The sequence below is a fragment of the Brevibacillus sp. SIMBA_040 genome (assembly GCF_046535075.1).
In the GTDB taxonomy this organism is placed as follows: Bacteria; Bacillota; Bacilli; order Brevibacillales; family Brevibacillaceae; genus Brevibacillus.
The window spans coordinates 230,686-315,774 of the sequence record NZ_JAWRXI010000008.1; the positions used below are offsets into that span (position 1 = coordinate 230,686).

The window sequence follows — 85,089 nt, forward strand, 5'->3', positions numbered from 1 at the left end:
AAATCCATTATATGAGATTACAGCGACATGCTATAACTCTGACTCTTTTTATAGATTATATAAAATAGATATCCCAGACTTAAATATAAATGATGTAGTAAAAGCAATAGATATAAGTGACCCTTCTACAAAAATGAGCATACCTGTAAGTGTAAGTTTTTTGGTTGTTAATAACGATAGGCTTATCTTGTTATCAGAGGCAACTATTTTTGAGCTTAAAAAAATTACTGATTAAATGAATTAAGGTTATGTAATAAGTTCTGTGCTAATAGAATAGAAAATATCCAGGAAGGTAAGGATATCCTATAAGCGATTCTGAAAATGCCTGTGAATATAATTTTTTAAACAAGAAAGGTCAACCTTTAGGCTGACCTTTCTTGTTTATGTCGTAAAACGATTAAACTATAGTGTATATACTGGATATTTGTGAGTATATGGCATGCCTTTACAAAATAAAGTTGCTTCAGGGATATCGGCTTATTGACGCTTGCTCATGTTTCAAATTTTTATTATTTCTGCTGCCGTCACTGGTGTGCGCCGCCCAAGTGGATAGAGATTGTTTCGAAATATTGCGGTTTCATTCGAAAAAACGTACACCAGAATTCTGCGAGTGTATAATCTGAATCAGCAATGGAATCTCACAAGATGAAGGGGGATGCATTTTCCACATGATGAAGAATAATTCAATTCTTAATCTTGATACGGATGAACGCATGGACATTGGAACCTATCTGTTGGAACAAATCAATGACTATATAACGCACATACGCGGGGTTCGTGTCTCACCTGAACTCAGCGTGGATGTGGTTGCAGAATACGCACGTAAATTATCTTTTGAGTATCCCGTCAGCGCTCGTGAGGCGATTTATCATATCCTGGAGGGATTAAGGCAATACCAGGTGCATACGCCACACCCGCGATATTTTGGCTTGTATAATCCGCGGCCCAACTTCATGGGAATTATGGCGGACACGATTACTGCAGCATTCAATCCGCAGCTTGCAGCCTGGAGCCATGCGCCTATAGCGGTTGAAATGGAGAACTATGTATTGAAAGAGATAGCTTCAAAATTCGGTTATTCAGCAGAGGCAGCAGATGGAACATTTACAACAGGGGGAGCGGAAGCAAATCTGACGGCCGTACTGACCGCACTAGTTCATTCTTTTCCATCTTATGCCAAAGAGGGGCTGAGGTCGCTCCCCACGAATCCCGTCATGTATGCCTCTGCAGAGAGCCACCATTCCCTGGTAAAGGCAGCGCGTTCTTGCGGACTGGGTACAGATTCCCTTCGTATGATTACGACGGGCTCTGAAATGCATATAGATGTTCATGCGCTTCATCATCAAATTCAAGTGGATCGCGCAGCTGGATACACTCCTTTTCTCATCATTGCGACGGGTGGAACGACCGGCACCGGAGCGATTGATCCCATTAACGAAATGGCAAATCTGGCTGAACGTGAGCAACTGTGGCTGCATGTGGATGCTGCGTATGGTGGTGCCTCCGTGTTTGCACCAGAACTGCGGGATCTACTTCGTGGTATTGACCGAGCTGACTCCATTACCTTCGACGCGCATAAGTGGATGTCTGTCCCGATGGGAGCGGGAATTTATATCACACGGCATAAGGACATCTTACATAAAACATTCAGCATCACGGCAGATTATATGCCGAAAGAAGGGGCTGATCTGGATGTTATTGATCCGTTCACCCATTCCATTCAATGGTCGCGAAGATTTATCGGTTTGAAAGTATATTTATCGCTTGTGACGGCTGGTTGGGAAGGCTATCGCAGCATTGTGCAGCACCAAACAGAGATGAGCAATCGGTTGCGCCGGGAGCTTGCTTGCTCTAACTGGAAGGTTGTCAATGATACCGTATTGCCTGTCGTATGCTTTACGGATTTCAATATTCAATCCAACATCCAATCGAATTTCGCATCATTTATTTGTAAAGAGATATTACGTTCAGGGCAGGCATGGATTTCAGTATATGAAATAAACAAGGCTCCGGCGCTGCGGGCTTGTATTACGAACTACGATACAACAGAGGAAGATATTATGGTATTGATGCAGTTGCTGAATGGAGCAAGAGCAAAATATTTGGAAGAGACCTACGAACGGTCTGAACTGAATCTTTAGCCAAGGAAGACATGATACCATCTATGAGCTGACCAATAGTCATGTAATGAATTATGATAGCCCCTTGTTTTTTGGAAATGAATTTGTTCTATGATTTTATCAATCAGTAACTTAATGTTGCAATCGAAGGAAACTAACAGATCATCCGATTTATCCTGAGTCATTCAAATTTGTGATAATATAAGAAACATATAAGGCGTAATACCTAATGAAGTGACACCCAGTGAATAGAAATCTATTTTCTGCTTGAGCTTCTTTTAAACTAGAGGTGGCATCATGATAAAGCGGTTGTTTGTTTCAGGATATAAAGCTCACGAGCTTGGTATTTTTAATGAAAAAAATCCGGGGTTAGCAATTATTAAGACAGCAGTGAAGCGGGAACTCGTAAGATTCCTCGAGGAAGAATTGGAATGGGTCATCATATCAGGCCAACTCGGGGTAGAAATGTGGGCAGCCGAAACTGTTCTGGAATTAAAAAAGGAGTATCCACATCTAAAACTGGCTGTAATTACTCCGTTTTTGAATCAAGAGGAAAAGTGGAAAGAAGAGACCCAGAATTACTATCGAAATATTGTGATGCAAGCCGACTATATCAATAGTGTCTATCAAACACCTTACCAAGGAGTTTGGCAGCTTGGAGAGAAAGACAAATTCTTGCTAGCTAATTCAGACGGTATCTTGTTAGTTTACGATGAAGAAAACGAAGGATCACCGAAGTTTTTAAGTAAGCTAGCCGCAAAAAAAGCGGAAATCGGCGATTATCAGTTGTTTCGAATTAACGCATATGACTTACAGACCATTGCAGAGGAACAACAGCAAGAATTGTACAATGACTTTTTCTAAACAAAGAAACCAGCTATTATAAGCTGGTTTTTATTCTTGTATAGTCGCTTAAAATAGAATGATCATATCTTTCAAGCGAATTTTCGTTCAACCATATAGGAAACGATCCCCAAAAGCAGAGCGAGTCCTACGAGCATGGCTCCGACCCATGGAAGGGAAGTAATGGCAAGATGAGTAATCACCCAACCCCCAATGAAAGCGCCAGCTGCATTTCCTAGATTTCCGGCAGAATGACTGGAGGTAGAGGCAAGAGCTGGTGCTGACTCTGCTAGGTTCATCACACGTACTTGCAGCCCCGGAAATACTGCGAAAGAAGCAGCTCCCCATAGAAAAATGGTCACGATGGCAGCAATTGGACTATACATGGTAAACGTAAAAAGGGTGAGGATGATACAAACGGCAAAGTATAGACCTAGTATAGAAGGCATCAGCTTCCAATCTGCCAGCTTCCCGCCCACGATATTTCCAAGGGTCACCCCACAGCCAAAGAGGACAAGAATCCATGTAACATGATATTCTGCGAATCCAGTAACTTTTATAAGTAGTGGCGCAATATAAGTAAATACGGTGAATAGCCCTGCGTTTCCTAGTGCACCGATAAGGAGGTACAGCAGGAGCTTTGGCTTGACAAGAGCAGTGATTTGTCCAATCATGCTCCCCGCTTTTTCTTGACGGGTTTGCGGTACGAAAATAAGTATGCCAATCAATGCAATGATCCCCATAATGGCAATAGAACCGAACGATGATCGCCAGCCCATGTGTTGACCGATAAATGTCCCCAGAGGAACACCAATAATATTGGCAATCGTCAGACCTGCCATCATAATGGAAACGGCACTAGCTCGTTTGTGGGGAGGCACAAGATTGGATGCGACAACAGCCCCTACACCAAAAAATGTCCCATGCGTCAGCGCAGTTAGCATACGTGCCGCCATCAATATAGCGTAGTTTGGAGCAAAAACTGAGATTCCGTTACCGAGAATAAAGAGAACCATAAGCAGACATAGTAGTCTCTTTTGGGGGATTCGATTAGTAAGGATTGTCATAATAGGCGCACCAACGGCTACCCCAAGAGCATACATGGTAATCAGTTGCCCAGCAGATGAGATACTGACCTGTAAATCCTCTGCTACATTTGGTAAAAGACCCATTATGACAAATTCAGTCATCCCGATGGAAAAAGAACCTAGTGTAAGAGAGAGTAAAGAGATAGAAAACGATTCCTTCTTAGCTTGTTCCTTGGTAGTGAGGTGAGATAGCTCCATAAATGGAATACAACCTTTCTGCAGTTTATGTGGCTTGAATTTTGGATTAATGAGACCCAAGCGAAATAGCCTGGGTCTTTTGTGATGCGGTATTAGGAGCAGGTAATAGGATAGCCACTACCGCTGATCTTACCGTCAGGGGTATTAATTATGCCAGGAAATTTCGGCAGAGACATACAATTTTATAACATATTTAAACAAAAAGGTAGAGCTAACTAGTTATAGCTGGAATACTTACGAATTTATGTGTAGGGAAAAGGCACCCTATGGATACCGGTGCCTTCATATACCTATGGATTCAACTTTTTTCTTTCATTTATCTAAAAATCTCAGTACACGTCCATTAATGTATTCTGGCTGTTCCATCGACAAAACGTGGCCGGCATTTTTAACGATTTCCGCTTCAATACCGGGAACAAAAGTCGAAGCACGTTTTAAAGCAGGTTGTGGGTCATAAATGACTTCGTGCTCGCTAAGTAATAAGAGAATGGGAACTTTTACTGATTTTAATTCTTCGTCAGTGAAAACATACGGGAATCCATCAACTTTAGGTTTTGGATTTCTTAATTCATCCTCCCACATAACTCCAGCATGAAACTGCTTTGCAAAATTTGGGTGTAACTCGTATCGATCTCCCATCATCCACTGTAAAAAATCACTAACGCCGTTAGGCTGAACAAGGCCAAGTGCGTATTTGTAGAAATCTGGATGAAAGGATACGAATGTTTCCGCAGGGCTAAGTAATGCTGCCTTCTCCACTCGCTCGGCTGCAAGTAAAACAAAATTCATAACATGAAGCCCACCAAGCGAAAGTCCAACCATATTCGCCTTTTTGATACCCAGATTGTCAAACACATCAAGAAGCCAGTCGGCGTAACTCGTTCTCGTACCGTTTAAATCCACAGGAATACTTTTGTTCTTATCACCCATGATATCAATTGCGTATGTTCGATATTTACTGCTCCAATCAGCAATATTTGGATACCACATGGTGGAGCTAAACAATGCTCCATGAAGCAATACGAGTGGTGGTGCATCCTTTGGTCCACTTGCAATGATATGCGTTTGACCGAAACGGGAGGATACATAAAATGCTTCGTAATCGACTGGCCAAAGACCAAGGCTTTCTTCATAGGTTTGATAATAGTGAATGCCGCTGTTACTTAGTGATGGAATGCTCGATGCATGGTTAGACATACAATTCTTCCTCCTAATCGTGTTTATAATGATGTGTAAATAAATTTGGGAATCTGAATTCTACTGATACAGACTATAAAAATAATATAATACAGCATTTATAATACGTCAATTAATCAATATACGATAAAAGGTAACCCAATTGTAACAGAAAAATTTAATCTATATAACAGTTCATTCCTGTTGAATAGGGCTGGCATCGATGCTGTACATTCATTTGATTCGGCCAAGCGTTCAATTAGGAGGTAATCAGCGAAGAAGGCAGACGGAGGACCGGACGGATAAATGGTTGGAGGTCCAGGGAGTTGAATTTTAGGGACTGGATATAGGTGCAGCGTCGGGAGGGTTTTCCGTACCCTGAGTGAACCCTTGATCGAATCTTTGCTTGGTATAACGCCATTACCTGGGGGACATCCAAGCGGCGCATGGCAAAAGTTCTACAGATCTGACCGGTTAAGCTAATGGATAACGTAGTTCACCAGCTTGACAAAAATGATTTCTAAAAATTATAATCAATTCTAACAATAACAAGAGAACTTTTTCTAATAGATGGCGTAGAAGAGGACAAGTAGAATCAGGCTCTAGTGCAAGAGAGCCGTCCCATGTGCTGTAAGGACGGTCATTACTCTAATTCGAATATCACCTCTGAGCCTTGTCTGCGAACAACAAACTTCTGTAGCAGTAGTGGACAACGACATGGTTCTCGTTACTGAACCGAAGTCTGAACTGATGATCCGTCAGGGACGATCTTCTTAAGTCTGCCTTTTGAAAAAGGCGGAGAAGCTGAGTGGTACCGCGAGACTCTCGCCTCAGCAACCAATCGGTCGAACATTGGATGAATTTCAATGTTGCCTATGGTTGCGTGATGCGGGAGTTTTTTAGTGGAGAGGATGACGGTTCATGATTGATGGAGAAATTGAGATTATCATACCAAAACTCATAAAAGAAAAAATAGCGTGGAAGAGGACAAGTTGAATCAGGCTCTGATGCCAGAGAGCCGTCCCTTGAGCTGAAAGGACGGTCATTACCCTAATTCGAATATCACCTCTGAGCTTTGTCTGCGAACGACACAATTGTGTAGCAGTAGTGGACAACGACATGGTTCTCGTTACTGAACCGAAGTCTAAACTGACAATCTGTCAGGGACGATCTTCTTAAGTCCGCCTTTTGTAATATTGGCGGAGAAGCTGAGTGGTACCGCGAAACTCTCGCCTCAGCAACCAATCGGTCGAACATTGGATGAAATTCAATGTCGCCCATGGTTGTCTGAGGCGGGAGTTTTTTAGTGGAAAGGATGACGGTTCATGATTGATGGAGAAATTGAGATTATCATACCAAAACCCATAAAAGAAATAATAGCGTGGAAGAGGACAAGTAGAATGAGGCTCTGATGCCAGAGAGCCGTCCCTTGAGCTGGAAGGACGGTCATTACCCTAATTCGAATATCACCTCGGAGCTTTGTCTGCGAACGACGCAATTGTGTAGCAGTAGTGGACAACGACATGGTTCTCGTTACTGAACCGAAGTCTGAACTGACAATCAGTCAGGGACGATCTTCCTAAGTCCGCCTTTTGTAATATTGGCGGAAAAGCTGAGTGGTACCGCGAAACTCTCGCCTCAGCAACCAATCGGTCGAACATTGGATAAAATTCAATGTCATCGAATGGTTGTTTAAGGCGGGAGTTTTTTTATTAAATAACCCAATTTATACATTTGAAAGGTGGCATATTGAATGGATGTAAAACAAGAATCATGAGTCTAAATGAATGGGAAATGGGAAGGGGCAAGGACTTTCCGAGTGAACACTCAACGAAGGGGATGATGACCAAGTATGGAACAATCAAAAAGCGATGCCAACGTGAAAATGACAGGTGCCAACAAAGTAATTGAGACCTTGAAACAATTAGGGGTAGATACGGTATTTGGCTACCCAGGCGGGGCGATTTTTGCCGATTTATGATGCCCTGTATCAAAGCGGGATTCGACACATTTTGACCAGGCACGAACAAGCAGCAATCCATGCTGCAGAAGGGTACGCGAAGTCGACCGGGAGAGTTGGGACAGTCATTGCAACCTCAGGTCCAGGAGCGACGAATCTGGTAACAGGCATAGCAGACGCCTATATGGATTCGGTTCCCCTTGTTGTCATAACAGGCCAGGTTGCCTCCTCATTCATCGGTACAGACGCATTTCAAGAGGTCGATGTTATCGGAATCACGGCACCCGTGACAAAATATAGCTTTCAAGCACGGACTCCGGAAGAACTGCCAAGCTTGCTTGCGGAAGCGTACCAGATCGCTTCAACAGGTAGACCAGGTCCGGTCCTTATTGATATCCCAAAGGACATCGCGAGTACCCATTGCATGTACCAAACTTCCTTACCTGGGACGAAACGAATCAAGCAAGCCATATCTGAAATCGATAGGGATCAAATGGAAGCGATCCGTCAGGCAATCTCACAGGCAAAACGACCGCTTCTTTACATCGGTGGAGGGATTGTAAGTGGTAACGCTTCAGAGGAATTACTCCGATTTGCCAAGGAAACCGGTATCCCAGTCTGCTCGACATTGATGGGATTGGGAGCGTATCCTCCCGATGAGCCCTTGTTCCTTGGGATGTTGGGTATGCATGGAACATATGCCGCCAATATGGCTGTGTATCATTGTGATCTCTTGTTGGCATGTGGTGTTCGTTTTGATGACCGGGTTACAGGGAAACTAGAGCGATTTTCTCCACAGTCTACGAAAATTCACATCGATATCGACCCATCTGAACTGAGTAAAATCGTTCCTGTTGACTATTCACTAGCCTGCGACGTGAAAATAGCCCTACAAGCTTTGTTACTAGCTTCTCCAACACCTGATTGTGAGAATTGGAGAATGCAGGTGCAGCAGTGGGCGCAAGAGCATCCACTTTCGTATGATCAGGATCAAAATGGTGCATTGAAGCCTCAATTCGTCATTGATTTGTTGAGCAACCTCACGAATGGAAATGCAATCGTCACAACCGAAGTAGGACAGCACCAGATGTGGGCGGCACACTATTACCGTGCCAAGAAGCCTCGAGGGTTCCTTACATCTGGAGGACTCGGTACGATGGGATTTGGTTTTCCTGCCGCGATAGGCGCTCAAATCGCTAAACCTGAATCAACCGTTGTTTGTATCGCGGGAGACGCCTCTTTTCAGATGAATATTCAGGAATTGCAGACCATTGCCGAACTAGACATCCCTGTGAAGGTGTTTATTATCAATAATCGCTTCCTTGGAATGGTTAGGCAGTGGCAGGAGATGTTTTATGAAAATCGTTTGTCAGAGTCACAGATAGGTGGGCCAGATTTTGTCAAGGTAGCTGAGGCGTTTCGTGTGAAAGGATTACGTGCCGAAACGGTGGCAGATGCGGAACTTGTCATCCTTGAAGCCCTTGCTCATCCGGGCCCTGTCGTTGTGGATTTTTTGGTAGAAGAGAGCGAGAATGTTTTTCCCATGGTACCACCAGGCAAAGCGAATAGCGAATTAATCATGAAAGGGTGGGAAGAGTGAACGAACAAACGATCCAAATGATGGTGGTCAATCACCCAGCAACTTTTCTGCGAATCCTGGGTGTATATTCTCGTCGAGGAATTCAGATAGATCATATGTCCATAAATAGAGCGGATCAACAGCATCTATCCAACGTAAGAATTACCGTCCAATGCGATTCCAGATTGATCGATCACCTCATCAAACAGTTGGCAAAGCAAGTTGACGTGATCAGCGTTTTCACATGCTCTGACCCATCTTAAAAACAACTTTTAGTTCCATACCCTTCTCTTTATAATTGTAATGTAAAAGCCAGTATGCTAGAATTTTGCTGACACTTAACGAATGGAGTTGAAGAGGGTAATGTAATATTTCTTGCCGGTTTTTTAAAGAATAAAGCATTGTTTTATTCTTTGTTGGCGAGATAGTTACCTTATTCTTTTCACTCAGAAAATATATCCTTTTTATACCCTGTACTGGGTTGGATGTGCCGTATTTTTTGAGCTACAAGAAAGGTAACTTTCTTGTAGCTCTTTTTTATTTTGACAAGTAAGAGGTGGTTAGAAGAAGGTCCGAAACGAAATCTAACCGCTGATGAAATTACGATCAACCTTTGGCCTGGACATCGAAGAATTACAGTTTCCACCATCGGAATTTTGCCGGGTATCGATCAATAAAGGAGAATGAATTTTGTCTCATAAAAATATTACAATCACCCATGTTCCATTCCATGCAAAGACAGATATGTGGTGATATTTGCATGGAATAACATCATCACCAATCATGCTGGCTTTGCTACTTGAGATATTTCATTTATTCAAGGAGTGAGTCTACATGAGATATATCAACGCTAATGAAATTCTCCCAAAAGAGTTGGTTGAAAAATTGCAAGATTATGTACAAGGTGAATACATCTACATTCCCGCAATAAAAAATCAACATAAAAATTGGGGAGAACAATCCGGTTTTCGTAAAGAAATTGATAAGCGAAATAGTGAAATAATTAAAGGATATACTTCTGGTAATTCGATTCAAGAACTTGCGGAAACCTACCATCTTTCTGTTTATGCTATCAGAAAAATAATATATAAATATCGCTGAACTGTGGTCCTAATTTGGGACCAGTTAAAAACACTACGCTGTCAGAAGATGATCCCTGTACTCACATGGGATCATCTTTTTTAATGTCCCCTGGTGTAGAAAGAAAAAGAGATTTGAGTGTTTGAGCAGAGCTCTAAATCTACCTTTAGGGACTTATCTTAAAGGTTATACCAAACATTACAGAACCGTTTTGTATATAGTTTATGGGATTTCTATCTGTTAGCTTTATAACTACAGGTTCTTCTAAAATGTAGCAGGACAAACGGAGGTTAAAATAATGGATGCTATAGTAAATATACAAAGAACGTTAATCAACAGATGTGGGTACCGATACCGTGAAAGTTTAAGGTCTGGAGGAAAGATTAATGTTGAATATTACCATTTTTAATATGGAAGGTATTCATGTTGGTGAAATGGAACTTGAAGAATCCATTTTCGGTATAATTCCAAATGAATCTGTAATGTATGATGCAGTTATAAATTATCTAGCAAATAATCGCAGTGGAACGCAATCTGCATTAACACGTGGTGAAGTTAGAGGCGGTGGCAGAAAACCGTATAAGCAGAATAAAATTGATAAATCTAGAGCAGGTTCGATTCGTATGCCTCATTGGCGTGGCGGAGGAGTTGTGTTTGCTCCTAAACCTCGCGACTACAGCTACAAACTCAACAAAAAGGTTAAGCAGCTCGCTATAAAATCTGCATTATCCAGCAAAGTACAGAACAAAGAATTCATTGTCGTCGACGAGATCAAGTTAGAAAATTACAGGACAAAGTCTATAGTAGCCATGCTGAATGCTCTTGGAGCAGAGAAAAAGGTGCTAATTGTTACACCTATGATAAATAACTTTGTTTTTAAAAGCGCCAATAACATACCCGGTGTAGAAACCGCCGTTGCTGATTCACTTAATGTTTACAATGTTCTCAATTGTGATAAATTAATCATCACTAAACAAGCTGTCACTATGATTACGGAAATGTACTCGTAACGAAAGGCATCAATTGGTGTAACAAATCAGCAGTGGATCATCATATATCAGGTTGACCAATATGAGGAGGTATGAAACATGAGAACAGATTTTATTTTCGATATATTAAAAAACCGCCACAATCAATTGGTAGAGCTGGTTGCACAATGCCCGGAGGACAAGCGTAATCTTGAGCCAGAAGGCTTCAAGAATAGCATACATTGGCATATTGGTCATGTGCTTGCTGTGACCGAGTTCCATATATTCGACCTTTCGAAATTCCCACTGAATAAGCGGCTTCCCGCAAGCTACCAGTACTTTTTTGCCTATGGAACGAAGCCCTCAGACTGGCATACCGAACCACCTGCATGGGATGTGCTAATTGACCAATTAAGGAAGCAGCCGGACGAGATCCGGGAATTGCTGGAGGGTAAGCTGGACGTACCTGTAAAAGAAAACTTTTTGAAGGCCGAGACGTATGGCGAGCTGATTGTCTCCACGGTATTGCATGCGACCGATCATATCGGCTTTGTCTCTGCCATGCTGAAGGCATTGAAATAATCTTTAAGATTCTGATCCATGACAGCAGTTCAAAGGGTACTTTGGGCTGCTGTTTTTGATCATCCGATTTCATCCGGGTGCAAAATATGCTGCACTTGTGACAGGGTCTATCGGCTTTACGGGAGGATATACATGAAAAAAAAGACAAAACCAACTAGAAGACAATGGCGGTTCACCATCCGTAATAAATTGCTGGTCATCTCGCTCGCAATCCTGATCATTCCGGCATTGCTGGTAGGAGTTATGAGCATCTGGGTTTCAGCCCGTGAAAGCGACCTGCAGACGGAGACCAATCTCCGAAACACGGTTCATATGGCTGCGGAGCTGATCGTTTCGTTCGAAGATGCTGTTAAGAAAGGCTCATTACGCAAGGAAGAGGCACAGGAGAAGATGAAGCAGCTGCTTCTCGGGCCAAAGCAGCCGGATGGTACACGGACAATCAATACAAATATAGATATTGGCGAGCACGGGTATTTTTTTGTTCTAAACGAGCAGGGTGATCTGGTTGCCCACCCGACACAGGAGGGGGAGAAATTTTGGGACATGCAGACAAGTGACGGCTTTTATCATATCCGGGATATGCTTCAGAAGGGTCAGCAGCCAGGAGGCGGAGTTACCGTATACAGGTGGCCGCTGCCCGACTCGAAAGCTGACGCTATGAAAATTGCCTATTCGCTAAGGGACCCAAACTGGGGATGGACGATTGTAGCTGGCTCCTATATCAAGGATTATAACGCAGGACAGCAACGTATTGTGCAGGGCACAGTGTATACGCTGCTGAGCTGTATTGCAGTCGGCGGGATTATCGTTATCCTGCTCGCGACGCGTCTTACCAAGCCGCTTGTCCAGTTGACGCAGCTGGCCAAACAGGTCGCTGGTGGCGACTTGTCACAAAGAGCGATTGCCATACATAGCCGGGATGAAATTGGCGACCTCTACGCCTCTTTCCAGACCATGCACAGCCGATTAAGAGAGCTGACGCAAGGGCTACTGTCCCATGCTGCTGCCCTGTCATCGTCCTCCCGCGACTTGACTGTCACCTTCGGGGAGACGACAGCAGCCACAGACCAAATTTCCGTATCTGCACAAGAAGTGGCCTTGAGCAATGAAACGCAAAAAAGGAGCCTGCAAGAGAGCACCTATGCAATGGAGGAGCTGTCAGCCAGCGCACAGCGAATTGCATCCACCTCATCGACAGCTTTTGAGGCTTCACAGGCTACCTTAAGCCATGCCGAACATGGAAACGAGCTGATTAGACAGTCAGCGGAGCAAATGCTTGCCGTATCTACAACGGTGGGCGACCTCTCACTGATCGTCAATCAACTGAACAAGCGGTCGCATCAGATTGGTGAGATTATTAATGCGATGACGACCATTTCGTCGCAAACGAATCTGCTGGCGCTGAATGCAGCGATCGAGGCTGCACGGGCGGGTGAGGAGGGCAAAGGATTTGCAGTAGTTGCGGATGAGATCAGAAAGCTAGCGGAGCGCTCCAGGATATCCGCAATGGAGGTCACTGAGCTGATTCAGGCTATTCTCGCCGATATTAATAAAGCCACTACTGCTATGGATCAAGGGGAGCAGGAGGTGCAGACTGGCGTTGATTCCATCCGGCACTCGGGGGAAGCGTTCCAGAGAATTCTGGTCGCCACACGTAGCGCCGTTTATCACGTACAGGAAACCTCTGCTGCGGCTGAACAAATATCCGCAAGCTCCCAGGAGTTCCATGCTTCCCTGCAGGAGATCGATCACATGGCAGTTCGGTCCAACGATCTTGCACAGACGATTTCCACCACCACTGCTGGACAACTTGCAGCCATGGAAGAAATCTCCGCATCAGCGGATTCGATGAGTCGGATATCAGAAGAAATGCTTCAGATCGTGAAGCAGTTCAAACTATAAGCCCGGCAACTGTGAGGAAATCAAAAGATAGTCTCTAACGCCCCTATATTCCCGTATTGATGAATGGCAAGACATGAACGGCCCTGAATTAAAGTCGAGATCAATATGGAGAGTGAGTATGGTTTGACCATAGTAGCTGCTTACAAGCAAGATAATTCCGTTTCAATTGTTTCTGACTTTCAAGTTTCCATTCGTCGCGGTGAAAATCACGTTGACTCGATACTAAAATACTTTCAGGTTGACGATCGAATGGGCTTCTTTATGGCTGGATCCGTATACGTATGGAAGTTGATTTCTGAAACCATACATTCTATTGCAGACCAAATTTCGTTAGAAAATGTCAAGTTATTAAATGGTCCACTTTACCTCTTGCTAAAGACGTTAATGGAGACAATACCCTATGACCCAGATGAACCCATTCCGACAATAGCAGGAATTGGTGTATATTGGCATCCTACCCAAACAGTTTATTTTGAACTTCGTGGAGAATTGGGAAGTGGTATCTTACTTTCTCCAATGACAGATGGTATTACCGTACTGGGGATCGGGAGTGCGATCCCTGGAATTCACGACCTATTAGCGAGAGCAGTCCATAGAAGCATCATTTATGAACCTGAATATCATCCACTTGTTAGAGCTGAAGTTATTCGGAATTCGCTTAAAGGGATTTTGAATCGTTGTGGATCTTCTTCTTTTCAGAGGCTGGGGATTTCCCACGTATTTAATATCGCCTGGATGAATGGAACAGGCTTTTGCATGGAAGTAGAAGAGTTCATGGATCACTCTTCAACCTATCGAACAACCAGCTTTGATGCCCCATCCTATATTTCCGATAACAATACCATCTATATACTCGTGGAGCGTTTAAGCTCATCAATGATTCAAAGGATTTTGTATAAAACGTATGCACATCAACTGGTTGATAGCAGCGTTATAGCCGATCCTCGATATGATCGGTTATGTGAGGTTATTCTTAGAGAGCCAATCAATCATGTGTTAGCAACTTTTGAAAATGCACCAAGGTCTGGGAATTATGGTTTAATTGTGCCCTACAACAAACAGGCTTCCTTTGAAGCTGGGATAGCTACCATGGTTTTAGATCATGCATGGATGAGTCAGCATGTGGAGAATTATGCAGATATCTATAGTCAGTGAGTATTGAAAAAGTCATATTATTCTTTGGTGATAATGATCAAACTGCGTAAGCTGCAGCCATAGCAACTAATTTAATCATGAGAAAAAGAGCAACTTCAGTCATAGCGAGGTGTGTGTAGAGGGTGTAAGTAGTGTTGAAGAAGATGGAATCATAACGGGCTTGTACGGGTATGAAGCAGGACAGCCGGCTGTTGGTGATCTGTTCGGCTGGTACTGCAATCAGGCTGTACCCGGCTATGTGCAGGAGGCGGCAGCAAAAGAGAGTGTCTGTGTACACGCGTGGCTGGAGCAAAGAGCTGCGAAGCTGAAGCCTGGACAGCATGGACTTCTGGCTGTGGATTGGTGGAACGGCAACCGGTCCGTTCTTGAGGTTGCTGATTTGAATGGGCTGATTGTCGGCCTTACCCTGCAAACCAAACCGCATGAAATTTATCGGACATTGCTAGAATCGACCGCATTTGGGACACGCAAGATCATGGAAGCTTTCGAAGAGGCAGGGGTAGCAGTGAATGAGATCTTTGCCTGTGGTGGCTTGCCCAAGCGAAATCGTTTGTTCATGCAGATTTACGCGGATGTGACAGGGCGAGAAATTAAGATCGCCGCTACTGCAGAAACAACAGCGCTCGGAGCCGCCATCCACGGAGCGGTCGCGGCTGGAACGGATTTGGGTATCGACATGGATAACTGGACTTACAGTCATAAGTTTACTGACTTCTGCCGCACCTATGGCCTATGCAGAAAAGTCGCCATTGAAGTCGAAAATGTTTGATCTGTCCGAGCCGGCAGACCAGCTTATTCGGGACAAAGAGCTGCATAACGGCACAGTCATGCATCGTTTGCCATTGATGATGTGCATCAAAAAATCTATGTCCTGCAGCAGATGGCAGGTGGTCAGCAGCTACCGGGTGAAAGCGGTCCAGTCACGGGAGCGCAGCGCGACAAGAACGGCGACATGACCTTAACCCAGCTGGATTTAGAAGGCAACAAGCTAGGCTACATGTTCCTGAAAGGCTTTGGCCACGGCGTACAGATGGGAGTCGAAACAGACGGGGATACCACGTACTTGTGGACGGAAACGGATTCCGTCACAGAAGGCAGCAGCGGGTGGGGAACGCAGCTCGCACGGTTCCCTTTTGAAAACGGCAAGATTTTGACGCCCGACTCGGAGGAACTACTGAAGCACCAGCTGATCGAAGGGGCAGACCGAACCACGGTGAATATTGATCAAGCAAATGGGCTTCTGACGATGCGCTACCGCCAGGACGGTGCATTTCGGTTTGGTGTTTTCGAGCTGGATAAGGTAGTGCGCCATGAATATGAGCCTATCGCGGATGTGGCACAGCCTAGCATGGGGACTTTCCAAGGCTTTGCTTCCTACGGTGGATACCTGTACCTGCTCGAAGGCAACTCCTACGGATCAAACGGCTCTGTGGAGCCAATGTGAAATATCTATATTACGGTTGTCAACCTGAATACAGGTGCTGTAGTGGACAAACAACTAATACCAGCAGGGGCGGATCTTTCTTTCCGTGAAGAGGGATTGGCTGTGCGAATTCCTGACGCCAAGCATCCTCAAAAGGCAGAGTTTGGTATCGGTTTCGCCTCCAGCTTTACACCGCTGCGATTGGCGAACGTATTTACTTTCGACCGTTTGTTGCCAGAGCAGGCGATCGTGAACAAAAGTAGCAAGGATTGACTCAGTGCCGTTCTCTCTAGTTGGAGGGGACGGCTTTTCGCAAAGCTAACGTTTAAAGTAACGCGGGAATCCTTTAATCAAATTTGCCCCCTTGAATTAGAAGGACAAATCTGATAGATTTAGTGTTAATTAAATATCTTCTTACTTCAAACCATTTGAAGTGAGGATAGAGGCGCAAAGACCATTAGTACACAGTTGGAGGATAATGAGGTCCTGGGATGATTGTGGAAAGGGGGATTTGCCGAAGCTTTTAAGATTCTCATTTATCTTAGGGCTGGTTCTGCTATTGAATAAATACAGAACTGTCATATAGGGGACTATATGGAGGGCTATCTCACGCACGGGAACTTGATTTGTTTATGTTTCTATTGCAGCAGCGAGCCTTCGTTGCTGCTTTTTTGCGTTGATTTGGCTTCTAATTTATAGAAAATAATAGTAAGGGTGAGGAAAAATGTATTTTGGCCAAGTTTTAACCGCTATGGTTACACCGTTTGATCAAAATGGTGATGTTGATTTTAACGCGACGAGAACGTTAGTAAATTATTTAATAGAGAATGGCACAGATGGATTGGTAGTAGCAGGTACAACAGGTGAATCTCCTACCTTATCAACAGAGGAAAAGGTAGAGTTTTTTAAATTTGTAGTAGACGTTGTAGGCGGAAGAATACCTGTTATAGCCGGAACAGGTTCGAATAATACCAGGGCTTCAATTAGTTTAACAAAACAGGCTGAAGCAACTGGTGTTGATGGAATTATGCTCGTGGCTCCATACTACAACAAGCCATCTCAAGAAGGTATGTATCAGCACTTCAAAACCATTGCTGAATCAACATCTCTACCAGTTATGCTTTATAATATTCCTGGACGCAGCGTGGTAAATATGTCCGTTGAGACAATTGTTCGCCTATCCCAGATTCCAAATATTGTAGCAATAAAAGAAGCAAACGGCAATTTAGATGCTATGGCAGAAGTGATCAGCCAAACACCAAATGATTTCACATTATATAGCGGTGATGACGGTTTAACATTGCCTGTCTTAGGCATTGGCGGTGCAGGGATTGTTTCCGTTGCCTCCCATATCATTGGAAATGAGATGCAGGAAATGATCAACCTTTTTAAAAACGGAAAGATCGAAGCGGCAGCTGCAGCCCATCGCAAACTGCTTCCAATTATGAATGCACTATTTGCTGCCCCAAGCCCATCACCGGTGAAAGCAGCGCTAAATTTGAAAGGAATCAACGTCGGCGGCGTCCGCCTTCCAATGGTTCCACTAACCGCTGAAGAAACAAACACATTACAAAGCGTACTGCAACAGCTTGAATAATTGTTTCACAAAGAGAGCCCTCACCAAGCATACCATTTACGGTTATTCATTTCGTTCGTAGAGCAGCCTTTTGAACATTTGCACCCCCAAACGGGGGAGGAAATAGACCGCATACGAAAATTTTACGCATAACTCTAATTCAGCGAATAAGTAGCTATCCATTATCATTGTTATCGGGTCCAGCCTGGCCAAATTACAATACTAAGAAAGCTCTAATTAATCAGCCCGATAATGTTTATTATCGGGTATTTTGACATTCCTACTAATTTGGAAAACGCATAACGAATGGCAACCAAACTACCATAATGCTGCGCAAGTCATGGAGCGGATCGATCTTTTAGTAGATTTCTGCAAGGAAAAAGGTCGGGATCAACACTAGGATCAGAAACAAGCTTAGATTAACATAGGGTCTATTTAAAGTTTTGTATAACCAATAGTATTAAAAACATAATTCCACCAATGAGTAAGCATGAAAAAACAAAATAACCAAACCAACGAATAGGTTTTGGCAACTTTTTGATATCAGCTGGTCGGGTGGGCATGCCAACTATCTTTTGATAATGATCAGTCACGCTGTTGAAAGGCTGAATTTCTGGAGTTTCATCACGTTGATCGTGATAAGAATTATCTTTCATAAAGGGACCCTCCAACCTGGATATTACCATAATTTTGGGGAGTGAGAGTGTTTTCTTAGTTTGAAAAATGGAGTGGTGCGGCATGAAAAAGGAAGTTGTATATAATATTCTTGTGCATTTGTGGGGGAACATAGTTCAAGCGGGTTTGACATCCAAATTAAAGATTCTTTCTATGCCAAAGGTTTAGTTGTACCAAAAGGTCTGTTTCCATAAGTGTACCTCTATTCGTTAGCAGGATTCGATCCTATCATACTGCATCGTTGGGAAATAATAGGTCGTCAAGTTGATATTTTTGTCAATAAGGGTTGACAGTAAAAAATACCCAATAGTACTATAGGTACCAAGAAACAAAAGGAGGAGGAGACGAACATGTTCGCTTACGAGACGAAGCACTGGATGCTAATACAGGAAAACCTGCATGTACTACCGGAACGATTCCGCAATCGGGTGACTGAGCGACTGTTCGGTAAACTCCAACTCCATAATGATACCTTTTACGTGATGTTTCAACGGATAAATGTGTTGTTTATAGGTGTAGACGTCTCTGCCCCCGCATCTTTTTAGGTTGCGGATAATGCCCTGTGATAACACGATAGTTCCAAGCGTAAAGGCTGCTATCAAGGCGGCCTTTCTTCATGTCTGAATGAAGAAAGGAGCGTTGAAGCGGCTTTTTATATTCATAAACAAAGAACATATGTCGCTAAACCAAACAAAGGTGGTTTTATATTGAGAGAAACTCCGATTAAATATTTTATTAATCCGGAAGTGAAGGTAGAAAACACTGCTGTAGAGGAGCTTCATCGGCTTTTGGAGGTGAATGAAACGATTGATACGCTGCAAAAGCATTCGCCGGGTTATTTTGATGATTCCGATGCCGGGGTTCTTGAAGTTGCCATTACGCCCGATTTTCATAAAGGGAGCGGCATTCCCGTCGGAACAACGTTGTTTACGCGCGGGTTTGTACTGCCGCAGGCGATTGGCAATGATATTAACTGCGGTATGCGTCTCTATGTCACCGATCTGAGCGAGGAACAGATTCGAACAAATTTGGATTCCATAGAGCGTAATGTTCGTCATGTATTTTTCGAAGGGGCACGCAATATTCCAATGACACGCCGTATGCGCGAAAAAATGTTCAAAGAAGGCTTGATCGGTATATTAGACAGTCATAAAGAAGCCCGTGGCGAGGGGATTTGGCATTATTACAACGAGAAGCAGCAAGAACTGGATCTGAATCATGTCAATAAAATGGGTTCATTTATTGCGGAATCCACGATCGGGCTCGATGATTTTCTCGGTCCTGCCGAGCTCTCCAGAGATGCGCAAATCGGCTCGCTTGGCGGAGGCAACCATTTTTTCGAAATCCAAGTGGTTCAAAACGTGCATCAAGGTTCGATCGCCGGTCAGTGGGGGTTGAAGGAGGGGCAAGTCGTCCTCATGATTCACACCGGCTCGGTTTCGCTCGGCTACCACAGCGGTGCATGGATTAAAGAGATGCTGAAACAGATGTACCCTGCTTCATTGAAACATCCGGATAATGGGATGTACCCGCTCCCCCTTTCGGAGCGTTTTGAACCGCAATGGAACATGTTTTGGAATCTCCTTCACAATGCGGCGAACTTTGCATTTGCCAATCGATTGATGTTGGGGCTGATGATGTACAAGTCGATTTCGGATGTGCTGGGCGATTTTGAACACAAGCTGTTGTACGATGCCCCCCATAACTATTTATGGGAAGAACGGTTGGAGCAAGTGGGCGGATTTCTGCATCGCAAAGGATCGTGTACGGCAAAATCGGCCGAGCAAATGATGGACACGCCGTTTCAATATACGGGCGAACCTGTGTTCATCCCTGGCTCCATGGGTCTCACAGCTTTATTTTGGCGGGACTCGGTAATCGGGAAAGCTTATTTAGTGCCAGCCATGGCGCAGGTCGTGCACTTTCGCGCGGCGACGCGGTTAAAGTGGACGATGCCAAGTTTCGCGAGTTTCTGGCCCAATTCAGAGTCATTAATCCGATTGATCCCAAGCGGGCGGACTTGCGTGGTCGGAGCGATATTTTGAAAAAGTGGGAAGAAGAATTGAAGAAAGAAGCGCCTTACGCCTACAAAGATATTACACCGGTTATTCAGTCGCATGTGGATCATGGCATGGCTACGATTGTGGCCGAAGTGGCGCCCATTGCAACCGTGAAAGGGTAAGTAGCAGATTGGTGTGCTACGTGGTGCACATGCCATAATACTAAGCAGTAACCCTAATTACTAATAACGGATGAAGTTCCTTTATCGATCCATCTAATCAACAAATACAGGTATTTTTTTGGAATACAAACTATTCTGGTGGGCAAAATATGTCATGGGACTGTCGCTTGAAAGGTAGCTTCCCAATCACAAAACGTGGGAGTGAGTAGCATGGCTGAAAACAACGAGCGCAATCAGAACAATGCTGAAGAACTTAACACTACCAATACGGTCGGCAGAGACACAGGTGAAACTGTAGGAACCATTGGCGGTACTGCTGTAGGAGCTGCATTGGGTTCTGTTTTTGGACCACTTGGCACCATTGCAGGTGCCGTTGCTGGTGGTGCATTGGGTAACAAGATGGGTGAGGGTGCAGGGAGTGGCAACAACGATACCAAAAACTTGCGGGATGCTGATGGTAACGGCGCTGACACGAACCGAACAGAATAAGTAAAGCAATAAAATCTATAAGTGATGAATAGTGGGGTGCAGGGGAGAACCTGCACCTCATTAACTTGTGAAGGAAGAAACTTCATTGAGGAACAGTGTTAAGTTCCTTATTCCATTACTAGGTTGGACACCTGGATATACGTTTATGCAAAGTTTAATTCTCGTTCTCACTGTGTTCACAATACTAATTATATTTAGTTTTGTTTGGATGTAGAAATTGCTTCTAGTAAACAGTTAAACAGTTACTGAGAGGAACAATTCCGTTTATTTCGATTGAAGGAGAGGAGCGCAAGAATGACCCTTTTTTGTTGAAGGGGACTGTTTCCGAGGAGGTGCCACAGCTCACGGCAGAAGGGAAGAACCTAGTCGTTAACGGCGGTCCCGGCCTCGGTTCCACCCTGGCACAACTAGGCTTGGTGGATGAGTATCACTTTCTGGTACAGCCAATCGTTGCCGGACGTGCCCCCAATTATTGGGGGGAGATCGTGATCGACTGAATCTGAAGCTGACCGAGACCAAACCCTTCGGCTCGGGCGTCGTCGTACTCCGCTACACGCCGGTTCGTTAATTGCTTGGCTGATCACCGAAGCTTTTGCCCTGCATGCATGACTAACGGGGAACATTAGTTCAACAAGACAGCGGCAGTCTAAGACTTTATTTTCTCTGAATGACCAAATCTATTTCGAGATGGAAGGCCTAAGATTAATTATCTCTTTCTGATTTCTTATAGATGCGATATTCCAATGTTAGAAATTTCATACCAAAAAGCCACATGTGATGTTTCGCTTCTATGTTCCCTTCAAGTGATTCAGGGTCCTTCCATACGGCAATGGTTTCATTAATGGGAAGACGAATTGCCTTTTGATTTATTACTAAGTAAACACCTTGATCTCCTGATGTAACTTCAGATGGCCATGAGGTTAATACAAGAGTACCTTCCGAGTCATTCTGCAAACTCAGAATACTTGTCATCTGGGAGTAAGGGAGTGGGAAAGCAATGTTCATATAACGCGTGCATTCTGACAAATGAGTGGAATACAATGCTGCATAAATAGCTGTTTTTGATTTCGTATAGGTCCGTACCCAGGCACGGACATTATCCCTGCCATCCTTAACGTCTTGTATCGGTAAGATAACACTCTTCACCTTAAGTTCACTCGTTTCTGCTTCAAGGGGGAAGTTCATTTGCTCTAGCCATTGGCTCAATCGCTTATAGAGCTTAGCGGGCAGTTGAAAAGTTCTACTCCAGTAAGGTGTCAATTGCAACTCGTATTCATCTGTGTGCTCATAGAATCTGATGATATCATCGTCAAGAGACTTGGGATTAAAGATTTTGCTATGGTAAGCTTGCATATCGTCGATTAACCCTGTTGGCTTCTTGTTCGGTGTTTGATCGAGAACAGCCAAATTTGCGAAGACGTTGGCACCGATTTTGCCCTTTCCATGAATGCGACTAAATGGGATTCCAGCCGTTGCTTTATCCATCAGGGTTGCGTGCCAAGCTAATAACCCTATAAAGGAAAAGAAAACGGCATTCCCCCAACCGTGGAATAAAATCATGGTTGATATGGAGATAGTTGATTGTCCAATCCATTCTCCGAACCCATAGGTAATGGCAAGGGCCATCGTAATCCAAATGACGCCACTTGAGAGCGCATGATATCCCTTAGTCCAACCCGTTGCTTTTGGAATTACGTACGTAAAGACGAGGACGCTATACAGGAGAAGTGACAAGGCGAAAACAACAACGGACAGCCACTCCAGAATTGCGGAGTATGTAATACCAAGTGCAATTAGGATTGGGGCAATCCCTCCAAGCACAACAATTATGCTTGAGAGGGACCTTTTATGTTGAGCGTCATGTAAAAAACCAAATAACACTGGTGTGACAAAACCTGCATAGTGAAAATGATTAACCGTGAGCAACATAATTTGTCCCTGAAATCCTAACAAGGTAAACCCATATTGATGAGCAACCAACCAAATACCACCTATACTTATGTACATGAAGCCAATCGCTTTGGATACATCAGCTAAATTTTTTGAACTCTTAACGAAAAGGATTACACTCAAGGCAGAAATCAATATTGTTACCAAACCCCAGGGAATCGAGAGTAAACCTGAAAAGGTACCTGATGAAAGAAGAAACGACCCTGCCAATGCTACCGCACCTATTGGAATCAGATAGACGAGGATATTCAAAAAGAAAACAGGTTTATAATTCGCTGACTCAAATACTGTATACAGGGCTAGAGGCACCACAACAAAAGCAGCAAATAAGATGATTCGTTCTGTTTGGTTGTAATAGGGAATGAACCAACTAAGTAACCATACCAACATGCCAATTGGTACGTAGGAATGAATCTTTTGGATTATTCGATTTGGCAAATTTCCCCACCCCTAATTATCGATAGGATCTATTTATACTAGTCTACTAACACTAGTTCTATAATTTTCGTTCTAATACTTTATTTTACAGTCTTCAAGTTTATTTTCATAGTTACATAATGCAGATATGACGTAGTGCGACAAATCGGAATTTAGGGAGACAACATGGAATATATAAAAGAGGTATTTGCACAATATGATAGACAATGTATTCGGGTTTATCAGGCTTATAATCCAGTAATTGCAAAAGAAGCAGTTGCCTTCCAAACTTTTGGGGAAAACTTTATTCTCAATCGCATGACATGGATAAAGCCTTCCTTTTTGTGGATGATGTATCGGTCTAATTGGGGAACAAAGAAAAATCAGGAATGTATTTTAGCTTTGGATGTGTATATGGACAAATTTAATGGATTGTTAAAGAAAGCGGTGTTAACTTCACCAGACTCAATGATTTACAATGATTCAATTCAATGGGAAAAAGCATTTGAGGAAACAACAGTTTATTGTCAATAGGATCCTGTTAGAAATGTGAATGGTAATTCCATAAATCGTGCAGCAATTCAAATCGGTCTAAAAGGAACCACTTTAAAAGAATTTCTGGCCGATGGAATTTACCGCATTGAGGATTTGACACCGCTTGTGAAGAAATGGATTGTACAGCGAAAGCAGGGAAAACTAAACTCTAAAAATTTACCAATAGAAAGAATTTACCCTATTAAAAACAACGAAATTAGAAAAAGGCTGGATATGTGATATTCCCGGAAAGTCCTGGAAGAAATCCGATAATGGCCGATCTTGGGAATGGTGAAGTATCAGGGCTTAGCGATAATCCTCCAAAAAGGATTGGTTAAATTGTAGGGAAGGGTAGCCATGTGATAAAAAATCATCATTGCATTTTTAAGGGAGAAAGGGGGATTCAAAACAAAAAGAATCGGCGTCGATGTATGCATTTAATTCACGAAAACGGCAACCTTGCAGAAAATCAGATGCCGAGCCTTCTTTATATTAAGAATGAGGATTTTACTAATGTTAATCGTAATTAACGAATACCTTATTAGTAATGGAAATGAAATGGATCACTGAACCCACAACAGCCCAAGAAATAGTTTCACGTGATGAAGATTTGGCCAAAGGACTCCATCAACAATTGCCTGGCTACAAAGCTGGGATAACATGTGAATGAGCTATGTTAATCCTTCTTATCGATTAACTTGGTAAGCAAGTCTTCAATTCTCTGTAAATGTTGATTGGTTTGCTTCAACAGATAATACAAATTCACAATTGAGATCATTACGACAACCCCAAAAACTAACTCCATTTTAATATCGCTCCGTATTGGTAATAGTTGGATATTACGATGATAGCATGAAAGTAAAGAAATCGCGATATTTAATAATATATTTCAGGAGTTAATCTGTTGATTTTTAGAAAGTATCTTTGTACGAATGTTCAAGTAGAAATCTATTCTTTGACTCAAAGAGATTATTAACGGATCTGTTAGGCTGCAAATTTGCGCAAACGAGTTAAGTTCGTTCCGGAGAGCTTCCATCTTTAGGTCTAGACATTCTACATCATGAGGCCCCATCTCTCTTCACCCTATCGATTGAGATTTAGCCAAATTATAACAATCCGAGTGTTGAAAGACTACAGGCTATCTGTGAATAACTGTAATTGATTATAAATGCATAAAAATAGCCTCCAACAGGGAGAGCGTATATATGTTCGTGAAAACATTATACACAGGAGTTACAAGAGAAGAGCATTGGTCAGTTATTCCCCAGGCTTCAGTCAACAGCGAGCTGAAGGCGAAACAAATTGAACGGGCATTACAATATTCCTAAGAGCAGATTAAACGAAGACTCTTTGAAGAAAAGTATCTCAGCACTTCAAGGGTTAAAGACATCAACGTCAACGTTTACTTAGAACTTGGGCTGACAAAGGACCAGTATTACGAAAGTAAAAAAGATGCAATTACTCAATTTGCCAAGGCACTCGATATGAACTGAGTACCTTTCTATTTTTCATTAAACAAGACGATGTCGACAGTTAACCGATTGTTTCCTTGATTAAGCACCAAATCTTGTCTCCCCTGCAAAATTGAGATATAAGATGGATAGGCGAGGGATAAGCAATCTGTACAATGGAAAGAAATTACACATATCTAAATACGGGAGGAATTCAAATGAGCTATGATTTAATGGCTTTTGAGCCGTCCAAAGCGCCGAAGGAAAGGAAGGCGTTTATGGATTGGTATGAGCAGCAAGTGCAATGGTCGGAAGATCATGAATATCATAATTCGTCGGTCTGTTCGGAGGCGCTGCAGCGCTTTTACAGTGAGTTGGCGGAGCATTTTCCCAATATGAATGTAGATGATGAAATTTTTGAAGCTATGGAGGAAGCAGGAACTGATAATCGCTTGACCGACTATTCGCTTGGGTCTTCCGTAATCTATGCGGCTTTTGCTTATTCTGTAGCTGAGGAAGCCTATACGACGATGCGGGAATTAGCTTTAAAACACAAGGTAGGATTTTTTGATGTCAGCACTGACGACGGCGAAATATATTTCCCTTGAAGCGAAGGTAAAAGACTAACGGGTATCGATAGTTGAATACAGCATTTGTTCAGTGAAAATAAAGTATTAGATTTGATGAAAATGGTTTAAATCCGTGGGTAATCAATATAAGTGCAACCATTTTGTTAATATGATTGAAGAATTCAAGTTGAAAGTTTAATTTGGATGGAATGGAAATCAACAAAAAGGCAACCGCATAGAACAAGTTCACATGTTCTACACCACGGCTGCCTTATCTGTTTTTGGTCAGTTCCAACTGATTAAGCTTGATATGCTTTTTTCAATGCTTCCAGACCATCTGTATAGATTCCGTGGAACAGCTTGATAACCTCGTCCTCGCTAACCCCTACCGGTGTAAATTTACCAGACAGCACTGAACCACGGCAAACATAAGCTCGGGAGGTCTTCGGGTCCGGGCGCGTTCCGGGAATAGAATACGAAAGCAGGGTAGGCCAACAAAGACCAAGCGATTTCACTGAATTGTGGTCTTTTCTTTTGCCTAAAACTTTGTTAGCTCTATACAGCATTGCCAGGAACCACCTCAAAGGTGGTTTTTTTGTTGAGAGTTGGCTACGGGCAGATATTAAAGAAGTCCCCGGCAAAATTCGGGACAAAAACCCAGACAAAATCAGGGATATTTTGCTGGTCGTTATTACCAACGTAGATCGGTAATTTTGAGTCAAGGACAACCCAGCTGGCGCTCCCGCTTCTAGCAAGTAGACTATACAATTGTGTTGCATTGGAATACGGCGTCTTGAGGATAATTTGTGTTGCGTTAAGCCCTGAATATAGCAAGATTCGCCATCATTGATAGAACACAATTACACTAGTGCTGCATGTCTTACCGTGGTAAAAATCCTCGTATTTAGCTGCCCGCATCCCTTAACGTTGGAAATCCGCGTATTGTTGGTGGTATCCAGTATAAAAAGTAAAGAATTCAAAAATTTAGGTAAATATATTTAAAACTTCGAGAGATGTCACTCGTTATACTTTAATTGTCTGTATTATTAGAAAATACAAAAAGGATGGGTGTTGTATGAATTCTTCCTACTGGCTAACAAATATTAAGTTGGAAAGCGGCTATCAATTCGAAAATGGAAACATGATCGGAACGAAAACAGAGCTTCATCACTTACGTATTGAAGACGGCAAGATAGCGCAGATTTTGTCAGCTGATCAACCTCTATTAACGGAACTGCCGCTAGTGGATGGAAAAAACATGTTACTGCTTCCCTCTTTTCAGGAAATGCATATTCACTTAGATAAAACCTATTACGGAGGTCCGTGGAAATGCTGTATGCCCGTTTCAAATCTGTTTGAGCGTCATGAGGAAGATAAGGGATTGCTTCCAATGTTTCTTTCTAAATCACAGGAAAGGGCAGAACTCATCTTGGAACTCATGCTTCAAAACGGGATTACTCGTGTCCGTGACCACTGTCATGTTGATCCACAGGTTGGGCTGAAGTTTTTAGAGGCTCTCCAACGGGCATATGAACCATTTTCAGGAAAAATCTCCCGTGAAATCGTTGCCTTTCCGCATTATGGCCTACTGCGGACGAATGCAAAGGAGAGTGTTAGAGAAGCCCTACGCCAAGGAGCAACTCATGTTGGTGGTGTAGACCCAGCGGGAGTAGATGGCGACGTCGAAAAATCATTGCAAACAATGATGGAGCTAGCGGTAGAAAACAATGCTGATGTAGATTTGCATTTACATGATCCCGGACATCTAACGATTTTTACCATAAAGAGACTCGCTGCCATGACGGAAGAAGCAGGATGGCAGGGAAGGGTAACTATTAGCCATGCCCTTGGTTTAGGTGACGTGTCATTGTCGGAAGTAAGTGAAGTCGCTGAGATGCTTGCCCAATTACGTATTGATGTTACTTCAACAGTTCCGATCAATAGGCTAACGATACCCATCCCTTTGTTACATGAAAAAGGTGTCTTGGTATCGTTAGGGAATGACGGCGTGATGGGGAACTGGTCGCCTTTTGGCAGTGCAGACATATTAGAAAAAGCAAACCGCTTTGCTGAAAGGTTCCGCTGGAGTGATGAGCGATCATTGAGTAAGGCGCTTGGATTTATAACAGGTGGAAAGATCCCCTTGAATGAATCGGGTACTCGTATCTGGCCAGTTGTTGGTGATGAAGCAAGCGGTGTTTTAGTTGATTCGAGCTGCTCAGCAGAAACCATCGCTAGAAGAACCAAGCCACAAGTCGTTATCGCAAAGGGAAACGTTATGGGGACTATCGCACCTTAATATAGAAAGGACGAGTTGCCATGAATGCGAAGTACTTTTTCAATATTCTTGTTGCCTTATCTTTGAGTTTTACCGCTATCGTCACTGGATGTTCGTCCAGTGAAAAACAAGCGACTACTGTCACTGAACAACAGGTGAAGACAAATGAAAATGGGGGAACATTGGTTGTCGTTAGGTCTGCAGATGCGAACAATCTAGATCCTCACTTTTTAACGACGATCGTGTCTGGTTCTATTGTGAATAACAAAATCTACGAAGGCTTAGTCAGACTCTCTAAAGATATGACCTATCAACCTGCACTGGCAACAGAATGGGAGCAGGTAAACGACGTAACCTGGGAATTCAAGCTTCGACAAGGAGTAACATTTCACGATGGCTCTCCATTCAACGCTTACGCAGTTAAAAAAACATTTGAGAGAATATTGGATAAAAATATTGGTGCAACACGAGCTCAGGCATTTGAAATGGTTAAAGAAGTAAAGTCCATTGATGAATTTACCACTCAAATTATTCTGAAAAGACCTTTTGCTCCCTTTTTTACTGTTCTTGCAGGCAGCGAAGGAAGTATTATAAGCCCGAAAGCAATTGAGCAATATGGCAAAGAATTGACTAAGCACCCAACAGGCACAGGACCGTTTACGTTTTACTCATGGCAACCTGGACAAGAAATCGTAATGGTAAGAAATGAGAAATACTGGGGAGAACAAGCAAAGGTAGATAAGGTGGTTTTCAAAGTTATACCTGAGGATGCCACCCGCATTGCCATGGTAGAATCTGGGGAAGCGCATGTTGCAGAGCAGCTACCTGTAACGGAGATCAACCGTGTACAGTCTTCCAAAGTGATGGGTCTTGGCAGCTACGATTCATTTGGAGTTGACTACATTGGATTCAATTTTAGAAAAAAGCCGTTTGATGATGTGCGTGTTCGTCAGGCGATCAGTCACGCCGTTGATTCTGGGGCAATCATCCAAGGAATATTTAACAATATCGGAACTGCGGCAAACACTTCATTGGCACCAACTGTATTTGGGCATGATCCTCATGCAAAACCTTACTTATATGACCTGAACAAAGCGAGGGTTTTGCTAAAAGATGCTGGCTATCCGGATGGATTTAAGGCCTCGATCTATACAAGTGATAATAAATTACGTATCAGTATGGCTGAAGTTATCCAATCCCAGTTGAAAGGAATTGGAATTGATCTACAAGTTCATGTGATGGAAATCGGTGCCTATGTTGCGGCAGCATCAACAGGGGAGACTGAGATGTTCATCAGTAATTGGGGAGCAAGCGCAGATGGGGACTACACACAATATAATATAATCTATTCCATAGCCGTTCTCAAGGTAGCCCTGGGAATCACTTCTTCTATGGTAACCCCCAAGTGGATGAATTGATCGATGCGGCTCGTTCAGAAGTTGATTCAGAGAAACGGAAGCAAATATACGCAAAGGCGCAACAGCTTGAAATGGAAGATGCTGTGATGATTCCGATACGAAATTCTGTGAACCTCGCAGCGATCAGCAATAAAGTAAAAGGGCTATGGATAAGTCCGAACGGACATATTCAGGTGAGTGAAGCTGTTCTCACTCCTTGAACATGGTAAAGAGACAACAGCTTGAGCGGCATGCCAAAATTCATCATAATCCTTATGTTGCATACTTCCCACAACGGAATTATGAAAGTAACCAAAGCCCAATTTCTCGCTTACAACAACGAGAAATTGGGCTTTTTTATATTTGAAGAGTCTTAACGTTGCAAACTGCCGCAATCCAATTAACGAAAGATCAGGCATGAATAAATCTCCTAGAGTGAAAAAATTTTTTCGTGATAGTTGGGGTTGTTCACAGAATTGTAAGGTAATTACTGTTATTCCTTTACTGTAATACAGTGAACAAAATAATTCAAATCGATTTGTTGAAAAGTAGATTCAATTTAAAATGTTCAGAAAAATATTTTTCATATAATTTTTTTCGGCGAAAAATTTCTGTCGCAATACGAGCGTCTAAATTGCTGGTTTTACGAGAAAACAACGATGGCATAATTGTTGCAGATCTTTTCTTGCGAGTTCGAAAAAAAGGAGGAAGACAACAGTGACAGTTGATTTGCGCGATATGACCGCTTCCACCAATGGTGTGGTCGGCCACCCGTATTACGCCGATTATAATGCGTCCAAGGCGGGCGTCAACCTGCTCGCCTGCACGATGGCGCTGGAAGTGGCTCCAACCATTCGTGTGAACACCATTTGCCCCGGATATGTGCTCACGCCGATGCAACTGGCGGAACATACTCCCGCGAAGCTTGACAAGGTAAACGAGAATATTCCGCTGAAGCGACACGCATTACCTGAAGAGCTGGCAGGGTTATTCGCGTTCCTTGCGTCCGATGAGGCGGCTTATATCACAGGACAGCAGATTCCGATTGATGGTGGCGAACTGGCTTAATTTGAAAAAGGGAGGAATCAATATGGCGGCAAAAGATTGGAAAGGAATCGTACAGGAATGGGTCGAGCGCAATCAGCAGCATATCGTCGAGCTGTTGCAAGAACTGGTTCGCTTCAAAAGTGTGAATCCGAATTTTTTGGAACGACCTGAAGCGAGTGAAAGTGACAAACTACAGGAGTTCCTGAAGGATTACTTGCTTTCGATGGGACTTACCGTAGATAAGTGGGATGTATATGAGGGACAACCCAACGTAGTGGCGTCCATAAAAGGAAAATCTCGAGACAATACGCTTATCCTGAATGGCCATGTCGATGTCGTCCCGGAAGGGGACATGAGCCGCTGGAGCGTCGATCCCTGGAAGGCTGAGATTCATGGAGGCAGGCTGTATGGGAGAGGCTCCATGGACATGAAGGCGGGTGTGGTGAGCAATATCATGGTGGCCAAGTTTCTTGTGGATTTGGGCGTGGAATTGAATTCTGATCTGGATCTCCATATCGTCATTGATGAAGAGAACGGCGGAGCTGGCACTCGCGCTGTGCTGGACCGCGGGTATCGCGGTGCCGGCGTAATCGTCACGGAACCGACCGACGGCACCGTCAATCCGGTAGAAGGCGGGCTTCATTGGGCGCGGGTTTCGGTAAAAGGAGTCGCTGCACACTCGGCTTGGCGCTATCGTCACATTTATCCCGGTTATGAGCGAACCGGCGTGAATGCGATTGAGAAGGCAATGAAAATCATTCAGGCAACCTCTGAGCTGGAACGAGACTGGGGTTTGAATCGACGTCACCCGCTGCTGCCTCCAGGGGCAAACGCGATCAACGCCGGCGTTATGCTGGCGGGAGCGGGTGTCAAAAACGGGATTCCTGAAACGATAACGAATCCAGCGATTATTCCGGATTATTGCGTCATTGAGTACGACATCAAGTATTTGCCGACGGAGAACTCGGAAGCCATCAAGCGAGAATTTGAAGCGGCAGTTAGTGCAGCGGCCATTACCGACAGCTGGCTGCGCGAAAATCCGCCTATAGTGGAATGGGGGCTGCGAGGTGTCGACTTCCCGCCAGTCAATACGCCATTGGATCATGATATCGTCAAAATCATTGCCGACGGTCAAGCGGCATTTGGGATCTCACCAGTGTATCAAGGATTTGTAGCTGTGTGCGATGTGGCCTGGTATGCAGGTCGCAACATTCCGGGCGTGATTTACGGGCCAGTCGGTGCGCAACCGCACGGGCCGGACGAGTACGTGGAGCTGGACTCGCTGTTTGAGGTGACGAAGGTGCTGATTTTGTCAGCGTTGAAATGGTATGGAATCTTAGGCGATGACGAAAAAGAAAAGGAGTGTTAAAGCGCGTGGAAATAAATCAGAGTCCTCATGCTGATAATGATGTGTTCAAAAAATATCGCCAACCGAAAAACGTAGAGCAGTATGGAATCGAACAAGTCCCTGAAGAAAAGAGAACAGTGAAATGGTATGACATTTTTTTCATGGTTATCAATTTTTTAATGAATCCTGGCATGATTCTGATTGGCGGCGTTGCGGTTGCGTCTGGCTTATCATTCTGGGCGGCGATTACCTCCGTTATCCTGGGGATCGCGGTCGCGTTTGGCGCTTATCTCGTCATGGCTACGATCGGCGTTGATCACGGCGTATCAGGTGCGGTTGCAACGCGGATGGTCTATGGCGTCAGAGGATCAAAATACACAGTGTCGCTTTTTCGTGCGATCACAGCCATCTATTGGTTTTCCATTCAAACCATCGTGGGAGCGGCCGCTATCGTAGTGGTCATCAACAAGCTGTTTCAGACGGAAGTGAGCGTTGTCGCTGTCAGCTTAACTTTTGCAATATTCCAAATTGTCATTGCCACTTTCGGTTACAACTGGCTTAAGTTTCTATCTCGCGTGGCACTGCCAATCAAACTTATCGCGCTAATTTTCGTCTGTTATCTGTTCATGACCCATGATGATCCGAACTATGCGATACCCAAAGTGTTCGGATATGAAGGAACAATCGGTTGGGGGTGGGGCGCATTCATCGTTTCCTTGAACTCATTGACAGCGATTTGGCTGTCGATGACCACAGATGCGGCGGACTTTTGCCGCTACTCGCGAACCCGCGTTGACATGTGGATCGGCACCATGGCAGCAGCGTGCATCGGTACATTTACCTCAGCGTTTGTCGGCGCTTATTCTGCGGCTGCAACACTCGGAAAAGTGCCAAATGGGCTGGAGGGAGCAGCTTCTATTGCGAGCAGCAGCATAGCCCTATTCATCATCCTGCTTCTGGTCGTGCTGGATAACTGGACGATCAACGTCTTGAACATCTATACCGGATCGCTCTCGGTTGTAAATATGATTCCAAAGCTCGGCCGCTTTTGGGCCACTCTGATCGTTTCCGTTATTGGCGTCGGCTTGTCCATTTTCCCAACGATGTTAGATAAAATGCAAGCGACGATGACGGTCTCCGGAATTTTCTACGCGCCATTGGCTGCCATTTTGATAACTGATTATGTGTTGGTGAAAAAAGGAAGGCTGGTGGTCGATCAGCTCTTTGATGATCATGGCATCTACCGCTACACAAACGGCTGGAATGTACCGGCACTCATTTGGACAGTGATCGGATTCTTTATCTATCAAGTAACGCCGCCAGAATACTTCCAATCAGCAATTTGCCTGATCCTCACGGGGCTGAGCTATTATTTGCATCAAAGGCTAACTGGACAAGTCCGTAAACAACAGGAGAAACTGACAAGGATCAGTGCGTAAAGAGGAGAGAAACTTATAAGGAGATACTTTCAAGCTAAAGGGTTTGAGAGTAAGATAATGACAGCAAAAAACCGGCCGTCTTGGACTTTATTTTCCCGCCTGTTATGGTGGGCGTAACAACAAAAAGCGGTTCAGACTATGTTGTTCACAGTCTTTTGCCGCTTTTTCTTTTATTCAACTACCGTATTCCGTAAGTGAATCTTTCAGTGTTGATAAATGTAAGCCTTTGTTATAGTAGCCTTCCATTATTTCTCTTGGAACCAAGCTTCCGCCAGTTGCCCAAACAATATGTGTACCATTTTCCAACCTTCCTTCTAGTGCATTTGCAGATAAATACTCCTGACCGACTCTTGTATGATGCAGTTTGACGGTTCCTAGCATTCCAGCTAATGCAGAGGGTTCAAGGTCAATATTTTCGCTGTTACTTAGAGCATGTAGTAAAATATATAATTCTTCATCATCAATTGTAAAAACTCCACTCAATAAGCTTTCGATTACTTTACCTACAAATCGAGAAGGCCTCCCTACTGCAAGACCGTCTGCATCAGTCTTGTTATCTATCCCAAAATCCTGAACAGATACTTGATCATGTAATTCTGTTAACAACCCAAGCAGCATGCATGGAGAGTGGGTTGGTTCAGCAAAGAAGCAGTGCACATGTTCCCTGTAAATCAATTTTAAACCAAAAGCAACGCCTCCCGGACCACCACCAACACCGCATGGAAGATATACAAATAAAGGGTGGTCTTTATCGACAATAACGCCTGCTGCATCTAATTGATTTTTTAAACGAATAGCTGCTACAGCGTACCCTAAAAATAAGTGCTTTGAATTTTCATCATCAATAAAGTAGCAATCTGGATCTGTTTCTGCTTGTTTTCTTCCTTCTTCAACTGCTTTGCTATAGTCTGAACGATGTTCAATTACAGTAACGCCTTTTTCTCTGAGCAAGTCCTTTTTCCATTGTTTTGCGTCTTCTGACATATGAACAGTCACGTTAAAACCCATTTTTGCACTCATTACTCCAATACTCAGACCCAGGTTACCGGTAGATCCTACAGCGATCGAATATTGCGAAAAAAAATCTTTGAACTTCTTAGTATCTAAAATGGAGTAATCATCCTGAGCTGTTAACAGTTTATGCTTAAACAAAAGATCCTCTGCATGCTTGAGAACCTCATAGATCCCACCTCTCGCTTTAATCGATCCCGAAATTGGGAGGTGGCTATCGCATTTTAACCATAGTTTCCCAGGAAGTGCCTGCTGATACTTTTTTTCAAGATAGCGATGCATATGGGGAATAGGTACCAAAGGAGATTCGATGATGCCGTTCATGCTTTGGGTTTCTTCAAATACCTTAGCAAGATAAGGTGCAAATCGTTTCCATCTTTCCTCAGCATCATTCACATCTTTTTCATCAATGGTAAGAGTATCAATGCTTGATGCCTTATACTTGGCATTTATCCAAAAAACTTCTTTTAATGACACTACATCTTGTAATATCGGATATTCTAGTTGCCATTGCAAAATCGATTTCCCTGCTACTGTCTGATCCGTTGGCATCGGTAACTCCCTCTCTTCATAAAATGTTTTCTGGAGTACGATTACATATAAAAAGGTATTACATGATTCTCTTTATGTTAAAATGTATTTAATAAAAGTCAATACAATTTATTTTATTTGCAACTGAAATTAAACGCGAGGAGCAGCGTATTTATTATGAATGACTTTCATGTAGGGCAAAAAATACAAGAATACAGGAAAAAGAAGGGATTAAACATTCGCCAACTAGCAGATCTGGTAGAAGTGACACCTTCGTTGCTAAGCCAAATTGAACGAGGGATAGCAAACCCTTCTATTCATACACTAAAATTAATTGCTAAAGTATTAGAGGTTCCGGTTTTTAACTTCTTTCTGGAGCAGGAAAATACAAAAAATTTGATTGTGCGATCCAATCATCGAAAAAAAATGATTCTTCCCGAATGTAAACATATTTCATATGAGCTATTATCCCCTGATTTAAACGGGGCTATCGAGTATGCTTTAATGAAATTGACACCCGGAACTCAATCTTCTGAGGCATTGATGGAACACGTAGGAGAGGAAGCAGCTTTTGTTCTAGAAGGGGAAGTAAAGTTGTATCTAAATGACGAAGTTCATATTTTGAGTAAGGGGGATAGTGTAAGAATACCGCCGCACATGAAACATAAGTGGAAAAATACGTTTGATCAGAACGTAGTTGTTATATTCGCAGTTACACCACCCTCATTCTAACTAAATATAATTTGGAAAAGGTGCTTGAAAGACAGAAGCACCTTTTTGTTTTTTAAAGAGCCCGATCATATCAACTTGATTCTAGTTACTGGTCTAAATTGCATGAGAAGATTCCAGGACTCTTTAATTCTGTAATTAGTACGTAAGTCTAAAGAAGAAAAGATTGGTTATTCTATGAAGAATCTAGATGATTGGCATAATGTTAGAGTCTATAAAAAATGAATGAAAAACACTTGATCTTTTATCCTACTTTATTTAGAATAGCAAAAAGAAGCAAAACTTCAAAAAGAAATAAAAAAAGAACCAAAACTTCCTCGGGAGGATTTAGACGAATAATGGTTACGATACGAGAAAAAATTCGAACACACTATGCTCAGTTAACTAAGCAACAAAAAAAGGTGGCAGAACATCTTCTGGAAAACCCAGAACTGTTTATTAATAATACTGCATCGAGTGTAGGGGAACAGATCGGTGTTAGCGAGACCACTATTATACGGTTCTGCTACGCATTAAAGTATAGCGGTTTCAGTCAATTACAAAAAGAAGTGTTTGCCGAGCAGCTACGAAATGAAAAGAATGCGCTTACGCATCATCAGGAAACCACCAAACGTTTTAAAAATGATCAGCATTTTTTTACCGAAGTGGTAAAAGAAAGTTTGGACCGAATCGAGGGGATGCTTGGAACTATTTCAGAAACAGCATTTGAGAAAGTATTGCAAAGCATTAGCAAATCAAAAAAAGTCCTTACAGTAGGCTTGCGGTCATCATATGCACCGGCACATTGGCTGGCATTCAGCTTACGTATGCTCTGTGAAGATGCCCAGGTGTATAACCAGAATACGGATGATATTGTCCAATTATCATCACGAATGGATAAACAATGGGTACTGATCGCCTTTTCATTCAAAAGATATAGCAAAGAAACACTGGATATTGTAAGGATAGCTAAAAACAAGGGAGCATATATCGTTGCTATTACCGATGATGTTCTAGCACCAGTCAGCCAAAACGCTGATATCGTGCTGCAGGTTCCAAGTACGGATTCCTCTACACTCGATGTTACTCCGCCACTTTTTGTGTTGCTTCATGCAATTGTTGCTGGTATGTCTGTGATTGATTCAGAGCAAGTTAGGCAAAGAATATTGGAATATGAACACAATTTCGAGATTTACAGAACGATAATCGAAGAATAAATTTCTGGATGAAAGGGGCTATTAGTGATGCAAATAAAGAGAGTTATCTTACACTACATGAAATTGCAATTGAAACAACCTTTTACAGCAAGCTTTGGAACGGTAAAAGATAAGGAATTTATTTTAGTCAAAATAATGGACGAGAATGGAGTAATAGGGTGGGGGGAATCGGTGGCGATGGTCCTTCCTTGGTACAGTGAAGAGACAGTAAAAGGAAACTGGCAAATGCTGAAAGAACACCTCATTCCCATGCTGATAGGGAAACACCTGGAAGACCCATCCGATGTGTCCACTATTTTTCAAAAAGTACGACGGAATAACATGGCAAAATCCGCATTGGAAGGGGCTGTTTGGGACTTATTTGCCAAGCGCAAAGGAGTCAGTTTGGCACAAGCCCTTGGTGGGACGAAGAAGGAAGTAGAGGTGGGGGTAAGTATTGGGATCCAAGCTTCCATTCCTAAACTTTTGGAGGTCATTCACAAAAACCTCGATTTGGGCTACAAGAGAATAAAAGTGAAGATAAAACCTGGATGGGATATTGCAGTAATGGATGCTATTCGAAATAAATTTCCCAATATTCAGCTAATGGCAGATGCAAACTCCGCTTATACACTGGCACATAGCGACCTACTGCAAGAATTGGATCAATTTGACTTGACGATGATTGAGCAACCACTCGCACATGATGATATCATCGATCATTCTACTCTTCAAAAAAGACTAAAAACACCTATTTGTCTCGACGAAAGTATTCATTCTGTAGAAGATGCCCGAAAAGCGATTGAGTTGGGAAGTTGCAAGATCATCAACATCAAAATCGGTCGTGTTGGAGGATTGACCGAAGTTAAGAGAATTCACGACCTTTGCAAGCAACAGAATGTTCCAGTCTGGTGTGGCGGTATGATGGAGTCGGGAATCGGACGAGCACATAACATTGCCATTACTACTTTGGACAATTTTATCTTCCCTGGTGATACTGCTGGATCAAAAAACTATTGGGAGGAAGACATTATAGACCCGGAGGTAACACCTCACAATGGAGTTATTACATTACTTGATAAACCGGGGATTGGATACGAGCCTAACTATGAAAAAATCGAGAAAAATTCGCTCTATTCAGAGGTTTTTTACCCATAACGAAGCTTCCCAGCCATTATCCAGACTGAGAGGATGAGTTAAACATGGACTTGCAAAAAAAAATCGAAGAATTAGTTGGACAAGCAACAGCAACATTCGGGATTGTCATCAAACATTTGGAGACAAATGAAGAGGTGAAGATTAATGAAGGGCATCTCTTTCAGATGGCAAGCTGTTATAAAGTACCGATTCTAGCGACTTTATTTCGTGAAGTGGAAGCAGGGACAATCGATTTAAATACGAGAGTCCGTCTTTCATTGACAGATCGAGTCCCGGGCTCAGGAGTATTAAAAGAATTCGATCCCGGATCTGAGGTTTCGCTGAAGGATTTGGCAACTCTGATGATTATTGTTAGCGATAACGTCGGAACAGACAAAATACTTGAGCTGGTAGGTGTGAACCGTACTGACCAATATATGAAAAGTATCGGATTACAGGATACCTATGTGAATCTGACATGCTGGCAGTTATTAAGTTTGGTTGTAAACCTAGACCCTGAATTGCATAGCAACGAGCAGTATGAAGAAGTGTCGCTTCGTCTGTTCCAGGCAAAGCATGATAAAAGAAGCATCGTGTTTACCAAGAGTATAGAGAATAATGTGTCAACCCCAGCTGATATGGCATTATTGTTGGAGAAAATAGCCAGAAAAGAGTTGATTTCAAAGAAAGCGTGCGAGCAGATGATTGACATTATGAAAAGACAGCATTTCCGCGATCGGATTCCAAATTTATTGCCTGCCGGAACCCCAGTAGCTTGTAAATCGGGTTCAGTCGGTGCTGTTCATAATGATATTGGCATCATTTATTTACCTGAAGAAAAAGGTATCGTCATTGTTTCAGCTTTCTCTGAAAATAACAGCTCACAACTGGAAGCAGCACAAATGATCGCGATAGTAGCAAAATCCACTTACGACTATTTTGTTACCAGGTAATCAGACACAAACGGAAGAGGGGAAATGTATCAGATGCAACCAGAATTACTACATGTTGAAAATCTTACCATCGCGTTTCGCACGGACAATGCTTTGCTACCAGCCGTTCATAATATTCAAATTTCTATACGAGAACAGGAAACACTTGCTATTGTGTGTGAGTCAGGATCGGCTAAAGTATCACTTCTTTCTCTATTATGAATGTACTTCCCCCAGCTATTGCGAAAGTAACCGGAATGTTTTTTACCGTGGAAAACAAATTGGCGAAGTGTTGAAAAATCATACTAAGCTGCAATCTACTGAAAGAAAAGCAAAGACAATAGAGGTGCTAAAAAAAGTCGGAATTCCCAGAGCCGAAAAATTCATGCATGAATACTCACCAGTTGTCAGGAGGTATGAGGCAGCGAGTGACGATTGCAATGGTTATCGCTTGCCAGCCAGACTTGCTGATTGCGGATGAACCGACTACTGCCCTTGATGTGACCATTCAGGCACAAATTCTCTACCTGATGAATGAACTAAAATAACAAATAGGTCACATAGTAAGCTTGTCATCTATATTTGTAAGAGTAATAGTGATTGATGAAAGGAGAAAACATGGGCGACTTATTGAAATATTTGAAAACTCAGCAAAATGAAATGCTAAAAATGTTACAAACACTGGTGGAAATAGAATCTCCTTCTCTCGAAAAAGAAATGAATGATTTATTAGGTAAAAAGATAATGGAGATTTTTCTTTCTTTCACTGGTGGAACGATGGAGATCATTCCTGATCAAACGTATGGGAACCATCTTCGTGGAAGATGGGGAAAGGGAGATCATCAGATTCTTTTACTCGCACATCGAGACACTGTATGGCAAAGCGGCGATTTGCAAAGAAACCCTTTTCGTATTGAAGGTGATAAAGCCTATGGACCGGGAATTTTCGATATGAAGGGCGGAATCGTTCAAGGAATATATGCGTTACACTCATTACGGCACCTCCAAATTAATCCAAATTGTCAAGTTGTTTTTTTAATCACTTCAGATGAAGAAATAGGAAGTCCATCATCTCGGCAAATCATTGAGGAAGAAGCTAAGAAAAGTGATTACGTCCTCGTCCTTGAGCCCCCTATGTTCGATTACGGTGCTTTAAAAACGGCCCGTAAAGGAGTTGGGATGTACAAACTAAAAGTAACAGGGCAAGCTGCACATTCAGGAATTGATCATCAAAAAGGGAAAAGCGCCATTGAAGAATTAGCCCATCAAACCATATACCTTCATAAACTGACTGATTACTCAATCGGTACAACTGTAAATGTCGGAACTGTTAAAGGAGGAACGAGGGGGAATGTAGTAGCTGCGGAAGCAGAGGCGGAAGTGGATTTACGAGTGAGGACACAAGCTGAATTTGATCGGATTATTCCCCTAATTGAAAATATCGTTCCTGCAATTGAAGGAACTAGGATAGAGGTAGAAGGTGGAATAAATCGTCCGCCACTGGAACGTACCAAGGAAGTTGGTAAAATGTTTGAACTGGCCAGGAATATAGGGAAGGAAAAATTGGGGATTGACTTGGTCGAAGTTGAGACTGGAGGGGCTAGTGATGGAAATTTTACAGCTCCTCTCGCGCCTACGCTTGATGGACTTGGTCCTGTTGGAGATGGAGCGCACGCAGTACACGAGCATGTTTTGATTCAGGACATCCCCGTAAGAAGTGCGTTGCTTGGATACCTGATTGAGGAGTTGGGAAGACAAAAAAGACATTCATAAGGGGCGATGATTGTAATGCTTTTAAACGCCTTCTTACAGAAGCTGAAGCTTTATTGGTTGGAAAACTGTATATGGCATTTTGAGCAGGAAGCCTATTTATTGAAAGAAGAGGATGGAACTATTTTGACTGCATACAACAGCCATTGTTTTTCCACCGTAGGGGTAGATATTCAGGAGGAATTTGTTCAAAATTTTGTTTATTCATTGGAAAAAATGGGAGTAGAGACAGAACAAATCTCCAGTGAATATGGACCAGGACAGCTAGAAATAAACTTGAAGTATGCTCCAGCTTTAAAAGCCGCTGATGATCAAGTAACATTTATGCACTTATTTAAACAGATTGCTAGAGTTAAAGGAATGATTGGGACATTAAACTTCACGGTATTACAAAACGTATAGATCCAGGAGAACCTGTTGATATCGATGTTGATAAGATGAATAAAGTAGAATTACAGGAGCGGGGCATTTCTTGGATTCCTAGAAATCTTAATGAAGCAATCAATTATTTAGCTGAAGATACGAATTTAGCGAAATCAATTGGCAGTAGCATATGGGAAGAGTTCAAAATTGAAACGAACGTCTACTCCGAAATGTATTAACAAGTGTTCAGTGATAATAAAGTTTTAGACCAGAACCCCTTATAGTACAAGGAGTCCCGGTCTTCAAAATCACCAGGTATTTGAAAATTAGTTTTAGACTCAACGTTAGAATTAAGCAACCCATGGCTCTAAACTGAATAATAAAGTTTTAGACTGGCTCATTGAACTATAGAACCCGTTAGCGGAACTTTCTCCGCAATACTTTAGGTCTTAAATTACCTATTTGACGGAATCAGCGCTACTCGTGAGTGCGGGGTGTTGCCATTAAAAGAGTCCTGGTAACAATTGACGACATTGGACACGCTCCATATAATGGAAGATAACGACAGTGACAGGAGGACAGCGAATGGGAGCATGGGGAATCAAAGCATTGGAAAGTGATGAAGGGCTGGATTTAGTGGCAGCGATCGAGGATTTGCTTCCTCGTGACACGTTGGATTTGGGTGAATTGATGGCGAAGTTTGGTGAGGATGATTTCCTTTATGACGGAACAGTGCTCGCCCTCGCGGAGCTGTATATCGAGTTTCTGGAGAATGGCAGTTTGGATTACGATCATGAGAAGGAAGAACGCTCGTTGACGCAAGTACGGGCGTTCACGGCCGATCGTGCCGCACTTGGGGCTTTGCTGGAGCATTTGAACGTGATTTGGACTGACATTGAGGGGGACTGCGAGGGGGATTTGGCGGAGCTGTGGCGGGAATCGTCGAGCTGGGACGAATGGCGGGCACATGTGCAGCAGCTGATTGCCAAGTTGAAAGCACGGCTTGCCAAAGAACGGTAGAAGGATGATTGAACGAGAACAAAAACGCCGCAATCCAATGACAGGGTTGCGGCGTTTTTGTTTAGCGGATTTTCCGCTATTTTCTGCTGTTGCTGTCCACGAACTGGTATGATCTGACCCGACTGGTTGGTGGCGAGGTTATGCGATCGAGAGGGGGCGTGCGGATGAAACGTGTGTCACGTCTTGCGCATAACTGCCCGTTCGTATTATGTGATCAACCAGTTCTTTCTGGTTGATCCTTTTTGCATTTGCTCTGAGGATTAGGGTAGCCGAGTCGAACGCAACTGCCCGTGGGACTTGATCCCGAGCGCTATAATGTTCACCTCTACTTGTCATGACCATGATTGAGGCTGGTTGGGACAAAGATCCCGTATCACATGCGATGCTGTGGAGCGACAAGAAGATTCATAGAGGCTACCGGTAAATTTACATCAAGGAGCGATTGGATGAATCCAGTTATCGGGTTAGATATCTCTAAAGAAGAAAGTCATGGTCAAGCTTTTTTAGACCGAGGAAAACCGTACAAAAGGACTTTTCACTTTGCACATACGCAGGAAGGTCTCGAGAAACTGCTTCAAGCGATTCGTGACGTTGAGCTTGTATCTGGAAAGCGCCCTACACTGATTCTTGAAGCGACTGGGCATTACCAAAGCCCAGTGGTTCAGTTCTTAGAAGAGCATCACTATTTATTCATTGTTATCAATCCGCTCATTTCAAACCGCCTTAGAAAATCTAATCTTCGTAAGGTGAAAACGGATGCTGCTGATGCTTATCTTTTGGGCGAATTACACTATAGGGAAGAATTCGAACCTTTCAAAAAAAGGGGCGTTCAGTTGCTTAATCTGCGCTATCTAACGCGGCAATACGAGGCCTTTTCTAAGATGTGTGTGCAAACAAAGTTGCAATTCCAAGCCGTTTTGGATCAAGTTTTCCCTGCTTATAAAGGCGTCTTCGGTGCTATGTATTCAAGTGTTTCATTACGGTTTTTATACGAGTTTCCAACATCATATTCAGTGATTCAAACCGATTCAACAACGCTAAAATCCAAGATCAGTCTTCTACTTTCTTCAAAACGTGGTCGATCAGAAGATTGGATTAACGAGCGAGTTCAAAGGTTGCTGGATGCGGCAAAACAAAATCCATTCCAGCAAACGATGTACTCAAGCCACTTAATTAATCTAAAAATCCTTATCACCCTTATTCTTCAATACCAGGAGCATCTTGCTGAATTGGAACAGAACATAGATGCCCTGGCTAAAGAGATTGAAGAGTATGATTTAATCCAGTCGATTCCCGGTATTGGCCATAAAATTGCGGCAACAATTTTATCGGAAATTGGTGAAATCGACCGATTTGATCACCCAAAGAAGCTGGTCGCCTTCGCTGGCATAGACCCGAGTGTTTTTGCTTCAGGAAAGTTCACCGCAACTCGAAATCGAATCACAAAACGTGGTTCTCGGCAGCTTCGGTACGCGCTAGTAATGGCTGTCCAATGTGGGCTTATCCGCTCTCGCAATACTCGGATAAAGGAGTTTTACGACCACAAAAGAGCTGAAGGAAAGCCTCATAAAGTGGCACTAGTAGCATGCGCGAATAAGCTAGTTCATTGGCTTTATGCCATTTTAAAAAGTAAGAAGTCATTCCGTCCGGATTAACAAAAAGTTAATGGTATAACCTCCCAACAGATCTTTAATTTGGAGGGTATTTGGCATGCTTATTTTTCACTATACCACATGATTTATAATTACTAAGCTGGGAATGTTGACAAGCTATTAGCTGGTATAGTTTAACGCCCCAAGTCTAAAACTTTATTATCCAGTCTAGTACTTTATTAATCAGTCTAAAACTTTGTTATCTCTATACAACAAGGGCAAAAAGTTAAGATAGCGTAGACAGTCTTCCGTACCGAAATTTGTATATTGAGCAATCAGTAAAAATGAAGATTTAACTAACAACAATAAAAGAACCCTAAAAAACTGGGTTCTTTTATTGTTTTTTCAGTACATGAAATGGCTGTTTTATGAACTAAAATTTAACAAAGATAAAATATGACATAAAAGCGGATACACCTCATTCAGTATATTCAATTTACAGCATTTAGCTAAACCTACGTTAAGGAGTATCTTTGTGTCTTCATCACTTTAGTAATAAAACGTTTATACAGCTGCAACCTGTTGTTCATAGATACCAACTGACGTGACAGAAATTTGTGGACTTTATTAAAATAAGCGGACTTAAATTTGTGTCATTAAGGTTAATCCAGTTGAAAGTACACACATTCGTGTCATTTTGGTACACAGATTTGTGTCATTTTGGTACACAGATTTGTGTCATTAGACAGACATTTGTATGACGACACTAAAGTACTAACTATTCAGAGTGCTGGAAACCTTGATTTTAAGGCATTCTCGTAGGAATAGTTAGTATTTTTATGTCGTGTTTTATTGACACAAAAGTACTTACCCAATTGGAGAGCGACACAATTTTACTAATCTAATTAGAGAAGCAGTATCCGCTACTCAGGAGAGGTAGTTAAAAAATTTAGAAACACCATCTTAATAGGAAAAATTTACTTGTAACCTAAAGATATCACATTTTTGTATAATATCTAAAAAAACTGTCAATACTCAAAATGCATACTAGTATAAACTTTTTATATCGTATTAGAGGTGATACGTTGTATAAGCCTTTAAAGATTGGCCGTCGCCATTTCGGGACCAACCTTTGGGATGCCTACAGTCCAAAATTAAAGCGCTATGTTCAATTACATGGAGATCTTGAACATGATCATTGGGCACTTGTAGAGATAAATCCAAATGTTAAAGCATTCTGCGAGCATCCTTCAGAAATGTTTGATATGTGGATATTATGGCAAGATGGAACCGAAAGTTTTGTTGAAGTAAGTTACTCAGATTCTCCCAATTTAGATGCTGTTCAAATGAAAGAAGGCAAATTTCAAATTCAAAAAGCTTGGTGTTTGGAGAAAGGTTACAAATATGAGTTTATGACAGAGGCAATAATTCGTAAGAACCCTCTGTATCTTGATAATGTGAAACAAATAGTTAAATTCGTAAGTAATCGTCCTCAACCGGTGGAAACAGATTATTTCCAGCTTCGTAAGGTATTAGCTGAAAATACAAGAGTGAGGATAGATCAGCTACAAACGCTGATAGATATACCTCGTTCACGAATATTTGAGGCACTCAGTTGGATGTATTACCGTGGAGAGATCATCGCTGATCTTTACAAAAAACCATTAAAGGAGATTGAGGTGGTCTTAAATGGTGAGAAAAAGCCTAATTGAACGGGAAAATCTCGAAGTACACATCTCGAACTGGCCACAAGTTAACTTTGAAAACTTACCGGAAATGCACAGAGACATCTTTGCAAAACGAAAGCAAGCTGTAGACCTATACATGACTGACAGAGCAACAATCTTAGACATAACAAAACAGACTGGCGTGAATAGGGTAGATTTGTTCCGGTTAATCAAAAGGTGTCTTGATTATGATGAGGATGGGAAAGTTTATGGCTACCGTGCACTAATACCATATAAACGTATGAAATCATATGAAAGAAGTAAACCCATCAATGTAAAGGATAAACTTGAAAAGGTGAGCTTTAATGGATCATTCAGTAAGTTTTTAGACGAGCATCCATCAATTGCAAAATTAGTTTTAAATTTATACCTTAATAAATCTCAAGGTGGTGTAAAACGCCCACGTATGCGTATCATTGATATTCATGATAAATTCGTTCGGGCATGTAAAAATGAAGGTATCATTGAAAATGAATATCCATTAAACACATACAATAAAGGCCTTAGATCCTTAGAGCGTTTTTTTAGAAAATTACAAAATGATCACTTTACCGAAATTGTATCTGCTAGGTTTGGTGTTGACGCCGGGCGTAGGGCAAAAAGAGTACCTTCGACATATCATTCAAAAAATATTATTACTCGCCCTTATCAACAAGTTCAGTTTGATGGTCACAAAATTGATGCCATATTTACAATTACATACACAACTCCACTGGGTCATCGAGTACAAGAAACTATTGATCGTCCCTGGTTACTCTTACTTATAGATGTGGCAACTAGAACTGTCCTTGGTTACCACATCTGCTTAGAAAAAGAGTATTCAAGTACTGATGTGCTCCAGTGTATAAAAAGAGCAACAATGCCTTGGCGAGAAAAAACATTAAGTATTCACGGGCTCCGTTATCCAGATCAAATCGGTTATGCCTCTGCACTTATTTCGGAAACTAGTTGGGCTGTTTGGGATGAGTTGTTATTTGATAATGCAAAAGCTAACTTAGCGAACATTGTTAAAGACAGACTAAGAAGAGTTATCGGTTGTGATGTCAATGCCGGGCCAGTCAACATGCCCGAATATCGAGGCATCATTGAAAGACTGTTCGGTCTCCTCGAAGAAAACGGTTATCATAGACTTCCAAGTACTACCGGAAGTAATTCAAAAGATCCTCGAAGACAGGACCCGGAAGACAAAGCACGTAAGTACAATATTTCAATTGAGCACTTGGAAGAATTGACTGAGATATTGATTGCAAACTATAATTTGAGACCCCATTCGGGTATCGAGAACTTCTCTCCTCTTGGGTCCATGAAACAAAAAATCGAGAATAACGAATTGGTTAGACAGCTTCCTGAAGAGAAGCGAAGTGAATTAATATTTCTTTCATTCCAAGCTAAACGAAGAGTAGCAGGAAGCGTAGAGTATGGTAAGAGACCTTTTATACAGTTTGAACATGTTACATATCATAATTCAATTCTTTCCACTTCTCCATGGTTAATAAATAAGGAATTAACACTATTGGTAAACGTTGATGATTTAAGAACGATCAGAGCTTTTCTTCCCGATGGTAGCGAATTAGGTATTTTGAAAGCACATGGTCACTGGGGAATCATAGCGCACTCACTAAGATTAAGAAAAGCAATTTACAAGCTTAAAAGAGATCAAAAGATTAACTTCTCAGCAGACGAAAATCCTTTTGAAATTTACATTGGATACCTCGAAAAAAACAATGATAAAACTTCAAGAGTTAAATTAGCGAAATTACAACATCAACAACCAGAAATATATCAGCAAGTCACCTACGAAAAAAACTCGGATCAAAATTTACCATCGCCGAAGGAAGGGACTCCAGATGTACATCAAATGCCTATCACTAAAAAATTAAAAAGGACTATTGTATTTTAGTTAGGAGGACTCTTGGATGACGAGACCCTATGTGCCGCCTGGTATGCATCCAATTGAAACCGGCAGATATCTTTTGGCTACACCCGTAGTCGATAGATTGTTTGAGGTTGTTTCAGATTGGTTTGAGGAAAGAGCAACTGGTGGAATTATTTACGGGCGACCACGTTTTGGGAAAACACGTGCCATAAAATACCTAATGAATGTATTCCCAATAAAATTCGGAGTGAACGTACCAGTCTACAATATTAAATGCAAGCAATATAAAAGGGTTAATGAAGGAACCTTCTTTGAAGATTTACTTAATGATATAGGACACGGCTTTCCTTTCAGTAATAAAACCAGTGTTAAACGAGATAGACTCCAGAAATATCTAATAGAAAAAGCAGATGCAAGTGGCCTGAAGAGAGTAGTCTTCTTTATGGATGATGCTCAGAGGCTTGTAGATATTCAATACGATTGGTTAATGGATATCTACAATGAACTTGATGACCATGGCATCACTATGTCGGTCTTCTTGGTTGGGCAGCCGGAACTAGAAGCACAAAGGTCAAGTTTCATATCCGCACATAAATATCAGATAGTAGGTCGTTTTATGGTTCGCCAGGAAGAGTTTAAAGGATTAACTAATATTGAAGAGATTAGAAGTTGCTTGACTGGCTATGATGAAGATTGCGAGTACCCAGAAAACAGTGGATGGTCCTTTACCCGATATTTTTTCCCAGAAGCATACGAGGATGGAGAGAAGTTGGAGAACTGTGCTGGAGATTTAATTGTGGCATTTGATTTGGTTAGAAAAGAAGCCGGTATTTTTAATAGTTTCGAGCTGCCAATGAAATATTTAACCACTAGTATTGAATATTGTTTGAAGAAATTTGGAGCTAATGGACTGAATGAATACTGGCCAACACAATCTCATTGGAAGGAAGCTATAGAAAAATCAGGCTACAAGGAATCAGAGTTTTTCTTGTAAATGTAAAACAATTGAATTAATCAGGAGGCGGAATTGTGAACAGCTATTGTTGGAGACCTGAATGGATCCGCCCTTTTGAATCACCATGGTCAGTAATCGAGAAATTCAAGTATGCAAACAATGTCAACTCGCGCGAAGTACTTAAATTACTCGGGACAGAACATGTAAGAAAAATAAAAGCAACGATAGGACAGTGTCACCGAGATTTAGCTACACTCGCAGGATTTAATGAAGACTCGCTTCAACATATATTAAACTTCAATCTTTTTTCATTTAACGAAGAATTGTTACAAAGAATAACATCTCCCTTACCTGAGAGGTATAAATTGAACAAATGGATACGCAATTATTTAGCATACTGTGAAAAGTGTATAAACACAGGTTATCATAGTGTCTTGCATCAATTTAAACTATTAGACTATTGCCCCATCCATATGACCGCATTATTAAAGGCATGCATAAAATGTAACCAAATAATTCCATATCATTTAACTGATAAAGAATTATCAGGTGCTTACGAATGCATTTGTGGCCATAAATTTTTTCATCCGAACAATCACACATTTTTCTATTCTACATGGGGGCAACATGAACCTATTATATGTGAAAAAAGCATTCGGTGGTTAGGATTCAAGGACAATAAAAATATAAAATCAAAGCACGCACATTTATTTCTGGAAAAAGATTTAGAGAATTATCCAACTATGTTTAATCTACTTTCATGCCTTAATACTAAAATGGAGGTACTACCCTCAAGTCGTACTATTATTAGCACTTCAAACATACGACTTATCAAAGGAAAGCTTGAAAAGGAAGAAAATAAAAGGTATTCAAAAATGGAGTCTCTACGTGTTAATGAAATGCAACAACAAGAATATAGATTTATCTGTATGCAAAAGGACTTACAAAAATCATATCACTCAACAATTTCTGCAATTGCTAGATATTTACGGAAAACAATTTTGGCAAAACATAAAACTTGTATAAAAAGGTATTTTAAAGAAACTGATAATCTAGAAAAATGTCCTTTCGCATTTGCGTACCTTCATTGGAGATGCTTTGTTCAAGGCTATAATTCTGCCAGACATGTTGATGAGACCATGATTGGAATGGGTCATAAGTACCTGGAGCCAAAATATCTGCAATTTCCTAACTGGCAGGATTCTGAATACTTAACAGCTTTGTATGAAGAATGGAAGAAATGTAATGGAGATATCACTATAGAAAGTCGTGCATCTTTAAAATGGATATTCAATCGAGCAATATCTCATTTAGTTATGAACCGATTTTGGGGTTGGTTACAAGAAGCACCTAGCAAAATGGAAAAGTACATTTCTTTGGGTTTGCCCAAATTTAAATATGAGTATCTCAAGGTTTTTTTTTTCGTACTGCCAACGAATAATGGAGAGTCATTAGAATTTCATTGGGACATTGAAGAAGGTAAGGAGAGTATATTAAACCAATTGAATTGTCCATTTAAGACTGTAAAAAGCAAGCGGAAAAGATTGCAAGACAATGTGATTAACCAAATGGACCGATGGCTGCCAGTTTGAAGTTTACCGTATATTCAGAATGCCACGTGTACATAATTATTACAATGAGTCTCACTAACCTGGGGGAGGACCTGTTTATTATGTATACGTGGAATAAGAGTTGGTGTAATTTTTATGATTCACCATGGTCTACTTTAGAAAAATTTAAGTTTGCAAATATCTTAAGAAGTAATGACGTGCTAAAGCTTTTCTCAATAAATAACTTCAAAAGCATAAATGAAGAAAATTGGTGTATTAGTGACAGAGATCTATTATTTCTTGCAAATATTGATGAAGTAAAAAGTAGATCAATACTAGGCTTTTCAATCCACGATCAGAACAATCATTTAATTCACAACTTGTTAAAACCTTATTTTAATGTGCACACTGACAAAAGGCTTTATTTTCAAAAAAATTTAATTTTTTGTGTAGAATGTATGGCAATAGGTTTCCACAGTGTGTTTCACCAATTTAATATGGTTAATAAGTGTCCATTTCACCTTATCCAACTTCACCAAGCATGCCCACAGTGCAATAGAAAATTTCGATACTCAGTTACAGACAGTAATTGGTCACATGCATTTTGCTGTAAATGCGGCATGAAATTTTTGAATTTTGAGAAAGGATATGTCCAAAATTTATGGAAGCAAAACAATTTGAAAATCATTGACAAGGATCTAATTCACTGGATAAATTATCCAGATAGATCTGAATATATTGTTGACCTTAGATGGATATTCAGAGATAAATCTGTTAAACAAAACCTGGTAGATCAAACGTATAAGGTAACAAATAAATACGTTGTTTACAGATCTAAATTCTTAAAAGATTACAGGAAAATTGACGGAAGTATCGTTGAACAAGAACTTGTTAAATCAATGAGATCGGTCAAAAAAGCCATTTCAAGACATATTAGGAGACACGTCATTCGAAAGCATAGAAAATGTGTTGCTAAATTCGTAAGAGGATATCCAGACAATGCTGTTTGTCCTGTTGCTTATGCATACGTATTATGGAGACAAAAAATTGATAATTTCAAGCAATATTGGCAAGTCGATAATAGCAATTTGTACAATTACGATCTCGAGTCTTTCTCAATTGAAAACTGCTTCTTATCAAGGAGACTAGATTCACTTCAATCAAATCTTGGCTTCTCTTTTGATTCTTTTACAACAGAGTTTAAATTTTGGATCATAAACTGGTATTACGGCGAAAATTTGTTACAAAATTTTATTTACCAACTTTTAAAGGTTAAAACTTCCACGAACGTTTACTCACATACCAGTTGCCATACTGATTTTATAGGGGTTCTGCCGACTATAACAATAAAAGTATTAAATGAAAATCCCCACGCAAAAAAATTTGAAATCAGAAAATGGGCTAACAACGAGTCTAGAAATCTTAAATTAGGTAACCAGTTAAAATGCCCGCATAATGAAGTGTTTTGAAATGAAAAATTATGACCAAAACTGAAGTTGCCACGGATTCGACTCGTTGACTTAGTTAATTGAGATGGTTCATTTTTTGCTTTATGGCTAAACTTAATGCATTATAATAGTGTTTAATTTTGGATTAAGCTATCGTGATTGCCCCCTGGAGTATTTAACCATCGATGCCCTGCTGGAATCCCTTGTCAACGGTGAAGTTCTTGAGCCACATGAAGTGGAACGGATGGTCAAGACTCAGTTAAAACGCAAAGTTCCTCAATTGATCGATGCTTTGAATGGACGTATACGGTTCCATCATCGCAAGATGATACAAAAGCATCTCAAACACCTCGAATACTTGGAGAAAGAAAAGAGTTTGGAATACTGGGTTCAACGTATCAAAACTTTAGGTTATAACGTGGTGCAGCTTCAACCAGAAATCACCTAAAAATTTATTCCAATTATTGGATTTTCCCTCTCGAAGAAAGAGAGGTTCTTTGTCGTATCTTTTTCCGGATATTCATTTTCGTATAAATACTATATTATTTAGTCTAATCACCCATGATCTGATCGATCACAACCATTGATTAAAATGAATTCAGGCAGCCGTAAACTAAGGATACGTAGGTCTTAGGTCGAAAGTTTTTTGGTGGTTTTTCAACCCCGAAGTCTAATCTGAACCTATTGCACTTCGAGCACCGCCGAATGTTGCCATTGAGCACGTGTATAAAACTACACCGCTTAAAGTGCATGACTTACATATACTTTAGTAAAGAAGGGACTTACCATGGATGCCATTTTGGAACGTTGTGCCGGATTGGACGTACATCAGGAAACCATTGTAGCATGTGTGATGTATGGACCGTTGGATAAAAGGGCCAAAAAGGAAATTCGGACATTCGGTACAACAACAAAGGAACTTCTTCAATTGCAAGACTGGCTGACAGAATACAATTGCTCGGATGTCGCTATGGAAAGTACAGGAGTCTACTGGAAGCCGATATGGAATATCCTAGAGGGTTCTTTTCATCTTTGGCTTGCCAATCCTCAGCGCATCAAAAACGTTCCCGGTCGTAAGACAGACATGAAGGATGCCGTTTGGATTGCCCAGTTACTTCGTTGTGGATTAATAGAAGCTAGCTTCGTTCCACCAGAAGACATTCGGGATCTACGAGATCTTACTCGGTATCGACGTAAATTGTTAGGCGACGCCACTGCAGAGAAAAATCGGGTTCATCGCATCCTTCAGGATGCGAATATTAAGCTAACTACGTACGTTTCCGATGTTTTTGGTATATCTGGACGAGCCCTGCTCGACTCTCTCGTCAACGGAGAAGTACTTGATCCTCAGCAAGTTGAACAAATGGTAAAGACTAGTTTAAAAAAGAAAGTCCCCCAATTGATCGAAGCACTGAATGGTCGTATACGACTCCATCATCGCAAGATGATACAAAAACATCTCAATCACCTCGCATACTTGGAGAAAGAAATCGAAGTATTAGAGTCAGATATCGCACAACTTCTTTCTCCCTACCAAGAGGCAGTCGATCTATTAGTAACCATTCCCGGCATTCAAAAAGATGCAGCGGCGGCATCCTTGCTGAAATCGGTTGCGATATGTCAATATTTCCTTCAGAAGGGCATTTAGCTTCATGGGCAGGAGTGAGTCCTGGAAATAACGAAAGTGCGGGCAAAAAGAAAAGTACCCGCACACGAAGTGGGAACAAGGGGCTGAAGTCCATTCTTTGCCAAGCAGCGTGGGCTGCAGCAAAAGCAAAAGGCTCGCGACTCTCCTCCTTTTACCATCGCTTAGTCAAACGACGAGGCCCCAAGAAAGCCAACATGGCTGTATCCCATTTACTTTTAAGGATCATTTATCAAATGCTACTCCGTAACGAACCTTACAGTGAGTTGGGTTGGGATTACCTTCCGCAGAAAGAAAAGAGTGTGGACTACTGGGTTCAACGCATCAAAAATTTAGGTTATAGCGTGAATCTTCAAATCGATACTGATTAAAAAATGCCTAACGATTCGATTTTTCTCTCGAAATAGGAGAGCTTTTTTGCTGTGCCTATTTCCGGATATTCATTTTCGTATAAATACTTTATTTTCTCTGAACAACATTCTCATCTTAACATTTCTTACGGCTTCTTCAACACACTCCCTTAATTCGATAATTGTCCGACATGTTCTTGAAATACCGGGCTTTCCCAATTAAAATCCTCAACTGCCGCCAACCCCTATCATCAATAAGCTGCTTAACTACAATCCAGTCGGAATTGCGATAGAAGAAGTAACAGGAACGGGTTTGTCGATGCTGCATTGTTGTCCGGTCCGCCGAAAATTCCCGGCCATTGGCTGTCGTTCCAGCCGATGGCGGCGAAAATAAAGGATAATTGACAACATTTGCCTAATAGATTGTTTTGGCTTTACAAAGCCATTAAATACATCATCGGGAGAGGGTCCCGTTATGAAGAACGAGCATCGTTCTGGAGGAGGAGTAAAGAAATGTCGTTTCCGTTTACTGAGATGCCCACGATAACTACCGCCCGCTTCATGCTGCGGCCGATTGAGCGCCGCGACGCCGGCGACATGGCGGCGCTGTATGCGGACGAGGAGGTCGTGCGATATACGCCGCTCGAACCGTACGTTACCATCGAAGACGGCATGGAGGCTGTCGAATGGTGCACAAATATTTTCGCAGAAGGAACCGGAATCAGATGGGGCATCGAGGATCCGTCGTCCGGCACCGTTATCGGCACATGCGGATACTTGAACTACGAGCCGGGGCACCGGCGCATCGAGCTGGGGTACGATCTAGCAAAGCGTTATTGGGGGCAAGGCATTATGACCGAAGTCGCTGAAGCGGTGATGGATTTCGGCTTCCGCCATCTTAGCGTCAACCGGATCGAAGCCAAAATTATTCCGGACAACGAGGCCTCAGGCCATCTGCTCATCAAGCTTGGCTTCCAGTACGAAGGCAAGCTTCGGCAGCATGAATTCGAGAAAGGCCGGTTCATCGACATTGCCGTCTACTCTATTTTGCGGGAAGAACGGCAAAATGGCGGCGATCAATGATCGACGCTTATAAATACGGAAGGCCGTCCGGGGAACCGAACGGCCTCCTCTTCCGCCTCGCTAAAGCAATATTATTTTCGCAGTCGATTTCGGGCATAGAGCCGCATGCTGTTATAGACAACGCGGGGGCTATTTGACGCTTACGCCCTATCCAGGAGAAGTTCTTCCAGAAGTAACTCGAGTACCAGTAATCTATTTAAAAGTTCCTGTGGGAGCGACTCCAAAATCTGTTGCCTCGGCAATCTTATATTCACTGGGTGACCCGAATTACGATAAGGGGACTGAAACCCAATTAACTGGTAGGATTCATTTCTTCTTTGAGAAGTGCGGGGTTGAGTTTGTAGTCATTGATGAATTCCAACATCTTATTGATAAAGACACGCAGAATGTATTAAGAAAGGCTTCAGACTGGGTAAAACTTTTTGCTGAGCAATCTAATGCAGCTGTTTTATTATGTGGCTTACCGGAGTCAGAAAGAATATTTGTTCAAAATGAACAGTTTGACAGTAGATTTGAAAGAAAGGAAATACTTAAACCTTTTAATTATGATAACTATGAGGAACAAAAAGAGTTCCGCAGCTTCCTTAATTCTTTTGATAAAAGTTTACCTTTCCCAGATCGATCTTATATTGCTGGGGCAAGAATTGCAGAAAAGATTTTCTATATTTCAAACGGAATACCAAGATATATTAATAACCTACTAAGAGAAGCAACAAAAATAGCTTTAAAAAATGGATATGATCAATTGACTGAGGAGCTTTTAGGAAGTGCTTTTGAAAAACATAGTCGATCTACCAGGCCTTTTTTGACAAACCCCTTTAGGGATCCAGATTTTCATTTAGAAAAAGCTTTCGAGCTTGAGGAAAGACAGAAAAAGCGAAATAGCAGAAAGAGTATTCTGTAGTACATTATACACTCTTAGTAAGTCTCGTCATGAAATATGGCACCATAGCAATGTATCTGAGAGCAGAGAGATAGGCTTCCATCTTATTAAATCAAGAGTTGCGTAAGCACTACGAACGTTTTTCAGTTAATGATATGAACTACTCTCCAGTTGGAAAGAATAAGAAGGAGGTTTCCAATTAGGAGTGATATCATGTACTATAAAATCTCAAAAATTCTTACACCAAACTTTATTGAGAATATTGGTGATTATACAATTAAATATGATGATCTTAACTTTTTTTCTGTATGGTTTGAGGAACATTGCTTGTTTGAGAATACTACGTAAATAAATTCAAAAGAGTTCTGTAAGGCAAGAATTAATCGAGATCGAAGAATAGTATTTGTTTATAATACCTACTTTTTATATATTTGCGGAGAGACTTTTTCAAAATATGTTGATGAGATACCTTGGCAAAGAAGATATCACTTCCCTTGGATTGGGTTTTATCCAATACCTAAAAAAGTAGAGAAAAACTCTTCACTCTATGACAGTTTATTCAATGAGTTTATACAATCTGAGAAAAACAGAAGGATTCTGAACGGATACAAGCCATACTTCACACATAAGGTACGAGATAGACTAAACAGAATATAACAGTGTCCGTTAGAACTACCGCATCCGATTGTGACTCATTGCGGTATTAACTTCTCCACCTTGTCACACTAGTCGATTCCACAGTACTCCTCCTCACATCGAGATCGGGGAAGCAGAGATTATTGGAATGGTGGGCTGACACCTGAACAATTGGAGAAAATTCAGATTGAATATGAAAATGGCGGCGAATGTAGAAATATCAAGGAAGATAAGACACTCACACATGTTCGACTTTGCACCAGGAGAAAAGATATGTAAGAACTGCTGAAATCACGATCGTGGAGTTTACTTGGGAAGCTACGGAGAAGACAATGGAACGTTTGATGAGAAAGACGTTTTGTGTACAGTCAGTTCATTGAGGACTCGAAGATGCTTCTGGAGTGTGAAAATTGCGCCCAAGCAATGAGAGACATGGCACTTTGAGGAGGGGAACGGGATGCAAGCAGGACGTGAGTAGGATGCCTTGGTTGCTGAGGCATTGGGATACGAGCGGACTTGAATCTATCATCGTAGATCGCATCGACAGCCAGCACAATATTCGCGCCTATGATCAGCTCGGTTTGCGTATCCCACTTAACATCGGTGCTGCCAATAAAATGATTCTAGCGAATATGTCGACCAATGAGGCTGAGCAAATTCTGCAGCAATTGATTGAGTAGGAGCAGGTGCCGGCGTTTTTAGAAAAGCTGGCGGAGATCAAGCAACAAGGCTACGCGGTGAGCTTCGGAGAGAGAACAGAGAATACATCATCGGTGGCAGCTACAGTACACGATTACAATCAAAAAGTGAGTGGTGCTTTGAGTATCAGGATTTTGGCGTATGATTTAAAAGAAGAGTGCTTGCAATTTTTAATTCAGTAAAAGAAGTCGCCCATAATACATCGCAAAGATTAGGTAGTTACTAGACTTTCTTCTTTAGTTCGTATGTTGGAATTTGGAATCTGAAAAAGAGCGACAGCCTGTCCGCTCTTTTCTGTTTGCCTGCTGCTGAAATGGTATAGTAAAATAAAGAGAAGATGGAAGTGGGATAAAATGGAACGAATTGAGGGTACAGACCAAAAAATTTCGAAAATACTGAACATTCTGCTTGTTAAAAAGCAAATGGGGAAAATTATGGATAAAATACAACGGTGAAAGAGCTGGATCAGGCCATTCAGAAACTCATGAACAAAGGGGGAGAAAACAAATGATAATAACCATGGATTCAAAATTCATCAATCGCCGTCAAAGACTCGCGGAAAAATTGCCTGATCATAGCGCACTTGTGCTATTTTCAGGGGACGTCAAGACACGCAGCAATGACAATAAATATCCGTTTTCGCCGAATCGTAACTTTTATTATCTAACCGGTATTGCTCGCAGAAACCTCATTCTCATGATCACGAGACGCGCTGGCATTGTGACCGAAACGTTATTTCTTCAGCGTCCAAATGAACTGGAAGCGAAATGGACAGGAGCTGTTTTATCGGATCAAGAGGCTAAAGAGCAGTCTGGTATCGAACATTTCGGCTATCTTGATGAGTGGCTCCAGGCATTTGCAATCTTTATGAGGCGCAGCGAAGGAAAGGGCTCGCTCTATCTTGACCTGTATCGCTATCAGTGGAGCGATGAGCTGACCCCTGCAGAGACTTTTGCCGAAGACGCGCAGAAGAAATACCGGTCCGTGCAAATTCATGATGCAGGCCCATGGCTGAAAGAACTGCGTATGGTGAAGAGTCATGCAGAAATTGAAGAAATCAAACGTGCGATTGCGATCACGGATGAAGCAATCCGGCGCATGTGGTCGTATGCACGTCCTGGAATGATGGAATATGAGTTAGAAGCGCACTATGATTTCATATTGAAGTCGCATGGTGTTCGCGAGTTTCCTTATTTACCTCTTATTGCTAGCGGAATCAATGCGACGATCTTGCACTATGAAGAGAATAATCAGCGTACGGAAGACGGTGATTTGGTCCTCCTCGACCTTGGTGCAGCATCAAATTACTATGTGGCAGATATTTCGCGAACGTTTCCCGTGAATGGCCGCTTTACAGAACGTCAAAAAGAAATCTATCGACTCGTGCTCGAAGCAGAAATCAAGACCATCGCAGCAGTGAAGCCTGGTGTCACACTTCAACAACTCAATGAGGTCACGAAGCAAGTCTTAACAGATGGCCTGCTCCGTCTTGGTCTCATCCAAGAGAGCAGTGAGTTGTCCAAGTACTACTATCATTCTGTGGCTCATCATCTTGGACTGGATACGCACGATGTCTCCGATTACAGTGCTGCCTTAGAGCCTGGTATGGTAATCACGATTGAACCTGGTTTGTACATCGAGGAAGAAGCGATTGGGATTCGGATTGAAGATGATGTGTTAGTAACAGCAGACGGCTACGAGGTGCTCTCAGCGCAGATCCCGAAGGAAATCGAAGAAGTGGAATTATTGATTGGGAACAAGGAATAGCGAACGGTTAAACGCCGCCTTGGTGTGGGGCTAATGGGTATTGATAGCGGTACAAACACAAATAGAGGCTGCCAGTGTTAATACTGGCAGCCTTTGCTAAACTTACGGACATGATATTTCAGGATCATGTTCAGTGAACAGCCTCAGATAAGAAGAATATTTTTGGTCATGCGTCACGATTGCAAGCACCCCGATAGCACTTAAGCTGTTTTGGTCGTAGTAGCTTTCGCGCCTCGTGGAAGCAAGTAATCGAGGTAATCGCTTCTCGAAAGGAAGCCGGGGGGTTGTTTTTTCGTTTTCACAATGAGCGTTGCGTAAGATCCTATCATTCGATAACTATAGCTTCATTTTTGTTTGAGTGCTTAATTGAAACAACACTAAAAGTATAGAGCAGCCCACACTACGATTGATACTTCTTGATTCACTAAGTTAATTGCTCAACTCTTGTATATGCTTATAAACATCGAATTTATTACGATCAACGATACAACGAGGTCTTAAATCCTGAATGATTTCACCACACAGATCATCAATACGCTTCTCTAAACTATTCACTATCATGACATCCAACAATGTTTTCTTAATTGTAAGTTGTTTTGGAAAAGTATGCTGGGTTATCAAAATAGCGGACCTTTGAAGCCATTGAGCCGAGCAATGATTCCGATTTGACCTACATGATATACCTCATGGGTAAACACGTGGTGGAATAACCATTTCCAGGTTGGAGTTGATGGCGGGACCCAACCATCTGAAAATTCTGGTACAAGAAGAGTTGAATGTAGCTCTTCTTGCGAGATCGTACACAATATATCGTCAATTTGCTTACGAATGTCCACATACGCGCCCAGGATCTCATGAGGGAGAGAAGCAGGAGTAATAGTAAGAAGTGGACTATTTTTTAACCCGATTTGGTTTACCCAATAGTCTTCGCTTAAGGAGATGTGAGAAATGACCCAGGCAATATTATTTGGATATCCTTGATTTGTTGCAATCCACTGATCTTCATCAAGGTCTTCGAGATAAGGGATCAATACCTTTCTGACTTCATTTCTATAGGGAAATAATTCAACTCTAAGTATGATAATCTCCACCTAGTTAATGTGCTTTCTTTCAATTATAGTGCAAAAATGCACGAAATATTTAACAAAATAGTTAGGGAGGCAAATATGGAGAAGTTGAGCAATCGCAGCGTATTGAGATTGTAAATAAAATCATCAAGGATATCTCTCAAAGAGGACGCGGGTTCGTTTATTCCAAAACTAAGAATTGTTTGGTTACTTTGTCCAGGGCGAGGGGAGAAGTAAAAACAGAGCTTGCGTTCTGATAGGTGAACCAAGCAGAAGTTATCAATTCACACGATTTGTTAAACAAGAGGGACCGGATTGCAAGAAATTGAGGCGGGAAAAACCAACATTATCCACGGTGGAAATGGAAAGCTTCTTGAGCGTAAGGTTATCGGGATCGGCAAGACGCACCTGACGTAAATCCGGCAAGGAATACCAAATTGGGCATTTTATTTGGAGGGTCTTTAACGTTGCCAATCTGCGTTTTGCTGGAGGTACCCCAAACGACAGTATTTCAACCAATTGCGCGATTATATCCGTGAACACTAAATTTCTTCCATCTCCTTCTGTGCTTTGAAGAAGGCGTAGCGTTACTTCTTTGAGAAAATGAACTCATCCACAAGTTGAACGGATTCTTCCCTAGGTTCAACGTACTTTTAATCGTTCAACAATGCTTGATTCAACCGAACCAATCTTCGGATTCCTTCCTCCGCATTGGGATCTTGCATGAGTGATGCCACTTCGTGTATAGAGATATAAAAGTTTTAGACAGATTAATAAAGTACTAGACTCGAAAATATAGTTTTAGACTGGGGCCGTTAAAATAACGGGCAGTTTAACGGAAGAATTACCCTCTATTTCCCTCATGTTTCAAGGAGTTCTCCTGATATTAGTATAAGATCAAGCTCGGAGAGCCGTATCACAAATAGTGGTAAAGCAGAGAGTCGAGTTGAAGGTTGAAGCTTCGATGCTACATCTGCAGATTGGAGCTTTAATATACACATCCACTCATTTGTAGTGTTGTATGTCACTCTTTAGGAAATAGTATATCGGAATCATATGTGCCTAAAACTGTAAAATGGCTGCGCCGTTATTTTGCAGGCACTTGACCGGAGGATAATTTTGGATTATTATAATGTCAGTCAACACTGACAGACATATCGCATCCTACAGAAAGGGAGCTGATTATGAGTCATACTAAGCAAGGGAGTGCGGAGAAATTGTTGCGTGCTGCGATCGATCTGATTTCGGAAAAAGGATACAACGGGGTCACGACGCAGGAAATTGCCACAGCCGCCGAATTAAGTGAAAAAACGCTGTTTCGACATTTTGGAAGCAAGCAAAACCTACTTGAATCCGCACTTGAACGTTTTCAGTATGCTGAAGAGATGCAAATACTCTTTAGTGAGAAGCTCGTATGGGAGTTAGAAAGTGACCTCCTATCCATTAGTAAAAAATATCATGAGATCATGAACCGTGACCGAAAGCTGATACAGATAGCCATAAAGGATGAAGTTCATATTCCGGGCTTTAAAGAACGTCGATTGCAACATCCTCGCCAACTGTTGACGTCTCTGACAGATTACTTTAACAAGATGAACGAAAAAGGGAAAGTAGCTTGTTCGAACCCAACCATGCAGGCATTCACGTTCATGATGGCGCAATATGGTGCGTTCATTAACGATTTAGAAGCCGGGAACAACTATCCTGGTATCAGTCTTGATCAGTTCATACAAGAGAATGTCAAGATCTTCGCCAGGTCTCTAACTCTTCCCAAAGCACAATGTGAAAAGGAGCTGCAAAAGAAATGATGAACGAGGAAGTTTCCGTATTTATAGACAGCCTTAGTCATCCATGGCAAATTGAGGTCAGCAATCGACTGCGACAGATTGTTCATCAAGCAATTCCGGAAGCCGAAGAACGCATTCAATACAAAAAGCCCCATTTCCTGAAAGGTGGACATTATGCGGCGGTTATTTCACCATCGAAAGATGCCATTGCATTCATGATCATGAATGCATCCGGCCTAACGTTTCCGAAAGGTTTTGAAGGGCCCGATGAGAGGAAATGGCTAAAAATCCGCAAAGAGGATACACCGGATTACGATCTACTTACTAATTTGCTGGTTCAGGCTTCTAGCAAACTGTAGTATTGACTGATTTTTGGGACATTCACAATTATCTGGGGCATAAGCCCCCTTCCATAACAAGGAGGATTCTCATGAACAACAATCCGAATCAATCCTTTGAAGTTGTATTTACACGTGTATTCGATGCTCCTCGCGAACTCGTTTTTAAAGCCTGGACAGAGCCAGGGCATTTTGAGAAATGGTGGGGCCCAAAGGGATTCACCCTCGAAGTCGTCAAAATGGACGCTCGATCAGGTGGCGAATTTTTAGGTAATCAGACGTCTCCCGACGGGAGTCACATCATGTGGGGGAAATTTGCATACCAAGAGATTGTCGAACCCGAGAAAGTGGTTTTTATCCAATCCTTTTCCGATGAGCAAGGCAACACGATCCGAGCGCCATTTAGCCCGAATTGGCCTCTTGAAGTTATGAATATCATCACGTTCGAGGATAACGAAGGTAAAACGGCATTGACACTGAAAGGCGGACCTGTGAACGCATCCGCTAAGGAACATGAAGCCTACAACGGTATGGCTCCAATGCTTCAACAAGGCCTCGAAGGTACGTTTGATCAACTTGCCGACTACCTTACTAGCCAGAAGTAGAATATTATTAATGGAGACATGCAAAAAAACATAAAACCAAATATTACGAAACAATCCTCTCTCAAGGAAAATCAACGAACTTTACCTTTGGAGGGGATTTTTTATGCATCAACAGTGGTGTCCAGTCTTGCTTTACGCAGCATCACTTGGCTCGGGTCCTGGATGTTTTGTGTCGGTAAAAGCTGTAGCACTTGGTAACAGCATATGCCTTAAGAAGCCGAAATAGTGGCAGTTTCTTTAAGAAATTCCCCAAGTTTAGGAATACATGTATTTGCTAATCTAAAAGTGTACCACTTATACAGCATCTGCTAATGTAAAAGTTGACCACCCCGAGAGATATCCCTGTTATGCTGAATGAAGTTCAGCAGCCAGGGGGAAAGGATATGTATGACATGGTAGATAAAGAGTATGTCAGGAAGCGCCATTACGTCGACGGATGGTCAATTCGAAAGATTAGCAGACAATTGAAGATCGCTAGACAAACCGTCCGCAAACTGCTTGAGGACGCTGAAATTCCGATATACAATCGGCAAAAAGAACGTAACTGCCCAGTCATGGATCCATATCGATCCTTCATCGAGAACATTCTGCTGGAAGACAAGAACGCCCCGGTCAAGCAGCGTCATACCAACAAGAATATTTGAACGTCTTGTCGACGAATATGGCTTCACTGGTGGAGAATCAACTGTTCGCCATTACATAAGGAAATTGAAGGTGTCACAGTCAGAGTGTTTCCTCAAGCTTGAAGCAAATCCCGGGGAGCAGATGCAGATCGACTTCGGCCATGCAGAGGTAGACATCAACGGAAAACGCATTAAAGCATGTCTGTTCTGTATGCGGTTCAAATATAGTCTTGTTCCGTATGTTGTGGCTTTCCCAACAGAGCGTTTGGAAGCCTTTCTGGAGGGCCACGTCCGTGGTTTCCAGTACTTCGGAGGTGTCCCGCGAGAAGGGCTATATGACAACGCGAAGACTCAGGTCGTTAAAATCCTCTCCGGGCCGGATCGCGAAGAACATGAGTGGTTCTCTAGCTTGCGTGCTCATTACTTGTTTGACAGCCATTTTTGCCAGCCTGCTCATGGCAATGAGAAAGGCGTCGTAGAATCGTTGGTGAAATACGTACGCAGCCGAGCTCTTGTTCCGGTTCCTTCCTTTGCTTCATGGGAGGAATTCAACACTTATCTGCTGGGCTGGTGCGAGAAAGAGAAGGCAAAACATGCCGATCGCTGGAAAGAAGAACAAGCTTCCCTTCGTCCGCTTCCAGCCGCTTCATTCTCATCTGCACGCCCCATTCCGGTCAAAGTAAACACTTACGCTTTGGCCATGGTGGACCGGAATCAGTACTCCGTTCCCTGTCAATATACAGGCCAGATGATCATCGCCAAGGCGTATGTCGACCGCATCGACCTCATCGTCGGCAGCCACATCGTCGCGACACATGCGAGATGCTACCAGCGCGGGCAAGTATTCATGGAGATCGGTCATTATTTGACCGCGCTTGAGCGCAAGCCTCATGCAGTAACGCATGCTTCCGTTGTACGGCAACTGCCCGCTGTATTCGGCAAACTCCGGGAACATATGACCCAAGCGCACAGCCGCGGGTATAAAGATTTTCTCAGCATCCTGCTTCTCCTTCGCGAGTACTCTGTATCCGAAATTGCCGCGACTATTGAAAAGATGAATGTAGCCGATGTATCGGCGGCAGCGCTGCGACAGCGACTATCTCCGCCGAGTACGGATGCTGTTGCGGATACGTCGGACGTAGCAACCACAACCGCACATGCGGCACAATATGATCGACTCTTGCAGGAGGTGGGGTAAATGACAACTGATTTAATTGAAGCCCGAATTGAGATTGCTTGTGGCCAGCTCCGCATGCCTGGTTTGCTGAGGCAGTACCCGAGTCTGTTTCGTGAAGCAGTAGAGCAAAACGCCGATCACCTTCACTTTCTGGCTTCTTGCCTGGAACACGAAGTGTTAAAGAAGCAAGAGCAGAAGCAGTTACACCTTATGCGGCAGGCGAAGTTCCCTAAGCCAAAGACGCTGCAGGAATTTCAATTTGCGCATATTCCGAAGCTGCCCAAACTGAAAGTGGAGCAACTCGCTCAAGGCGGCTTTGTTACTAGAAAAGAGAACGTGATCTGCATCGGCAGACCCGGAACCGGCAAAAGCCACATTGCGACAGCGATCGGAATGGGCGCGATGCTCGAAGGTCACCGCGTCCGGTTCATTCCTGTCATGCAGCTCATTCAGGAATTGCAGCTAGCACAGTCGGAGTATCGCTTGCCTCGCTATCTCAAAAGCTGGAACAAGTATGATCTTGTCATCTTGGACGAGCTTGGTTATGTTCCGCTCGGCGAGGGCGGCAAGCTATTGTTTCAGTTCATATCCCAGCGTTATGAGCAAAGCAGTCTCATCATCACCTCCAACCTGGAGTTCTCTCGGTGGGTGGATATATTTGGCGATCCCGCTTTAACCACAGCATTGCTAGACCGATTGACACATCACTCTCACATTCTTCTCTTTGACGGAGAGTCTTACCGTTTTCGCCAAACCATAGAACGCAAAGGAAAGGAACATGCACATGAAGGAGCATAAGGTCACGGTTCAACAACTCCAAGATGGCATCGACGAGATGGAAGCAGCCGTCGAACGCCTGAAGGATGAAATCCAGCATCTCAAAGAGCAACGGGATGCGCTTGAACAGGGAAATCTAACGCTTTGCCGGAAACTCACTCAGCCTGATTTTTAACGAGTTCCCCCTCGGGGGAAGCCTCCCTCACACAGGCACCTACGGGTGTATAATGATAATAAAGTTATTGAATTTTGATTAATAAAAGCTAAGAGCCTTACTACATTCTACGTAGCAAGGCTCTTTAAAGTTGTTTCAAATTACATCCATCTGTTTATATAATACTTATAAAATGAATAATAAAGTTGTTTACTTCTTATTGAACTAACGCATCTGTTCGTTTAAGTGTAACTCTTCACAATTACTTGATATTATATAGGTGAATAGAAAGATAAATTAAAATTTAGTTTAGTAGTTGTAAAAGTAGGTTATTTATATTATTCTCTTATAATTTTTCAAAAAGGAGAGTTTATGAAAAAGATTATTGTTTTTGTATTAACGATATTTATATTATTCTCAGGATTCGCAACACAAAGTTATGCGTTGTCAGATTCGAAATCTGCGGCAATACAAGCGTTGCTAGATGATGCCTGTCGTATATCAGGTGTGCCGGGAATGTCAATCTCAATACTTGCTGATGATGAAGTATTCTACTTTTCTTCAGGGTATGCAGACCGTGAAAAGGGGTTGTCTGCAAGTGAAAATACACTCTATGAGTTAGCCTCGGTCAGTAAAGCTTTTACCGGTATGGGTATTATGCTGTTGGAAGAGCAAGGGCTGCTCTCAATGACTGACCCTGTCCAAAAATATTTACCTTGGTTTACGTTAAAGTATCAAGGGAAACCTGTTGATATGCAAAGCCTTACACTAAATAACTTTCTTCACCATACCAGTGGTCTAACAAATATTAGGCATACTCAAAATATTCCACAAGGCAATACACCGGATATGTTGCAAAAGACTGTGGAAATGCTCGTGGATGCTGAATTGGCGTTCCCTCCCGGTGAACAGTATAACTATGGAACCGTTAATTATGACGTATTGGGTTTGGTTATTGAGATTGTGTCGCGACAAAGCTATGAAGACTTTATGAGGGAACAGGTATTTCAGCCGTTAGGTCTTCACCAGACGTATGTTTATAAAGAAGATGCTCAAGCCACTGGACAGTTGGCACAGGGCTACCGTTCTTCCTTTTTTATGACAACTCCATTTAAAGCTCCGGATTATGCTGGGAATAAACCCGCAGGCTACATCATTTCTAATACAAAAGATATGGCGCGTTGGATGGGCATACAGATGGGTATTGTGCAGGACATACCCGAAATATTTCACACGGTTATCGAAAAATCACATAGGGGTGATATGTCTGTTTCGGCTGTCAACGATATGTATTATGCGGCAGGCTGGTCGGTAAACGCCGACCAAACGATTATAGAACACACTGGGGGCAATCCAAATTTCAGAACCGAAGTAGCCATACTGCTAAATGAACGAACAGCCGTCTGCTTGCTGAGCAACGGCGCAAATACCAATATAAACCTGGTACTAAAAGTTAAAGATATATTAGACGGCAATCTAACTCAGTCATATGAAATAAGCGGCACACAGCTTTTGGATATCATTTTGTCGTCTATCACAATTATTCTTTGCCTATTGGCCGTTTTGCTATTTCTCTTAGGATTACGCAGAAGGAAAACGAATGAGCGGCAGCCAATGACAAAAAAGAGAATAATCGTAACAGTTATTTTCCTGATCGCTACGATTGCCCTGGGTATACTGTGCTGTGCTTTCGATTGGTCAACGATACTTATTTGGCAAACATATAGTGTTCTTACAGCTTTGATTTCGTCAGCATTATTAACAGCAAGCATTACATGGTTTGTATACACTCACCGATAAAATACCTCGCTCCCAAGATAAGCATAATGTTAAGTAATTAAATTTCAATTTATCGGTATGCTTAATTTGAAAAACATAAGACACTTCGGTGTCTTTTTTAATAGTGCGCCCAGCATGGGCGATAGCTATAGGGTGAAAGTCCCGAACGGGGGTTGGCTGTACCAACCGTTAGCTCAAGGCAAGGGTGTCGATCGCGAGGTCGAATCTGAAGGAAGCCGGCGGCAAAATCCCGACCTGAGGTACACGAATCCAATTTGAGGCTGTTGTATTCGGGCGAGTCTGCTATACAAGACGAAGCCCCATACAGCCAAGGGATACAGCAGTAAACTTGGGCAGGTACATGGGATGAAAGCTATCGTTCTTACCTGGGGAGGTCTGCATGAAATGCCTTCAACTGTTGGTAACCGCCTCCGTTAGGAGGCGCTGAACATGCAGAAGTCAGCAGAAGCCATAGTACCTAAGTAGAGGACGCTCAAACAGGGAAGGGCTGAACATCAAGTAAGCACATTCGCTAATCACTTTCGTGATAATACTATGAAGCGGAATTCCGACAGGAACTACTTTTGGAGAGTAAGGGTGAAGCCCTGAGGGTACAAAAGAGGGCTGAGTATTATCCGGCAAGACTAGAAGGATGTGTGCGAAGGAAAGGGTATCGTCGTGGAACTGTTAGGAAAAGTCCTATCACGTGAAAATCAATTAATGGCACTCGAAAGAGTGGAAAGAAACAAAGGGTCAGCGGGAATCGACGGTGTTTCAACCGAACAACTGCGCGATTATATCCGTCAACACTGGGTAACCATTAAAAAGCAGATTATCAAAGGAACCTATAAACCTTCTCCTGTCCGCAGAGTCGAAATCCCGAAATCTGACGGAGGAGTAAGGTTATTAGGTATTCCTACCGTGATAGATCGCTTAATCCAGCAAGCCATCATTCAAGTTCTTACCCCATATTCGACCCTCATTTTTCAGAATCTAGTTTTGGATTCCGTCCCAACCGAGGAGCACATGATGCGATGAGACAAGCACAATCTTACATTTTAGAAGGATATCGTTTTGTAGTTGATATGGACTTAGAGAAATTCTTCGATAGAGTGAACCATGATATTTTAATGAGTCGGGTCGCTCGAAAAGTAGAAGATAAAGGCTTGTTGAAGCTCATTCGCGCATATTTACAAGCAGGCATAATGGTCAACGGCATCTGCCTCTCGGCGGTTGAAGGGACACCGCAAGGTGGTCCACTTAGCCCATTATTGGCAAACATTCTGCTTGACGATTTGGACAAAGAACTAGAGAAGAGAGGTCATCGCTTTTGTCGATATGCAGATGATAGTAACATCTACGTGAAAACAAAACGAGCAGGAGAACGGGTAAGGAGGAGTATTCAAAACTACTTGGAGAAGGTACTTAGGCTAAAAGTAAATGAGCAGAAAAGTGCAGTAGACCGACCCTGGAAACGAAAGTTTCTTGGCTTCAGTTTCACTTTTCTAAAGCAAGCAAGGATTCGTATTCATCCAAAATCAATCCAGAAGTTAAAAGAGAAGATCCGCTCCATTACGAATCCGCTATGGAGTGTTTCTATGGATGAACGGATTAAAAAGTTAAACCAGTACCTTATGGGATGGATCGGATATTTCGCCCTTGCAGACGCAAAGGGCATCCTAAAGTCCATCGAAGAATGGATACGGCGTAGGCTTCGTCTTTGCTTGTGGTCGCAGTGGAAGCGAGTAAGAACCCGATATAGAGAACTCCGTTCTCTGGGTCTATCGCACACCAAAGCAATAGAAATTGCAAACACCCGAAAGGGTGCATGGCGTACCACCAAGACTCCTCAAATACACAAAGCCCTCGGTATTGCCTTTTGGCAACAACAAGGGCTGAAAAGCTTAGTACAACGATATTCTGCGACAATTTTCCCAGTCAAACCTAATTACTATTGCTTCCACTAACCTGCTCCGTTCGTGGAATAAGGATTTTTAAACAACTATATTATTTTTTAAATGACTTTATTGTAAATTAAACAACTTTATTATTTCTGCACAACGGGTGCCCATTTTTACCGCTAAGGTGGTCAACTTTTAGGTTAGCAGGGTGGTAAACTTTTTGATTGACATTTACAATACATGAAGATCTTCTGATCAACAGCATTTTTTTCAACTAACGGGCTCGATAGTTCAATGAGTCAGTCTAAAACTTTATTATTCAGTTTAGAACCATGGATTGCTTAATTCTAAAGCTGAGTCTAAAACTAATTTTCAAATACCTGGTGATTTTGAAGACCGGGACTCCTTGTACTATAAGGGGTTCTGGTCTAAAACTTTATTATCACTGAACACTTCGATGGATAATTCCTCTTGGTCACATTCTGTATCCGTACCTTGTTCGGTCGCGTAGAGAATGCAAATGTGTAGGGGAAGTTAAGACGGTCACCAACCGAGGCTGCAAAGGTTGGCCTATTCATTACACTAGAATAAAAGGGAATTGTACAGAAGATCCGTACAATTCCCTTTTGCCTTATTTCAATTGGTTGTTATCTACCTGTTTTGCTTTCATCAATTCAGCAACAATCTCTTGTTGCTGCGGAATTTCTTCTAAAAATGTTACCTCGTAGCCCATATCGTTCTCTACCCAAAAATAACTGATCTGGTCAACCTCATCTGCCGAGCTATATCGTCCATCTTGTTTATATTTTTCTGTTTTGAATACTTCTTTCCCCACTATTTGCAAAGGAGTCATTTTCACGTTGTTATATTCGGGTCTGAGGACCTCGTAACTATATGTTCCTGTCTTCTTCATCTTTTGAAAGATGCTGGTGTCTTTCATTTGATCAAAATAGAAGCTTTCTTTCCGTTTTCCTGGATTATTGGTTCTTTCATATGTTAGTAAGAACGATTTAGATATACGTTCTGTATCCCTGTAGTAAAACTCGGCTTTTGACGATTTAAATGTCCCAAGCAGTTCCATGGGAAGCTTTGGAGCAAATCCGAGCTTATCTTGAACAGCGCGCAAGTCTTCTGTGTCATAGACGGATGATTTGCCATGTGCTTTGGCAACATCGGATTTGTATCGCTTCAACATGTCCTTGTCAGGGAATTTCATAGAGGAAATCACATCTATCGCTTCTTGAGAATTATCCAAATCCCCGAGCTTATAACGAAGGCCTTGTTCCTCCCAGTAATAGTTAGTCAGCGAGTCTGATACCCGGGTTAGCTTTAAGATGTTCCTTCCCATTAGATTCAAGGTTTCTTTCTGGATTCCCGAGGTCTGTTGATTATCCCACAATGCGTCGTCAAAATCAGCTTCAACAGGAGTAATCACTAGATCATATAAGTTGTGGTTATTTCCTATATATCTATTGAATTTGATATCCGCCTTGGATAACTTTTTAGCTTCTAGATATAGAGTAACAGAATCAAAACGTAACTCTGAAAAGTTAGGTACTTTAAAGGGAATAGGCGATACCTTTACCGCTTTTTCCAAATCCCCATAGGTACGATAGGAAGAATCGAAGAGAATGTGTTCGTCTCCTGTCTGGACAACGTTTGCGGAACTGTTTGTCGGAACCGGTGTGGCCGCATTCGTTAACGTCGCGACTCCTAGACTGGCCACACAGACAACCGCCAGTGCCGAAAATTTATACGATCCTTTTCTAAATGCTTTAATCATAGTAATTCTCCTCGTCATTTCATTTTTGTTCGTCGTTCCCCAAAAATACAGCAGCTGGGGCTGATCCGATTTGGTCGCAAACCGCTTCAGGAAATCGATCATTGTCAAGCCATAAGGAGTCGCTTCATGCTCTCCGAGAATCTCCAGGACGTAGGCATCACATGCGATCTCCCTGGACGCTTTCATTCTTTTCATACATATCCACACGATCGGGTTCATCCAGTGTATCATCAAGACAAAACTGCTGAGCGTATTCCACCACATGTCTTTTCTTTTATAATGGGCCAGTTCATGTGACAAAATATGCAGCAGCTGAGAAGCGGGCAACTCTTTCGCGACCGCTACCGGTATAAAGATCCATGGATGAATCAATCCAGAAATAAACGGGCTCTTTGCATAGTCGCCTGTGTAAAGCGAGATTGGTTTTTTTATACCGAATTTCCTTTGGCACTCATCCATGACAGACAAAATCCGCGGGTCGGTTACCAGAGTGAGCGTTCTGCGTCGCTTTCTCAGCCTAAATAGGTAGGAAAACAAGTAGGTAATGAACGCTACCACCCCGGCTAACCAGATCGCAGATACGATTTGTACACCGAGCGCATATCGAGCTTCCGAGGAATGGAGTGTTTGTTTCTCGTCTCGCAGCGCGGTTGTTTCAGGTTGCGCATGATTTTTTTCAGGCGCCATGCTATGATCATTTTGTGGTATTTTATTCTCTTGGCTGTTTCGAGAGATATCATGTGAAGGGTTGTTTCCTTCAACATGAATCATCGAAACAGCATTTTTTATATGTGTGGCAACATTAAATATACTTGCGGGGCTGCTCGGGAAATCAGGCAAAAGCAGCCTGACTAACACAATCAGCCACAACGCATGTTGAAGGCGGGCACTCAGATGACGGTGAAACAATCTTTGAATAACCATCACAAGCAGGGCAACTGCACTCGCCGCTAACGTAGAATAGAAAAACCATAAAAAAATGTTACACAGGATCTCCATGTTTTTCCCTCACCGATGGACTTTGGCAATTTGTAGCCTCTGTCGTTATCGTTTATTTCCCTTTTTATCTTCCAGTACCTTCTGTAGCTGCTCAATCTCCTTTTCGGACCAATCGCCATCTTCCAAGAAGTTGGTTACCATTAGCTTTGCTGCTCCGCCAAATACCCTGTTTACAAAGGATTTACTTTCCGCTTTGACACAATCTTTTTCGGAAACGGTCGGGAAGTACAGATAGCTTCGACCCGCCCTCTCGAATTTGATTGCCTTCTTTTTCACAAGCCTATTCAGAAAGGTGCGCACCGTCTGATCGCTCCACTCGATTTCAGCCGGTAGCTGAGCTGCGATTTCCTCAGCGGTTTTCGGGTATTGCTTCCAAATGACCTTCATTATTTCCCACTCGGATTCGGATATTCTCGGAATAGTGGACATATTCTTCACCTCCTTTTGCAATAAAATTTAAATTTACAAATGTAAATTCAATATGCAAGTTGTATTTTACAAGTGTAATATTAATTTGTCAAGGAGATCAGCGTCCGTTATTTTCGCCGATCATACTAAAATGGAACACTTCAAACAGAATGTTCAGGATACCGAAAAAGGATGGGAATACTTTGGCCTGAATAATCGCGATGCCAAGAATGAGCGACCAAGAGGACTCGATGATACAACTTGAAAGAAGTATTTGTCATTTCAGACAACAACTAAACAATAGGAGTTAGATAGTAAAGGATCATTTAAAATGTTGAATAGATTTTCACATAATAAAGGTAATTTTATCGATCGTTCAGTAAAAAATAAATATTGTGAATTTATCGAACGTTTGATAAAATGATTTTGAACTTCCAAACATGTATTTTCTGAAAGGTGATTTGCGTGGAGATAACAGAGGATATTATTATTAAAGTCGCACTGCGTCAATTTTCAAAAAAAGGTTATGCTGCTACAAGTATCCGTGATATTGCGTCTGAAACTAATTTGACTTCATCCGCTTTGTATTACTATGTCGAAAGTAAAAAACACCTATTGCTTCGAATAATTGAAAAAGGTTTAAAAAAACTTATTATGGATGCGAAAGAAGGAGTGACCAAATTTAGTGATCCAAAAGACCAATTAAAGGAACTAATACGGGTTCATGTAATAAACCATGGCAAAGAACAGCTTGCTGCATTAGTTATTGATACAGAATATCGATCGCTGGATGGTGATGATCGTCAACAAATCCGAGTTTTGAGAAGAGAATATGAAGAGATTTGGCAGGAGGTATTAAGACAAGGGAAGAAGGAGGGGGTTTTTAACTGCCAAGATGTGAAGTTAACTTCCTTTGCTCTTTTGGAAATGTGTACAGGTGTTGCACATTGGTATATCGAAGGTGGCCGATTTACTATTGAAGAAATTGCCAATCAATTTAAGGAGCTAGGTTTTCAAATGGTAAAATCAGAGAGCGCCTAGCAGAATCAAACTGTGACTCCTTAAATGTGAGGGCCCGCATGTTAAAGACAGAGGAACATATCTAAATTAATGTAAGTGATAATGCATCTTTAATCATGAAATGAACGTGGGGAGATAAAAAGTGGGAATTATTGATGTACGTGTCCGATTACCTGAAGAATTACGTCCAAAGAAATTATCGTCCTACCAAGAAGTTTATGGAAGATATGATGAGGTGTTAAACGTAATCAGTAGAGGGTCAAAGACTTTAGACGAATTATTGATTGAGATGAAGGACAATTCAGTAGAATTTGCTGTAATTCATGCCGAATACGAATATGGTGAAATGGCAGATGCCTTGAATGAAGCTGTATATGAGGTTATATCAACTCATCCTCAGACATTTACTGGATTCGGAACAACTTCTATGAATGATTTAAGACCAATGAAACTAGTAAAACAAGTTGAAACAATTCATCAATTTAATTTGAAAGGAGTTAATTTACAGCCCGTATTTTTTGATGTAGATCCACTTGATTCAAAGTTATATCCTCTTTATGCAACTGCCTCACAACTAGGATTGATTGTATCGTTTCATACTGGAATACACTATTCGAAAAAACACCCCATAATCAAGAATTCACCGTTGTTTATTGATAAAATTGCTTGCGATTTCCCTGATCTAAAAATTATTGCGTGCCATGGAGGGTGGCCTTGGATAAATGAAATGGTAGCCGTAGCTAGAAGGCACTCAAATGTTTTTATAGAATTTGGCGGTATTGCTCCTAAATATATAGGGCGTGCCGGGAGTGGTTGGGACCCATTATATCAATTAATGAATAATTTACTTGCAGATCAAATTTTATTTGGTACTGATTGGCCAGTGATGTCTTATGAAAGGGCTTTAATTGAATGGAATGAAATCGGTTTAAAGAAAGAGGTGCTTGCAAAATTCACATCATTAAATGCCAGAAACCTGCTGGGTATAGAATAATGACTAGTACTGTCTTGGTCAAAAGATATTCTATATGGTTGATAGAGAAAAAGAAGATAAAGAGATCTGAAATTTTGAAAGAAATTTAATTGAAGGGGATGGTGAAAAACATGGGAGTATCACAGGATTTATCAGCAATGAATTTTCGTGCGATGATGGAGAATGCTGCTCAAAAGTGGGGAGATCGTTACGGTCTAATTTTTGATAAAACAGGTGAAAAAATTACTTTCAAAGAAATGTATGAAAGGACAGAGAAGATTTCCTCTGTTTTGTATTATCTGGGAATTCAAAAAGGCGAAAAAGTGGGATTAATGCTCCCTAATATCCCAGAGTTCCCCTTAACTTGGTTATCCATTGGATCAATAGGGGCTGTAATGGTTCCAATTAATTATCAATACCAATCGTATGATACTACCTATATATTGGATCACTCTGAGGTCAGATTGGTTGTAACGACTTCGGAAAAAGTTGATATGCTATTCAACATTCGTCAGGAAAATCGGCTTTCGTACAAAATCATAACAGTTGATTCACCAAATGATCTAGGAGACTTTTATTTTCCAGATATAATTAAATCCATTTCACATTACGAATTTCCAGATATATCTGTCTTTTCCGATTCGTTAGTTAACATTCAGTATACTTCTGGAACAACAGGCCGTCCAAAGGGGTGCATGCTTTCTCAATATTATTGGATTAATATTGGGTTAAAAGTATCTCAAGAGTCATTTTCTAGAATGGACCAAAACGATATATTATTAACGGCCCAACCTTTTTACTATATTGATCCTCAGTGGAATACAATTGTGTCGCTTTTTACCGGAGCCACTTTGGTTGTTTTAGAAAGATTTCGACCATCGTTGTTTTGGGAAAAAATCCGTGATTATAATGTAACATTTTTCTATTGCCTCGGTAGTATGCCCGCCTTGTTACTTAAAATGCCTGAAACAAAACTTGAGCGTAATCACAATGTCAGGTTTGTTGGTTGTTCAGCAATTCCACCAAAACTCCACCATAAATTGGAAATGAGATGGGGTGTAAAATGGCTAGAAATATTCGGAATGACCGAAACAGGCTATGATCTAACTATGACATTAGAAGAGCATGCCCTTTATATTGGGACAGGGGCACTCGGAAAGCCCACATTTGGCCGTGAAGCGCGGGTGGTTGACGATAATGATCTTTCAGTAGAAAGAGGAGAAGTTGGTGAGCTCATTATTAGAGGTACCGGAATGATGGATAGTTATTATAAAAATGAGGAAGCAACGAAGGAGGTGTTTCGAAACGGATGGTTCCATACTGGAGATCTTGTTAGGATGGACGAAAACAGTATGTTCTATTACGTGGGACGGAAAAAAGACATGATCCGTCGTAGTGGTGAGAATATTTCCGCCGTTGAGGTTGAAGAAGCTATTATGACTCACGAATGTGTGAATCATGCAGCATGTATTTCCGTTGAAGACGAATTAAGAGGGGAAGAGGTTAAAGTATATATAGTTTCCTCTAGACCTGTAACTAATATAGATGAGTATGTACAAAATTTAATTCAGTATTGTGAACTGAGATTAGCAGCGTTCAAAATCCCAAGATACTGGGAGATTAGAGATTCATTACCATTCACTCCTTCTGAAAGAATTGCCAAACATATTCTAAAACAAGAAAAAGTAAACTTGCGAATAGATTCCTATGATCGTATAGATCAATTGTGGCGTTAATACAGATCAAAGATTGAGGGATTATAAACTAAGCTAACTAAATTATCTTAGCTACAGTCAATTGAGTAAGCTTACAGCTTCAAAAAAGAATTTACGAATATCATAGGTGTTGATAGTTGTTTAATATTTTCTTAAGTATGCTTCCTTCCATATGAGTTTTGACAGAATATACAGGTGATTATAGGGTTTTAGTCCATAGATACTGTGTTCTCTTCCAGCTGTTCATTATTCCAAGTAAACAATAAGAAGACATTTGATGTTTAACGATTAAATAATTATTTCTTGAAAAAATCTAATTCTCACGCATTTATATGAAACTACTTTTGTCTGGATATCCACACTGAAAGAGCTATCCAATCAGTAATTCGAGAATGCCACGGTTGGCAGAATTTCTAATTGCTTACAAGTTGGGAACGATGTAATATCGATGACTTGATAATGAACTGTAAGAAGATAGTTTAGTAGGAGGGTTGTATATTGAAAACTCACTCATGGCGAGCTGGCTTAATAATTTTGGTTTGGTTATTAATAGGAAACGATACCATAGCAATGGGTAAAACTCAGCAAGAATTAGAAGTCTTAACTTTAGATCAATCAATTATGTATGCATTAGAAACTGGTCGAGATGTTAAACGAGCCAGTCTAATAAAAGAAAACGCTACTTATTCCCTGGTATCTGCCAATATTGATGTACGAAAATATAATGAAGATGACATTAAATCGTTGGAACTACAATACGAGAAACACAAAGCAAATAAGGGCTTGGAAAAAAGTTGTATCTTACAACAACAATCTGTGAATGAAACCATTAAACTGATAACAACCAAATTCTACAATTTGGTTCATGCTGAATTAGAACTGGATCTCGTAAACCGACGTTTAAATAGAACTGGAGAACTGTTAGTGTGGCCAGAAAGGTTGAACACACAAGATTCAAAGCTGATCAATGGTAATATAACTTTCATTAAAGAAGTTCAATTAAAGGCACAAGAAGCTGTCGATAGCGAGAGAAAGATTCTAAACGAAGTGTTAAGAGTAGATCCCCTTAAGAATTGGCTTGTCCTAAATGAGGGGAAAAGTATAGATATTGTTAAAATTACAGAAGAAGAAGCATTTGAAAAAAATATAAAGTTGAATATAGATGTAATGCAAAAGGAGTTGGATCTTAAATACCTGTATCTCGATCGAGATCTATATGATGCTTACTTCAGGTTGCATACTTTTGATGGAAAGATTCTAAAAAATAACATCAAAATAGCACTACTTGATCTGGAAGATGCGAAAGAGAAAGTAAAGAAAAGGATTGTTCCATTATATCAGGAGTATAAGAATGTATCAGAAAAGCTGGAAAATGGCGAGAAAGCAAAAGTGAAAGCAGATGAAATATTTCGATTAAAGCGCCAAAATTTTTTAGACGGAATAGTAACTTTAGCCGAGGTACTTAAGGCGGAAGAAGAACTAGCAAATCGAGAAAAAGAGTATAATAGTTTGCTTCATAAGTACAGGGAATGTCTATTTGAATTGCTGCCAGAGCGAATGAATACTTGTGATTTCAAATAAACCGGTTATCGAGAAAGCTTAATGTGCAGAAAACAACGAAAATTAGGTTCGCTGAAAAAGATGTTGAGCAACGTAAAAATGAACTTATTCTAAATAAATTGTAACATACGAGTAATGACAGATAAAGTCCTAAATAAATTGTTGGGAGGATAAGTTGTGGAGAAAAAGATCGATGAACTTTTTACACGATGGAAAGGAGATACAGCAGGGGGATATGTGTCTATACGGTCAAAGGGAGAATTGGTGTACGAAAAGGCATACGGATTAGCAGACATGGAGAACAACATTTCCGTTAATAAATCGACACGCTTTAATATTGCCTCATCATCAAAGCAGTTCACATGTTTTTGCATCCTTCTACTGGAAGAAAGAGGTCTTATTGATATCGATGATGACGTAAAAAAATATATCCCTTGGCTAATACCCTATGATGAATCTATAACTATCCGGCAGCTTATGAACCACACCTCAGGTATTCGTGAATTGTACAACTTATACTCTTTTGGTGGGTTGCTTTTTGATGATATTTCCACTAATGAGCACATTCGAAATTACGCAAAACGCCTAAGGACATTAAACTTTAAACCGGGTAGCGACTTCTCCTATTGTAACACAGGGTATTTTTTGCTTAGTGAGATAGTTACAGTCGTAACTAAAGAGAGTATTCGAGAGTTCGCACGGAAGAATATCTTTGATCCACTTGATATGAAAGACACCTTTTGGCTTGATGACTATACCGAAATCGTCCCGAATATGTCTCAATGCTATTATGACAATGGCCAGGGGAAGTGGAAAAAGGCATTTGTTAGCAGTGACGTAGTGGGCAGTAGCGGAATAATCAGTAACCCTATGGACTTACTCAAATGGACAGCCCATTATCTTTCTCCTGTTCTATGCCAGCCGGAAACGCTAAGTAAAATGCAGGAAAGTGCAGTACTCGATAACGGTACTGAGACCGGTTACGGGATGGGGCTTTATGTTGGAAAAACACAAAGTGGGCTCCGATATTTTGAACATGGCGGATCTACCGGAGCTTTCCGGACGGCATTAATGGTATTCCTCGATGCAGAACTTGAGCTTATTATCATGGCAAATAATGCTGCGGTTGACCTAAACCAGGCCTGCTTTACAATTGCCAGCATCATTTTGGGACAAAACTGTACTCCAGCAAATTATGGAGGTAACATCCCATCCCTGCCCGAGCCGGAATTATTGGATTGTTCAGGTAATAGCGAGGGACGATATGTATTAATGGACAGCTATGTCGTCGAGATTAAAAAACAGGGTGACAGTTACCGGTTAATAACGCCAAGAGAGACCTTCCCAATGGAACATGTTGAGAAAAACAAATACTTCGTTCCACAAATGGGATACAACTTCTTTCTTTATGAAGGATATATTCTAGTCAACTCCTTAGGTATAACGATACGCAGTGATAAATTGAATAATAAAATTCTTGAACCTGAACGAATCAATGAACTTTGCGGCATTTACTATTGTTATGAAACAAACGGTGTATTCGAAGTCACTGCTACAATGGGTGGAATCCTTTTGCATAACGCTAGATTAGGGGTTTTTGAATGTATAGCCAAATCAGACAGAGAGTTCATCTGCCTATATGATTCTCTTTGCACTCTATCCTTTGGTATAAATAGCTTTGAACTTAGTGCTACTCGGACAAGAGGGTTGATATTCAGAAAAGTAAGTGAGCACTCCTAATGATGAAAGCGGCAAACTACACCGTCTGACTAGATCAATGCAACTCCGTCTTGAGCACGATTACGAGAAGTATTTTAGGTGTAGAACAAACAGGAAATAAGCGGATTCCCACGTTCCATTTCCTGAAGGAAGTTTGTTCTTATTAATCCCATCAAGTAAAAGAGTTAAGGGAGGGATGGAAACTCGCAGTTTTCGATTATTAACAGATTTATTAGAACATATTTATGAGGATTTAAGTCGCATAAAATAAGGCAGAACTTAACTGGTTGGATTGCTTCGTTCATAAAGAATGGGAAGGAGAGTCTCTATTACTCACACTTCAGCTCTTCACCTTACCTAAGATAACTTATTACCGAAGAAGCAATTACTCTAAACATCTAGAAGGAAGAGATTAAATGAGGGGTTCAAAGCTGGGCGAAATGAAAGGAATGGTTAAAAAAGTGAATACCGCGAGTGTAATCAATGAAGCCCCAAAGGAGTCTACCTCCAGCCTGAAAAGTAAAATATCCTTTTCACTTTACGGTTTAGGTAATAACGCCGTCACGGTCATGCAGGGATCCTATTTCTATTTCTTTTATGAAACGGAGCTAGGACTCAGATCAGGATGGATATCTCTATCTATGACGCTTTTCGGCATAATCATGATATTTGGGAATTTACTGATCGGTTATATTATCAATAGATTCCGAAGGGGCTCAAAATATGGGTGGGGAGCACCATTTTTGTTTGGAGGAATGATTGTTTTTATCGTTTCTTACATCCTGATGTTCACAGACTCCTTTGGACTAAGCCAGCCCATGCTTTTTGCGAAACTTTTGATAGTTTCTACCCTATATCACGTTGCTATTAGTTTTATGAACATGACTATGTCATCCATGTTTGTAGATATTTTTCGAGGTGATAGAGACCGCAGGGCTTGTCAGCTATTAAAGGTACTGATTGGCTCTGTCGGGGTACTGATAAGCGTTGTTTTGCCTCCCCTGATTATTAAAACAGGGCAGGTGGGAACATACACAGAAGCGGCTATTCTAATGGCACTTATCGGGTTACTTGCCATTTTGGCTACTTTTCCATCCCTAAGGGAATCACCTGAAAAACTTGAACGTGACAAGAGACTCAAAGAATTCTACCGTCCATATAGTATTTTCGAGTCAATACGCTTTATCGTGAAACAGAAGGACCTGATGTTTTATGGATTCGCATCAATTGGACGAGCTGTCGGTGATAATATCGTACCTGCTTCCATAGTGTATATAATAATTTACGTATTAAAGTCTGATATGGCTCTAAACTCTATTGTCGGAACGGTCTTCTTCTTAGCCACGATTGCATTCACTCCTCTGTTCACATGGCTGGGAAACAAAATAGGTGATAACTATAAAATTACTGTCCTTTCAGTTTCAGGATTGGCTTTAAGTACTTTGTCGCTATTCTTTGTTACCAATATCACTTCCCTTTTCGTTCTACTCATTGTTTATTCGGCTGCTCAGGCTTTTTATGACGCTAACTCGAGTAACTTCCAATCTGATGTATATGAGCAAATAATAGCGCGTACAGGTAGGCGGGACGAGCCGCTTTATAGTGCGGCACTTTTTACTATAGTCGGTGCTGTACGTATTTTTGAGGCTCTTATATTCTTTGTGGTGCACACGGCATTTGGTTTTGTGGCGGGCTCAGCTGAGCAATCATCCACCGCAATATTGGGGATTCGTTTGCAAATTAGCGTTTTCCCGGCCATTTTTGTGATAGCTTCTGTCTTAATTATAGTATGGAAGTTGAGGATAACCCATGAGAAAGCAGAACAAAACCGCATGAAGATTCGAGAATTAAAACTATAATTGGCTAATCAGCAAAAGCAGGGCACTAAAACATCTATGGGGGATTTTTGTCCCCCGCTCCCAACGCAGAAAAGAGGAAAAGAACAGTATTACAAGGCGACATATTGAACCTGGATGAGGAGGAATAAACATGGATGATCTGCGTTATAGCGATCAATTTGCCAATGTTTTGGTAAATGCAGCATTAAAAATCGAAAAAAGTGATGAACTGGTAATTTTAATGCCTAAAGAGTATAAAAACTTTGGGGAGTATTTACGTCAGATTGCCCAAGATGCGGGGGCAAGAGTAGTCGATATTTTTTACGAGGATCCAGAAAAAGAAAGAGACCATTATCTTTCTGGAAGAACCGACAAGTATGTATGGTTATCTGACGAGCAGTTCGATGAAATCGAAAAAAAAATTCAAAACGATGCTAGACTTTTAGTCTTGCGATCTACCCGATTCGGGATATTCTCCCAGCTCTCACCCAAACAGTTAAAGCTTCGCAACCAGTATTACCGGCAGGATTTTGGAAGGATATTTAATTATGTGCAGGGGAATAAGGTTGCCTATTGTTTAGGAGCATTGCCTAATTTCGAATGGGCTAGTCTTGTTTTTCCTGATGAAAAAGAGGAAACGCGCATTGAACGATTGTGGGATAAAATGAGCCGTGCTTTGTATATTAACCGGGAAAACCCCGTTCAGTTCTGGAACAGAAGAATGTCGATACTGAATAAACGTAAACAGGCTCTTAACAAAGCAGGTTTTGAGAAGATCCTGGTCAGCGGTCCAGATACTTCGTTGGAGCTTGAGTTGCCAGTCAATCACCTTTGGCAGGGCGGTACGCTTTCCCGTTCAAACGGGCGCGAGTTTATCCCCAATATTCCCACAGAAGAGGTTTACACAATACCAAAACGGGATGGGGTCAACGGTCGGTTAACCAATCGACACCGGATTTATTTCAATAACCGAGCAGTGGATGAGTATACTCTATTTTTTAATAAAGGGGAGTTGATCAAGGTCGAAAGCCCCGATGAGGACTTTGCTGTCGAATTTATAAATTGGCTGAGTTCAATGCAGAATGCCAAATATCTCGGGGAATTGGCGTTAGTTTCCAACTCAGGAGTGAAGGACCAAGGAATATATTTTTATGATCCTGTTTATGACGAAAATGCTTCCTGCCATTTTGCCTTCGGCTCTGGCTATCGAAGCAATATAAAAGGCGGTGAGGAAATGACCGACGAGGAGTTTTTGGCACATGGCGGCAATCTTTCCCCCCTACATATGGATTTCATGTACGATTCAAGCAATATGGTGATATCGGGAGTCAAAAAAGGAGAGCATACACTCATAATCGATAAAGGAGAATGGGTTTTAGAAACTACCTATAAGTAGTTAATAAGTAAGATTACTGAAAACTGAATTAACAAAGGTATAACATTTAATATAAAAAGTCGAAATTGTCAATCTGAAAAATATCGTAATGACAAGAGGGGAGTATAAAATGAAGAATAAACTATATGAGCATGTACTCAATATCCAGGGAGTCAGGCACCCAATAACGAATTACGATGGACTTAATCGTGCAATGGACTATATCCTTGCCCAGCTTGACAACCTTTGTGATGAGGTGCGCTGCGAGGAGTTTTATATTGACGGCTTTGACAAGCCTTTCTACAATATCGACGCCCGGATAGGTACTGATGAAAATGGCCCATTACTTTTGCTCGGCAGCCATTATGACACTGTCTACAACTCGCCGGGAGCTAATGACAATGGCTCAGCAGTAGCAGCGTTGCTTTGCCTTGGAGAGATTTTTTCGAAACATCGGGATAAGGTTAACCTTCGATTGCTTTTTTTCTCACTAGAAGAAGGTAACCCTGTTTATGATGATATCCATATAAATACGTCCCAGATGATGGGCATAAAGGACGATAAAGGGTTTTATAATACTTTAACCTATCAAAAAGACAGCAGACTTTTTCAGGAGGCTTTTGCCAATGCAAGGAAGAAGGCCTTTTCCTTCGGTGAAAAGTATAAGTTAGCTTACGATTCTGTCAAGGAGCAAATTTCACCACAGATGCGTAGCTTTTATGAGGTTTGCCTTTCAGAATGCATAAAATACAAAGACCCCATGGGTTATGGAGAACGTGCCCTCAACGGCTCATCTAGATGGGTGGATAGGCATCGTAACGAGCTTAAAAAATGCCTGGGGATAATTAACTTCGACCCCGTAGCTTATGCTTCAAGCAGGACACACTCACACCTTATGACTCCTGAAATAAAGTCCGGAGTCGAGACTTTTAACACGGACCTGGAAAACGAGGTCGGTAACTTTATTGTGGCTATTGGTAGTCCCGGCTCGGACCCACTTTCTCAGTCTTATCTAAATGGAGCTAAAAAGTATGAGTTGCCTTATGCTTTTGTTAATGCTCCTTTCAACTATGAGGAAACAGCCTATGCAGCACCATACCTTTTACTATCTGACCACGCTGCTTTCTGGAAGCAGGGCATACCAGCATTATTTTTAACCGACACAGGCGCTGAAATGCGTTACTTTTTTGAACATACACCCGCGGACACAATCGACAAGCTCGATTTTGATTTTTTTGAAAGGGTTGTTTTGTCTGCGGAGTTTGCTATTTCACAATTATTCGGTTTGAAATGATCATATTGTTTATAGTAACCGGAAAGATAGAGCAGAAATATTTACAAACATAAAACAGTGAAAGGGAAATCTATAATGGATAGCTGCCTAAGAGGAATAGAACAATTAATTAATAAAAAGCTTACTGAATATAATGTGCCAAGTTTAAGTATAGCTGTGGTCAAAGAAGAAGACATCATCTACCAAGAATGCTTCGGCTTCAGGGATCTACATCACAGTTTATCTCCAAACCCTCAGACACGCTATGCAATTGCATCTCTTTCAAAATCGATGACGGCTCTATGCCTTGGTATATTAAAAGATGAGGGTAAAATTGATTGGGATATACCGGTAGTAAATTACGTCCCCGAGTTTAAAATGTATGATCAATATGCAAACTTGAATGTAACGTTAGAAGATATTTTATCTCACAAAACAGGGGTTGCACGCCATGATGCTGCTCTGATTGAGAGGCCTATAATACGAAAGTCAACAAAAGAGCTTGTTGAATGTATCGCACATCTAAAACCGAATAAAGGGTTTAGAACAGGGTATGAATACAATAATTTTATGTATATTGCAGCAAGTTATATAATCGAACGTTTAGCAGGAATGCCTTGGGCAAACTTTATTAAAGAGAGGGTATTTAAGCCTTTAGGAATGGATCACACATCAGCTATTTTGGCGGATCTTACTCAGGCTGAAAATAGGGCTCTACCCTATAAAGAAATAGAGGGTAAAATAGTACAGATTAGCTATGCAAATAATGATAATGCAGCTGGCGCCGGATCAGTTAATTCATCGATTCAAGATATGGTAAAATGGCTTTCTTTTAATATTGGAAAAGGGGAATACAGGGGAAGAAGGTTAGTTTCCGATAAAACTATGAAAGAGATTCATACACCCCGGACAATTATCCCTACTCCTCTAGAAAACACATTTAGAGAAATGCCCTTGTCTGCATACTGCTTCGGTTGGATACTACAACCTTACCGAGGGCACCTTTGTTTTCAACACTCTGGGGGTATTGATGGCTTTTCCTCATTCCAGACTATTTTGCCAAATGAAAAACTTGGTATAGTTCTCTTATCAAATCTAGAAAACACATCACTTCATATAGCCGTAGCGGCTATGATTTATGATAGGATTCTTGGATACCCTGAAACTGACTGGCCAGCCCGATATATGGCAAAAAATAAATTAATGCATGCTAATAAGGTTAATCATAAGAAGTCTAAAGAAGAAAGACGAGAGCGTGAAACTAATTCATCACAGTATCTAGAGGACTATGTAGGAGTCTATGAAAATAAGGGCTATGGTGAATTGGAGATTGAAACCTGTAAGGATAGGCTAATAATGAGTTTTAAAGGTGTAAGGTCAGAACTAAAGTGTGATGGTTATGAAAATTTCGAAATAATCTATTCTGGTAATCCGATAACAGTATTTTTTAAGACAACTATTAAAGGCGAAATATCTGCTGTTTGTGTTGACTTTGAGCCTTCTGGCGAGGCTATTGAATTTATTAGAAGAGAGATTAGTTAGTATGAAAGAAGATGAAATGAAAATAGCCAGCGTGATTTTTAGCTAAATAAATTTGAAAAATATTGTCTCTTATGGTGATAAAGATAGGTTCTGCATATTGATCCTGTTTCCATTCTTCCCAAAACGCTGTGTCAATATAGCAGAAAACAGTAACTCAAAAATAAAATATGGAGGTTTATAGAGTGAAGATATTTATTTCAGCTGATATTGAGGGTATTAGTGGGGGCGTTCATAGGGATCATGTCATTAGGAAAATGAAACGATTATGAGTTTTATCTCATAATCGTTTTTTCTTGTGCGCCCAGCATGGGCGTTATCTCTAGGGTTAAAGTCCCGAATGGTGAAGGCAGTAGTAGCCATTAGCCTAAGAC

Annotated in this window: 68 protein-coding genes, 8 pseudogenes, 1 riboswitch and 3 other annotated features (1 of these 80 only partly in view); of the genes and pseudogenes, 66 read left to right on the top strand and 10 right to left on the bottom strand. The window is 41.5% G+C overall.

Annotation, left to right across the window (positions count from 1 at the left end):
* The 3 genes from SB752_RS15570 to SB752_RS15580 all read left to right on the top strand — a co-directional run.
* Positions 1 to 235 carry the 3' end of a hypothetical protein gene (locus tag SB752_RS15570; RefSeq protein ID WP_410716535.1) on the top strand. Its footprint begins 362 nt before the window's first position, so 235 of the gene's 597 nt are visible here — the last part of the coding sequence; the start codon falls outside the window, past its left edge; the stop codon is at positions 233 to 235.
* Between the two features lie 433 nt (positions 236 to 668).
* Positions 669 to 2,141, top strand: a complete 1,473-nt coding sequence (locus SB752_RS15575) for a pyridoxal phosphate-dependent decarboxylase family protein (protein ID WP_410716536.1) — start codon at positions 669 to 671, stop codon at positions 2,139 to 2,141.
* A 276-nt stretch (positions 2,142 to 2,417) separates the two neighbouring features.
* Positions 2,418 to 2,984, top strand: coding sequence for an SLOG family protein (locus SB752_RS15580; RefSeq protein ID WP_410716537.1), 567 nt, complete (start codon positions 2,418 to 2,420; stop codon positions 2,982 to 2,984).
* A 71-nt stretch (positions 2,985 to 3,055) separates the two neighbouring features.
* Here SB752_RS15580 and SB752_RS15585 read toward each other — a convergent pair whose 3' ends face one another.
* Together SB752_RS15585 and SB752_RS15590 are read right to left on the bottom strand one after the other, a co-directional pair.
* Positions 3,056 to 4,249 (bottom strand): MFS transporter, encoded by a 1,194-nt coding sequence (locus tag SB752_RS15585; protein ID WP_410716538.1) that lies wholly within the window; start codon positions 4,247 to 4,249, stop codon positions 3,056 to 3,058.
* Positions 4,250 to 4,561: 312 nt separating this feature from the next.
* Positions 4,562 to 5,446: a carboxylesterase gene (locus SB752_RS15590; RefSeq protein WP_410716539.1), complete on the bottom strand. Its 885-nt coding sequence runs from the start codon at positions 5,444 to 5,446 to the stop codon at positions 4,562 to 4,564.
* A 546-nt stretch (positions 5,447 to 5,992) separates the two neighbouring features.
* Positions 5,993 to 6,261: a binding site (T-box leader), on the top strand.
* 133 nt (positions 6,262 to 6,394) lie between these two features.
* Positions 6,395 to 6,665 (top strand) — a binding site (T-box leader).
* Positions 6,666 to 6,798: 133 nt separating this feature from the next.
* Positions 6,799 to 7,069, top strand: a binding site (T-box leader).
* A 208-nt stretch (positions 7,070 to 7,277) separates the two neighbouring features.
* On the opposite strand from SB752_RS15590, the gene SB752_RS15595 reads away from it, so the two are divergent.
* From SB752_RS15595 to dapA, 12 genes and pseudogenes are all read left to right on the top strand, one after another.
* A complete protein-coding gene (locus SB752_RS15595; protein ID WP_410716540.1) occupies positions 7,278 to 7,406 on the top strand; it encodes a hypothetical protein in 129 nt (42 codons plus the stop codon).
* 31 nt (positions 7,407 to 7,437) lie between these two features.
* A complete protein-coding gene (gene ilvB, locus SB752_RS15600) occupies positions 7,438 to 8,985 on the top strand; it encodes a biosynthetic-type acetolactate synthase large subunit (RefSeq protein ID WP_410716606.1) in 1,548 nt (515 codons plus the stop codon).
* 20 nt (positions 8,986 to 9,005) lie between these two features.
* A complete protein-coding gene (locus tag SB752_RS15605) occupies positions 9,006 to 9,227 on the top strand; it encodes an ACT domain-containing protein (protein ID WP_410716607.1) in 222 nt (73 codons plus the stop codon).
* Between the two features lie 571 nt (positions 9,228 to 9,798).
* On the top strand, positions 9,799 to 10,065 hold the full coding sequence (locus SB752_RS15610; RefSeq protein WP_103107511.1) for a CD3324 family protein: 267 nt from the start codon (positions 9,799 to 9,801) through the stop codon (positions 10,063 to 10,065).
* 365 nt (positions 10,066 to 10,430) lie between these two features.
* Entirely contained in the window at positions 10,431 to 11,054 is a 624-nt protein-coding gene (gene rplD, locus SB752_RS15615; RefSeq protein ID WP_410716541.1) for a 50S ribosomal protein L4, read from the top strand.
* A gap of 78 nt (positions 11,055 to 11,132) precedes the next feature.
* The gene (locus SB752_RS15620) at positions 11,133 to 11,594 is read left to right on the top strand and encodes a DinB family protein (protein ID WP_410716542.1); all 462 of its coding nucleotides are present in this window, start codon (positions 11,133 to 11,135) and stop codon (positions 11,592 to 11,594) included.
* A 132-nt stretch (positions 11,595 to 11,726) separates the two neighbouring features.
* A complete protein-coding gene (locus SB752_RS15625; protein ID WP_410716543.1) occupies positions 11,727 to 13,496 on the top strand; it encodes a methyl-accepting chemotaxis protein in 1,770 nt (589 codons plus the stop codon).
* Between the two features lie 123 nt (positions 13,497 to 13,619).
* Positions 13,620 to 14,651, top strand: coding sequence for a hypothetical protein (locus SB752_RS15630; RefSeq protein ID WP_410716544.1), 1,032 nt, complete (start codon positions 13,620 to 13,622; stop codon positions 14,649 to 14,651).
* Between the two features lie 106 nt (positions 14,652 to 14,757).
* A pseudogene (locus tag SB752_RS15635) lies at positions 14,758 to 15,321 on the top strand (FGGY-family carbohydrate kinase); the annotation flags it as partial.
* 171 nt (positions 15,322 to 15,492) lie between these two features.
* Positions 15,493 to 16,095 carry a phage baseplate protein gene (locus SB752_RS15640; RefSeq protein WP_410716608.1) on the top strand — a complete coding sequence of 201 codons (603 nt, stop codon included), beginning with the start codon at positions 15,493 to 15,495 and terminating at the stop codon, positions 16,093 to 16,095.
* A gap of 42 nt (positions 16,096 to 16,137) precedes the next feature.
* Entirely contained in the window at positions 16,138 to 16,347 is a 210-nt protein-coding gene (locus SB752_RS15645) for a hypothetical protein (RefSeq protein ID WP_410716545.1), read from the top strand.
* Positions 16,348 to 16,506: 159 nt separating this feature from the next.
* Positions 16,507 to 16,687, top strand: a riboswitch (Lysine riboswitch).
* 111 nt (positions 16,688 to 16,798) lie between these two features.
* A complete protein-coding gene (dapA, locus tag SB752_RS15650) occupies positions 16,799 to 17,671 on the top strand; it encodes a 4-hydroxy-tetrahydrodipicolinate synthase (RefSeq protein ID WP_410716546.1) in 873 nt (290 codons plus the stop codon).
* A gap of 410 nt (positions 17,672 to 18,081) precedes the next feature.
* On the opposite strand, the gene SB752_RS15655 is transcribed toward dapA, so the two are convergent.
* Positions 18,082 to 18,306: a hypothetical protein gene (locus tag SB752_RS15655; RefSeq protein WP_410716547.1), complete on the bottom strand. Its 225-nt coding sequence runs from the start codon at positions 18,304 to 18,306 to the stop codon at positions 18,082 to 18,084.
* Positions 18,307 to 18,675: 369 nt separating this feature from the next.
* Between SB752_RS15655 and SB752_RS15660 the strand changes: the two genes are divergently transcribed.
* From SB752_RS15660 to SB752_RS15675, 4 genes and pseudogenes are all read left to right on the top strand, one after another.
* A complete protein-coding gene (locus SB752_RS15660) occupies positions 18,676 to 18,870 on the top strand; it encodes a hypothetical protein (protein ID WP_410716548.1) in 195 nt (64 codons plus the stop codon).
* A 249-nt stretch (positions 18,871 to 19,119) separates the two neighbouring features.
* Positions 19,120 to 20,507: pseudogene (locus SB752_RS15665) on the top strand (RtcB family protein).
* Between the two features lie 210 nt (positions 20,508 to 20,717).
* Positions 20,718 to 20,996, top strand: coding sequence for a hypothetical protein (locus SB752_RS15670; protein ID WP_410716549.1), 279 nt, complete (start codon positions 20,718 to 20,720; stop codon positions 20,994 to 20,996).
* Positions 20,997 to 21,328: 332 nt separating this feature from the next.
* A complete protein-coding gene (locus tag SB752_RS15675; protein ID WP_410716550.1) occupies positions 21,329 to 21,493 on the top strand; it encodes a dihydrofolate reductase family protein in 165 nt (54 codons plus the stop codon).
* 205 nt (positions 21,494 to 21,698) lie between these two features.
* On the opposite strand, the gene SB752_RS15680 is transcribed toward SB752_RS15675, so the two are convergent.
* A complete protein-coding gene (locus SB752_RS15680) occupies positions 21,699 to 23,384 on the bottom strand; it encodes a YndJ family protein (protein ID WP_410716551.1) in 1,686 nt (561 codons plus the stop codon).
* A 165-nt stretch (positions 23,385 to 23,549) separates the two neighbouring features.
* On the opposite strand from SB752_RS15680, the pseudogene SB752_RS15685 reads away from it, so the two are divergent.
* Positions 23,550 to 24,137: pseudogene (locus SB752_RS15685) on the top strand (DUF4291 family protein).
* A gap of 649 nt (positions 24,138 to 24,786) precedes the next feature.
* Here SB752_RS15685 and SB752_RS15690 read toward each other — a convergent pair.
* Complete coding sequence (locus SB752_RS15690; RefSeq protein ID WP_410716552.1) at positions 24,787 to 24,969, bottom strand: aspartyl-phosphate phosphatase Spo0E family protein; 183 nt, start codon at positions 24,967 to 24,969, stop codon at positions 24,787 to 24,789.
* A 133-nt stretch (positions 24,970 to 25,102) separates the two neighbouring features.
* Here SB752_RS15690 and SB752_RS15695 point away from each other — a divergent pair, with 133 nt between their 5' ends.
* Positions 25,103 to 25,225 (top strand): hypothetical protein, encoded by a 123-nt coding sequence (locus SB752_RS15695; protein WP_410716553.1) that lies wholly within the window; start codon positions 25,103 to 25,105, stop codon positions 25,223 to 25,225.
* A 341-nt stretch (positions 25,226 to 25,566) separates the two neighbouring features.
* Positions 25,567 to 25,956, top strand: a complete 390-nt coding sequence (locus tag SB752_RS15700) for a hypothetical protein (RefSeq protein WP_410716554.1) — start codon at positions 25,567 to 25,569, stop codon at positions 25,954 to 25,956.
* Positions 25,957 to 26,216: 260 nt separating this feature from the next.
* On the opposite strand, the pseudogene SB752_RS15705 reads toward SB752_RS15700, so the two are convergent.
* A pseudogene (locus tag SB752_RS15705) lies at positions 26,217 to 26,324 on the bottom strand (SRPBCC family protein); the annotation flags it as partial.
* Between the two features lie 668 nt (positions 26,325 to 26,992).
* Between SB752_RS15705 and SB752_RS15710 the strand changes: the two are divergent.
* The 5 genes and pseudogenes from SB752_RS15710 to SB752_RS15730 all read left to right on the top strand — a co-directional run bounded on the left by SB752_RS15710 (position 26,993) and on the right by SB752_RS15730 (position 33,426).
* On the top strand, positions 26,993 to 28,216 hold the full coding sequence (locus tag SB752_RS15710; protein ID WP_410716555.1) for an amidohydrolase: 1,224 nt from the start codon (positions 26,993 to 26,995) through the stop codon (positions 28,214 to 28,216).
* Positions 28,217 to 28,236: 20 nt separating this feature from the next.
* Positions 28,237 to 29,813: pseudogene (locus tag SB752_RS15715) on the top strand (glutathione ABC transporter substrate-binding protein).
* A gap of 496 nt (positions 29,814 to 30,309) precedes the next feature.
* The gene (locus tag SB752_RS15720) at positions 30,310 to 30,660 is read left to right on the top strand and encodes an SDR family NAD(P)-dependent oxidoreductase (RefSeq protein ID WP_410716556.1); all 351 of its coding nucleotides are present in this window, start codon (positions 30,310 to 30,312) and stop codon (positions 30,658 to 30,660) included.
* Between the two features lie 22 nt (positions 30,661 to 30,682).
* Positions 30,683 to 32,008 (top strand): ArgE/DapE family deacylase, encoded by a 1,326-nt coding sequence (locus SB752_RS15725; protein WP_410716557.1) that lies wholly within the window; start codon positions 30,683 to 30,685, stop codon positions 32,006 to 32,008.
* A 5-nt stretch (positions 32,009 to 32,013) separates the two neighbouring features.
* Entirely contained in the window at positions 32,014 to 33,426 is a 1,413-nt protein-coding gene (locus tag SB752_RS15730) for a purine-cytosine permease family protein (RefSeq protein WP_410716558.1), read from the top strand.
* Positions 33,427 to 33,600: 174 nt separating this feature from the next.
* On the opposite strand, the gene dsdA is transcribed toward SB752_RS15730, so the two are convergent.
* Positions 33,601 to 34,989: a D-serine ammonia-lyase gene (gene dsdA, locus SB752_RS15735; protein ID WP_410716559.1), complete on the bottom strand. Its 1,389-nt coding sequence runs from the start codon at positions 34,987 to 34,989 to the stop codon at positions 33,601 to 33,603.
* A 156-nt stretch (positions 34,990 to 35,145) separates the two neighbouring features.
* Here dsdA and SB752_RS15740 point away from each other — a divergent pair, with 156 nt between their 5' ends.
* The 21 genes and pseudogenes from SB752_RS15740 (at position 35,146) to SB752_RS15845 (ending at position 58,305) form a co-directional block, all read left to right on the top strand.
* On the top strand, positions 35,146 to 35,700 hold the full coding sequence (locus tag SB752_RS15740; RefSeq protein WP_410716560.1) for a cupin domain-containing protein: 555 nt from the start codon (positions 35,146 to 35,148) through the stop codon (positions 35,698 to 35,700).
* Between the two features lie 335 nt (positions 35,701 to 36,035).
* The gene (locus tag SB752_RS15745; RefSeq protein WP_410716561.1) at positions 36,036 to 36,893 is read left to right on the top strand and encodes a MurR/RpiR family transcriptional regulator; all 858 of its coding nucleotides are present in this window, start codon (positions 36,036 to 36,038) and stop codon (positions 36,891 to 36,893) included.
* 27 nt (positions 36,894 to 36,920) lie between these two features.
* Positions 36,921 to 38,030, top strand: a complete 1,110-nt coding sequence (gene menC / locus SB752_RS15750) for an o-succinylbenzoate synthase (RefSeq protein WP_410716562.1) — start codon at positions 36,921 to 36,923, stop codon at positions 38,028 to 38,030.
* A gap of 44 nt (positions 38,031 to 38,074) precedes the next feature.
* Positions 38,075 to 38,962, top strand: coding sequence for a serine hydrolase (locus tag SB752_RS15755; protein ID WP_410716563.1), 888 nt, complete (start codon positions 38,075 to 38,077; stop codon positions 38,960 to 38,962).
* Positions 38,963 to 39,357: 395 nt separating this feature from the next.
* Positions 39,358 to 39,489, top strand: a complete 132-nt coding sequence (locus SB752_RS15760; protein ID WP_410716564.1) for an ATP-binding cassette domain-containing protein — start codon at positions 39,358 to 39,360, stop codon at positions 39,487 to 39,489.
* A 70-nt stretch (positions 39,490 to 39,559) separates the two neighbouring features.
* Positions 39,560 to 40,714: a M20 family metallopeptidase gene (locus SB752_RS15765; protein ID WP_410716565.1), complete on the top strand. Its 1,155-nt coding sequence runs from the start codon at positions 39,560 to 39,562 to the stop codon at positions 40,712 to 40,714.
* A 6-nt stretch (positions 40,715 to 40,720) separates the two neighbouring features.
* Entirely contained in the window at positions 40,721 to 41,113 is a 393-nt protein-coding gene (locus tag SB752_RS15770) for a type I glutamate--ammonia ligase (RefSeq protein ID WP_410716566.1), read from the top strand.
* Positions 41,114 to 41,148: 35 nt separating this feature from the next.
* Positions 41,149 to 41,313, top strand: a complete 165-nt coding sequence (locus SB752_RS15775; RefSeq protein WP_410716567.1) for a hypothetical protein — start codon at positions 41,149 to 41,151, stop codon at positions 41,311 to 41,313.
* Between the two features lie 346 nt (positions 41,314 to 41,659).
* Positions 41,660 to 42,094, top strand: coding sequence for a DUF4259 domain-containing protein (locus SB752_RS15780; RefSeq protein WP_410716568.1), 435 nt, complete (start codon positions 41,660 to 41,662; stop codon positions 42,092 to 42,094).
* Positions 42,095 to 42,540: 446 nt separating this feature from the next.
* A complete protein-coding gene (locus tag SB752_RS15785; RefSeq protein ID WP_410716569.1) occupies positions 42,541 to 43,749 on the top strand; it encodes an IS110 family RNA-guided transposase in 1,209 nt (402 codons plus the stop codon).
* 1,022 nt (positions 43,750 to 44,771) lie between these two features.
* A complete protein-coding gene (locus SB752_RS15790) occupies positions 44,772 to 45,398 on the top strand; it encodes a hypothetical protein (RefSeq protein ID WP_410716570.1) in 627 nt (208 codons plus the stop codon).
* On the top strand, positions 45,376 to 47,313 hold the full coding sequence (locus SB752_RS15795; protein WP_410716571.1) for a hypothetical protein: 1,938 nt from the start codon (positions 45,376 to 45,378) through the stop codon (positions 47,311 to 47,313). Before SB752_RS15790 ends, SB752_RS15795 begins: the two co-directional genes overlap by 23 nt.
* A gap of 16 nt (positions 47,314 to 47,329) precedes the next feature.
* Positions 47,330 to 48,283, top strand: a complete 954-nt coding sequence (locus SB752_RS15800) for an AAA family ATPase (RefSeq protein ID WP_410716572.1) — start codon at positions 47,330 to 47,332, stop codon at positions 48,281 to 48,283.
* Positions 48,284 to 48,318: 35 nt separating this feature from the next.
* Positions 48,319 to 49,836, top strand: a complete 1,518-nt coding sequence (locus tag SB752_RS15805) for a TniQ family protein (RefSeq protein WP_410716573.1) — start codon at positions 48,319 to 48,321, stop codon at positions 49,834 to 49,836.
* 80 nt (positions 49,837 to 49,916) lie between these two features.
* Positions 49,917 to 51,263 (top strand): hypothetical protein, encoded by a 1,347-nt coding sequence (locus SB752_RS15810; RefSeq protein WP_410716574.1) that lies wholly within the window; start codon positions 49,917 to 49,919, stop codon positions 51,261 to 51,263.
* Positions 51,264 to 51,372: 109 nt separating this feature from the next.
* The gene (locus SB752_RS15815) at positions 51,373 to 51,690 is read left to right on the top strand and encodes a hypothetical protein (RefSeq protein WP_410716575.1); all 318 of its coding nucleotides are present in this window, start codon (positions 51,373 to 51,375) and stop codon (positions 51,688 to 51,690) included.
* Positions 51,691 to 52,029: 339 nt separating this feature from the next.
* A pseudogene (locus tag SB752_RS15820) lies at positions 52,030 to 53,258 on the top strand (IS110 family RNA-guided transposase).
* A 492-nt stretch (positions 53,259 to 53,750) separates the two neighbouring features.
* Positions 53,751 to 54,320, top strand: coding sequence for a GNAT family N-acetyltransferase (locus SB752_RS15825; protein ID WP_410716576.1), 570 nt, complete (start codon positions 53,751 to 53,753; stop codon positions 54,318 to 54,320).
* 133 nt (positions 54,321 to 54,453) lie between these two features.
* Complete coding sequence (locus tag SB752_RS15830; RefSeq protein ID WP_410716577.1) at positions 54,454 to 55,224, top strand: TniB family NTP-binding protein; 771 nt, start codon at positions 54,454 to 54,456, stop codon at positions 55,222 to 55,224.
* A gap of 1,094 nt (positions 55,225 to 56,318) precedes the next feature.
* Positions 56,319 to 56,720: pseudogene (locus SB752_RS33525) on the top strand (IclR family transcriptional regulator domain-containing protein).
* Positions 56,721 to 57,045: 325 nt separating this feature from the next.
* Positions 57,046 to 58,305, top strand: coding sequence for an aminopeptidase P family protein (locus SB752_RS15845; RefSeq protein WP_410716580.1), 1,260 nt, complete (start codon positions 57,046 to 57,048; stop codon positions 58,303 to 58,305).
* 617 nt (positions 58,306 to 58,922) lie between these two features.
* On the opposite strand, the gene SB752_RS15850 is transcribed toward SB752_RS15845, so the two are convergent.
* Positions 58,923 to 59,396: a DinB family protein gene (locus tag SB752_RS15850; RefSeq protein ID WP_410716581.1), complete on the bottom strand. Its 474-nt coding sequence runs from the start codon at positions 59,394 to 59,396 to the stop codon at positions 58,923 to 58,925.
* A gap of 1,160 nt (positions 59,397 to 60,556) precedes the next feature.
* Between SB752_RS15850 and SB752_RS15855 the strand changes: the two genes are divergently transcribed.
* The 9 genes and pseudogenes from SB752_RS15855 to ltrA all read left to right on the top strand — a co-directional run bounded on the left by SB752_RS15855 (position 60,557) and on the right by ltrA (position 68,579).
* Positions 60,557 to 61,180, top strand: a complete 624-nt coding sequence (locus SB752_RS15855; protein ID WP_410716582.1) for a TetR/AcrR family transcriptional regulator — start codon at positions 60,557 to 60,559, stop codon at positions 61,178 to 61,180.
* The gene (locus SB752_RS15860; protein ID WP_410716609.1) at positions 61,180 to 61,518 is read left to right on the top strand and encodes a DUF1801 domain-containing protein; all 339 of its coding nucleotides are present in this window, start codon (positions 61,180 to 61,182) and stop codon (positions 61,516 to 61,518) included. The genes SB752_RS15855 and SB752_RS15860 overlap by 1 nt, the downstream gene beginning before the upstream one ends.
* Before the next feature lie 71 nt (positions 61,519 to 61,589).
* The gene (locus tag SB752_RS15865; RefSeq protein WP_410716583.1) at positions 61,590 to 62,102 is read left to right on the top strand and encodes an SRPBCC domain-containing protein; all 513 of its coding nucleotides are present in this window, start codon (positions 61,590 to 61,592) and stop codon (positions 62,100 to 62,102) included.
* A 383-nt stretch (positions 62,103 to 62,485) separates the two neighbouring features.
* Positions 62,486 to 62,746 carry a hypothetical protein gene (locus SB752_RS15870; protein ID WP_410716612.1) on the top strand — a complete coding sequence of 87 codons (261 nt, stop codon included), beginning with the start codon at positions 62,486 to 62,488 and terminating at the stop codon, positions 62,744 to 62,746.
* The gene (gene istA / locus SB752_RS15875) at positions 62,739 to 63,923 is read left to right on the top strand and encodes an IS21 family transposase (RefSeq protein WP_410716610.1); all 1,185 of its coding nucleotides are present in this window, start codon (positions 62,739 to 62,741) and stop codon (positions 63,921 to 63,923) included. The genes SB752_RS15870 and istA overlap by 8 nt, the downstream gene beginning before the upstream one ends.
* A complete protein-coding gene (gene istB, locus SB752_RS15880; protein WP_410716584.1) occupies positions 63,924 to 64,700 on the top strand; it encodes an IS21-like element helper ATPase IstB in 777 nt (258 codons plus the stop codon).
* Positions 64,687 to 64,854, top strand: coding sequence for a hypothetical protein (locus SB752_RS15885; protein ID WP_410716585.1), 168 nt, complete (start codon positions 64,687 to 64,689; stop codon positions 64,852 to 64,854). Before istB ends, SB752_RS15885 begins: the two co-directional genes overlap by 14 nt.
* Before the next feature lie 351 nt (positions 64,855 to 65,205).
* Entirely contained in the window at positions 65,206 to 66,633 is a 1,428-nt protein-coding gene (locus tag SB752_RS15890) for a serine hydrolase domain-containing protein (RefSeq protein WP_410716586.1), read from the top strand.
* Positions 66,634 to 67,332: 699 nt separating this feature from the next.
* Positions 67,333 to 68,579 (top strand): annotated as a pseudogene (gene ltrA, locus SB752_RS15895) (group II intron reverse transcriptase/maturase).
* Positions 68,580 to 69,144: 565 nt separating this feature from the next.
* Here the strand turns inward: ltrA and SB752_RS15900 are convergent.
* Together SB752_RS15900 and SB752_RS15905 are read right to left on the bottom strand one after the other, a co-directional pair.
* Positions 69,145 to 71,295, bottom strand: coding sequence for a M56 family metallopeptidase (locus tag SB752_RS15900; RefSeq protein WP_410716587.1), 2,151 nt, complete (start codon positions 71,293 to 71,295; stop codon positions 69,145 to 69,147).
* Positions 71,296 to 71,340: 45 nt separating this feature from the next.
* On the bottom strand, positions 71,341 to 71,724 hold the full coding sequence (locus tag SB752_RS15905) for a BlaI/MecI/CopY family transcriptional regulator (protein WP_410716588.1): 384 nt from the start codon (positions 71,722 to 71,724) through the stop codon (positions 71,341 to 71,343).
* 444 nt (positions 71,725 to 72,168) lie between these two features.
* On the opposite strand from SB752_RS15905, the gene SB752_RS15910 reads away from it, so the two are divergent.
* The 9 genes from SB752_RS15910 (at position 72,169) to SB752_RS15950 (ending at position 84,718) form a co-directional block, all read left to right on the top strand.
* On the top strand, positions 72,169 to 72,744 hold the full coding sequence (locus SB752_RS15910; RefSeq protein WP_410716589.1) for a TetR/AcrR family transcriptional regulator: 576 nt from the start codon (positions 72,169 to 72,171) through the stop codon (positions 72,742 to 72,744).
* 121 nt (positions 72,745 to 72,865) lie between these two features.
* Positions 72,866 to 73,717 carry an amidohydrolase family protein gene (locus SB752_RS15915; protein ID WP_410716590.1) on the top strand — a complete coding sequence of 284 codons (852 nt, stop codon included), beginning with the start codon at positions 72,866 to 72,868 and terminating at the stop codon, positions 73,715 to 73,717.
* A gap of 110 nt (positions 73,718 to 73,827) precedes the next feature.
* The gene (locus SB752_RS15920) at positions 73,828 to 75,432 is read left to right on the top strand and encodes an AMP-binding protein (protein ID WP_410716591.1); all 1,605 of its coding nucleotides are present in this window, start codon (positions 73,828 to 73,830) and stop codon (positions 75,430 to 75,432) included.
* A gap of 477 nt (positions 75,433 to 75,909) precedes the next feature.
* Entirely contained in the window at positions 75,910 to 76,992 is a 1,083-nt protein-coding gene (locus SB752_RS15925) for a TolC family protein (RefSeq protein WP_410716592.1), read from the top strand.
* A gap of 156 nt (positions 76,993 to 77,148) precedes the next feature.
* Positions 77,149 to 78,711, top strand: a complete 1,563-nt coding sequence (locus tag SB752_RS15930) for a serine hydrolase domain-containing protein (RefSeq protein WP_410716593.1) — start codon at positions 77,149 to 77,151, stop codon at positions 78,709 to 78,711.
* Positions 78,712 to 79,106: 395 nt separating this feature from the next.
* Positions 79,107 to 80,549, top strand: coding sequence for an MFS transporter (locus tag SB752_RS15935; protein ID WP_410716594.1), 1,443 nt, complete (start codon positions 79,107 to 79,109; stop codon positions 80,547 to 80,549).
* Between the two features lie 130 nt (positions 80,550 to 80,679).
* The gene (locus tag SB752_RS15940; protein ID WP_410716595.1) at positions 80,680 to 81,924 is read left to right on the top strand and encodes an aminopeptidase; all 1,245 of its coding nucleotides are present in this window, start codon (positions 80,680 to 80,682) and stop codon (positions 81,922 to 81,924) included.
* A gap of 109 nt (positions 81,925 to 82,033) precedes the next feature.
* Positions 82,034 to 83,197 (top strand): M28 family peptidase, encoded by a 1,164-nt coding sequence (locus SB752_RS15945; RefSeq protein ID WP_410716596.1) that lies wholly within the window; start codon positions 82,034 to 82,036, stop codon positions 83,195 to 83,197.
* A gap of 75 nt (positions 83,198 to 83,272) precedes the next feature.
* On the top strand, positions 83,273 to 84,718 hold the full coding sequence (locus SB752_RS15950; protein ID WP_410716597.1) for a serine hydrolase: 1,446 nt from the start codon (positions 83,273 to 83,275) through the stop codon (positions 84,716 to 84,718).
* The last annotated feature ends 371 nt before the right edge of the window (positions 84,719 to 85,089 follow it).

What these genes read in the sequence shown, in the direction of transcription:
- SB752_RS15575 (WP_410716536.1), top strand. Translation starts at nt 669, where the DNA reads ATGATGAAGAATAATTCAATTCTTAATCTTGATACGGATGAACGCATG.
- SB752_RS15580 (WP_410716537.1), top strand. Translation starts at nt 2,418, where the DNA reads ATGATAAAGCGGTTGTTTGTTTCAGGATATAAAGCTCACGAGCTTGGT.
- SB752_RS15585 (WP_410716538.1), bottom strand. Translation starts at nt 4,249, where the DNA reads ATGGAGCTATCTCACCTCACTACCAAGGAACAAGCTAAGAAGGAATCG.
- SB752_RS15590 (WP_410716539.1), bottom strand. Translation starts at nt 5,446, where the DNA reads ATGTCTAACCATGCATCGAGCATTCCATCACTAAGTAACAGCGGCATT.
- SB752_RS15595 (WP_410716540.1), top strand. Translation starts at nt 7,278, where the DNA reads ATGGAACAATCAAAAAGCGATGCCAACGTGAAAATGACAGGTGCCAAC.
- SB752_RS15605 (WP_410716607.1), top strand. Translation starts at nt 9,006, where the DNA reads ATGGTGGTCAATCACCCAGCAACTTTTCTGCGAATCCTGGGTGTATAT.
- SB752_RS15610 (WP_103107511.1), top strand. Translation starts at nt 9,799, where the DNA reads ATGAGATATATCAACGCTAATGAAATTCTCCCAAAAGAGTTGGTTGAA.
- rplD (WP_410716541.1), top strand. Translation starts at nt 10,431, where the DNA reads ATGTTGAATATTACCATTTTTAATATGGAAGGTATTCATGTTGGTGAA.
- SB752_RS15620 (WP_410716542.1), top strand. Translation starts at nt 11,133, where the DNA reads ATGAGAACAGATTTTATTTTCGATATATTAAAAAACCGCCACAATCAA.
- SB752_RS15625 (WP_410716543.1), top strand. Translation starts at nt 11,727, where the DNA reads ATGAAAAAAAAGACAAAACCAACTAGAAGACAATGGCGGTTCACCATC.
- dapA (WP_410716546.1), top strand. Translation starts at nt 16,799, where the DNA reads ATGTATTTTGGCCAAGTTTTAACCGCTATGGTTACACCGTTTGATCAA.
- SB752_RS15655 (WP_410716547.1), bottom strand. Translation starts at nt 18,306, where the DNA reads ATGAAAGATAATTCTTATCACGATCAACGTGATGAAACTCCAGAAATT.
- SB752_RS15660 (WP_410716548.1), top strand. Translation starts at nt 18,676, where the DNA reads ATGTTCGCTTACGAGACGAAGCACTGGATGCTAATACAGGAAAACCTG.
- SB752_RS15670 (WP_410716549.1), top strand. Translation starts at nt 20,718, where the DNA reads ATGGCTGAAAACAACGAGCGCAATCAGAACAATGCTGAAGAACTTAAC.
- SB752_RS15690 (WP_410716552.1), bottom strand. Translation starts at nt 24,969, where the DNA reads ATGGGGCCTCATGATGTAGAATGTCTAGACCTAAAGATGGAAGCTCTC.
- SB752_RS15695 (WP_410716553.1), top strand. Translation starts at nt 25,103, where the DNA reads ATGTTCGTGAAAACATTATACACAGGAGTTACAAGAGAAGAGCATTGG.
- SB752_RS15700 (WP_410716554.1), top strand. Translation starts at nt 25,567, where the DNA reads ATGAGCTATGATTTAATGGCTTTTGAGCCGTCCAAAGCGCCGAAGGAA.
- SB752_RS15710 (WP_410716555.1), top strand. Translation starts at nt 26,993, where the DNA reads ATGAATTCTTCCTACTGGCTAACAAATATTAAGTTGGAAAGCGGCTAT.
- SB752_RS15725 (WP_410716557.1), top strand. Translation starts at nt 30,683, where the DNA reads ATGGCGGCAAAAGATTGGAAAGGAATCGTACAGGAATGGGTCGAGCGC.
- dsdA (WP_410716559.1), bottom strand. Translation starts at nt 34,989, where the DNA reads ATGCCAACGGATCAGACAGTAGCAGGGAAATCGATTTTGCAATGGCAA.
- SB752_RS15740 (WP_410716560.1), top strand. Translation starts at nt 35,146, where the DNA reads ATGAATGACTTTCATGTAGGGCAAAAAATACAAGAATACAGGAAAAAG.
- SB752_RS15745 (WP_410716561.1), top strand. Translation starts at nt 36,036, where the DNA reads ATGGTTACGATACGAGAAAAAATTCGAACACACTATGCTCAGTTAACT.
- menC (WP_410716562.1), top strand. Translation starts at nt 36,921, where the DNA reads ATGCAAATAAAGAGAGTTATCTTACACTACATGAAATTGCAATTGAAA.
- SB752_RS15755 (WP_410716563.1), top strand. Translation starts at nt 38,075, where the DNA reads ATGGACTTGCAAAAAAAAATCGAAGAATTAGTTGGACAAGCAACAGCA.
- SB752_RS15760 (WP_410716564.1), top strand. Translation starts at nt 39,358, where the DNA reads ATGAGGCAGCGAGTGACGATTGCAATGGTTATCGCTTGCCAGCCAGAC.
- SB752_RS15765 (WP_410716565.1), top strand. Translation starts at nt 39,560, where the DNA reads ATGGGCGACTTATTGAAATATTTGAAAACTCAGCAAAATGAAATGCTA.
- SB752_RS15770 (WP_410716566.1), top strand. Translation starts at nt 40,721, where the DNA reads ATGATTGTAATGCTTTTAAACGCCTTCTTACAGAAGCTGAAGCTTTAT.
- SB752_RS15775 (WP_410716567.1), top strand. Translation starts at nt 41,149, where the DNA reads ATGAATAAAGTAGAATTACAGGAGCGGGGCATTTCTTGGATTCCTAGA.
- SB752_RS15780 (WP_410716568.1), top strand. Translation starts at nt 41,660, where the DNA reads ATGGGAGCATGGGGAATCAAAGCATTGGAAAGTGATGAAGGGCTGGAT.
- SB752_RS15785 (WP_410716569.1), top strand. Translation starts at nt 42,541, where the DNA reads ATGAATCCAGTTATCGGGTTAGATATCTCTAAAGAAGAAAGTCATGGT.
- SB752_RS15795 (WP_410716571.1), top strand. Translation starts at nt 45,376, where the DNA reads ATGGTGAGAAAAAGCCTAATTGAACGGGAAAATCTCGAAGTACACATC.
- SB752_RS15800 (WP_410716572.1), top strand. Translation starts at nt 47,330, where the DNA reads ATGACGAGACCCTATGTGCCGCCTGGTATGCATCCAATTGAAACCGGC.
- SB752_RS15810 (WP_410716574.1), top strand. Translation starts at nt 49,917, where the DNA reads ATGTATACGTGGAATAAGAGTTGGTGTAATTTTTATGATTCACCATGG.
- SB752_RS15825 (WP_410716576.1), top strand. Translation starts at nt 53,751, where the DNA reads ATGTCGTTTCCGTTTACTGAGATGCCCACGATAACTACCGCCCGCTTC.
- SB752_RS15845 (WP_410716580.1), top strand. Translation starts at nt 57,046, where the DNA reads ATGATAATAACCATGGATTCAAAATTCATCAATCGCCGTCAAAGACTC.
- SB752_RS15855 (WP_410716582.1), top strand. Translation starts at nt 60,557, where the DNA reads ATGAGTCATACTAAGCAAGGGAGTGCGGAGAAATTGTTGCGTGCTGCG.
- SB752_RS15860 (WP_410716609.1), top strand. Translation starts at nt 61,180, where the DNA reads ATGAACGAGGAAGTTTCCGTATTTATAGACAGCCTTAGTCATCCATGG.
- SB752_RS15865 (WP_410716583.1), top strand. Translation starts at nt 61,590, where the DNA reads ATGAACAACAATCCGAATCAATCCTTTGAAGTTGTATTTACACGTGTA.
- SB752_RS15870 (WP_410716612.1), top strand. Translation starts at nt 62,486, where the DNA reads ATGTATGACATGGTAGATAAAGAGTATGTCAGGAAGCGCCATTACGTC.
- istB (WP_410716584.1), top strand. Translation starts at nt 63,924, where the DNA reads ATGACAACTGATTTAATTGAAGCCCGAATTGAGATTGCTTGTGGCCAG.
- SB752_RS15885 (WP_410716585.1), top strand. Translation starts at nt 64,687, where the DNA reads ATGAAGGAGCATAAGGTCACGGTTCAACAACTCCAAGATGGCATCGAC.
- SB752_RS15890 (WP_410716586.1), top strand. Translation starts at nt 65,206, where the DNA reads ATGAAAAAGATTATTGTTTTTGTATTAACGATATTTATATTATTCTCA.
- SB752_RS15900 (WP_410716587.1), bottom strand. Translation starts at nt 71,295, where the DNA reads ATGGAGATCCTGTGTAACATTTTTTTATGGTTTTTCTATTCTACGTTA.
- SB752_RS15905 (WP_410716588.1), bottom strand. Translation starts at nt 71,724, where the DNA reads ATGTCCACTATTCCGAGAATATCCGAATCCGAGTGGGAAATAATGAAG.
- SB752_RS15920 (WP_410716591.1), top strand. Translation starts at nt 73,828, where the DNA reads ATGGGAGTATCACAGGATTTATCAGCAATGAATTTTCGTGCGATGATG.
- SB752_RS15935 (WP_410716594.1), top strand. Translation starts at nt 79,107, where the DNA reads ATGAGGGGTTCAAAGCTGGGCGAAATGAAAGGAATGGTTAAAAAAGTG.
- SB752_RS15940 (WP_410716595.1), top strand. Translation starts at nt 80,680, where the DNA reads ATGGATGATCTGCGTTATAGCGATCAATTTGCCAATGTTTTGGTAAAT.
- SB752_RS15945 (WP_410716596.1), top strand. Translation starts at nt 82,034, where the DNA reads ATGAAGAATAAACTATATGAGCATGTACTCAATATCCAGGGAGTCAGG.
- SB752_RS15950 (WP_410716597.1), top strand. Translation starts at nt 83,273, where the DNA reads ATGGATAGCTGCCTAAGAGGAATAGAACAATTAATTAATAAAAAGCTT.